The sequence below is a fragment of the Chitinophaga solisilvae genome (genome assembly GCF_009928525.1).
Lineage (GTDB): Bacteria > Bacteroidota > Bacteroidia > Chitinophagales > Chitinophagaceae > Chitinophaga > Chitinophaga solisilvae.
The window spans coordinates 115,343-230,685 of the sequence record NZ_JAABOK010000009.1 but is presented as its reverse complement, the minus strand read 5'-3'; the positions used below and the strand labels follow the sequence as shown (position 1 = coordinate 230,685).

Genomic DNA, 115,343 nt, shown 5'->3' with positions numbered 1-115,343 from the left:
CCGCTGCGGTTGTTTGCGAAAACGCCGGTAACACGGCCTGCCAGGGCGTTGGATAAGTTAGGCGACGGGCTTTGTTTCAGCTCTGTACCTTTTACGGTGCTGACAGCCCCGGTTACATTCACCTGTTTTTTAGTGCCGTAACCGATTACTACCACGTTGTTCAGTGAAGAAACGGAGGGTTGCATCACTATGTTGATAGTGCTGCGACCCTGCACGGCTTCTTCCTGTCTTACATAACCCACAAAAGAAAAGACGAGCACGGCAGCATTGCCGGGAAGTTTAAGTGTATAATGTCCGGCCTCATTGGTTTGTGTGCCAATGGCGCTGTTCTTTATGCCGATGGTTACACCGGCAAGCGTTTTACCTTCCGTATCCCTGACAGTACCGCTGACCGATGCTTCCTGTGCAGGAGCAGCGGTGGGTCTGGCAGGAAAAATTACGACGGTATTACCGTTAATACGGTATCCCATGGTAGTGCCCCTGAATGCTTCCTCCAGAATTTCCGGTACGGTAGCATCTTTCAGGTTCACGGTAATAGAGGGAGCATTGTGTACATCTTCATCATTGTACAGAAACTGGTAATGGCTTTTCTGCTGAATGATGCGGAACAGACTGGCAATTTTGGCATCTTTCAGTGAAACAGTTAATTTGATTTCATTCACAGCAGTGGCATACGCGTGGAGAGTGCCTGTCAGCAGCAACAGCAGCAGCAGTTGCGCGGCACGTGGAATCAGGGCCAGCAGGGGTCTGTCTCCCGGCTGGCAGCCGGAGCTTACATTTTTTTTCATACTTTTGATTAGCATTGATGTGAGACGATACCTGCCTGTGTACTGGTCACCAAAAACAGTCAGGTTGTTTTGCATTAATACAGGGAATGTTTGCGCATTCCCTGTTTTCTTTGGTTGATCTTACATGGAATTTTAGCTGAAAATTTTTAATAGTTGGCTGTTAATCTCTGTGGGCCGGTAATACCTCCAATTGCTGACCGGTCAGGGAGAAGCGTACCTTGCCGGTAGTTTCCAGAAAGTTCAGCACTGCCGAGATCTGCGTGCTTCTTGCCATCCTGCCGGTGAAATGCATGTTTGTATTAACACGGCTGTCATAAGCTATATTTACATTATACCATCTTGATAATTGCTGTAGTATTTCTTCCAGCGAAGCGTGCTGAAAGATGAACACGCCGTTTTTCCAGGCGAGGGCTTCCTCCATATCGGCGGTCTGCAGCTGTATGCCTGCGTCTGCGGCAACAAGTGCCTGCTGGCCCGGGCGCAGCAGCTGCGGACGCCCGCCGTTGCTTACTTTCACAGCACCGTCTGCCAGCGTAGTGATTTCATAACGCTCACCGTTATACGATTTTATATTAAAAGATGTGCCCAGTACGGTGGTAACGCTCCTGGCAGTGGTCACTACAAAAGGATGTTGTGCATCCGGTTTAATATCAAAAAATGCTTCTCCGCTGAGGGTCACCTGTCTTTCCGCGGTGGTAAAAGCCATCGGGAAGCTGAGCCTGGAATCTGCGCCCATCCATACTTTAGAGCCATCGGGCAATACTACTTTATAGTCCATCCCTTTGGGCGTAATGAGTTGCTGCATCGGCGCAGGGCTGCCGCTCCCGCCCGTCACGGGGTACAGCAATGTACCGTGATGGTTTCCTGCACGCGTATCTTTATCCAGGCTGATTTCCTGGTTGCCTGTTTTGCTGAGGGCTACCGGTTCATTGTCACCGTTGATTAACCTGACAGTGTTGGCCATCGGCAGGGGCGTTCCGTAGGAGCGTACCATCGGTGCGGGAGAAGGCACGGTTTTACCACGCCGGGCGAGCATCCAGGAGGCTACCGCTATCAGTGAAATGACTACGGCGGCATAACTGAGCCAGCGCCACGGATAACGTACGGCAGGCCGGTATTCCGGCTCCCGGCGTATACGCGCCATTACCTGCTGCAACGCTTCCTCCCTGGTACCGCATTCCAGGTCCTGCAGCCTGCTCTCCAGGTAATGCAGCCCCAGCAGCTGCTGGTACAGCTTTTCATTGTCCGGACCTGCACTGCGCCAGTCCTGTAGCTTCCACATTTCTACCGGTGTAATTTCTCCGGTCAGCTGCCTGACTATCAGCCCGGCAATATCCAGATGATCCCTGATGACTTTCTCCATAAACGTATGCTATATAAACAACGTGATGAGAAAGAAGGGTGAAAGAGAGAGAAAAAAAATTATCAGAAAATTTTTCCGAAGAGGAACAGCATGTGCAGCGGCTGCTTTTTAAGCATGTCACGCATCAGGCGGAGTGCCCGTGCTTTTTGGGTTTTCACGGTATTGACAGATACATTGAGGTGAGCGGCAATTTCATGATTGCGCAGTCCTTCGTAATAGCCGAGGCTGATCACATCGCGGCAGCCTTTGGGCAGGCGGGCAATGGCACGGCGTATTTCGCCCAGCACCTCTGCCTCAATCAGTTTTATCATCACCGGTTTCTCATCATAGAGAGGTATGGAGAGATGATGATAACGGCGCCTGACTTCTTCATGTTTAAATACATTGAGACATTTGTTTTTTACGGTGAGATAGAGGAAGACTTTTACCGCAGCGGTATCGCTGAAGTTGTCCATCCGCTGCCAGAGCGCCACAAAGGCGTCCTGTACAATATCTGCCGCCTCTTCCTTTGTATCCAGCATACCTTGTGCAAACAGTAATAACCTGTCGTGGAACAGGTCAAATATAGCAGCAAATGATTGCTCTTTATTCTTTAATTCAACATGTACTTTCTGAAACATGCGGCAAGAGAGTTCGTGCCATGAAAGTAAAATTCCATACGGTAAAAATCGTGTAAATATTATCCGGTTATAAACGGATTTTAGCCAATAAAAAACCGGGCCGCCCAGAAGGGCCGGCCCGGTGATGTGTATCATCCATCAACAATTACTTGATTACCTTAACGGCTACACGTTTTCCTCCGCTGGTGATTTCCACGATATACATGCCTGCCGGCAGTGCGCCCAGCTCAGCAATACGGAAGGTGTTCTGACCTTCGCGCGCATGCTGCAGCTGCTGCGTGTGCAGGTGTCCGCGCATATCATACAGCCTGATAACAGCATTACCCTGTTGTCTGGCAGTATACCAGATATGCAGCTGATCGGTAAACGGACTCGTTACTTTAACGCTTTCCGTTCCGTGCATGAATGGAGTTTCATCTACCGGTGCACCGATACGGGCGGTTAACGCGCCGGTAGAATCGGTGGTGATCGTTACGGTGTAGTCTTCTACTTCTCCCTGATAGGAATCTGTTCCGCAGCTGATGAGATTATTGCCGTAACCCAGGCGTACGCGCATCATGGTATTACCGGTAACCGCGTTTGCTGGTACGGCGATGGTGGGCTTATACGGCCCTGCTCCTCTCCTGTTATATACTTTCTCTGTTGCTTCATTGAATACCTTGTCGTTGTTCCAGTCTATCCAGGCAGCTACGGAAATATCCGGCCAGTAGTCAATATTCGGGATGATCTCCAATGTATAGGACTTACCGGGGTTCACGGTAGCCTTGTCAGTGGTGAAGTTGCTGTATCCGTTCCAGGCGGATGTACGGTTAATACCTGCAAACTTCACTGTTTTGATATAATTGTAATCCAGTACGGTATTGGCGGCGCAATAGTTACCCGGTACCGATGTTGTGTCATTGGTAACAGTGATATAGCCTGCTCTCTGCAGCGTATCGCTGGTAGTAGTGTTATATACTATTAACGTTACCGCATATACGCCAACGGTATTATAGGTAACAAGCGGATTGCGGGCGGTATCAGTAGCAGGCGAGCCTCCGGCAAAGGTCCAGCGGCGGCTGGTGATGGTACCGGTGCTCTGGTCAGTGAACTGTACGGACTGTCCTTTTTTAACATTCACCTTGTTGGCGGTGAAGGCTGCATCCGGCGGGGTGTTGGTGTTGTCGCTCACCTGTTGCCCGGTACGGATAGACTCACCTGGTTTGGTGTTATAGGCGTAGTCGAGCAGTGTATAGGAGCGGCCGTCGGCAGCTACGCGGAAGCGGAACCAGCAGTAGTTGGTTTCTCCGTCAACGGTAAACCTGAATCCTGCATAGCCGGTTTGTCCGTTCCAGGAAGTGTAGCTGGCAGAACTGAGGTTATGCTCATCAGGATAATCACCGCCGGCCACAAAGTTGGAGCTGCTGCCTACCACAGTATTTACGGGCAGCAGGGCAATATTCCTGGTTGTACCCTGGCATACCATCTCACGCTTGTAGGTTTCAAAACGTGCGAAACCGTTTTCAATCCATATGCCCAATTCTACGGCCGGTGCATCTTCCAGCGTGAAGTAGGTCCACGGGTTGGCAGTGTTTACGGTCATATCCGGCACATCCACATACTTAATCTGGTAAGGATTGCGGAAAGTGATATTCAGTTTGCGGGAGGCACTGGGGAAAGTGGCAGACAGTCCTTCGAACGCTGCCGGCAGCAGTGCGAGCTGTACGTTGGCAGGCGTGTTGGCGGCTGCGTGGTTAAATGCCTTTCCGGTCAGATATACTTTCGCAGTACGGCGGTCTGCCGCTACCACGATCTGTATATCCAGACCTGCAGGCAGATTGGCGATGGTGAAGTGCGTGTTTTTGGTCATGGTACCTGCAGCAGCGAAACGGGTGCTGTACATGTACAGGGTGGTGGTATCCTTAAAGCTGCCATCGTTCACGAAGGCTTCTTTGAAGTTACCGTCGGACCAGGATAATTCAGCTGAGGAGACTTCACCAGCGCGGATGTCTGTATCCGGTTTTTCATTATATGCGTAGTCGTGGATGATGTAGCGTTTACCGCCAGGGAGTACTGTTGCCCGCATCCAGCCGTAGCGCATCTTTCCGTTGATTGTGAAGCGTATACCGATAAATGCTGTTTTGCCATCCCAGTTCTTATAGGTAGGCGAATACAGGAAGTGTTCATTCGGGAAGGCGCCGCCATTCACGAAGCTGGAGGCAGCACCGATGGTAGTGTTATAATCCAGCGGGGTGATGTTCAGGGAAGTTCCCTGGCATACCACGCCTTTCTGATATGTTTCGAAACGCAGGTTACCTTCATGAAACCAGGCGCCATAGGTGGCATCGCCGGCATTCAGTGAGAACCAGGTGAAGTTCGCCAGGGAGTCGGTCACCACATCAGTCATATCATTATATACAATTTTGTACGGATTAATGAAGTGGATGCCCAGCCTGGTTACAGTGCTGTACAGCGTTCCTGCGCCCCCTGCCACAGCGGGGTTCAGGAAAGTAATTTTCACGCTGTCGTTGTTATTGGCGACTGCATGTTGCGTGGCCGTGCCGGTGAAGGAGAAGGTCGCGGTACTGTCTGACTGCAGCTCAATTTTTACGGAGAGTCCGGCAGGCAGGTTTTGCACGGAGAAGTCGGTACCGGCTACCAACTGGCCGCTGCTGCGGGAGAAGCGGGCGCCGTCCAGTCCGCGGATGGTAGCGTTACCATAAGTTCCGTTACCCATATCCGTTGCCACCACGCCGGTGTTGGCATCTGTTTCGGTGAAATTTACGGTAGAGAACAGGAATCGTTTAGCCGGCGACGTGAGTAAGGTTGCGGCCAGGTTGGCGGCGGACCACAGGTTGTTACGACGGGCAACAACGCTGTTGAGTGCTGCGTTCATACGCTGGCTCTGACCGATGGTGAACATTTTGGTGCAGGATGCGTAATCCATATAGTTCTCCACGTTGGCTACCGAGCCACAGGAGTTGGCGTTAAGATTACAGCCCGTATTTACGGTAGTAGGCGGCGTGTCATCCACATAATCGCCAGGTGATGCGCAGCCGCCTTCGAAGGTGTGCTGCAGGTTGAGGAAGTGTCCTACCTCATGGGTGAGTACACGTTTCATACCGGGCTGGCCATTTTCGGAAACGCCCACACCGGGCGCGCCGAGGTAGCGCCAGTTGTATACGATACCATCCAGTTTGTTGTTGAATACCCAGTCGTCAGGCAGGAAGGACCAGCCGGAGTTGTTGAATACTCCTTTCTGTTCCACCTCGCTGACGATCCATATGTTGAGGTATTTTTCTCCGGGCCAGTAGGATACGCTCTTTACAGCAGTACCGTATCCGTCCGGAGAGCGGCCGTCTAAATCATTGTAATGATAGGTAACGCCGGTGGTAGGGTTACCATCCGGATCAATATCGGCGAGTCTGAAAGTGATGTGCAGATTAGCTGCCAGCGATTTAAAACGCGGATCAATATTGGCAAAGTCCGCATTCAGCGCATTATAGTCCTGGTTCAGTATATCCATGGCAGAACGGATCTGTTCCATGGTCACCTTGTAAGGATTAGACGGGTCGTTGACATGGAATACCACCGGAATGGTGTAGGAGGCCGGGGCTACGGCAGCGGCTACACGTTGTTGCTGCTTGTCAGCGATAAATTTCCTGGTAACGGCTTCCTGCCTGATGGCCCTTTCCCGGGCAGCAGGCATCTGGCGGTAAAGGGTTTCCATCACTCTCGATGAAGCGCAGTGGTCAGGCTGCGGGGCAGGCTTCACCTGGGCGTTTACGGTAAGGGCACAGGTAATCCCTGACAGGAATAGCAATAGCTTCCTGCTTAATTGTAGACAGGTGTACATTTGTGACAAATTATCGTGTGATCAATTCATAGCTATAGCCGGTCTTCGGGTCAAAGGTTATTCATACGTGAAAATGCTCCCGGAAAGAAATGATTTTGGTTTGCCTGCAGGTAAAATTTTCTTTTCCTGAGTACATAAACAACTGAGTGCAAAAAACGGGTGACTGAAAAAAAATAATTTTTCTGATCCGGAAGATGACTTGCAGATAATCAACCGGTTAAATTTATCGGGTACAAACTAAAAATCGTATATCCATTGCCGTATTACCGCAGTGGGGCTTCATCTCCCGTATATCCCTGTGCCGCCACTTCTTCGGAGGTAAGCCCGAAAATGGGCGGTGTCTTGATTTCCAGCATGGCCAGGTACATATATAGCTGCGCCCGGTGATGAATTTCGTGCTCTGTCAGGGAACGCATCCATTTCCAGGTAGTGATGGCCGCATTACCGGGCGTAATACTTTTGCGCTGCAAATCCCCGCTGGTCAGGCTGCCTATAATAGCTACCGTTTCTGCATGCATCCGGCGGAAGTAATCCATTACTGCATCGCGGCCATCAGCCAGCTCCTTACCGCAACCTGTGTAGCGGCTCGGTCTTCCGGCAAATGTTTCTGCGAACATGTTTCTTTCGATAGCGGCAATATGCCGTATCTGGTCGGCCACAGTAAATTTTCCGGGCGCGAAGGTCCAGTCCATTACATCCGGGGGAATTACCGCCAGCAAGCGTTCTGTACGTTGTCTTACTTTATGGTAATAATCGAGAAAAGAAGTTGTAGTAGGTATTTCCATGTTATTTTTTGTTGATGCGCATCATGGTTACAAGGGCTATCGCCGCATGGGTTTCCTGGCCGCCGGCAGTAGTGTAAACATCTACCTGTACAATGGTGAGCGACATACCGTGTTTAATAACGTTTCCCCTGACGATGAGCAGTTCTCCCTGCGCAGGATTCAGAAAATTGATTTTAAACTCCACTGTAACAAAATAGGGATCTTCCAAAGGCACCGTTGCGGCAGTATATCCGGCCACCGCATCTGCCACCCCGGCAATCACACCGCCAACAAAGAAGCCTGCAGGACGCAATACCAGCTCCGATGGCGGCAGGCTCACTTCAAAATATCCCTTACCTATCCCGGTGATGCCTGCACCGTATAATGCCAGTAACTTCTGGCGGCCAAAACTGGCTCTGACACGTTGTTCTATATCCGGTCTCAGCGGTACTATTTCCATGTTGACATAAATTTAATTAACGGTCATTGAACAGACCGGTTACAATTTAACGAATTCATGGAATATGCTGCCATTGGCATAGTCCGCTGCCGCCATATGCCGGGGCACGATTTTTTCTGCGCTGCCTGACAGACCAAATGTGTACATATGTTTACAACCATTTATGAACGTGCGGCGCACTGGGTGAACGTTTACGGGCTGCGCCTGCTGGTGGCGCTGCTGGTACTGATTACAGGCGAATTAATTATCTATGTAATACGGTGGTGGCTGCACAGGAGATTACAACGCCATACAGACAGCACACTGCGTCCCTTCCTCTCAGGGCTCGGTGCAGTTATCCTGCAGGTATGCCTGTTCCTGATAGTGATACAGCTGCTGGGCATACGCATGACCATCTTTGCGGCCGTTATAGGCGCCTTTGGCGTAGCGGCAGGACTGGCCCTATCCGGTACGCTGCAGAACTTCACCAGCGGTATACTGATACTGCTCCTCAAACCCTATACGGCCGGTGACTTCATCATGGCGCAGGGACAAAGTGGTACGGTTCAGTCGGTGCAGTTATTCTACACCATCGTCAACACACCGGATAACCGCTCCGTCATCATCCCCAATTCCAAATTATCCAATGAAGTCATCATCAACAATAACCGGCAGCTGAAACGCCGCATAGACCTGGAACTGAAGCTCAGCTACCAGTACAGTTTAACATCACTGAAAAATATGATACTGCCCGCAGTAAACAGTATGCATAACACGCTGGAGGACCCTGCGCCGGAAATATACACTTCCACGCTGGAGCCCGATGGCTGGAAATTATTGTTATCCGTATGGGTAGATGATGAAGATTATCTGCAGATGAAATATCTGCTGAATGAGAAAATACTGGAATCGCTCAAAAGCAATGGTGTTAAGTTACCGGGGATGTAAAGCTGCATAAACAAAAAGCCGCCCCGGTACAAGGGACGGCTTCTTGTTTATACACTTACCGGTTACTCAAGAGAAAGCCGGTGGCAGTTCCTCATAGTAATTCTTCACATACTTATCTGCTTCTATGCTGGTGTAGCCAACAGTATAATCAAACAGATCAAAATCGAAGGTGAAGGGAATCTGATCCTCCAGGAACGCCTGATGTTTTGTATAGAGTTCTTTATCGATCACATAACTCATGGCATCATCAAAGAGGAAGCGTTCATGCTGCACCTGTTCTCTGAAAAGCTCTTCCAGTTTGGCGTAAGGAATATGTGAGATATTGATATATCCGAAAATAAAGTCTTTGCCTTTTAAAACAACTTCCAGGTCGGCCTGGTAATAATACTTTTTCTGTTCTCTCATTGCTAAACTATTTTAACATAACGATATTCAAAATTACAATTTCTCATTATGGAATCGGTACTAAATTCCTTGGCGGGAATACCCTTGATCCTTCTGAGATGATAATATAAAGAATCAGTGCGCCGCCACTGAGGCCGGTAATCGTTGACATTTTTTGCATGAACGCATTGCTGTATGCCGGCGGTGGTGTGGCAGGTATTGCGGAAGGTGTAGGCGGAGGCGGTGCAGGAGATGCCTTGTAGGAAGGCTTCCTGTCGTTGCGCTTTTTCCCCGGAAACTCCTGTCCCGTTTCCGGATCATAGGCGCCCTGGTGATTGCCCTGTTTATCATATACCTCAATTTCTCCGTGCTGGGAATCCCATTCTCCCCACCATCCTTTAGGGATGGGCTGCGCATCAGGATCACCACCGGGCTTCGTTTTACTTAAATCCCAGGAAACCCTTCCACCGCCTTTACCCGGCAATACCTTAGATCCTGGAAATCCAGGAAGTCCCTTATGTTTGTAATCTTTTGGTACCGGTATATAATTCCCTTCGGGCTTCTTATTCTCATCCTTCTTTTTGCCGTTCTGGTCCTGATCATTATTGTCTCCCATATCCGGCATATCAGGCGTTCTGCTATCACTCCCCCCGCTTAATTCCTGCAGTATATTCTTGATTTCGCTGAAGTCGGTGGTGGTGAATCCTCCGTTAGCATCCATGGACCACATTCCATCGGGGTCAATCATTCTGACAGGATTATTAAATGCGTAGGTATATGGGCTCCAGCGGCGGCCTTTCTCACTCATCGGATCAATGGTGCCCCAGCGGCCTGTCTGTGGGTCCTGCATCCTGGCGCCATAGTCATACAGGTCTAACCCGGAGCCGTCGTCGAATTCCTTCCGCTGCAATTCTTTTCCGTTATAAAGCATTTTATTCTCCGGATATTTTGAACCTTTCAGTGCATTGGAACTAAGGCCTGCCATGGTCAGGCCAAACGGATAATAATGCGTTTCTTCAATAACGGGGCCGCTGGTCTGCGCCACGGCCAGGTTATCAAAATAAACATCCTGTGCATTTTCGTTGCTGGTATACACATAAAGGAATCCTGTTTTTGTCACCGGCATTTTTTCTTTAGCCAGCGTCTGCAGCTCGTCGGGAGTTGCATTCACCTGCTTCACACCGCTGTTGGCATCTACCAGTTTAAACTGCTCGTCAAACAGCAGGTAGTTAAGATATGCTTTAGGTTTATCTGCACGGTTTTCTGAAGGATCTTTTTCTTTCAGCTGCTGGTAATGTGCGCTGTTAAATGCCTGGCCGAAAGGAGAAGATGGCTGGTTATTACCACCGTGTGTAAAGGTGGCAGCAGCGCCGCCAAATGTATTTACCAGATCTGTGAGCATTGCCTGTGGAGTAGCGTCAGTACCCTTTTGCTGCCCTGCTGCAGATTTATAGAACGCGTTCACGCCGATTTGTATCGAATCACCGGCTATCACCCGTAAAACAATAGAGGGGCCTATTTTCTTATTGCCATCTCTGGCGCTTAACCGGGCTACAGATTTATTTTCACCGGAAGCAGCAGTGGTAGATTCAGCAGGATACCCGGCTGGTTTTGCAGACCTGGTATTGTCTATATTACTGAATAAGGCATTTTCCACGGCACTCTTGCCGGTTTCCATTGTAGCCGTATAAAGCGAGATGTCGCTCTTATCGGTAAGGATCATCCTGGTATTGCCCAGGTGGTCCTTTACAAAATAATCATAGGCATATTCAATGGGTTTGCCTGTCTGATAAACAGGGCGGATACGACCTTCCTCATGTGCGATATACCGGAGGCTGTCCCGTTCATACACATAACTGCCTATGTAATCTGTTGTAGTAGTACGGGCAGGAGTCATTGTATTATCTGTAACAATTTTACGCAGCTTATTACCGCCGGCATCGTATATATAGCGGATGCTTCCCTTTCCGGCAACCGTCAGCAGTTCCGGGAGGTTAAGGTGATTGTAGGTAATGGCGGTGATGTTCTTATTAAGGTCTGCAGTCATGTTACCATTGCCATCATAGCTATAATCGTTGCCGGTGTTGACACCATTCTTGAAATCGCCCAATATGGTTTTAAGGGTACTGGTATCGGATACGGCCATCAATTTATTGCTGTTGGCGCCGTAGGTATACTGCAGCCGGTCCATATCAGCAATGGTGGTTCCATCCATTCCCCGCTGCGCCATTTTGGTAATATTTCCGTTAGCATCGTAGTTAACCCAGCGGGTGCTGTAATCAGCTTTGTCGCTGGTCCAGCTGGTGCTGCCGGTATTCTGCTGGGAGAAGTTAGCGTTGGTCAGGCGGGAGCTGTTATCGTAGGAATAGCCGTAAGCCTTTGCCTGCTTATCGTTCCAGCCTTTCCACTGTACGCCGGAAATATTGCCGTTGAAGGCGGGGTCCTTAAACCCTCTGTCGAAACTGATAATCTCGGCAAAATGTCCAGTATTGCTGCGTTCTTCAAAATATTCCCGGTTGATGCTGGTCAGCCATCCGCGGGCATTGTAACGGTACGTGAGTTCTTCCAGCTGGCTACTTCCGGTAACGCCTAAACGTTTACTTTTCATCATCCCCAGAGGAAGGTATGTAAAAGCAGCAATGATTTTTTCATTGGCTGCATCATTGTTCAGCTGCTTTTTAATGGCCGATAACCGCTGCTCTTCATCAAAAGAGAACATAGTGAGCAGGGTGGTCTGAGGATTTGTACTGCTGCGGATATTGGTATGCCGGGAATAGGTACTGAGTACTTTTCCGCTGAAATCGTACATGCTGGTTACTGCATCTGTTCCTCCGCTGATATTTTCATTGATGACCTGAATAACATTTCCATTTTCATCGTAATACCGGGTGGATGTAAGCCACTGATCCGTGCCCAGCACTCTCACTTTTTGTCCGGTAACATAACCACGGGTCATATTGGTAGCTGCTACCTGAACCGGATTGGGATTGGATCCTGGTTTGGGTTTATCAAAATCTGTTGTTACCGCCGGTTTTGCGCCGGTAAACGTATAATTATCATAAAAGTTGAACAACAGCGGAGTCAGGTCAGCAGGCTTTATATCCGGTAATGGATTAGACACGGCCATACTCAGGCCTCCGTTGTTGATTCCTTCTTTTATTTCCAGCGCTACTGTTTCATTATTCCCCGTTTCAAATCCTTGCAGGACTGTAATACTATTAGTGGCTTCATATACCGGCCGGTCGTGCACGGCTGTCACCAGATCAGCTGTTCCGGGAAATGTATAGTCAAGCTGCTTTTGCGCACCTGTTACCAGGCTCATCTGGCCTTGTAACTGGTCGCGGGTGGCAGTGGAATTATAGAGTGCAATTTCAATGGGGCGGTTCAGGTTATCGTAAAAGTTCACTACCCACTGCTGTTGTTTTTTGAGAATAGCATCTCTGGTAAATACCAGTCTGTCTCTCACATCATACACCATTTCGACGGAATCAGCTCCGGGGATTTTCCGGATTACCATTCTGTCTCTGCCATCATAGCGGTAAGCATAACATAATTCTTCAGATACCGCATCAAGATTCCATTTTCCTACAATGACAGCTACTGCCAGCGGAGGGATGACATATCGCATTTTTCCTGACCGGTCGTATACGTAATAGGTAGACAGCCAGCCCATGTGCGCTGTTCCCGGCGAGCTTTCCAGCTGTATTCTCTTCAGCACGATGTGGTTGTCCTTGTCCCTGTATTCTACCATGCGGAGGCCCTCTTCATTCACCGTTACATCCTTATACAGATCTCCTTCCGGAAAATAACCTGCATATGCCGGCAAAGTGGCGGTGGGAGACATATTCCAGATAACGACGGAATCATTCACTTTATTTACCAGGTATTCTTTTCCGGTGGGATGACCGGCGCCTGATTTAGACCAGCTGTTGCCCGGGGCGTATTGTTTGTTAATCCTGTTCAGGTGCGACATCTCATAATCGGTCTGGCTGTAGTATACTTTTTCTTCTGCCATACCGGGGTTGAATACGGTGTCTTTGTAAAATGCCTGCTGACCTGTAAACGGATCTGGCTTAAACTTTCCGTCGCTGGTATTGGCGGTCTGCGATACATAAGGCAGATACTGGAATTCTTCATCTCCCAGCGGATTATAAGTGTATGGCAGCACGAGATCTTTCCCGTTTAATCCGCCGCCTTTAGTTACTGTTTGTAGCATGCGTCCCAGTCCGTCTACATAGGTGGTAGTTTGTTTTACTTCCTTCAGGCTTCTTGCAGGCGCAGCTATGTATGCGGAGTCTCCGGAAGGCACTGCGGGCATCCACTTACGGATAAAGGAAACCACGGAGCTGGGATACGGTCCTGCCGGCGCTACCGGAGAGGCCGTGGTGGTGGTGGCTTTAGGAATATTCTGTGCTGCCAGTGCAACTGGTAACAGCGTCAGACTGATGGATATAATAAATTGTCTCAGTGAGAACATACATTCATGATTTAGGTATACAATAGGAACAGGCTTAATCTATCTTCATCATTTCCACTACGCAGGGGGAACCGGAAATATTAAAGTCCGCGCCGCCGTTAATGGTCTGTTGCTGTCCGTTAATAGCCACAATCATACTACCGCTGCAGGTAACCCTGAAGTACAGATTTTCTCCTGCTGGCAGCATGGTGGCATAGGCCGGCCTTCCTGGTTCGTCACCCTGGAAGTCTTTGCGGTCAACGATATCATTGTTGCTTACTTTCATGATGCGTACTTCAAAAGGAGGTACTGGTCCTCTTCGTACGGTGACATAAAAATTCGGGGTTCCGCATACGCCGTTTTCATTGGCAAATGCCTGTCCTTTGCTATCTATTTCCGCCTGGGCCATCGCATTGGCGTCAGCCTGGGAAACACGGGACTTATATTTCCCGGCAGGAACGCTGTAGGAAACATTGGAGCCGGTTTGTCCGGCCGGACAGGCTTTAGTAAACACCTGTCCCATCGGGTAGTTAGTATAAAAACAGGCGCCGGCTTCGTTGGCGCGTATGGGTCCTTTGGTGTCTGCTTCCTGTTTTGCTTTCGCATCTGCATCCGCCTGGCTGATAAATGACTGGTATTTACCAGCGGATACGCTGTAGATAATTATTTCCGGCTCTGCGCCTGCAGGGCAGGTCGTTTTCTTATACGGAAGACTTAATGTAGCATTCCAGTAACCGGCAGGGCATGTTCCGTTTTCATTGGCATAAGTTTGTGTATTGGCATCTACGTCTGCCTGTGCTTTGGCGTCGGCATCTGCCTGACTGAGCATGGAACCATATTTTCCGGCGGGCACCACATACGTTACCTGCGATCCGGTTGTTCCGGTGGCACAGTTGTTACGGTTAACTGTTTTTTGTTTCAGGACATTCTTATACGGCGTGCTCAGCTCATTCTGCTGGTATACATAACTCATCTGCTGACGGATATTTCTGCGGGCATCGCGAACGGCCACCAGTCTGCCAAAGGCATCATAGCTATAGTAAGTAATCTTGTTATTCTCATTGGTATGGCTGGTAGCGCCCACCAGCGGCTGATGCGTATAGGTATTTACCTGGGCATCCGCAGGATATAGCCTCAGTTCATCGATATTGCCGGTACCGCTGACCTGTATGACAGACACACCGGTTACTTCATGTTCCTTATAGGTCCATCCGTTTTCCGTGGCGCCGGACATGCTTTTTGTTGTACCGCTAACAGTAACAGCGGCGCCTGTTTTAGCCCAGTAGGAAACGATATACTGCTGTGTGGCGGTAAGTCCGGACGCTGTAACAGCGCCGTTCTGCAGTGCATAGCTCTTACTGCCGGTAACGGCGTCGTTGGTAATGCGCTGCGTAGCGGCCAGCTGCCAGTTTCCTTTTCCATCGGCTTCAAAACTGGTATAGGCAATATCCTTTCTTTCTGCATTCTTTACTTCTGCAACCGGTAAACTGTTGCTGTAATCCCATATATAACTTACAGGCGTATTGTTTTGCATCCGCTGCTGCAGGAGATTCCCCTTTGCATCATAGCTGTCGAACAATACAGCAGGCTGATAGCGGCTGTCGGCAGTTAATACACCCGCATTCATAGTCACTCTTTTAAAATCCGTAGGCAGTACCGATGCTTCTATCTGGGAAGCCTTTGCCGTTAAAGGTTTATCAGCCATATAGTAAGTCAACAGGGAAGAAGCCAGCTCCCGGTTTGTACCCTGCAACCGGTAAACGCTTTTTTCTACCGGGGCAGACAGTATGTTCATGGCTGCCATTTTCTTAACACCTGCAGATAACGGATCGGATCCTGTTGCCAGGCGGTAATCATATATATAGGAATTCACCGTTTCCGTTAACTCTCCTTTACTGGTATAATATTTCTCCCAGGCATTTAATCCCAGGTCGTTGTACCCTGTTTCTCTCGTGGTCGTCAGGGAAGTACCGTCAGGCGCATAGGTGGTTTCCGTCTGCTTGCTTATCTGTTTATAACCGGCATAAATATAATAGTAGTGATAATTAAATACGGATTCTATATTGGTACCGTTATAATAGTCATATATCAGCGGAGAAAATACTTGCCCCCTGGCTCTTTTAACAAACGGCACTACTTTCAATCCTGTATACATATCTTTCGGAAGTGTATAGGCATATTCATAATGCTCTTTTCTGACTATTCTCTCCGGCTGGTTATAGGGCATATCATAATAGATCTTGTCTGTCAGCAGGGTGGCATTGGCATAGTCATAAGTCCGCAGCAAGGGAGAGCGATATTGCACGCTGCCATTGGTCGGGAAGGAACTCAGGTCGAGATAATCCTTTGTATACTTAGAGACCGTTTTTCTTTTGACAATTCCACCGCTCAGATCAGTTTCCGCTACTTCATCATACCATCCCCAGTTACCGGCAGTATAGCTGTCGCTTACTTCCGGGTTAGGAAGTGATGAATACAATACTTTTCTGGCGGCAATTAATTTGGTGGATTGAGGTGGCTCCCATAATTCTATCCTGTCCAGAATATCATTACCCCAGTCGGGCATGCAGCCTCTTATCCCAAATCCCAACCCTCCTTTACCATATTCGTACTTCTTCTGCAGTTCAAGTCCGCCCCAGTTGTTATAGGACGAAATTACCTTTACTCTCAACCCAGGCCCATGTTCAGCTGACCATTCCGGTTTACAGTTATACCGGTTATTTTCATACATATAAGTGGTATACCCTCCGGTCGGATAGGTAATTTTACTTAGTGTAAAAATATCCGGCGTTGCATATTCCTTATGAACGCCATACTCCAGATTGGTAAATCTGGAAGGAAGCGAACTGGAAAAATTGTCGGTATTACCAACGTTACCTGACCACACCAGTTTCAGGAATTGCAGTGTATTTTGTCCTTCGGTATTGATACAATATCCCCAGGGGTCATAATTTGTACAGGCCGTGTTCTTGTCCTTATAGTCAAATCTGTACAGCTGATAGTTAACATCATTCCTGTCGTAAATCCTGATGGAGTCCAGGAAGGTAAATGGCTGGTTATTACTGTAGGTATTATAGTAAAATTTCACCCGCCTGACAATATTATTATCCAGGTCACGTACCGTCAGCATTTTAATTACCCCTGTATACTGCTCCCTGTCAAATACAATCTTTTCTTTGGGTGTAACTATTTCACTGGAATAATACACTTCATAATAACTCTGGATGGATGTGCCGTACCCTTCGGAGAGTATATCGGCCAGGTAGGTTTGCCCTTCAAGATGACCTCCGTAATAATCTCCGCCATAGCGGGCTTCCAGCGAATGCGCCGGAATACTGTTTTTGTTAAGCTCGTATTTGTTGTAGCGGAACAGTAATTCCTGGTTCAGGGGGGTGATTATTTTACTAACCGGCCAGGCGGTGGTATTCTTTTCCCTGTTGCCGTTCGTCAGTTCACAGATGGTATCATTATTCAGCTCGTCCCGGCCAAAAATATACCTGACGCCACGCAGGTCCGTCAGGTCAAAAGTATTAATACCTAAGCGGCTGTGCGTCGTATAGGCGATCTTCTTTTTATTGCTGGTCGTAAGAAAAGATACCTGCTTCTGATCTCTGTCTGTAATCAGGAAATTACCATTTTCATTATCCAGGTTATAACTGAATATATCATATTGCCCGTCATTGAAATCGTGCGGCCCATCCAGAAAACGTTCTCCCTGGGTCGACACGCAGAAGTTAGACAGATAGCGGTCCCTTTCCAGTTTGGTTTTAATACCGAATGCATTCGTATTGATCTCATTCATGGACGGCATCCGGTATCTTTCATCCGGAAGCCCGTAGATAGTACGTGAAATGCGGTAACCCGGATTTAATACCCAGCCCACACCTACTTCCCCCGAATGCTGAAAATATTTAATCCCCGACGGATGATAGGAAAGCCGGATGGGTATTGTTACACCTTCCACTTCTATTTTATAGAGATCAATATTGATTTCCGGAAGCCCGTTAGCCAGGGAAACTTTCTGCGAGATATACTTTTCAAACTCGGAGGAAACCGGCGCCGGCGGAATTACGCTTCTCATTTCCTGCGCCTTCAACGGGTGTTCACTGACAAATAAAAACAGGGACCACAAAAACAGCAACGCCACCTTTCTCCGAAAGGCCGCGGACAGAATTACTTTCTTAAGATACATTACTGATAGGTATAGACTACATTAATTGAGAAAAACGGGTTTGTTCACTGCAAACAATAATAGGAAATATACCTTACCTCCAATTTTAAATTATTCTTATATCTGTGAAATCCTTTTACTGTATTCCATTCCGCCGGATCTAATGCTTCTGGAATCGTTATGCTATTCTCATCAAGCTCTTTTCCGGATCATCAGGTTTTCTTTTTAATTCACTATTTCATAACAAAATCATCATCTGCTGTCTTCATCCATGCTATTTTACATCCTGCTGATGCATGAAAAACACCATGATTGCTGAAGGGCTTCTATGCTGCCATCTGCACAGCACCGTTATAAGCGAAACATCAGTTCTCTCCGGTATACCTGCCTGTATCCAGGCACTGCCAGCAATAATTACCCAACACCATTTTCCGGATGCCGTACATATACTTCCTGACGGCTTCATTCCGGCGGAATTCAGCATTCACGGCTATCTGCAGCAGGTTCTCGAATCTGCTGAGCAGCGCATTGCGCAGTTCAATCACATCCTGAACGGCCTGTTCCTCGCTGGTGGCATTGGTATGTTTCATAATGATGATAGCGTTCAGTACATCTCCGGTTTCCTTCTCCATAGAAATAAGGTCATTGTCCAGGAAGATAATGCTGGTAGCCAGTTGCTTAAACTCCTGAACGGTAGGGTGCTGCAGCTGTTCCGGCGTCATTTCGATATTCTCTACAAACTCTATTAGGTCATAGCATACATCCGTACCAATAGAGCGGCCCCGGATTTCAAAATAGGCCCCCAGTGCCGGCACTCTGGTAGCCAGGCGGAAAGGCGCCTCCATCCGTACGCCTTCCAGGTACAGATCCATACTGGCTACAAATCTTTTCAGCCACGTATCTGACCGGTTAAATATTTCCAGTTCCATGCGGATGTCCTGCAACATGACACATAGTTCATCCTGCTCTTCCTCTGTGATTTCTTCTCCGCTCAGTACCGTGATAAACCTTTGATGTACTGCTCTCAGTTCTTCTTCTTCATACAGATGATAGTTGTCATCATTGATAAAAAAGAAGAGCATTACCCGGCAGGCAGTGATGAGATGCGGATAGCTGGCAGACGGGTAGAAACGCGCTATCAGGGAGCCAAAGCAGCCTTTGCATAGCTTTTTGCGGTGTTCTGCCGTGAGCCTGGGATTGGCATTGATCCAGTTGATAATGGTTTCGTCCAGGTTTTTCCAGTGCGGACTTATCAGGTCTGAGAAATGATTGAATAGTTTGGGATCGAGGATAGTAACGGGAAGCATTGTTGATATTTTATTCCTAAAATACACCACCCGCCTGTATTCATACAGCGGGGAGCAAAATCACCGGATACACCCCGCCCGCCCATAAACTAGTCAGGACTACTTACTTTTATGCCGTATCACAAGTATACAATTTTAGATTTTGAGATTTTGAGATTTTGAGATTTCAAATGCAGCGGATAATTACGCGAAGATCTTTGCTGCATTTAAAATCTCAAAATTCCAAAATCGTAAATCCGAAAATATCATAGTTATATTAACTTGCGGGAGTAACAACTGCTAGTTATGCTTACCAGCAAAGGATTAACAGAGATGATATTTAACCGGGAGAAGATTACTTCTCCCGGAGAATACCCGTTCAATATTCCTGCCTTGCGCCGGCTGTCTTCCCTGAAGTTTCATCCGAAGGTTACCTACCTGTCCGGAGAAAACGGTATGGGAAAATCCACACTGATAGAAGCGCTGGCAGTGGCCTGCGGATTCAATCCCGAAGGCGGATCCATACATTTCAACTTCAGCACGCATCCGTCCCATTCTGTATTACATCAGTATATCCGGCTCGTCAGGGGAGCCAGCCGACCCAAAAACGGTTACTTCCTGAGAAGTGAAAGTTTCTTTAACGTAGCTACCAATATAGACCAGATGGAAGATCCGCTACTGCTGAACAGTTACGGCGGGAAGTCCTTGCACGAACAATCACACAGAGAGGCTTTCTGGGCCCTGTTCATGAACCGGTTCTCCGGCAACGGCCTCTACATACTGGACGAACCGGAAGCAGCGCTCTCCCCTACCCGCCAGATGGCGATGCTCACCCGCATGCACGAGCTGGTGCAACAGCAATCCCAGTTCATTATCGCTACCCATTCTCCTATTATCATGGCGTATCCGGATGCGCTTATCTACGAACTAACGGAGACAGGCATACGTAAAACCAGCTACACTGAAACAGAGAACTACCGGGTATCCCATCAGTTTATCAATAATTATGAACAGATGCTGAAAATACTGCTGGAGTAATATTACGCCCGTTTTCCGTTCATCCAGGCGTACAGCGACATGGCGTGGCCATGCCCCAGCCCGAAGTCTTCCTTCAGCCAGGCTACAATCTGCCCTGCCTTTATGCCCGGCGCTATTTTGCCTTTCTGTATAAAACCTTTCTTTTCTGCCAGCTGCTGAAAATCTGCCGGTGACTTTCCTGTTTTCTGCTGAATATTATCTAAATAAGCCTGAAATGACATCGTTAGTTGTTTATTGCGTGATGGTAATTAATCATCCATTTAATGCCGAATTTATCCTGGCACATACCGAAGTAAGCTCCCCAGAATGTGCGGTTGACGGGCATCTCCACAGTTCCGCCGGCAGACAGGGCCTGGAACAGGCTGTCTACTTCTTCTTCTGAATCCGTATTAACGACCAGGCTGACGTTATTGCCCGTATGTAACTGCTGTTCCATGGAGTCCAGGAAATCAGTAGCCATCAGCACAGCGCCGCTCCTGGTGGTGAGTGCCAGGTGCATTATCCTGTTCCGTTCATGCGGCTCCATATTTTCTCCTCCCGGCGTATCCCCGAACCTGGTGAAAGCGGTAAACTCCCCGCCGAATATGCTTTTATAGAAATTCATGGCCTGTTCAGTGTTACCCATGAAATGGAAATAGGTGGTAATCGACTGCATTATTACTGCTTTTAAACAAAGGTAATGACAGAAAGCAATGCTATGGAATGGTAAATACGGCAACCTGTAGCAGGTGTTTGCGTCACGGCTTTAGTATATATTTGCCGGCCATGATCAACATATATATCCTTACCGTCAGAAATGCCCTGGTAGCCTCTATTGCAGATTGTCAGCATATCTTCAGCATGGTCAACACTTTCCTGAAGGAGCAGGGCAAAGCGCCGCTGTTTAATATTCAGCTGGCGGGCGCTGCGGCGGAAGTCAGTTATAACGGGAACCAGTTCTGTATTCGTCCTGACCTGCAACTGGATGATGTAAAAAATGCGGACCTTATTATTATCCCCGCTCTCACCGGCGATATGCATGGTTCGGTAATGCTGAACAAGGCCTATTCCCTGTGGGTGGCAACGCAATACAAGGAAGGTGTGGAAATTGCCTGTCTCAGCTCCGGTATCTTTCTGCTGGCCTTCTCCGGCGTACTGAAAGGCAGGCAATGCACTACCCACTGGAGTTATGCCAACGAACTGAAATATTTCTATCCGGCAATAGAAGTGGTAGATGAGCGGATGATCACCGATCAGCATGGCATTTATTCCAGCGGCGGCGGCAACGCCTACTGGAACCTGCTGCTCCACCTGGTAGAGAAATATGCCGGCAGGGAAATGGCTATCTATACTGCCAAATATTTTGTGATAGATACCGATAAAAATATGCAGTCGCCCTTCATTGTATTCCATGGCCTGAAAGACCATACAGACGATGATATCAAAACCGTGCAGCTGTATATCGAAAACAATTACAAAAAGAAACTTACCGTAGACGAGCTGGCGGTGCAGTTCAACATGAGCCGGAGAACCTTTGAGCGGCGCTTTAAAAAGGCAACCAGAAGCACCGTAGCAGAATATATCCAGCGCGTGAAAATTGAAGGGGCTAAAAAGCAGCTGGAGATCGGCAGAAAATCCATTCACGAAGTGATGGGTAATATCGGCTATACCGATACACAGACGTTCCGTAACATCTTCCGGCGCATTACCGGCATGACGCCGGTGGAATATAAAAACAAATACGCCAGGAAGCTGTCCGGCTGATTAAAACAGCGACATCTGCTCCTCCCGCGCTGCGGGCGTGAGTCCGAATACCGACTGTACCTCCCGGTAAAAATCTGCTTCATGCTTTCCGTCATGCACGTGCAGGAAGAAATATATTTTCTGCAGGCCGCGGGCCTTCCAGCTGTCGATGCGCGCCTTCCAGGCATGCAGCCGCACGCTGTCCAGCGGATGTCCGCCACAGGTAACAAACCGCAGGAACAATACCGGCATGGTAAGTCCCATATGACAGCAGTCGTGCCGCCCTGGCGTATCCGTCAGCACCAGTCCTTTCTTCAGCCGGTGCAGGGTGGTAAATAGTTCTCTCCGTTCATTCCCATCAGCAAACCAGTCAGGATGGCGTACTTCTACAAAAAAATCTATATCCTCCGGTAATGTTTCCAGGTATCTGTACAGGTTTTGTTTACGTACCGGGGAGAAATGTTCGCTGAGCTGCAGAAACACCGGGCCGAGGTGAGTACCGAATGCGCGTATTCCCTCAATAAAGGCGGCTGTTTCCACGGCTGCATTCAGCAGGGTGCTATGATGGCTGATAGATTGCGGTACTTTGGGACAGCAGATAAAATCGCGTCCTTTAATTTTTTCCACCCACTTGCTGATCGCATCAGGGCTGTATATTTTATAATGCGTGGCATTCAGTTCCACACAGTTGAACAGGCGGCTGTAAGTGGCGAGCATGGCTGTATCCCGGATAGTTGCCGGATACAGCGTGCCAGGATATTCTTTCCTGCTCCACCCGGAAGTACCGATTCTTAATACGCCTGCCACAGGCCCGCCGGATAATACTTCTCCGGTAATCCATTCATCTGCGGGGAGGGAAATATCCAGTTGTTCATATTGCTGCCAGTTTGCGCCGAAATCCATATAGTGTTATTTGAGAGATCAGGATGTATCCTGCGAAAATAAAACATTTCAGGCGGATGATACACACGCTGGGCCTGCAAGTGGCTGCAGAGCAGCGCGGGGCTTCAACCGCAGCCTGTTTTCACCACAAATTTTATATATTTATCACTGATGAGTAATAACCTGTAGCCCTGTTTGCAACCCGACAGCAGCGGTATTAAGACGATGCCGGCACTTAATACCATGAGAACCCGACAGATAACCCGATTAGCAACCCGATTTCTAAAACCAAAACAAATCAAGACCTGCGTTCACGAACGCGCCCCTGAATTTTTCAACCAAATCTGAATCATCATGAAAAAGACATTATGTGTTCTTGCCATTATCATGGCAATAGCAAACCTGTTGTCTGCCCAGCAGCGGCAGATAACAGGAAAGGTGGCAGGCAGCAATAACGCGCCTGTGCCTTATGCCAGCGTACAGCTGAAAGGCGGTACTGCCGGTGTCATTACAGACCAGCACGGGAATTTCAAGCTGAACATCAGCGGCAACGATGCGGTGCTGGTAGTCCGAAGTATAGGGTTTGTCACAAAGGAAGTGCCCGTTGGCGGCGCCGCTTCCATCAACATCGAGCTTATCACAGATGACCAGACCATGCAGGAAGTAGTAGTTACCGCACTCAATGTGAAACGAGAGAAAAAGTCACTCGGATATTCCGTTCAGGAAGTAAAGGGAGCCGACATCAATCAGTCCAAAGACGCCAACTTCATCAACACGCTCAGCGGAAAAGTAGCCGGTATACAGGTTACAGGCTCCTCCGGCAACCTGGGCGGCTCTGCCAGAATCACCATCCGCGGCGTCAACTCCATCTTTGGTAACAACAACCCTCTCTTTGTGGTAGACGGCGTACCGATGGATAACAGCAATTTCACCGGTAATAATACTACCCAGTCCATTGACCAGGAGCGCGGCCGCGGTGGTTACGACTACGGCAACTCCATCCAGGACATCAACCCGAATGATATTGAATCCATCTCTGTGCTGAAAGGCGCTGCCGCTTCCGCCCTCTATGGTACCCGTGGCTCCAATGGTGTAATCGTTATCACTACCAAAAAATCCAAATCAGGTACCGGCCGCGGTATCGGCGTCACCTATAACCTCGGCGCACAGGCAGAAAAAGTATACATCATGCCGGAATATCAGAATGATTACGGCGGCGGATACAAATTTGACAAGCTCTATCTCAACGAACACCCGGAAGCCTTCAAAGACGGCAAAGCCACCTATAATGACAACGACGGCAAAGGGCCTTACGACCTGGTGCCGCAATATGAGCCGGACGTTTCCTGGGGCCCTAAGCTGGATGGTAAACTGGTGCGCCACTGGTGGTCATGGGATAAAGACAAACAGAATCCAGACTTCGGTATATCAGCACCCTGGGAACCACATCCCAACAATAACCGCAGCTTCTTTGAAACAGGGCTGACCCTTACCAACAGTGTAGCCGTTACCGGTAGTAATGAAAAAGGCGGATTCAGATTGTCATATACCAACCTCGATCAGAAATTTGTTCTCCCCAACTCCAAACTGAAACGTAACTCCCTCAGCTTTAACGGCAATTATTTTATCTCTGACAGACTCGAAGCCTTTGTTGGCGTGAACTATGCCAGCACCAACGTGTTAGGCAGGCCCGGCACCGGCTATCACGGCAGGAATGTAATGCAGGGCTTCACAGAGTTCGGCCACCGCGACTGGGACATGAATAAACTGAAGGATTATGCATATGCCTTCGACGGGTCCCAGCGTTCCTGGAACCGCGGCGCCTGGGACGACCAGCCGCCACGCTATACAGACAACCCCTACTGGATCAGGTATAAAAACTATGAAACCGACCGCAGAGACAGAATTTATGGCAATGCGGGTTTCAATTTCAAACTGACCGACTACCTCTCTTTAACCGGTAAATTTATGACCGACTTTTATACCGACAGCCGGCAGGAAAGAGTAGCCATCGGCTCCCAGGGCATCCCGTCCTACCAGGAAGCCACCCGTTTTGTAAAAGAGAACAACTACGAAGGGCGCATCAATTTCAATAAAAGTTTCGGGAAAGATTTCTCCCTCACAGCTTTTGCCGGTATCAACAGAAGAGAGAACTACCTGAAATTCACCGGAGGAGAAAGTAAAGACGGATTAAACATAGACGGATGGTATAACCTCGCCAACTCCAGGCAACCTGCCCGCAGCTATGACCGGGTAGAACGCCTGAGAGAAAATGGCATCTTCGGCAGCGCCTCCCTCGGATTCCGCGGTATGCTTTACCTCGATGCCACCGGCAGAAATGAGTGGTCCAGCACCCTGCCCGCCGCTAACAACTCCTACTTCTTCCCTTCCGTGTCCGGTTCCTTCATCTTCTCAGAACTGGCCCCCCTGAAACACAACGGCTGGTTGTCTTTCGGTAAGGTCAGACTCGGATGGGCACAGGTAGGTAAAGGTACCATCCCCTACAGCACCGCGCTGGCATATCTCGCAGAAGAAAATTTTGGTTCCACCGCCAACATCACTATTCCCGATCAGCTGAACAATGCACACATACGCCCGGAAATTACTACCGAAGTAGAAGCCGGTCTGGAAGCCCGCTTCTTCGATAACAGGCTGGGTATCGATTTCAGCGTGTATGACAAAAAATCCCGCGACCAGATCATTCCGCTGACCATCTCCGCCTCCTCCGGTTATACCACTGCCATCATCAACGCCGGGCTGATCAGAAACAAGGGGTTTGAGCTGGCACTCACAGGAACGCCTCTACGTACTAAAAGTGGTTTCACCTGGGACCTGGGCTTTAACCTCGCGCGTAACAGGAATAAAATTGAGAAGCTGTATGAAGACGCCTCCAAAGGCATACGGGTAACCAACCTGCTGCTGGCCAACGCAGCCTTCTCCGTTACCGTCAATGCCCGCGAAGGTGAAACCTACGGCTCCATTGTAGGCTACGCCATCAAACGCGATGCAGAAGGACGGAAACTGGTAGATGCCAACGGCTTCTACATCCGGGCAGACCAGCAGACCGTGCTGGGCAACGCCTTACCGGATTACACCGGCGGCTTCTTCTCATCCTTCGCCTGGAAAGGCATTTCCCTCGGCGTTAATTTCGACTTCCAGGTAGGCGGTAAATACTTCTCCACCACCACCATGTTCGGACGGCAGTCGGGCATCCTGAAAGAAACAGCGCTGAACGGCATCAGGGAAAACGGCATCATCGCCGACGGCTTCACGGAAGACGGCAAAGCCAACGAGAAAGTCATCACCGCCTACGATCATTTCAATAACAACAACGGCTTTGTAGTACAGGAACTGGATATGTGGGATGCAGGTTATCTCTATCTGAAAGAAATCAACCTCGGATACACATTTGAAAAATCCTTCGTGTCCCGGCTGAGCCTCCAAAACCTGCGGCTCTCCTTCTCTGCCAGGAATGTATGGCTTATTCATTCCGACAACCCGCACCTGGACCCTACCAACCTGGCTATATCTGCCGGTAACGTGCAGGGCATAGAGGCTGCCGCACTGCCATCAGTACGGTCTTTCGGTGTTAACCTTTCCGTTTCCTTCTAAAACTGCTGCCATGAAAAAAGTAACATATCAATACTGCTATCTCTCCATCCTCGCTATACTCCTGATAACGGGATGTACCAGGAAATTTGATGAAATCAACCAGGACCCCAACACGCCGAAATCCAGCGATCCCGGCTACCTGCTGATATCCGCACAGAAGAAGGCGCTGGACAACATCTGGAATGAATGGAACAACGGACGCACCGGTATGCACTACGCCCAGTACTGGTCTGCCACCACCTACTCCAACGAAAGCCGCTACCAGATACGCGAAAACCAGAACAATACCTTCTGGAATATACTATATGCCGGTACATTGAAAGATCTTAATGAAATCATTAAAATCAACGGGGAAAAAGTATTCGATCATTCTTCCAACCAGATAGCCATCGCGCAGATACTGAAAGTATGGGCTTTTCATATGCTGACAGACGTATATGAAGACATTCCCTATAAATCAGCGCTGAACGGTCTTGACAAACCCAACAGCGAATACGATAAAGCCAGTACCATCTATCCCGATCTGCTCAAAGTGCTGGCAGAACAGGTAGCCAGACTGGATCTCAGCAAGGCTTCCTTCCCCGCCAAAACAGATATTATTTATGGCGGCGATGTACAGAAATGGAAACGCTTCGCCAACTCTCTCCGGCTGCGGATAGCCATCCGCGTCAGCGATGTACCCGCCATGCAGGCGCTTGTCAGCCAGACCATCAAAGACGCCGTGGCCTCCGGAGTATTCACGTCCAATGATGACAATGCCCATTTCAAATACGTAGATGCACCACCAAACAACAATCCGCTGAACGAATCGTATAAGTCGCGCACCGACTTCTGTATGTGTAAAACACTGGTCGACTACATGGCGTCTGTCAAAGATCCGCGCCTGCCCATATATGCAGCCCCTTCCAAAGACAGCGGTAAATTTGCAGGAAAGCCATACGGATTAAATCAGCAGAACGGAGAAACCATTCCCAACAGCAGCATCTCGATGCCTGGCAGCAAAGTGCTGGACGCCAAAGCTCCCGGTGTATATATGGATTATGCAGAAGTAGAATTCATCCTCGCTGAAGCTGTAGCCAGAGGTATCCTCAGCGGCTCCGCAGAAGAACACTACAAAAAAGGTGTCACCGCCTCCCTCGAAGACCGTGGCGTGGCGCCGGCAGACATCCCGCTATACATTGCCAGGGTGCCCTACAGCGGCGGCAGCTGGAAAAATGTTATCGGTACCCAGAAATGGATCGCCCTCTACATGCAGGGACTGGAAGGCTGGTTTGAAAGAATCCGGCTGGACTTCAAAAAGCCCAGCGGCGAAGCCCTTTTCGTAGCCCCCGTTGACGGCTCCCTCGACAGAGACGTAACCGTAGTTCCCACCCGCATGACCTATCCCGTAGATGAACAACAGCTGAACAAAAGCAACTACGACAAAGCCGTACAATCTATTGGCGGTAAGGACTCCAAGGCGGCGAAGCACTTCTGGGACCTCTATTGATTTGTTTATTTTTTTATTTAATTATTTGAGATTTAAAATGCAGCGGAGAACATAGCGTAAATATCCGCCAATGTTCTCCGCTGCATTTTAAATCTCAAATAATTAAATAAAAAAATAAACAAATTTTACGTAGATTATGGTATACCAAAATCTGCCAAACAATGCCGAAACCCGTTTACTCCTTATTATTATGGGCATGTATTTTATGTTTTGTTCTCCCGGCACGCGCACAGAATGCTACTGTACAGGGCAAGGTCTCCGATAGCAGGGGGCCATTGCAGGGTGTGACCATACATGTTGAAAAAACCAGTAAGGGCGCTTATACGAATGCTGAAGGAAGATACAGCATCAGTCTGTCGCCGGGCGCGTATACTGTCAGCGCCAGCCATATCGGATTAGCCACGCTCCGCAGGGATATTGTGTTATCTCCGGGGCAGGTGCTGCAGCTGGATTTTACGCTTGCAGAAGGCGCCAACATCAGTGAGCTGGTGGTACTCGGCTCCCGTAACCTGCCGCGCACGCAGACAGAAACACCTGTGCCGGTAGATGTGATCGATGTAAAACGTATTGTTTCAGATGCACCGCAGGTATCTATCAACCAGATACTGAATTATGTGGCGCCGTCTTTCAGTTCGGGTACGCAGACCGTAGCCGATGGTACGGATCATATTGACCCCGCCTCGCTGCGTGGCCTCGGTCCCGATCAGGTGCTGGTGCTGGTGAATGGCAAAAGACGGCACAATACCGCGCTTGTCAATGTAAACGGTACCTTCGGCCGTGGCGCCGTAGGCACAGATATGAATGCCATCCCCACCGCCGCCATTGACAGGATAGAAATCCTGCGCGACGGAGCCGCCGCGCAATACGGCTCAGACGCTATCGCCGGAGTGATCAACATCATCCTGAAAAGTACCGTCAACCGTTTATCCGTTAACGTTACCACCGGCGCCAATGTTACGCCGAAAGCGGATAAGGGCATAGACGGGCAAACGCTGCAGACGGCCGTCAACTATGGCATACCGCTGGGCAGCAAAGGAGGATTCGTCAATATAGGCGGCTCATTCGACTTCCGGAATTATACCAACCGATCAGGTCCCTGGGTAGGTCCGGTTTACCGTACCTATCCCGGCGGGGCCGATAAATCAGATTCCTTCCTGGTAGCCAACAAGATCACCCGCAACGATATACGTATGCGGGCAGGGCAATCCAGACTGCGCAGCAGCCAGGTATTTATGAATGCCAGCCTGCCGCTGGAAAACGAAGCAGAGATCTACGCGTTCGGCGGATTCGGCTACCGCAACGGCCAGGCCGCAGGCGTGTATCGCCTGCCGCACGACAGCCGGAATATCATCGATATTTACCCGCTGGGCTTTCTGCCTGAAATTCATTCCGACATTTACGACCGGTCCCTCGCCCTGGGAATACGCGGAAAACTCGGCGAATGGAAGGTAGATCTCAGCAATGCCTACGGCCAGAATGAATTTAACTTCAGCGTAGAAAACTCGCTGAACGCCTCCATGGAGAAAGCCTCTCCGACCCGCTTCAAGGCTGGCGGACCGGTATTCACCCAGAATACTACCAACCTTGACTTCTCCCGCAGAGTGGATGTACTAAGCGGCCTGGATATCAGCTTCGGCGCAGAACACCGCTTTGAACGCTACAAGCTGATCGCCGGCGCAGAAAACTCGTATACCGACTACGGCCGGGCTACTAAAATAGGTACCGACGGCGGCGGAAACCCCATACTGGTACCCGATCCGCAGGGATCTATCAACACCCGGTTCAGCCCTGACGGTACTGCAAGACCCGGCGGCGCACAGGTATTCCCCGGCTTCCGCCCGGAAAATGCCGTAGACGCCACCCGCAGCGCCATCGCCGGATATGCCGATGCAGAGCTGAACTTCAGCAGTAAGTTCCTGCTGGGCGCCGCCGCCAGATTCGAAAACTATAACGACTTCGGCTCTACGTTCAACGGTAAACTAACGGCCAGGTATAAACTGAGCGAACAAACCGCCCTGCGCGCCTCCGGCAGCACCGGCTTCCGCGCCCCCTCCCTGCATCAGCGCTTCTTTTCCAATACCGCCACCCTGTTCGTAGACGGCCTTCCGTATGAAGTAGGAACCTTTACCAACGACAGCCGCCCCGCACAGCTGCTCGGCATCCCGCAACTGAAACCGGAGAAATCCAAGAGCTTCAGCGCCGGCATCACCAGCCGCTTTGGGAAATTCAACCTCACCATAGACGGCTACTTCACACACATCGATGACCGCATCGTATATACCGATCAGTTCTCCGGCAGCAATGCCCCGAACGCATCAGAAACCGATAAGGAAATCTATAAGCTGCTGCAGCAGGCCAATGCCAACAAAGCCGCATTCTTCGCCAATGCCATCAACTCAGAAACAAAAGGGATAGACCTGGTACTCACTTACGGTACGCGTATGGGTAAGGGTAACTTCCGCGCCGACCTCGCCGCTACCGTATCTTCCACACAGCAGGTAGGCGCAATCAAAGCATCCGAGAAACTGGCCGGCAAAGAAAATATCTACTTCAGCCGCACCAGCCGCATCTACCTGGAAAGAAGCGTGCCCAGAGAAAAAATCAATCTTACCCTCTCCTACAACATCCGTAAATTCAATGCCTTCGTTCGCAATGTATATTTCGGCAGCGTGGAAGAAGCCACCAACGAACCCGCCTTCTTCCAGACCTTCCAGCCTAAAGTAGTAACCGATGTGGCAATAGGATATAAACTGCTGAAGGAACTGAAACTGAGTATCGGAGCCAACAACATCCTGGATATTTACCCTGACCTGGTAGAAAATCCAAATAACACCACCAACAACCAGTTCCTGTACAGCCGCCGTGCTACACAGTTCGGCTATAACGGCAGGTTCCTGTTTGCCAGACTGGAACTGAACCTCTAAAAATATTTTTTTATTTTTTTATTTAGTTATTTGAGATTTATATAAAAGCGAAGACCTGTTTATTTTATTATTTAGTTATTTGAGATTTATATAAAAGCGAAGACCTGAGCGGAATAATATACGCTCAGGTCTTCGCTTTTATATAAATCTCAAATAACTAAATAATAAAATAAAAAAATGATCCGTGTTATTTTGTTATATACGATGCGAATGCATTGAAGTCAGCGAAGTACGCAATATTACGTACAATAACGCCTGTTACAGGATCTATTACATCAGGGGGGAACCACTCTGAGGTGCTTTTATCTTCGGGGAAGTAAGGAGCATAAAAATTGCGGTCAGCACTTCTCTTGGCGAAGACGTGTTTTATTGTTACAGAGCTGGGTGGTGGATTAGGGCCTTCTCTTCTGATACGGGAAGAATAGGCATAAAATGCAACACCGGTTTTTGTCCAGATGGTTTCATCCTGCGGATGAATCGAGAAGAGTGTTACCAGGTTATTTTCTTTTTTAATGTAGCGGTATACGGGCACGGTGTTGGTTTCCTGCTGGCTGTAGGCAAAGAATGCATGCAGGAGAACGTAGTTGCCGTCCGGTAATAATTTATCGTGCAGGTCCCATCCTGGCGTGTTGGCCGGATCTGCATACAGGTCAAACGTTTTGCCGTTAGGCGCCACGGTGATGTATACAGCTACCATTGAAGGCTTTTTAAATTCTTCCGGAGGCGGATTGAAATACAGCTGGCCGGCGGGAAATATACTTTCCCTCCATGTGCGCAGCAGGCCGGTCATGGGATTAGTGGGTATGGCCGGTCCTATTTCAATACCGTAGCTGTTGGTGCTGTAGGTCACCATTGTCTGCGGATTGAGCGCTGTCATCCGCAGCATGATTCTTCCGGCTGTTTTATTGGCCGGCAGGGTCAGGTCTATCGAACCGGAATAAGGAGGCTGGGTGGCGGAGACCTGTTTGGAAGCACCCAGTACCAGGGTTTCACTCTGATCGTTGGCAATATATACCACATCTACCGTGATAAAGTTGAATTGTCCGTCAGCAAGATACCCCAGGCTGTAGGAAGCAGAAAACTTAGTAGGTTTTGTGGCATCAGGTACCACCAGTTTATTATTCTGATTGGCGCCTGTAATGGTAAAAGCCTGTACAAAGAAGCTGGCTTGTGCGGGTAATGCCATGCCCAGTACTGCCAGGCAGGCTAAAGCTATATTGGTTAATCTTCTCATGATCCTACTTTTTAATGGCCCGGTATTCAATAAGGGCATCTTCATAACTGAGAACATTAATCTGATGCATGGAGAAATATTTGTTCTTCTGATCAAAGCCTACGTCCTCATTTTTCATCTGGTATTTTTTTACCAGAAAAGTGCGGACAGACTCGATTTCAGCCTGACGTTGATCTTCCGCAGTGGGTGGCGGTACAATGTCATCCGCTGATTTTTTACAGCCAGCTGCTGCAGCCAGTATAAGCATACCGGCAACTCCCGTACGGAGCCATGTTGTCGTTTTCATATGGTTTGTGTTTGGTTTTCATAGTTAAGGTGAAAAAGGCGGGAATACAGCGCGCTGGTTCACTACAGCATATCATTTACGGGCATTACCATTACCTTTATCTGACTAATAAAAACCAGAATACATGCCCGTCTTCCGGGTAGATGATGCGCATGTATTTCCTGGTGATAATTGTGATGATAGAATGGGCGGAAGAAGAGGCTGCCGACCCGGCAGCAGTGGTCTCTCTTATGGTGTAAAAATAGCGCGTGGTTTCTGTCCGGGGAAGTAGTATTTAACAACTGCAGCCTCCCGTCAATAACTGCAGCTTGTTAAGTTTATTTTGACTTATTCTATATTATTTCTACTTTTATCACCAACAGAACTGAAATAAATTGTGGATGAACTCATTACTATTGTAACTACTTGTGCCTATAACCAGAACAAATCTTTTATTACTTGTTACCCTTAAGAAACCGGCTTAATGCACAGGATTGTACTTATACTTCTGCTGCTGCTCGGCCAACGCAGCTTTTCGCAGAATCCGGCATTCACCCGCTATACCGTTAGAGATGGACTGGCCGGCAGTGCTGTTTATGATGCCCTGCAGGACAAAAATGGCTATATCTGGTTTGCCACCAGCCAGGGCGTGAGCCGCTTTGATGGTAAAACCTTCAGGAATTTTTCCCGGGAAGACGGCCTGCCGGATAATGAAATACTCAAGCTATACCTTGACAGACATAACAACATCTGGTTTATATCCCTGTCAGGCCTCGTGTCCGTGTTCTATAACGGCGCCATCAGACAGATGAATGATTTTAAGGGCGTGATTTCTATTACTGAAGATCCGATCACCAATTCCATACAGCTGCTGTCAGGTTTTACCGAAGGACTTACTGAAAAATACGGCTATTATCAGTCGCCCAATATATCCGGACAATGGCAGTTTAAGCGGACCATCATCACCGTCAGGCATATTTCCTCCCCGCTGCCCTTTCTGAAAGGTGTTTCTGCTAAAACAGGATACTACTTTTCTGTCAGAGATGCCAGTAATTACGGCTTATCCGTCAAAAATTACAACAGCGGAAAAACTGTCTCCTATTCATTTCCCAGCAGTAACCACGGCGGGTTTCTTCCGCTGATGCTGAAATCCCTGATTGCCGTAGACCGCCAGCGCAACGACATTGTTTTCTGTACAGATTCCGTTTTTGAAGCCGATGGCAACCATATGAAATTGCTGTTTTCCCTCAGACCGCTGGGGCTGCAATATGTAGATGTAAACGCTATCTACCTGGAAAACAGCAACACGCTGTGGCTCTGTACCAGGAACAAAGGCCTGCTGCAGGTGCAGCACTTCAGGTCCCCGGCCAGAACCGTACGCAGCTTTTTCCCGAAAGTATACTGTACCGGCCTTATTAAAGACAGGGAAAACGGCTACTGGATAACTACACATGCAGAAGGCGTATATTATCTGCCTGACCTGGAGGCGCATTACAACACCGGCACCAGCGACCCTATCCAGAAAGAAGTAAAATGCCTCACCGCCACCCCGTTCCGCCCGCTGATAGCAGGATTCGGAAACGGAGAGCTGCTGTCGTTTGAAAAAGATAACCGTCAGTATAAACCCGTTAATATACAGCCGCACGAAAACCGCAACAACCGTATCCTGGATATACGGCCATACAAACAGCGGCAGCTGCTCGTAGCCAGCGATTACGGCCTGCACCTGGTGATGCCCGATAATAAAAGCCGTACCCTCGTTTCCTGGATGGGGGTAAAAGCTACCTATATTGCTTCGGATACACTCGTATACCTGGCGACCGGCTTCGGCGCCTTCACCTTTACACCACAGAGCGGGGAGCACAAAAAGTTTTTTGCGCAAAGAACCACCTGTATCAACGGTATCGGTCCGCAGGTATACTGGGGCACCCTCAACGGCCTGTATACCCTGGTGAATGATTCCATTATCAGCCTGAAAGATACCTATCCCGGACTCGGCGAAAGCATCAAGCACATTGCCATCGCCCCGGATTCTGCCATCTGGCTGGCCACCCAGCAGGGCGTGGTCATACTGAAAGACGGAAAGCTGACTACTATCCGTAGAAAAGACGGGCTGGCCAGCAACCTGTGCAAACATATTCTGACCGAAGGCGATACGGCCTGGGTTTCCACTGACAAGGGCGTTTCCCGCCTCATCTACAAATGGCAATCCGGCGCACTCTCCTACACCCTCTATAATATTGATGAAAACGACGGACTTATTTCCCCGGATGCCAACCAGACCGCCCTCAGCGGGAAATACCTGGCCATCGCTACCAGTGAGGGCCTCTGCTTTATTCCCCGGAATAATAACCGGCAGGCTATCCCTCACCCGTTAATCAATATCAGCAGCATCATCAACGGAGATGCCGAAATGCCCTACCAGGACACCGTCAGGATTGACTACCGCAAAAATCTGCTGCGTATACACCTGTCCGGTATCTCCTTCCGTAGCGGTAAGCAGCTCAGCTACCAATACCGCTTCCGCAACCTGGACACCGGCTGGATCAACTCCGCCAACAACCTGCTGGAGTTCTCCCAGCTGCCCTTTGGCATACATACCTTCGAAGTAAGGACCATCGACCGCTGGGGTAACAAAAGCAATCAGGTCAGGAATATGACCGTGGTGGTGGCGCCGCCGTTCTGGAAAACCCAGTGGTTCATGGCTGCGGCTTTTATACTGGCCATCCTGCTCACCGGCGGTATCATCTACAGCTATTTTATCTTCCGCCAGCGGCAGACCAACAAAACCTATCAGCTGCGGAAAAGAATGGCTGACATGGAACTGATGGGCCTGAAAGCGCAGATCAACCCACATTTTATCTTCAACTGCCTCAGCTCTATTCAGCATTATATTCTTCAGGCAAATATTACCAATGCCAATTTATATCTTCATAAATTTGCCACGCTGATGCGGGAAATACTCCACCTCAGCACTACTGCAGATCTGACGCTGGAAGAAGAGCTGAAGATCCTGCAGCTGTATCTGGATCTTGAAAAGTTAAGACTGGGAGAACGGATGCAATTCCGGATCAGCGTGACAGATGGCATTGTGCCTGCAGACCTGTACCTGCCGCCTATGATTATCCAGCCCTACCTGGAGAATGCGGTAAAACACGGTACGCCGGCAAGCGCAACAGAACCCTTACGTATAAACGTTCATTTCAGCCTGTCAGATAATTACCTGCTGTGCACCATTGAAGATAATGGCATCGGCATCGCTGCCGGAAAGGAAAGGAAATATGCCTCGCCGGACTACCGGCCTTCAGGCAATCATATTACCGCCAGCAGGATCAATATTATTAATACCTTTCAGGATGATAAAATACAACTCGAAATAACAGACAAGAAAGAAAAAGGGCTGCCGGAAACAGGAACTATTATCCGGCTGTTCTTTCCGCTCTCAAATGAATAACTATGGCTTTGCGAACGATTATTATTGAGGATGAAGAAAACAGTTTACAGGTCATATGCAGCCTGCTGGCGGAGTTTGCGCCGGACTTTGAACTGTGCGGCACGGCAGACAGCGTCGATAAAAGCGTGCAGCTGATAGAAACCATTCAGCCGCAGGTAGTATTCACCGATGTTCAGATCGCCGACGGCACCGGGTTTGACGTACTCAGAAAATTATCTTCCCGGAACTTTGAACTGGTCTGCCTCACTGCGCATAACAGCTACGCCGTGGAAGCCGTCCGGTTTTCTGCCATAGACTACCTGCTCAAACCTATCGGCATCCCTGAATTTGAAGCCGCTGTTACCCATATCAGGGAAAGAATAAACGCGAAAAGAAAACACGAACATATAGACCTCCTGCTGCACAACCTGGCCCAGTTTAATACACAGGATAAAAAAATCAGCATCGCCACCGTCAACGGATACGAGTTCGTTGACATCAAAGATATTATCTGGTGCGGCGCTGAAAGCAGCTACACCATCTTTCACCTGGCCAACAACACACAGATTATCTCTTCCCGCAACCTCGGCTATTATGAGAGCCTGCTCTGCTCCAATAACTTCTGCCGTATCCATCACACCTCCATCATCAATATGCGCTTTATAAAAAGCTATATAAAGGGAAAAAGCGGATACGTGGTGATGAGCAACGGCAGCCGGCTGGAAGTTTCCCAGCGGCGGAAAAATGATTTCCTCAACATGATATGATTGAAATAATTACGAATTACGAATTGCGAATTACGAATGTAGACGCGAAGATTAAAACGAAGATGAAAGGAGTACTTAATATCTATCTCCTTTCATCTTCGTTTTAATCTTCGCGTCTACATTCGTAATTCGCAATTCGTAATTCGTAATTAATTATCATTTAATCCTCGGAAACCCTCCATCCACATACATCTCCGTGCCATGCATAAATGACGCGTTATCTGATGCCAGGAATGTTACGGCTTTCGCTACTTCTGCGGGCTGGCCGAAACGGGCCAGTGATACCTGGGGAAGTACCCAGTCTGTCATGCCCTGAACCTGTTCGGCGGTCAGGTTTGAGCGGTCGAAGTAGTTGGTGGAGATAGGTCCGGGGCTGACGGCATTCACGCGGATATTCCGTGGGCCCAGTTCAGCGGCAAAGCTTTTCACAAAAGACTGTACGGCCGCTTTGGCAGCGGAATATACAGCTGAGTTTTGCAATCCTACTTCCGTTACGATGGAGGTATTGAGGATGATGGAGCTGCCGGCCTTCATCAGTGGCAGCAGCTGTTGTACGGTGAACAGCGTGCCTTTTACGAGGACGTTGAATTGTTCATCGAAATGTGTTTCATCGATAGATTCAATGGGGGCATATTTTCCGAAGCCGGCATTGACGAAAAGCACATCAATATGTGGAGTGATCCCGTTTACTTTTTTCCCCAGCAGGAGAAGGTCCTGCATGTTACCGGCATCTGAAACAATGCCATGCGCTTTCTCTCCCAGCTCCTGAACGGTTGCTGCTACTTTATCGGCGTAGCGGCCGGTGATGATAACGGTAGCGCCGTTTGCAATTAAATCTCTGGCTGCAGCCTTTCCTATTCCGCTTGTACCGCCGGTAACAAGGGCAGTTTTGTTGGTTAATCCTGACATATGCAAATCATTTTGAAGTGCAAAGTTGCGGCAGGTGGCAGGAGTATTCAACCCGATTCTTGCGGAAAAGGGAGAAATGCGGGATATAAGAAAGTAGCCCGGGAATAACCCCGGGCTACTGCTATATCACGACTAAGGCAAGCGTGTGATTAGTACAGCGTGAATTCTACACGTCTGTTCTGCTGGCGGCCTGCAGCTGTTTTGTTAGATGCAATCGGCTGCGTAGATCCGTAACCGGTAGCCTCAATTCTGGACGCATTGGCGCCTTTGGAAACGAGGTAGGAACGGATAGCTTCAGCGCGCTCTTTTGACAGGCGCATGTTAGTGGCGGCAGAACCGGTGTTATCGGTATGACCGGCCAGTTTCAGGCTGAAGTTTTTCTCTACCAGCAGCGAAGCTACTTTGTCCAGGCTGGCGTAGGAAGTAGGTCTGATGGTAGCTTTACCCAGGTCAAACTCCAGGTTGTCGATCGCATCTTTCACTACTTTCTTATCAGCTTCTGTTACGATGATTTTTTCTTTCACAATCTGCGGAACAGGCAGCGGGCAACCAGCGCCATCTACTTTTGTACCGGCAGGTGTGTTAGGGCATTTATCCAGGTAGTCCGGAACGCCGTCACCATCAGTATCCTGCTTCATATCAGTAATTTCCTGTTTCAGTGCATTGATAGCAGACTGGTTACGGGAATCACTTTCTGCGATGGTGTTGTTCAGCGCAGCATTTTTATCCCATAAATCCATTGCCAGCTGAGCAGCAGGATTTACTACCGCCAGTTGCGGTTTCTTTTTATTGCCGATGGCAAATTCAACGCCGAGGCGGGCAGTAGAGAATTTATCCTTGTTACCGCCGCTTACGCCGTCAAATACCTGGCTGTTCACGAAGTTAACGTTGTAGGCCAGATCAATGTTTACGCCACGCGCTACATTGAATTTAGCACCTACGCCAACCGGAATGTACATGGCTCTGTGTGTATGACTTCCATCGGAATTCAAAACTTTGGTTTCTGTACCATCTGCTGCAGTTACCGTAGGTTTGAAGCCCATGGCACCCGCACCGGCAGATACATAAGGAATAATGTAGCTCTGCTTGTTCAGCCAGTTGATGCTACCCAGGCTGAATACACCGCTTACGGATGCAGCCCAGTCAATATCAGTGCTGAAAGAGTTGATACCGCCGGTAGTTACCGCGTTACCACGTATATCTGTCAAAGCCTGAGATGCTTTGGTAGCGCCTTTTACCTGACCTCTCATGAAGTCAGCCTGCAGACCGAAGTTATGCAGTATCTGCTTCTTGATGTAACCACCATATACAAAACCGACATTCTTAAAATCAAAATTATTGAAATAGTAAGGACCTCCGAACGGACCAAAAGCAGCAGAACCACCGCCCCACGCTCCTACTGACCATGTACGGTAATCTTTCACACCATGAAAAGGGGTAACACGGTCAACTTTGTGTGTGCTATCCTGTGCGAATGCTGTTCCGGTTAATGCCAGGGCAGATGAAGCCAGTATGAGAGACTTCCCAAATTTCGTAAACGTACTCATAAAAAAAATGAATCGGGTTAAATAATAATCAATTTTACACTATACAATCAATAGTTGTTGAACATAACAATCGGTACCTTAGTTAGAACATGGGGCACTTTGCAAAGGTTGTGCCAACATAGGCCAAACGGACATTAGAATACAATTAAAACCCAACCATTAAACATTCGGAATCCTTACTGACAAAGGAAAAGAAGAATTTAAAATTATCCCCTCCAAATATGTTGATATGTGGTTATTTTTTTATTTGAGATTTGCTTTTATGCATAGTTTTCCCTTGATTTTCCCCGCAGGCACCAGGCAGAGATACAAATCTCAAATAATCAAATAACCAAATCTCAAATATTTTCTTTAGACTGCCACCATACTACGGCTGCTGCACCGAGCAACAGTACACTCCCCCATACTACATGGTGTTCGCCGGCATGCAGGATTACAAAGCCGCCGATGGTAGAACCTATGGTGACCGCTAGGTTGCCGCAGGAGGTGAATATACTGTTTACAAATTCCATCGACTCGGGTGCGGCAGCAGTAACATTCACATTACTGATGAGAAAGCCGCCGGTATGAATAAACCCCCATATCATTACCATCACGACCATTGGCAGGAAAGAATACCCTGCCGCATATACGAATATATGTGCAACGGCCAGCAGGATGATAAAGCCGATGGTGGTTGTACGGATATTGCGGCTGAGCATCTTTCCTGCCAGCCAGTTGCCGCCTACACCGGCCAGACCGAACAACATCAGCATTAAGCTGACCTGTGCGCCGTTCATTCCCGTTACTTTGCCCAGATAGGCAGCCAGGTAACCATAGGAGGCATACATCGCGGAGATCATCAGGCAGGCCAACGCCAGCTGCTGCCACAGGCGGGGATTCCGGAGTATACGCAATTCCTGCCTGCCGGAGGGCCTTGCAGCCGCCGGCATAGCTGGCAGCCAGCATAACAACGCTATACAGGCAACGGTATTAAAGATGGCGCATAAGACAAAAGATGCCTGCCAGTTGAATATATCCGCCATCCAGGTGGCTAAGGGCACTCCCAGCACACTGGCAATGGTAAACCCGCCGAATACCAGCCCCGCCGCCGCGGGCGACTCTTCCGGCGGTACTGCCGCTGCTGCCGTTGCCAGGGCTACAGACCAGTACACCGGATGCATAAATGCGGGTAAGATCCGCGCCAGCAGCAATAACGGGAAACTGTCCGCTATCACAGAAAGCACATTTGATACGGCAAACACCGCCAATACCAGCACCATCGCCCATTTGCGGTTCATTCGTGAAAACAGCAGTGACATAAAAGGCGCAAACAATGCAATAATCAATGCAAATGAACTCAATAACCATCCGGCTCTATCAATCGTAATGTTAAACGCCGCCGCAATCTGCGGTAAAATACCAATCACCCCAAACTCAGTAGTAGCAAGGCCAAATATCCCGAATGCCAGCACATAAAGGACTCTTTTCATGTTTGTCTTTTTTTGCGCAAATTTGTGGGCTGATCCGTACAGAAAGAATATATACACTTTTATGTGTGATACTTCCCTTTAGGTGAGTATCGCCACCAGTAAACACTTGAGACATGCCCGAATTTTTCTTTGACCACAAATTGTACTACACACCCATTGAATTTGCCCTGGAGCATATAGGCGGCACCTGGAAAATGCCTATCCTCTGGCGTTTACAACAAAAAACACTGAGATACGGGGAACTGAAGAAAGATATACCACACATTACCCATAAAATGCTGGCCTCGCAGCTGCGGGAACTGGAAGAGAAAGGAATGATTACCAGGGAAGCCTTTGCTGTAGTACCCCCAAGAGTAGAATACACCATTACCGACAAAGGCAGAAAAGCCATTCCGGTAATCGAAACAATTATGAAATACGGATATGAGATGATGAAGGAAGCGGGGATTGAATACCCCAAGAGATAATTGCGAATTACGAATTGCGAATTACGAATGAGGAGCGAAGATATAAGCGGATACTAAAGTGTTGTTCGCTTATATCTTCGCTCCTCATTCGTAATTCGCAATTCGTAATTCGTAATTATTACCCTCTACAGCTTCACCCAAACAATATACGCCCTCTTCTCCCTTCCTTTGCGTTCAATCATCATAGTGGCAAAAGAGCGGCCATCGTCCTGTCTGGAGATCATTTCCATCTGGCTGAAACGGGATTCGTTACCCTGGGGTTCTCCGTACAGATAGGTTTTGGAGATGTCTTTCCCATCGTATATGGCACAGATAGTATTTGTTTTACCGGCAAAGTTGACTTTCTTTTTGGAACGGTAATTTTCGTTATCATTTTCTTTGTTGATGGCGTAATCATTATAGATGATATAATCTTTCTGGTTGGCCCGGAAGAAGTCATAGGAGTAGAAACCGGAGAGGTTATTACCGGTGATACCTTTTCCGCGGAAGTTCCAGTTGGATTGATTACGCTTGTTCAGATCGAAAATGTCCAGTGCTACACGGGCTTCCTGTGCCTTGGCGATAGCGTAGCCGCCGGTTTCTTTACCTGCGGGCGAAAGCTGTGAGATGCCGATTTCACCCAGGCGGGTAGTTACCGTAGTGCTGGTGCTGCTGGCGCCGCTGCCGCTGGTGGAGGTATAGGTATGTACAATCACATCCATCTCTTCCATCAGCAATTGCACGGAGCCGTCGGCATTCAGGTTGAAATCCTGAATAACGCCCTGGTATTTTTTCTTGTATTTCAGATGCTCCTGTGCGTATTTATCGAGCATAGGATGCTTTACAAAATAATGGCGCTTTAATGCCAGTGTCTGCGGATTCACTACGTTCATCATCAGTGCCAGTTTGATGGAATTATCCCTGCTCATGATGGCTTCTGCGCCGGGTGATTTGGGATAAACGGTCGTCAGCAGGTAGATGTTGCTGTCTGCCGGATTGAACTTCAGGGCAGCATTTCTCAGCTTCAGGTCATCTGTATGATCCAGCAGGGCACTTTTAAAGGTATTGCTGCCGGCTGGCAGAATACCAATGGCAAACCGGGAATCTTTTCCGCCGGAAGCGCGGGTATTATAGGCGAAAGCAGCCAGGAATACAGATTTGCTTCCATTCACATGCATATCGGCCAGGTTGATGTATTTATAGTTCCCTGCAGGCGTATCAAAATAACCGTCGTTGATGATTTTATGATCAGGGCCGAAATGTATTACCCGGAGGCGTTCACCGGTTTCATGGGCGCGGCTGTTCAGCATGGTCACTGCATAGTAATCGGACAGGGGATCTTTCTTCACGGAGAAGTCAGGCATCTTCATCCCACCAAATGCAATAGCATAGCCCTGACCAAAACTGATACGCGGCAAATCGCCTATCAGCTTTTCCTCCACCAGCTTACCGGTTTTGCCGTCAAACAAAAAGCGGTACAGGCAAGGCTTGCGGTGTACATATTGCTGCAGGAAAACCACCGCCTGGCCATTCATTTCGAAGAAACCTTCCAGCTTTGCGGCTCCCATTTTCTTGTTCTTCCAGGAAGACACACGGGAGTTAATCAGCGGAAGCGCCTGGTGGGCAGGCGTATACACGGTGACATTAATACCTTTTTTCCTGGTAAAAGTGAAAAACAATGTATTCCCGTTTTTCATCAGCAACAGGCGGCTGGCGCCGTTTTCCGGCTCATCGAACGGTGTACTCCGTTCTACGGCTGGCTTTTCATTGGCAGGAGATTGCGCTGCAGCGCTCATTATCGTCAGCGCACTCAGACAGGCTAACAGTAATTTCTTTGGCATAGGTATAAACAGTTATAATCTAAAGGCCGCGAAAATAGCGCATTTTAGGACGCATGGTATGCGGAAAAGAAGAATATAACAATATGAACATCGTAACAAGACAAGATGGTTGATTAAAAACTAAAACAGCCACGGAGCATTAAGCTGCCCTCCCTCCCCAACCGTTAATTACTGTCAAATAGTGTTAAATAGTTTTAACCATCTTTCCGCAACAGGCTTTTAACATTTTCCCTGAACGCAATACCGGTGGATATTTCAAACCGGCAGTCCGCATTATTATGCCGTTGCCCCCTCTCCTGCCGGCTGCCGGCACATTAAACTCTTTCTGCCGGTCGCTATCCAATGTTCAAACGTAATATGCTGACGGCAACTGCCGGCACATACGATGCGAACTGAATTATTATTAAACTTCAAAAAAATGACGACGATGAAACATTTTCTTGTAGCAGGCATGCTCGCAGCAGCACTTATTTCCGTAAAAACCTATGCACAGGAACAGCCGCAACAGCAGCGTCCTAAACACGACCGTGAAGGATTCTTCAAAAAAATTGATACTGACGGCGACGGAAAACTCAGCAAGGCAGAGGTAGATACCGCCGCAGATAAGGATGGCAAAGGATTTACCAGGTTAAAGGAGAAGTTCGGTGCGATTGACAGCAACAAAGACGGCTTTATTGATAAAGAAGAACTGAAAGCATTCAGAAAGAGCCAGGGCCCTCGTTCCAAAGAGGGTAGCAGCAAATAATTTATGAAGAGTGCCCGGAACAGGACAGCCGGCCAGCAATGGCGGCTGTCCTGTTTTATTTTATGCCTGTCCCCTTTTCTGCCACATGATCGTCATTGTATAAAACGATCATGCAAAAAGACAAAATCATTTACTGGATAGCTACGCTGGCTATTGCAGCTATTTCTGCCGGCGGCGGCCTCGGACTGATCACCTCTCCCTTTATGATCAGTACCCTGGACCAGATGGGCTATCCGGCATATTTCAGAATAGAGCTGGCCATCTGCAAGATCATCGGGGGGATAGTGCTGCTCGTGCCCGTAGCTGTTACCATCAAGGAATGGGCGTATGCCGGACTGGCCATCAATATTATCTCTGCCATTATTGCCTTTGCCGCCATCGGAGCCGGAGCGTCCTCCTATGGCTGGCCGGTGGTAGCGCTGGGGTTACTGGGCGTTTCCTATGTTTATCTGCACAGATGGAAGCCCGGAAATGCCAGGTAGTCAAAAAAAGAAGGGAGCTGTCAGGCTCCCTTCCTAAAACAAAACAACTATGACTGTTCTCCGCTGCTACTTGCTGAATTTTTTCTCAAAGTCTGCAGCTGCTTTATTGATTTTCCCGCCGGTAGTTTCCAGGGAATGGTTAATCTTCTCCAGGGTTGCCAGGATACCTGCCTGCACCGTACTATCTCCCTCTTTCTCTTTGGCACGCAGCCCTATCAGTGATTTATAATCTTCTTCCACTACTTTTTTATAATCTTTCAATCCATCTGCCACAGAGGATTTCAGCCCTTCGTCATCTTTTATGGCTTCCATTTTATCTACTTCGCTGATAGATTTCCCCAGCTGTTCACTCCAGGTTTTACGCACGGTTTCCGCTTTGGTAAAATCCTGTGCAGACATGGCGGTGTTCATCGCATTCATATTCTTCTCATTCTCGTTGATGATGGTCATCAGCTTATTGTTATACTCCACAGGGCTGGGTGCTGATCCACAGCTGGCAAAAAACAGTGCGGCTCCCAATAATGCGAAAACGGGTTTTACTTTTTTCATTTTTTCAGGTTTTTATGATTGACAGCACAAAAGTAGCAGCAGATGTACCTGTACGATATCCCTGAAATCAGCCATTTTTAATCCCGCTACTGTAGTAAATTTGCAGCTGATTCAAAAAACATGCGCCTGTTCTATCGTATCATATGCACCTTACTATTGCTGTCTGCTGCCACCGGCAGCCAGGCACAGTGGCTGGCCGACTCGCTGCGGAACATCATTTCACAGCAGCAGCTTTCGCTGGAAAAACGTATTGACGCCACAGACAGGCTGGGTCAGGTGGTATTTTTCAATAAAGGCTGGAAAGAAGGCCTGCAGATACTCCGTAGCTCCCTGGCCATGGCCGCGCCGATGAAAGACGGGCAATACCGCGCGCATACCTATGGCATGATGGCAGCCTCCTACTATATCACCGGCGATACAGAAGCAGCCTCCCGCTGCCTGGACAGCGCCCGTTATTATATCCGCCGCTCCCGCAGCGGTCTGATGAAAGGCTATGTACTGTACATGCAGGGCTGGCTGGAAAGCCGCGGGCATAAGGAAACAGAAGCTATTCATACCCTGCAGCAGGCATTGGATATACTGGAAAAAGAACCGGACGGACTGAAATATATGCAATCCGTTTATTCAGAACTGGCAGGCGTTTATTTCAGGTGGTACGACCTGGTCAATGTAGAAAAATACACCCGCCTCTCCCTGGATGCTGCCAATAAAATCAGAACGCTGGATAAACTGATCAGCGCCAACCAGGAACGCGGCTCGTATTTCGTGAACGTATACCGCCATGATACCACCCGTAAAGCAGCGCTGGACTCAGGGCTGGCCTATATGCGCTACTCTCTTCACATTGCCCGCAGCAACCGGCAGCGGCTCATTACTCCCAGCGATATTCCTTTCTCGGCCATCGGCATCGCCTCTGTTTTTGCGGAGAACCTGCCTGCAACAGCCGCCAGCAAAGACAGTATCGATTATTACAATCATATTGCACTGGAAGAAGGCAGGCAAACCAGGCAGTACGTCGTAGAAGCAGGCGTATACAACTCCCTGGCCAGTACAGCCTTTAACCGCGGAGATTATGATGAGGCCATCGCCTACCTGCACAACGCCATCACCACCAGTCTGCAGGATCCGCTGTACGATAAATTCAATCTTTCCCAATCCTACCTGGGGCTGGCCGAGGCTTATGAAAACAAGCGGGACACCGCCATGGCGCTGTTTAACTACAAACAGTACATGGATACCTACCGGGAGCTGTTCGATGTGGAGAAAATGAATAAGGCCAAAGACCTGGAAGCCCGGTACGAAATGGCCCGCAAGGAAAAAGCATTACTCGAAGTAAGGTTACTGGCCACACAACGTAACCGCGAACTGATACAGGCCAGATACCTTTCCGGGCAGAAAGACAAAGCCCTGCTGGAAGCCCGCTATGCCGCCATCGTCAAGGACAACGCGCTGCTCGACGCTAAATATGCCGCCGAGTTGCAACAGAAGGCCCTTACCAGCGCCAACTTCAGGACAACACAGCGGGAGCAGGAATTAAAAGCTATGGGAGAAAGATTTTCCTACAACAGGAAACTGAATAAGATTTATTCCGCACTCACCATTGCCTTGTTTCTTGCAGCCGCCTTTTTATACTACGCCTTCCAGCAACGCTCCAGAGCACTGCGGCAGAAGCAGCAGCTGCATGAACTGGAGCTGGACAAAATCAACCAGGCCCACCGCATGACGGTATTATCCGCCATGCTGGAAGGTCAGGAGCAGGAACGCACACGGCTGGCGCGGGACCTGCACGACGGGCTGGGCGGCCTGCTCTCCGGCGTGAAAATAGAATTATCTGCCATCCATACGCCGGAAACAACAACGCCCCAACAAGCAGTTGTCAGCAAAACATTGCATCACCTGGACAGCGCCGTGGACGAACTGCGCAGGATAGCCCGGAGCATGATGCCGGAGGTATTGCTGACCTATGGCCTCGGTGAGGCTACAAAAGAATATTGCAGCGGCCTGAGAAAATCGGGTATCCCCGTGTCCTGCCAGGTGTACCACTACCGCAATGATATGAGTCATACCCGCCAGGTGACCCTGTACCGCATTATGCAGGAGCTGCTGAACAATGCCGTGAAACATGCCGCCGCCACACAGATACTGGTGCAGCTGCAGCAGCGGGACGACCGTATCTTCCTCGTAGTGGAAGATGATGGCAGGGGATTTGACACAGCGCAGCTGCAGGCGCTGAAAGGCGCAGGACTGGCCAATATACAGTCCCGCGTAGATATGCTGCAGGGAACACTGGAAGTGGAATCCGCCGCCGGCACCGGCTCCACCTTTACTATTGAATGTGCTGTAAACTGATGAGATATGATAAAAGTATTACTGATAGATGATCATCCGATTGTGATGGAAGGATTGAAAAACCTGCTTTCCCGTCAGGAAGATTTTTCCGTGGCCGGCTGCTGCGCCACCGGTGCGGAAGGGCTGAAAGCCATTACCACTCTGAATCCGGACGTAGTATTGCTGGACATCAACCTGCCCGACATTAAAGGAATAGATATCTGCCGCCAGGTGCGCAAGCACAATACGGATGTATGCATCATTGCGCTGAGCGTACACAACGAACGGCCTGTGATAAAAAATGTACTCAGCAGCGGCGCCAACGGATATGTGCTGAAGAACTCCGTGGGCGAGGAAATTATTACCGCCATCAATGCCGCACTGAAAGGAAATACTTACCTGTGCCGTGCAGCACGCGACATCATGAGCCAGATACAGGAAGGAGAACTAACGGAAATGCCGAGGATCACCCGCAGGGAGAAAGAGATCATGGCCCTCATCAGTAAAGGGCTTACTACCGCGCAGGTAGCAGAACAACTCTTTATCAGCCCGCATACGGTAGAAAGTCACCGCAAAAACCTGATCGAAAAATTTGATGTAAGTACGATGACCGCTGTCATTAAACTGGCCACACAATACGGACTGATATAGACTTCCGGTAAAATTAGCTGTTTTCAGGGATAACGCTGCCCCCCTTCCGGTCGTAGCTTTGTGAAACAAATTTTAACAATCTAAACGAAAACAGCATGGACAAAAAAACACTGGCTATCGTCTCCTACATCACCATCATCGGATGGCTCATCGCCTATTTTCAGTATAAGGACAAAGAGCGTGATCCCTTTGTAATCTATCACCTGAAACAGTCGCTGGGCATAGCTATCATAAGCATCATCCTGGGTGTTGCCATCAACCTGGTAGTGAGCATGGTACCTGCGCTGTCGGTGGTAGTATATGCCAACATCGCTATTCTCGTGTTGTGGGTACTGGGTATCCTGAATGCCCTGAACGGCCTGAAAAAACCTGTACCGGTAGTAGGTCCCCTGTTCGAAAACAAGTTTGCATTCCTGAATGTAAATGCTTAATCCCCGTTATTATTCTTTAAACACTATTATATGCAGAAGTTAGGTTCATTCCTGGTAATTATTGGCCTTTTATCCATTGTTGCCGGTTTCTTCAACTATGTTCCCAAAATACTGATATGGATTTACAAGTGGGGCGACGGTGCTGCCTGGGGCATAAAAATCGGGTTGATAGTTGTGGGAGCGCTATGCTATATGCTCAGCGCCAAAACAGAGAAAAACTAAGCTACAGGTACATTTACAGCAATATACCCTGATTATAAATATCCCTTTATCTGACCCCGGATATATAGCGGCTGTCTCCTGCGGGGCAGCCGCTTTCATTATTGTAACAACGGCGTAGCAGCAACAGGTTCCTTTTCTTCTATAAAACGTGCGCCCCACGCTTCCATTGTTGCAATAACAGGTAACAGTGAATGCCCTTTTTCTGTCAGATAATATTCTACCCGCGGCGGCATTTCTGCATAGATCACCTTCCGTACAATCCCGCTCTGTTCCAGCTCGTTGAGCTGCTGATTCAGCACGCGCCTCGATGCTCCGGGGCTGCACCGCTGCAGTTCTCCCGGCCGCCGGATACCTTTGGAAATATTGTATATCAGGCAAGGCTTCCACTTACCGCCAATGGTTTCCATAATCACCACCATGCCACAACTCATTTCGAGGGGAATTTTTCTTTCATACATCTTCCTCATCATTTGCAGCAAAATTACAACAATGTTACCTGTAAGTACCTATGGGGGGAAATTATCGCATAGGGATAAAGTGGTACGTACTTGTTAAATATCCCTGTTCCCTTCAACTTTGCAGCAGCAAAACAACATCCTGTCGCTGCCGGCAACTACAGACAGACCAACACCTATAAAAATTACAAATATGAAGAAGCTGACATCATTCCTGTACGCAGGTATTGTGACTATATCAACATTTTTACACGCCGGAGCACAGGATAAAATGCCCCGTCCGCTGCCACAACCGGGATATTACCGCATGACGCTGGGCGATTTCGAAATCACCGCCCTTTCCGACGGCACCATCCCCCTGCAGGTAGATAAGCTGCTGCTCAACACACATCCGGGACAGATAGACGCTGCCCTATCCAGTTATTTCCAGACGCAGCCGGTAGAAACTTCTGTCAACGCCTACCTGATCAGAACCGGTAATCACCTCTATATGGTGGATGCCGGTACCGCAGAACTGCTCGGCCCTACGCTGGGACATCTGTCTGCCAGCATCAGAGCTGCCGGCTACACGCCGGAACAGGTTGAAGCCATCCTGATTACGCATATCCACACCGATCATACCGGCGGCCTGATGGAAGGCGACCGTATGGTATTTCCGAACGCCACCCTGTACATCAGCCGTAAAGAAGCCGGTTTCTGGCTGAGCAAAGAGGCCATGGAACAGGCGCCCGCCAGCCGGAAAAAATATTTTACAGAGGCCCTCACCAAAGTGGGGCCTTATGTAAAAGCCGGTAAAGTAAAACTCTTCGATTACAACGGAGAGCTGTTTCCCGGTATAACGCCGGTACCTACGCCCGGACATACACCAGGACATACCTTCTATGCCATCGCTAGTAAAGGACAGAAAATAATGTTCTGGGGAGATATTATCCATGTAGGACCCGTTCAGTTTGCAGATCCTGGCGTCACCATTGAATTTGATATAGATCCCAAAGCTGCCGCAGCAGCACGGATAAAGGCATTCCGGGAAGCCGTACGCGACGGTTACTGGATCGCCGCAGACCACCTCTCCTTCCCTGGCATAGGCCACCTCCGCGAAGAAAACGGAAAATTCCGGTGGATACCAATCAACTATAGTAACTCCGGCAACGGACAGTAAATTTTATTATTTTATTATTTGATTATTTGAGATTTGATGGGGATTTATAGATTTTGTAATGCTTGATTTAGCAATTACAAAATCTATAAATCCCCATCAAATCTCAAATAATCAAATAACCAAATAATAAAATTTATTTAACTTAACATACTATTGAACCTGTCAGAACGACCCTTTTACCTCAGGAGTATCGCTTAAAACAGAAATTAACCCATGATGCGTAATTCCAGTAACCACCTCAGTATCCTCATTGTAGATGATGAAACAGAAGCCTGCCGCAACCTTAAAAACCTACTGCTCACCTTCGTGGATCCTTGTCTGCATATCGATATGGCTCATAACACACAGGAAGCCGGCCAGCTGATAGACAGCCTGCGGCCTGACGCCGTTTTCCTAGATATAGACATGCCGGGGGAGAATGCCTTTTCATTCCTGGAGCGTATACCCATCCCCGATTTTGAAATCGTTTTTGTGACTGCCTACGACGAGTATGCTATCAGGGCCTTCCGGCTGAACGCAATTGATTATCTGCTTAAACCTGTCAACATACAGGAGCTGACGGATGCCGTCAAAAAGCTGCGTGAACGCGTATCCTATAAACAACTGCCTGATAAAAACCGCCAGCAGTACAGCGAACTGGCGAAGCAGGCCACACCCGGCGCACGGCAGCACCAGATCATCCTGAAAGATAAGAACCGCTGGGAAGTGGTTGATTTCAGAGATATCCTGTATGTGGAAGCGCAGACCAGCTACTCCAGAATTTATTTCCTGAAACGCGGTGCAGCAGAACACATCATGATGAGTCATTCTATCGCCACCTATGAAGAACTGCTGCCGGCCGCATTATTCTACCGCATTCATAAATCTTACCTGGTCAACTGCCTGCACCTGAAACAGATCGAAATTGCAGACGCCCCCATGGTGGTCATACATGAATCGTTCCGGCTTCCCATTGGTCGCAGAAGATATACCGGTTTCAGATCTTTTCTGCAGATGAACTCATTTGCTGATGAATAAATATCTGTACATGATCCCGGCCATATGTTGCCTGGCTTTCCTGCCCGCTACCACAGCGGCCAGGGAGCTGCCTTTCCTGCACTATACCCGCGACAACGGACTGCCCGGCAATATTGTATACAGCATTTACCGGGATCATAAGGGACTGCTGTGGTTTGCCACCGACAGAGGAGTAACCCGCTACAATGGCATTCACTTTGAAACGTTCACCACACATGATGGCCTGCCGGATAACGAGATATTTATCATTCGCGAAGATGCCGACAACCGGTGCTGGTTCATGTCTTTTACCGGTGCATTATCCTATTACCGGGATGGTGTTTTTTACAATACCGGCAATTCTCCTTTCCTTCGCCGGCTATCGCGCAGCTATATCAACGGAGCTATGCAGCTGGAACAGGACAGCAGCTTTTCTATCTACCCGTATGATAACAATTACCTGTTAAACATCCGGGGAGAGCACTACCTGAAAGTTCCACTGCAGCAGATCAATGCGCGGATGCACGTGCGCAAACGCATTGTTGCCAGCCGTAAATTATCCGCCATCGTTTTTGAAATCATCTGCGACCGGCAACGTTTTCGTATAGACGTTAACGGGAATATTCTGTCGGAAGAACCCCTGCCATTTTCCGGCCACTACAACCCGATCATGTGCGGGCAGGAAAATCATTACCTCACTGCCGACGCCATCTACAATACTACAGGCCAGGTTACACAACGCTTCCCGAAAGGAACTTATCCGCTGCAGAGCGCCAGGTGTTACCTGTCTGACGGAAAGAACCTGCTTGTCGGCACCGAAGACGGCCTGGTGATTAATCACACCAGACGCCTGCTCACCGGGAAAAAGATCACCGCTATTACAACAGACGCTGCCGGCAATTACTGGATAAGTACATTACTGAACGGCGTGTATTGCCTCAACCAGGACCTGCAATACACGCAAGTGGACAGGAACTGTTTCAGCGGCGTAGCCAGGTTTGCATTTACAGACAAAGGAGTCTTGTTTTTTGTAACAGACAACAACAACTTCTATCGCAGCAGCAAGGGGCGTACGGCGCTGCTCCTGGACTACCGCGCCCTCCGCGGGCACTCAGCCAGGTACCGGTCCGAACCCGGCTTCTTCCTGGATGATTCGCTGGTATTTAACAGCCTGTATGGCCATGACCATCTGCTTATCAGCCGGCTGCATACATCCGTGCCCGTTATACAGCAACGTTACATTCCCACCGAGAAAACGGCGAAGCCCCATGCCAGCCCTATGTTGTCTGCCGATGGGATTAAATTCATTAGCGCCACACCCGGCTGGATTTATTTCGTATATACCGGTTCCAGAATATTCCGGATAGACCGCGCACACTCTGCGCGTACGGGCGTTTCCGAGTTAACATCTCTGCCGCTGAATCCCTCCGGGAAACGTATCTACGCTATGGCAAAAGATGCCGCGCAGCAACTGTGGTATACTACCATAGACAGCATGTTTAAAATTACCGGCGCCAGCGCCGTAAACCTGCCACAGTTCAATAATATGGCGTTCAAGCGGTTTTATATTTATGATTCCTGCCTGATCGGCTGGACGCATCAGAATAAGCTGCTCATCTGCCATGACATCTACGGAAAAGTAAAAACCGATAGTGTTACCGGACATAATACCATCTGGAACCGGGCTTACAGACTGAATCGCAGCCGGGTGCTGTTAAAGACCAGCAATCAGTACCGCATGATAACGTTGCTTCCATCCGGCTACCGGATACATACAGTGGAGCATCCTTTTATACCGGAGGAAGCGGATTATGTGAGTGCAGACAGCAGCACCTGTTACTTTCTCCGTAACGGCCATATCACCAGTATCCCCCTGCAGCAATTGCTGATCCATACTGTACCTCCCGTGCCTGTTTTCATGCAGGTAAAAGTGCAGGACAGCGTATACGCCATGCATTCGGGGCATATACATATTCCTTACCATGCGCGCAGGAATATAACAGTATCGTTTACCGCTCCCGGCTTCGGACATAAGCAGCTGGCCTATGAATACAGCGTATCCGGACAGCACAACGACAACTGGCAGGAGCTGAACGAAGAAAAGATCAACCTGCTGGCGCCGGCTTACGGCGTCTATACGATAAAAGTGAGAAGCAAGAGTTTGTCCGGCGAGAGAAGCGCTCCTGCCATGCTGCAGTTCACGATCACGCCACCCTTCTGGGCCAGCTGGTGGTTTATGCTGGCCGCCGTACTCAGCGCCCTGCTGTTGCTGTATCTGTCTGTCCGCTATCTTATAAAATATTTTCTGCGCAAGCGGGAGCAGGTGCATATTACAGAAATGAAATTTCTGCAATCCGAGTTTAAAGTGCTGAATGCGCTGATGAATCCGCATTTTATTTTTAACAGCCTGAATAATATACAGGGGCTGATTAACGATGACAACAAGCGGACCGCCAATGAATACCTGCGTATCTTCGCCGATCTGGTGCGGCAGAATATGCTGAATATCTCTCAGGAGCGCATCACGTTACAGAAAGAAATGGATCTGGTGACCAATTACCTGCGGCTGGAAAAGCTGCGGTTTAAAGACAGCTTCAATTATAGTATTGAGATGGATGAAAATGTAGATCCTGATTTTATACGCATCCCTCCCCTGCTGATTCAGCCACTCGTAGAAAACAGTATCCGTCATGGTCTGCTGCCACGGCCACACCCGGATAACCTGGTGCATATCCGGATATATGAAGAAGATGATCTGCTACTGATAGAAGTCAGGGATAATGGTATCGGCATTGGCAAATCCCTTGAACAGCGGCCTGCAGCTGCAACCTCCTTTGCCCTGGGCAATATGGAAAAGCGGCTGGCGAAATTAAAAACATTACATCAGCAACATATTACCTTTCATATCCGGGAATTACCTGAACAAGCCGGCACGATAGCAGTCATCCGCATTTACCTCGATCCGCCGGAAGCTGGCAGCTGATGCCATTGCTGAAGGAAAGACTACCGTTGCTGAATTTTTTTTGATAACCGGCATCGATTCAGGTAGGTTCATCCTAAAATTCTCTCTGTGGAATTTGTCTTTTTACAAAAATTTCCTCCCACATGAAAATGAAAATGTTACACCTGAAAAGATTCCCTGTTGCCCTGCTGCTGGCAGCAGCAGCCATGCTGAGTATTCACGGCGTTGCCGGCAACGGCGGCCACCGTCATGCCACCAAAACCGTGCAACCTCCCCTGGAGACCTACTACCTGCTTAAATGGAGACCGCTGCCACCGATGATAGACCTTACCTTCGCCGAAAGCAGCTGGCTGGCCAATGAGATACCTGTAGCCTATGCCAATCCCGGCTTAACAGCCCTGACATCGCCGGCCACCTACAGAGGATGGCTCGCCTTTCCTTCCGCCGCCTGCAGAACTGAATTCCTGAACAAAAGAGTACATCCTACCGGCACCGCAACGTATACCTACAGCAGGTATTATGAGTTAGACGGAGCTTATAACTCTACTACGACCAGCGGGAATATATTGGTGATTGCGTGCAACATACTGGAATAGATAATTGCGAATTACGAATTGCGAATTACGAATGAGGAGCGAAGATCTGAGCGGATAATGAACTTCTTCGCTTATATCTTCGCTTTTCATTCGTAATTCGTAATTCGTAATTCGCAATTATTTATATCTGCTCCAGCCATCGCGCAATAATCTACTGATTCCAGCAATACAGCGGGAAAGATCTCCTTTTCAAACAGGTAGGCATATCGCAGCCGGCCCCATACCGGAGATATGATCTCCTCTTTTCGCCTTGGCTGTCTGAAGACGATGAATTTCAATGAACCATAGTCCGCGGGAGGAATATAGCTGATCATTCTTTCTACATCATTTACAGTACAGGCATGGCTTAACGGCAAACGTGCTTCTTCAGTTATGAAAGTGAAAGTGTGTCCATTGATTACCTTATCGGTCTTTTCATAGCTGCCCAGCCGCTCACAAAAACTCCTTTCATCCGCAAGAAGGCTGGGAATAGTGAGTTTATTATTTCTGCCATACCCTTGCTGCGGGGTTCCTATATTTCGATTACGTCTGACGGGATTTCGCATACTTATTCAGATCATTAAAAATACAGAACTTTCGCTCATCGTCATTTCCCCAAATCTATATCCATCTGCTATTCTCTTCCTTTTTCCCGATCACATAAATATTTTTCCCGATCAGAGAACCATATTCACCTGATACTTTCCAACTTGCGCGTCATATCTGAATAAATCAAACTTATCATGGTACGGATAATGATGCAACTGGTAACCCTGCTGATGCTGCTGGTTACTACCGCTACTGCCCAGCAGGCTGCCACCGGGGCAATTAAAGGAACTATTACCACCAGCGATGGAGAGCCGGGTGCGTTCGTCAGCATACAGATAAAAGAAACCAACCGTGGAACAGTGGCCAATGAGAAGGGAGAATATGTTTTCCGTAAAGTAGCTCCCGGCAGCTATACCTTACAGATGTCGCTGATGGGGCATGAGGCCGTAGAACAACAGGTGACCGTAACAGCAGGCAGCACGGCAGTGGTGAATATCAGGTTGCAGTTGTCCAACACCCAGCTGAGCGAGGTGAAGGTGCAGGGAGTACAGAACCGTATGAAGAAGGAAAGCGATTACGTAGCCCGCCTGCCCATCAAAAACCTGGAGAATCCGCAGGTATATAATGTGGTGAGCAAAGAGCTGATGAAAGAGCAGGTGATTACCACCGTAGATGATGCCCTGAAAAATGCACCTGGTGTAAACAGGCTCTGGTCGTCTACCGGCAGGCCGGGAGACGGGGCCGGCTATTTCTCCATGCGTGGCTTCAGTATACAGCCATCTATGGTCAATGGTATTGCAGGTATCTCCAACGGTAATATGGACCCTGCCAATATTGAGCGGATTGAAACCATTAAAGGGCCTTCCGGCACCTTGTTTGGCAGCAGCCTGATCTCTTTCGGCGGCCTGATTAATATCGTCACCAAAAGGCCCTACGACGTTTTTGGCGGAGAGCTCTCTTACACCGGTGGTACCTTCGGACTGAATCGTCTTACCGCGGATATTAACACCCCGCTTACAAAAGACAAGTCTGTATTACTGCGCACCAACGCTGCCTATCACTATGAAGGCAGCTTCCAGGATGCCGGTTTCAAAAGATCCTTCTTTGTAGCGCCCAGTCTTTCCTACAAAGTGAACGACCGGTTGTCTTTCCTCGTGAATACAGAAATCTATAACGGAGAAAGCACCAACACCCTAATGGTATTCCTGAACCGGGCACGCCCGCTGATCGCGAAAACGCCGGCAGAACTGGGCATAGACTTCAACCGCTCCTTTACCAGTAATGACCTCACCTATAAAACACCTACTGTAAATGTGATGGGACAGGCCAACTACAAGCTCTCTGACAAATGGACCTCACAGACGACAGTATCCCGCAGCAACCGCAGCAGCCGCGGATATTACTCCTATGTGATGTTCCTGGATGCAGGCAGTACACCTTACCTGGCACCGAACGATTCCATCCTGAGCCGCTTTGCCTATCACCAGCAATCTACCAGCATTACCACAGATGTACAGCAGAATTTCACCGGCGATTTTAAGATCGGCTCCCTGCGCAACAGAGTGGTTGCCGGTATCGACTTCCTGAGCATCAAAACGGATAACAACAATTCACCTTATCTGCTGTTCGACTCCCTCAGCGCGGTCAACACCAGGGATCCCCGCTACATACAACTGAACAGGCAATCTGTAGATGCAAAACTGGCTGCATCAAAAGGCGCTCCCATCTGGAATACCAATACCAGCTATACCTACAGCGCCTACGTATCCGATGTGCTGAATGTAACTGACTGGCTGATAGCCATGGCCAGCATCCGGGTAGATCATTTTGATACCAAAGGCACGCAGGATTTTGTGAAAGGGACCACCACCGGTACTTACAGTCAGACATCGGTATCTCCCAAGTTCGGCCTGATCTTCCAGCCACTGAAAGACAGATTGAGCCTGTTTGCCAATTATATGAACGGATTCCGGAACCTGCCGCCGGCAGCACCTACTGCTCCGGAGCTGACCATCACCATCAAACCGCAGCAGGCCAACCAGATAGAAGGTGGTGTGAAATATGAGTCTGCCAACCGCAAACTGAACCTGACGGCCAGCTATTACAATATCCTGGTAACAAACATGGTACGTACAGCTTCCGCTACCATCAACGGCACCCCATACAACTACAGCATCCAGGATGGCTCCCAGCGCAGTAAGGGCGTAGAAGTAGACCTGAGCGCCAACCCGCTGCCCGGCCTGAATATTATCGCCGGCTATGGTTACAATGACAGCAAAATGGAGCAGTCTGATAAATTTGTGCTGGGAAGAAGACCCACCACCGCAGGACCGGCCCACCTGGCCAACGCCTGGATCAGCTATACTATACCCAGCGGCCCTGCCAACGGACTCGGCGCAGGTTTAGGCGGTAACTATGCCAGCGAAAACATCATCACCAACGATCTCAGAACAGGTCAGTTCATACTGCCTGCCTACACTATACTCAATGCCAGCATTTTCTATAATGCCAAAGCCTACCGCCTGGCCTTAAAACTGGACAACCTCACGAATAAAGAATACTTCGGCGGATGGACTACTGTGGAAAAACAAATGCCAAGACGGTTGTCTGCCAATGTAAGTTTTAGGTTTTAATTACGAATTACGAATTGCGAATTACGAATGTAGAAGCGAAGATTAAACCGAAGATGAAAAGAGATATGTAATAGTTATCTCCTTAAATCTTCGGTTTAATCTTCGCTTCTACATTCGTAATTCGCAATTCGTAATTCGTAATTTCCTTAACACGCCCTGCAACTCAGCACCACACAATACGTTACACATAGTGTTCTGACAGAGGGACAAATAGAAGAGATACAAATTACTACTGCGCTGGGACAGGCGCCCTCTGTTAACGCGCCTCCCTGGAGGGCCATTTGCTGGGATGGTGATAAGGCGGATACCTTAATTTTTTTCAGGGACAGTTTTTTGACAGGTTGCTTTTTCATAACGCTGTAATTTATGGTGAAGGTAGGATAAGCTGCTGTAAGGCCGTAGCAGGAAAGCAGCGCCTGATCAGTACCTGCGGGCAGATTCAGCTGATGCTGCAAAGCAAGACAGGGACGTTGCCGGGGGCGGATTTTTAACGCAGGTGTAATATAACAAAAGTATGCCGCCGCAAAATGTAAAAGGGTGTCTCAGTAATCTGAGACACCCTTTTACATTTTGCGGCTGATGGCCTATTTATTTATAAGCCGGATTCTGTTCCAGGCGGCTGATATCAATTTCACGCTGCGGGATAGGTAATATATTACGGCCGTTACCGGAAGCCATGTTTATTGGTTTCCAATGTTCGGCGGCAGTTCTTACCAGTGTTTTCTTACGTCTGATGATATCGAAGAAACGGAAGCCTTCGCCATACAGCTCTTTTCTGCGTTCGTTTTCGATTTCTGTTTTCAGCGCGTCTCCGGTGTTGGTAGATTTTACCGCATCGGAGATAGCTCTTTTCTGCACTTCGAACAGGGCAGTCTGTGCCGCATCAGCGTTATTCAGTTCTGATTCCGCTTCCGCTTCGATCAGGTACATTTCAGCAGAGCGGATCAGCGGCATATCCAGATCGAGGGTGCTTCTGTAGTAGAATTTGTTCATCAGGTAACCATCTCCGGTGAGCACTACATCATCACGTTGCAATGCATCGCCATCGCCGGTATTCACCTTATCCAGGTTCACATAGAACTGTTTTTTGCGGATATCACTATCACTGAAAAGTGCGAAGAGTGATTTGGAGGCACGGAAAGTACTGTAACCAATATCATAAGGTTCCTGGAAGGAGGCCAGCATCAGGAAGGAGGTATTATCATCAGTACGGTAGTCCAGGCCCCATATCCATTCCGGTGTTTTATCCACAAAGCCTTTCAGCAGGGTAGCGCCCGCATCCAGCGGAAAGCCTGTACGTGCTTTTTTGGCGTAGCTGCTGGCTTCTGTCCAGTTTCCCATATCCAGGTACAGACGCGCCTGCAGCGCGTATACCGCGTTGATGGTAATACGGAAGGAGTTGCTGCGCTTTTTGGACAGGTTCTGTTCTGCAAATTTCAGGTCTTCGAGCATGAAAGCGTAGATATCTTTCACAGAAGAGCGCTGTGGCGTAGGATCTTCTGCCTTCAGCGGTTTGTCTACCTTAGGAATGCCCAGATCATTAGGATTTACGGCATACGGCTGTGCATACAGGCGTATCAGCTGGTGATTGGCCCATGCCCTTAATACCCTGGCTTCAGCGAGATAGTCGGCCTTCACATCTTCTGCAATCGGTGATTTAGGCAGGTTGTTAATGGCCTGGTTACAGCTGGAGATCATCTCAAATGCTCTCTTCCAGAAAACAAAGGAGAGCGCACCGGTTCCGCCATTGGCTACTTCTGTAAACTGGTATTCAGTAACAAAACGGTTATAGTTACCAGAGCTTTTTATCAGCTGGTCGCCTCCTTTCACATCAGTTACCAGGAAGATGTGGTTGGTAAACTGGCTGGGCTGCATCAGGTCATACAAGCCGATCATAGCGGCATTTACGCGTGATGGCGAAGTGAAAGCGTCACCGGACTCAATCGACGTTGCAGGTAAAGTGTCGAGATAAGATTTCTTACAGCCGGAGATCGCGAGCCCCGCAGCCAGTATATATGTGATATATAAGTTCTTCTTCATTATTTGACTTTTTTACGTGGTTTATAATCCAATGTTAATACCTACTGTAAATGTTTTTACGTTAGGGATATCATTGCCATAGAAACCGTCTATCTCAATTTCAGGGTCCATGCCTTTATGTTTAGCCCATGTGAACAGGTTCTCAGCAGCTACGTAAATTCTGGCGCGCTGGATGTGCGCTTTGTTCAGCAGCGTTTTAGGCAGGCTGTAACCCAGGTTCACCGTTTTCAGACGCATATAGGAACCATCAAACAGGAAGCGGGAAGAAGTACTGGAACCCAGGTCCCCGTTGTTTTCTACAAAGCGTGGTACATCGGTGATGTCTCCTGGTTTCTTCCATGCGCCGGCTGCTACATCACTCGCGATATTGGTGCCTTTGTTGGCGCCATCGTTGGAGATCGCCTGCAGATAGGAATCATATACCTTGTTGCCGTAGTTGAAGAACAGCATCGCACTCAGGTCAAATCCCTTGTAAGTAGCTCTCAGGTTGAAACCACCATAGAATTTAGGCAGGGAGCTGCCCATTTTGTAGCGGCTTGCCTGTGTATATTGCTTGGTGGTGATACGTTTGCCGGTGAGGTTACCGTTGGCATCCGTTTCATTCCTGTACCACTGTGGTTTACCATCCTGCGGATCCACACCGGCGTATTCCGGAATGAAGAACTCATAACGGTTACCACCTACCTGCCAGAGTTTACTGCCGGTTGGTGCGATGATGGAATCAGCGCCGCTCAGATAGATGATTTTGTTTCTGTTGGTAGTAATGTTAGCGCCCAGGTCGAGGGTGAAATCATTATTACGCACCACGTTCGCATCCACTGCTACCTCAAAGCCGGTGTTGTTCAGCTTGGCGAGGTTGGTTTTTACAGATTCAAAACCTGTTGTCATGGAAAGCGGCTTGTCAAACAGTAATCCTTCAGAACCACGGCGGTAGTAGCCTGCTTCCACACGGATTCTGTCGATGAAATAAGCCTCAATACCCACATCTGTAGTGATGGCGCGCTCCCAGCGGAGAGCGGGGTTACCCAGCTGTGTATATTTCGTACCTGCCTGACCGTTATAGTTGGCGCCTGCATCATACAGGTCCAGACGATCGTAACGGCCAATATTATCACTACCACTCAGACCATGGCTGCCTTTGATTTTCAGCTCTTTCAGCCAGCCGGCGGTACTGCTCATGAAGTTCTCACGGGAGATCAGCCAGGCGCCGCCTACGGACCAGAAAGTACCATATCTGTTCTGGTCGCCGAAGATGGAAGATCCGTCTGTACGGAGACTTGCAGATAAAATATATTTGCTGTCAAAGTCGTAGTTAACACGGGAGAAGTAAGAATTGAATTTCTTCTCGGTACGGTCTGATGAAGGGTTGGTGGCAGTAGAACCTGCGCCCAGTTCAGTGATACCTTCAAACGGGAAACCGGTAGAACCTGCAGTCAGGTTAGTATAAACATATTTATACGCTTCCTGGCCTAACAGCACGTTTACATGGTGCCTGTCGTAACGGTTGTCGAATGACAAGGTATTAACAATGGTAGTTCTGGTATCTCTCGGTGCATATTTATTGCTGCGGCCACTTACTGCTTTACCATCGCCGTTCAGCGGGTTGTAGTAGCGGCTTTCGCGCAGGTCCACTACATCAGCGCCTACCTGTGATTTAAAGGTGAAATATTTCAGGAAATACACTTCGCCGTAAGCAGAGAGGATTGCTCTCAGCGTTTTAACGTTGTGGATATTCAATTTGCTCAAACCTACGGGGTTATAATCTTTCATAACCGGGTTGATATAGTTGTAGGCCAGCCCTTTTCCTGATGGGTCCGGAACCGGATTACCATTAGCATCGCGCTGGTACAGGGAATACACCGGAGCGATCCTGTCAGCAAAGAAGATAGGGTTAGCAGAACCTGTAGAACCCGGAGGGGTATTCTGATCTGTAGAAGAGAAAGTGGAGAATACGCCAAACTTCAGGTAGTCTGTCACTTTCGTTTCCAGATTCAGTTTAGTATTATAACGTTTGAAGTCAGATGCCAGCGTCACACCTTTCTGATCAAAATAACCGGCAGAGAAATAATAGGTGGTTTTATCCGTACCGCCGGAAACACTGATACCATAATCCTGGGTAACACCGGTGCGGGTTACGGCGTTTCTCCAGTCGGTATCATAGTATTGAACTGTTCCGGCATTCAGCCTGCCATCAGCGCCATAAGGATTGGCGTTGTTGAACGGATTGGCCTGCAGCGCACCGATAGTGAGTGTGTTGGCCTGTGTAGCCGCATCAGCCGGTGAAGCTCCGCCAGCTATTTTCTGGTTATAGTAGGAATCCCACCAGTATTTGAAATAGTCCTGTGCATTGAGGAAGTCGTGTCTCTTTACCGCGATATCGGACCAACCGCCGCTACCGGTTACATTCACACTCATTCTGCCGATTTTACCTTTTTTAGTAGTAATGAGGACTACGCCATTGGCAGCACGGGAGCCGTACAATGCAGCAGCAGAAGCATCTTTCAGCACGGTGATGGTTTCTATATCTTTAGGATCAAGGGTAGCCAGTACATCAGCTGTAGTAGTTGCCTGTGTAAAATCGCCGGTAGCTACGGCAATACCATCTACCACATACAGCGGTGCGCTGTTGGCATTAGCGTTACTGCTGGTACCAAAGCCGCCTACACCGCGGATGCGGATGGTGGTGGCGCCACCGGGCTGGCCGGACACGCTTTGTACGGTTACACCGGGTACATTACCCTGTAAGGCTTTTTCGAATGAGGTAACTGGTCTTTCTGCCAGCACTTCTGCTTTTACGACAGAAGCAGATCCGGTAAACGTTGCTCTTTTCTGCGTACCGTAGGCAACTACCAGTACTTCATCCAGTACCTTGTCATTGGGTTTCAGCGCAATCCGGAGGTCAGAACCTGCGCCCAGTGTTACTTCCTGGTCTTCGTAACCTACAAATGAAAAACGGAGTACATTATTTTGTCCCTTCACGAGCAAGGTGAATGCACCTGAGACATTGGTAACGGTTCCGGTTTTCTCGCCTTTAACCTGTATTGTTACACCAGGCAGAGGATTACCAAATTTTGCGTCTGTTACCGAACCGGTAATAGTTCTGTTTTGAGCCTGCAATCCGGTTATTACCGAACACACCAGCATCAATAGAAGTAGAACTCTCTTCATTGTTATGGATTTTGGTTTAGATAAATGATCTCCTGTCTCATCCGGGGAGATGAGTCACGGTATTTGCTCTGAGCTGTACTTAGATTTAGATTACGATACTATTGTTCTCTTTAAGCAATTAAATCTGGTTTCTTTAGTGATTCGAATTGTTCGCTTTAAGTGATTTGAATTCTGGCTTCTCTGTGTGATTTGAATCTGGCAAGGATAAAAAATACTTCTCCGCTGTTCTTATTCTGAACAGTAAGCAAAAACCAGTTACAGTACTTTTAAATTCCAGCCGTTGGAATACTTTTAAATAATGTTGATGAAAATAAAATTGTACGAGGTCACCGGATTAAGAAAATTAGTCCAGCAGGGGCCAGGGATAAAATATACTCTTAATTGGCCATACTGTGCGACTATTCAGTACATAAGCAATATCAACTTAATTCTGATTGTTTCAGTAAACAACTTTTCAAAATGGATCTACATACAGCATTCAACTTTCCACTTGCAAGATAATTTAACAAAATTATCTTGCAAAATTTTTTTCCTGACAACAAAAAAAATGTAAGGGAGCCAGTTGAAAGGATTCCGGTGTATGAGTTCTGTGTATGTGCGCCTGTAACCACTGCCGGCGCCCGCACTCCACTTCTCCGGCAGTTGTACCCATCCTGAAAAATCTGCCTGCATCCATTACCCTCACCCATCCATATAAAATCGCTTACCTTTGCGCCTTCCCCCTCTCCGGGGGGCTGACAATATGCCCGCAAGCATGTATAAGACAGATGTAAAAGAGGATTTATCCATAACAGAACAGGATGCCGGCACGGCCTTCTGCCGCTTTACCGACCAGGACAATGCCAGGTCGGTAGCGGAATCGCTTACGTTTAACCTGGAAGACAATATTCATCCGCTGTGTGAAACGGCTATAGCCGAACTACAGCAATACCTGGCCGTTCAGAATGAATGGAAACACAATTTTGGCCTCGGCAGCCATGGTAACGGCGCCGTTATTGGCAAGATGTTCGGCGTACTGGTGGTTAGAACCCGCTGCGGCGTACTGGGTTACCTGTCTGCCTTTTCCGGCAAGCTGGCAAATGGCAATCACCATAACAGATTTGTGGAGCCGGTATTCGACGGACTTAAAACAGGCGGCTTTCTGAATGCCGGTATGATCCGGTTATCAGCCATCAACAATGAAATTGCCGTACTGTCCGGGGAAGATGCCATCCTCCACGAGGCGGCCATCACCAAGCTGAAGGAATTACGCAAAGCTCATTCCAACAGGTTACAACGGCAACTCCACGAACAATATAATTTCAGTAACAGGGCCGGGCAGTTCAGGAATCTGGTAGATATTTTTACTGACCACGGCTATAAACAGCCACCGGCGGGTGCCGGAGAATGTGCAGGTCCGAAATTACTGCAATATGCCTTTCGGCATCAGCTGGAGCCTCTGGCGCTGGCTGAATTCTGGTGGGGCTTATCACCCAAATCAGCCACCTGGAAACATGGCGCCTATTACAAGCCCTGTAAAGAGAAATGCGCACCCATCCTGAGTTATATGCTAAGCTGATTTCATGGTTACATATGCAGTGGCAGGAATATCCTGCCACTGCTCATTTCTACACATGCTTCATCAGCAGGTCAGCCACTGCTCCCAACAGCACTGCTGATAATATAAAGGAAAACATACCTAACAGATAAGCCATTAATGCGAGTAAGTAATTTTTGAATTTCCGCGGATCAAAAAACTGCGCAATAGCCCATGCACAGTAAAGAATAGCTGCAATGCTGGCCGGCGATGCCAGGCTGACTTTCAACAGCCCTTCTCCCAGCTCAAAAACTGCAAGTATCAACATGCCCATCCCCATTACAAAACATAACAGAATCAGCATCTCATAAAAATTATAGCCATATCTGCCAAACATCAGTTTCAGCCACCCTCCTATAAATACTCCCATAATGATGTTGGCATAACCATAATGACTTTCCACCCAGGCAAAAACGGCGGCTATCCCCGATGACTGCGGAATACCCCGCGCAGCATGGGTTTCACTGGTATGAAAAAAGTGAATGATGACCGTATAAATCAGGGAAGTGATGAGAAGGAAGATAACAGGCTTTACCAGTCGGTTACGGTTGCAGGTGATAAACTCCCGTATACTTTTCCCCGGACTTACCAGCAGCGCCTTAAAAGTATAGAGGATACCCTTTTCGAAATGCAGGATATGCTGTATTTCGTGAAGAATATAATGACCATCGACCCGTTTTAAAACAGCAGGCTGCCCGCAGTTGCCACAAAATTTTTCACTGACAGGCTGATTACAGTTATAGCAGCTCATAAACATCCGCAATTTAAAGCGTTAATGGAACGGGACTTTAGTTCCGCTCTTATCCGTTTTAAAGCGGTCTTCAACGCCGGAAAAGTAACCGGCAGGGCCATCAACGGAACAAAAACCATACACCTGGCATGAAAGCAGCAAAGTAGTATTCCCATTCCCGGCGCCAGTACGGCAAACACCAGTAATACGCATCTCAGGGCAGGTTGTGTGACAGTAAATTCCTCTCGATTCATGGTTGACAGCTGCTTCATATAACCAGGTATTTACATCAAAAGTCAACACAAAAAGATTTTGAAAGCCTACACTTTAGTGTAAATTTACCCGCATTACACACACCGATGAAAAACGACCGTTATTCCAGCCTGTTAACGAAGAATCACCTGGGTAAGCAACCGGAGCAGCAACAGGATTACCTCGAAGCCGTAAAGGCCATTGCCCGGCTTACGTATGAAAGTCTGTACATCATTGATTATGCAGATATGTCTTTTGAATATGTTTCGGACAATCCCCTGTTTCTCTGCGGATACACGGCTGCTGAAGTACTGCAATCCGGCTATGATTTTTACTTCCGGCATGTACCGGAGCCGGACCTGGAACTGCTCAACATTATCAATGAAACCGGGTTCAACTTCTTCAAAACATTACCTGTAGCAGAGAGAAAAGAGTTAAGTATCACCTACGATTTTCACCTGATCAGCAAAGATGGCAAACCGGTGCTGATTAATCATAAGCTGACGCCCTTGCTGATGACTCCCGATGGCAACATGTGGAAGGCCCTTTGCATCGTTTCCATATCGCATCATCAGACAGCAGGGCATGCCCGGATTTACCGGCAACATTCAGCAGATGTGTGGAAACTGGATGTTAAGCAACGCCGCTGGCGCAAATCAAGGAAGCCGGCGCTGACAGAACGGGAAACAGCTGTATTGCGGCTGCATGCCCAGGGGCTGACCATCAGTCAGATTGCAGAAAAACTTTTCGTATCCCCGGATACCGTTAAATACTACCGCCGGCGCATATTTGAGCGGCTGGAAGTAAATAGTATCGTAGAGGCGTTGTCGTATGCCATCAACAGCCGGATTATCTGACCTTTGCCATCAGACAAATATCATTTATGGAAGAAAGAATCGTCCACAAACAATTACTGAAACAATACTGCGAACAAATCTTCCTGCAACGTATTGCCACCACACAGCAGGCGATGGATGATGCGCAGGCGGCGGCAAACAACGAAAGCAAAAGTTCCGTCGGCGATAAGTATGAGACAGGCAGAGCGATGAGCCATATGGAAAAAGATATGCATGCCAGGCAGCTGCTGGCTCACCGGCAGGACCTTCTTGCGCTGCAGGCTGTTAATGTACAGGTCATTTATCATGTACCTGTTGCGGGCGCATTTGTACGGACTGCCACCACCGGTTTTTTTATAGGCACAGGTCTTGGTAAACAGGTTATCAACGGAGAAACTATTTTCTTTCTTTCCCCGGCATCTCCGCTCGCACAGCAACTGATGCAGAAAAAAGCAGGAGATGAATTTGAATTCAAAGGGAAAAACAGGATAACGGAGATCTATTGATGATCTGCTCCTCCCTGCCGGCCGTTGCTGCAGGCAATACCACTTCCATCATCTGTCTTCATCTGCCAAAAAAGATAAGGGTTGCCGGAAAAGTGATTTGTGCCTTACCTTTGCGACGGTATAAACAAAAAACATGAGTCAATTTTTACATATAAACCTGCCGTTAAAGCACAGGCTGACATTTACCGCCAACCCGGTAAACGTAGTACCATTGCCGGATGGAGAGATACTGATGAACTTTGCCAGTCAGCCGCTGATTACAAAACTCAATGCCAACCTGGAGATTGTCTGGGAGAAAATCATGCAGGGACAAAATGCGAACTATGTCAGCAGTAAGCTGTCTGCCTCTTCCGACGGCCGCCTGATTGCCATTGCGGGCATGACTGACATGCGTATTCTCGATGCGGAAGGAACCACCGTTTTACATACTGTAGCGCACCGCTCCTGGGGCTGGTTCCTGGGTGCAGCGTGTTATTTCAGCAAGGATAATAAAACCATCTGGTATATATTACCGGGAGATGACGATGAAACCGACGAGCTGCAGGTAATGGATGCCGGCACTTTTGAGGTGATAGCCTCGTATCCGCTGCAGGAGAGCCAGCAATACGCCTATACATTTCATGCTACGCCGGACAATAACACCATCCTGCTGGAAGCCGCTGCCGGTCAGGATGACTGCATCCACATGCAACTCCGGCTGAATGATGGTATCATCTCCCTGACAGAACTCACCCAATGCGATGACGTAATCATGGGTAACTTTGCCCCCTCCGGAAAAGAGTTTGTGATGGCCCCTCATTATGATGGCCCGCTGGTGGTCTATTCCTTTCCGGAAATTGCCCTGGTAGCAGATCAGGAGCAATCTGCCATTTTCGATGGCAGTAAAGATTTCCCCTCCTCTGAACCAGATAATATCAACTACAGTGTATTTTTTGTAGATGATAATAATATCCTCATCGTCTCTCAGTTCGGAAGATTATTACTGCTGGACCGAAAAGATTTACGCTGTAAGGCAGAAGTAATGCCAGAGGGTATTGAGTTTACCGCCTACGACCTGGATGGTAATCCTACTACCAATCCGGACTATATCTATGATTACAGCAGTAATATTATCAATGTGATGATTGTGCATGACAAGCTGCTGCTGACCACGAGTGACGGACAGCTGCGCGGATACGGGCTGCCGGTGTGATGAATTTTTCTGAAGGGGTTTCCAGATTTAAGAAGCGCGTTCAATACATACATCATGATGTTCATTCTCCGTTGACTGAAACAGGAGGATGAATACAGACATAAAAAACGGAGTGGCTGTTACCGGCCACTCCGTTTTTTATATATTATATAAGATCAATACTATACTTCTACAGCCTTGCTTACCTTACGATACACAAACTCGTGGTAGATATGCCTGCGGCAGAATCTGCCCGGCGTATCGGAGTTAACCAGCTTCACGTATAATGCTTTAGGCACATCCAGGTACTCATAGCTGCTGCCATCCTGAAACTGGATCTGCAACGTTGTTTTGCTATAACTGAAATCATGAATCATGCTGGCAGAGATGGTAGCAGTATAAGCAGGCAGTGCAGCTTCAATCGTTTCCGGTGCAATACTTACCAGAAAATGATATGCCTCTATCAATGCTTTACTTTTTGCTTCTGCGGCTGATTTTTTTTCCTCATCCAGTCCCTCGAATTTATCCGGATGCCATTCCTTCATCAAATTTCTGTAGGAGGTTTTTAATTCTTTAAGATCTGCAGTTTTGGTAACACCCAGCAGTTTTCTGTAGTCAATTATTTTACTCATTATGTATTGTGTTCAAAAATTAAACAGGCTGATCATTATGAGCAGACTACCATTTAATATAAATAGCGCGCAAAATTACGACAAATTAATGTAATGGCATTGTCAGATCTGTTCCTGTGTACAGAAAAGCCAAACCCCGTCTGAGATCAGACGGGGCTTTACCTTTAATCGAATGTATTATGCTATAACCATCTCCTATCTCAGGAATAATTTCCGCACAGCACTATTATTAGCATCAATCACATAAATACTTCCATCTTTACCTATTGCCATTCCTGTAACAATGGGAGAGAATTTTGCCTGATCAAAGGCGCCATCCCCATAACCGGAAGCAGCCTTCATCATGGTGGTTACCTCTCCGCTCACCACATTGTATTTACGGACACTATAATTCCATTTGTCCCAGATCAGCAGGTTGCCTTCCCCATCAAGCACTAAACCGGATGGTGCTGCCCCCAGTAAGGCGGATGAACGCGGACCATCCTGGTAACCACCTTCAGACTGACCGATATACTCAATGATAGCAGCTCCCCTGGCAGGAAGGAATGATATATAGGTGTTATAGTCATCGTTCAGGAAGTAGATATTACCTGCCAGATCAAAAGCAGGGCTGCAGGCATCGGAGGCTGTAGCGCCAAATACCTTTTCTGTAGCACCATTTGCGTGTACTTTCAGAATACCCTGATACATCTGCGTAATGTACAGCTCGCCGGCTTTGTTCAGGAATACCCTCCCAGCGTAAGGCAAGCCTGTTTTCAGGGTAGTCACCATGCCATTAGGTGTAATCTTCCGGATGTTATTGGCGTAATTGCTCTCTGCCACATACATATTATCGCTGGCATCTATTACGATACCGTTGATGCTACCGAAGGTGGCTGCAGACAGCGGGCCATCCTCGCTGCCGAATTCGTTGAGTTTACCTGCCCAGATAACCGCCTGGCCATCAGGCGTAATTTTACGGATCGTTCTGTCAGAGCGGCTGGATACATATACGTTTCCTTTGGAATCTATGGCAATACCGGAGGAGCTGCCGCCAATAAAGCTTCCTGTGCCGGGGCCTCCATACAGTGTTTGCACGCCTGCACGGAAAAATTCATTCGGCGCCTTTGCTTCCAGTGCTGCACGTTTTACCACCAGCTGACCGCTAGTAAGATTAGCAGGTGTTGTTACCACCAGAGACGTTTCTGTGGCGCTTTCCACTATGGCAGCAACACCGTTGAAGGTGACAATATTCTCTGCGGCTACGGCGCTGAAGCCGGCGCCGGTAATCGTTACTTTCGTACCTGCCAGACCGGTAGCCGGGTTCACCTGCGTAATACCCAGGTTCTGGTCTTTAAACTGCGGGCCTTCCACTTTCTGGTCGTTCACGGATACCATCACTTTACCATCACCTGTTCCGCCGGGAAGTATCAACGTAAGTCTGGTGGCAGTCGCTGTTTTCACCGGAACGGCCGTACCGTTGATCGTTACTACGTTTTCTTCAGGGAGTGTACTGAAGTTAATTCCGTTGATCGTCATATCAAGTCCTTTAGGACCACTCAACGGCGTCACGGATACAATAGTGGGTGGCGGTACTGTGGTAAACGCAGGACCGGTTGTTTTCTGTCCGTTAATAGTTACTGCTACGGGTCCGGTTGCTACGCCTTCAGGAGCTTCCACCACCAGATTAGTAGCAGATACTTCCAGTACTTTCGCCGCTTTACCGTTGAAATCAACGATATTACCGGCTGCTGTACCTTCAAAGCCTTCTCCGGATATGGTCACTTTAGTACCGGCTCCACCTGTGCGGGGCTTGATTCCGGTAACCGACTGAAAGCGGAAGTTGGCGCCGGAAGAGGTCTTTCCATCCACCGCTACCATTACAGGGCCACTACCTGCCTTCTCCGGCACTTCTGCCACAATCAGGGTATCGCTCACACTCACCACACTGGCGCTGACACCGTTGATGGTAACAACAGCCGGTGAATGGGTATTGCCAAAGCCTTCTCCGCTGATTCTTATCTGCATACCGGCAGCACCGTTCATGGGAGAAAAACCATGGACACTCAGCTGCTGGTAAGTATAGTTGCCTATGTTAATGGTCTTATCAGTGGTAACAAGTGTTAACCTAACGGTTGCCTCATTTTCAGGTGCACGTACCACCATGGAAGTGTCGTTAAAGTTCAGTACTTCGGCGGCCTTATCACCAAACATAACCGTCCCTTTTGCCAGCAGCCCCGTGCCCTGAATGGTGATCAGCGTACCTGCATTCCCGCTGTTCGGATAATAACTGCGGACCGCAAGGGAGGCTGCTATTGGCGGATCGTTCTTCTTACAGGCTTCTGTCAAACCAATAAATACTATCAGCACAAGACTGATTAAATAGGTGATGATCTTTTTCATCTGTCAGGATGTTATAGATATTTTGTTAAAAAGTATAGCGCACACCCAGCTGCATCTGGTAACGTGAACCGAAGTAATCGATCGAATAAGGCTTACCCGGGTCCGCAAAATTGTAAACAGGGTAGCCTTCTTTACCCTGCGCCGGTGGATATAAGGTAGGTGTCAATCCTACAGAAGCCGTGCTGTTGAAAGTATTGGGAGAGAAGTACTGACGGCCCCAGTTGCCATTCAGCATATTGGTAAAGTTGATGATATCTGCCGTGATGGTGATGTAATGCGTTTTCAGGGCAGGAAGATGGAATTCCTGCGCCAGATGCAGATCGCCCTGGATATTCCATGGCGTACGGCCCATATTCCTTTCTGTAAACAACCCTCTCCTGCTGCGCAGGTAAGCATTACCGTCTACATAAGCATTGAATGCAGCCGCCTGTTGCTCGGCGGTATGTTCTGCTCCATCCCGGAAGAATCTGACTGCTTCGTCTGCAGCAGGAATGTAAGCCAGGCTCACCTGCTGTGGCAGCCCCTGCACGCTGTTATTCACAATACCATAGGTAAACGGACTGCCTGACTGCGCGGTACCGAATAGCCCTACGCTGGTCACCAACACCTTATTCCATTGTTTCCTGTAGTTAACGTTCAGGACTATACGATGTCTGATATCAAAGTTGGAATAGGCCAGCCCGGCATTATTGGGACTCAATGCCTGGTTCAGCTGCCAGTTGGACTCCATAGAGTTACGGATACCATTGAACTGGTCTTTACTTTTTCCGAAAGTATAGCTACCGGTTACATACAGTCCGGACTGGAATGTTTTGGTAATGGTACCGGTTACATTGTAACGGAAACCGCTGGTAGTATTACTCAGCAGGTAAGCATTCGAAAAGGCCGGGTTAATAGTTCCGGAATACACCGGCTGCTCCCGGTTTTTATCGTATCCGTAATATTTTGGATTATCGGAGATATTTACCTGCTGGAAGAAGACATCCTTCAGCACCTTTGTTACAATACCTTCAACGGAAAATTTCCATTGATTGACAGTCGTATAATCCACCGCCAGGCTGGCACGCAGCACCTGCGGCATGGAGAAATCATTATCTACCAGGTCCACCTGCGTTTTGCCTGCATTAGGATGATTGATGATGGTACCATTATCTCTGATGAAACCGGCGATACCGTCAGGCCCTGGTCTGATGGCATCTGAACCGGGAGCGAAAGGTTTCTGGTCTGCCCGCTGATCAAAAGAACCATATCCGAGACCATTGTTGTAATAGGCATAGGCCAGCCATGCAAAAGGTATACGGCCGGTGAACAGGCCGGCGCCACCGCGCAGGATCAGGCTTTGATTGCCCAGCCAATCGTAGCGGAAGCCCAGTCGTGGCGAAATCTTCACTTTATTAAAGAACCGGTTACTGATACGGTTCAGGGGAGTATAGGCATAAGTAGTTCCAAAGTAGGGATCTGCCGGTGAATCAGTTACTTTCTCACTTAATGCAGGCTTATCCGGCAGCCAGGTATAATCTGCACGTAAACCGGGCATCAGTTTCAGTTTATCATTTACCTGGATTTCATCCTGCACATATATGCTATGCAGACTGATGTTAAACCTGGCGCCCGGATGGTCACGGATGTAGTCGCGGTTATTGTTCACGTAGTTGTAGCTGCCACGCACCCGGTAAGGATTATTACGGAGATAATCTTCGATGCTCAGGTAGTCTACACGGCCGTTCCAGCTATTCACGAAACCATAGTCGATATGATAAAGTTCATTATGCGTACCAAACAGAAAGGTGTGTTTACCTTTTGTAAGTGTTACGTTATCGCTGATTTCCACGGTACGTTGTTTCATATTAAAGATCGACGCTTCACGGTCTGTACCGAGATAGATGGTTGTACCCGGTGTACGGCCCATAATCTGCACCTGTGGCAGCGAAGGATCACTGAGTGGATCGCGGTAGTCGCGCACCACGCTGTAACCTGCCACAAAGCTGTTGCTCAGCGTATTATTGAAACGGCTTTTCAGCTCCAATACCGTGCTGCTTTGATTATTGGTTTGTCTGTATGCCATGCTGCTGAAACGGAAATCCTGCTGGTCACGGTCCATACTCACCGCACTGGAAGTGATGGTATTGTTACGTACCGATAACTGGTGGCGGTCGTTGATGTTCCAGTCCAGGCGGTTAAAGAATTTGGTTGACCTGGAGCTGGTGTTGTAAGTACCTGCCGTTCCCGGATCGAAGATGTTGCCATAGCGGCTGATCGTTTCGTTACGGATAGCGTCTGCATCTGCGGCGCTCAGAATGTGCCAGGTCTCATCTTTACCTGCCACCAGTTGTGTTGGTTCGGTACGGCGTGTAATTTCTTCGTTGGTAAAGAAAAACAGTTTGTTTTTGATAATAGGGAAACCGAGGCGTACACCTGCCTGGTAGTCTTCAAAAGCGCTGTTCATCTTACCCAGGGTACCTGCTTTATCCTTCCCGGTGATGGCGGCGTTGCGCCCATAGGCGTATACGGACCCCGTGAAGGTGTTGGTACCACTGCGGGTAACGGCGTTAACGCTACCGCCGGTGAAGTTCCCGATCTTCACGTCGTAAGGCGCCAGATATACCTGCATATCTTCAATTGCATCCAGGGAAACGGGGTTGGTACGGGTGCTGCTACCTGGCTGACCGCTGGTACCACTCTGTCCGCCGTTAGAAGGACTGAAGCCAATTGCATCATTGTTGATGGCGCCATCGATGGTGACGTTGTTGTAACGGAAGTTGGTACCTCCGAAGCTGTTATCTTTTGAACCCTGTGGCACCATACGGGTAATATCCTGTAAGCTGCGGTTCACGGTGGGCATGTTGCTCAGCTGTTGTTTGCTGATATTCTGTCCTGCACCAAAGTTGTTGGCGCGTGGCGCTGCCCTGGTTCCTTTCACCACTACCTCGCCCAGTCTGGTGCTTTGATCGGAAAGCGTGATGTTCAGTAATTGCGGTTCTCCCAGCTTTACCATAATATTTTCAATGGCCTGCGGTTCCATCCCCATCATGGTGGCCGTTACCTTATACGGACCGCCAATACGCATGCCGTTGATGCGGTAGCGCCCACCATTGTCAGTGATGATGGGATACTTTGTTCCGGACGGGCCATGGATGGCAATAATTGTGACACCGGGCAAGGCCTCTCCTTTTGCGCTTTGCACCTTACCGGTAAGGCCACCACCTGTTTCCTGTGCCGGTACTGCGAAAGGCAGCATCAGCAGCAGTAAAAGGAAGTGTATATGTTTCAATGTAAAAACTTGCATGTCTGAGATATTAAATATCAATGATGATTATTGCGTGATGCGTAAGGTGTTGTCCACGATATGCAACACGCCGTTACCTGCAATCACATCCTGTTTGAACAGATTTACATCTGCCGTATTACCGGTCCCTTTCAGTCGGATACCCGTAAAGGCGCCTGGCTGTTGCGGATTCGGAATGAGGTTTACGGTAACGGAGTTGTTATCCAGCATCCGCTGTGTAGTAGTAGTTTTACCGGTAGCTGTTGTCAGGATGTAATCATTTACAAAGCGGCGGTCTGTTACCATGTGATATTTTACGAATACCGCAATTTCGGCCACCGGTGCGGCATTGATGGCTTCTACGGTAGCATATCCCTTGCTGACCATAGCGGTATTAGACGGGGCGTACACTGTAAGAGGTGATTTACCCTGCAGCAGCTCCACCAGGCCGGCACGCTGTATCGCTTGCCAGAACAGCGTTAAAGAGGATTCCGCGGCAATCGCATCTCCTATTGTCTCATACAGGTAAGGCTGCAACATACGGTCAATTACCTGTACCTGTCCGTTGGAAGCCTTGATGGAAGAGGCCAGCAGCCGGCTGCCATTGATGGTCAGCACGGTATCCTTATCTTTAACCCACCGGGTTACAAAGAGCTTTCCTCCGCGGGAAGTGATTTCCTGGTTAAACAGGAAAGGCATTTTACTCAGGTCGTAATTTCCTTCCATGGTATGATAGGCGCCGATAGCACCTATCAATGCTGCCGGTGCGCTCAGCACAGATAGCTGGTTGGTATATCCCGCTTTTGCAAATGCGTCATCGGATGGTGCAAATACGGTGAACGGGCCTGGCGTATTGAGGTCATTACGCAGGTAGGTACGACTCACCACGGTATTCATGACAGAGAGGTTGAAGTTGTCTGCCAATACCTGTGCTATCCGGTTGTTATCTTTACCCGGTTGTACATCTTTATCTCTGGAACAACCGGCAGCCGTCAGCAGCAGTATACCACAAGCTGCCAGGGCTTTTAAATGGATATTAAACTTTCTCATCAGAACTCAACTTTATCGCCAAGAATCAGGTTATCTACTGCATGAAGCGGCCCTTGCAGCGTTGGGATGTCAGCTTCCACTATATTGGCTGCAGGATGACTGCTACCTTTTACCTTCAGCGTAATCTGGGTACCATTCATACCAAAACCAAATGGCATCAGGTAGACAGGCACGGAGTTATCGCCGCTGGTCACCAATGCAAAAGTGCTGAGCATTGCGTCATTGAGGTCGTTGGACCAGAACATGGCGGGTACGCCCGAACCTGCTCCGATGGAGGTCCTGGGCGCGTACATCCGGCCCCATGAGGAATATGCCAGCAGTGAATCGGTCACAAACAGTCCGTTACGCATTTCTCCCCACTCCTCATCCAGGTAAGGCATTGATCGTGCGTTTAATGTCATCAGATCTTCCACGGAATTAAAACCGGCTTTTTTAAATGCTTCATTGGTAGGTGCAAAGAAGGCATTGCCTGCGACAATATTTCCGGGATACATCCGTAAAGCCTGGTGCTGCTGCCGTTCAAACCAGCCATAGCTGACTGCTTCCCAGGTACTATCCATGGCCTTGAGGAGGCCGGACAATATGGTAAAGCGCGGATCAGTATCAATGATATCGATCATTAATTTACCCGGACGCACCAGCGGCTGACTGATCGGATAGATGATGCCATTCCTGGCATATATTGGTGTTATCCTGCCGCTCTTTTTACCATTGATGAGCAATGATCTGTCTGGCGCCACGCCGAGATACAATTTATAGGTATATGCTTCCGGGAAAGACACCGCTGAACCCGGGCGCGTGACCATTTCTTTTATAGTTCTGTCTCTCAGCAAAGATTTGTGCCGCACGTTACCCTGTTGTCCCAATAAGATAGCCGAATCAATATATACAGGTATTACATGAAACAACATCAGGGAATCCAGGTCGGTTACTTTTGCAGTGGCAATTTTGTCTGCCGTAAAACCTGCAGCTGTCATGGCAGCATCATCCGGCGCCAGCACAGTAAACCTGATACCGTTGCCCTCTGTTTTCAGGAGAGAATCGATATGGCTTTTCTGCCAGGCAGCATAGAATAATTTTTGCGTTGATTGCGCTAACAGGGTATTGAAATCGCTGGTAGCAGTATCTGTGTATGGTACGGGTACTCCCACCGGCGGCCGTTGAAATTCCGTTTTCCTGCAGGCTGTGAGCACTCCCGCCAAAGCGAGTGTATAAAATATGATACGTCTCATATCAAGAACTTTTTGAAATGATTATTTCTTTAATGCCGCCTTCGGCTTGATCACCAGGTCGGGCAAATAATGAACAATACCGTTGTCGGTGAGATTGTCATTTTTACGGGAGGTGTTACCATAGACAGTTCCCTGGTTCCCTAATGCCGGATTTTCAGGATCGCTGTAGGACAGCCAATATTCTGTGGGGCTCACCTGGTATGTATTCTTGATAGCCTTTAACAGATATCTGAAGTTGTCATTGGCAATTGTTGCGTTCAATGACGGAGTACCGTAAATAACAGACAATGCCTGGAAATCTGTCAGGAACAGGTTTTTTCCAGAAAGTATATACATCCCGAACAGTCTTGCTGTTATATATTTATCCGGATTATAGGCAGTCAGATTTTCCATGGTAATGCCCTGCCTTTCCAACGCCGCATTGTCTGGCGCAAAAACCGTGAACGGACCTGCACCTGACAACTGTTCCCATAATCTGCTTTGCTTCAGCGCAGCAACATATACGCTGTATTCCGGCTGCGCTGCCAGAAACTGCTGTACCGTACCAGGCGTATACTTCATCACCTTATCCATCACGTACAGGATGCCGTTTGCCAGCACCACATTTTTCTTGACGGCAAAAGAACCGTTTACAAACAGGTTGTTTACCTGAGAACCGGGTACTTTAGGATCAAAAGATGCAAAGGTCAGATACACTTCCTTCCCCGCCAGGTTAAGATATCTTACATCCACACCATTGGAAGGGATCTCGTTTACAGGCAGTCTGCGATTGAGAATATGATATTGCATGGCCTGTTTCAGGCTATCCTTATTGAGGCGTTGAAAATCCGACACACGGGTAATACCCAGCTCATTGAACGCACTATTGTTGGGCACCAGCAATGTGAAAGGCCCTTCTCCGTTCAATCCCGCAGCTAACCCCGTATATTCCAGTGCGGCATTAAACAGTTGCAGGTCGTAATTATTTTTAACAAAATCTCCCGCATGCCGGTATGATTCCCTGGTATCGGGCACCGTCAGTTCATCATGCTTACAGCCGGTAAACATTACTGGCAGTAAAGCGATCCACATGCAGGCTCTGATATATTTAAGCATTGTGCTACTTTTTATGTTGAAAAGAATCGCGATGATTAATAAACCGGTTTGGGATATCTCCGCTGAATCGTTGTCAGGTAGGCAGTTCCGTTCACCACTTCCAGCGTATTCACCGTAGCGAATGAACGCGGATTATAAGTACCGGAGTGGATGTTAATAATCATACTGGGCAGAAACAGGCCACCTCGTTCAAAAGTTTGCCTGGCGCCATTTCCGTACAGGGCCAGCAAACCATATTGTCCATCCACGTACGAATCCCTGTCGCCGTAAGGAATCCGTTCCGGATCGAGGCCGGGTACCAGCAATGTAAACCGTTGCCATATATCTGTTGTGATGCGGTTAGAAGCGGCATCTGCAAACAACGGAAAACTGTAATAAGGGGCCGTGCCGTTACCGATGCTTCTTTTCATCTGCCCCAGGTAAGCGTACTTGTAACCGGTAATAGTATTCCAGCCGCCAGGCTTGCAAAGCGACATCCAGATATTCACATCGTCCCGGATACCGAAGCGCATGACACCATCTTCGTAATTATCAATTTTTTTACTTTTATCAGCACTCCAGAAACCGGCTGCACTGTAGTTATAAAAATTCACATACACCATGGAATCAGAAAGCGGAAGGAGATGAAAATTTTCTTTACGGACAATGATGCCCCTGGATTTTGTTGTGAAATCCGTTTGCAATACATGCATGGTATAAACCTCTTCCACACCCAGTTCCAGGGTAGTATCCACTACTACGTTTTTCCGGACAGCAGGTTCCAGGTCAAAGAAGGGGATCTCATTCATAGGCCGGTAATAAAATATGATACGGTGTTTACCGGATGGAATCTGCGCCCAGCTGGATAAATCGAAGCCATTCAACACGGGGCCGGCAGGCACACTCTCCTTACCCGGATACTCCGGATTCCTTTTACTGGTACTACTGCCGATATGTGAAGGATATGGTGGCGCATAAGGATCGCGCTTATCCAGAAAGTCGCCTTTAATGGCAGCTCCCACAGGGACGCCGTCCTTATCAAATTCCGGATCGATCAGCATACACATAAAAGGCTTCTGCTCATCCTTGTTTTCGACCCCGATTCTTGTATTAAAATCATTGAATACACGCAGATAGGCAGGCTTATCGACCTTCGTATATTCTACCTTGCTGCAGGAGCTGAAACTCCATAGCAGCACAGCTGCGGCCAGGAAGTGTTTTATCTTCGTCATAACAATTACTTCGTGTGTTTAATAATGATCATTCTGGCGCCTTTCCCTTCCGGCTGACTACCATTGAGCCGGCCGGCCAATGCTACGGTGTATACGCCGGGTTCATGCACCGGCTTCACACGGGTATACCTGTCAGGACGGGCAATAAATGCAGTACTCTTCAACACAGGAATCGATGAAATCCAGCTGCCGGGATATATTGCCGGAGAAGATTTATACACCATAAACCGGTAATCCTCTGCATCCTGTAATACACGGGCGTAAGGCTGATTGGTAACAGGTATCCCTGGCTGCAGATTGCGTGAAGTGGCTGCAGCTCCTGCCGGCTGGCCATTTCCATAGGTAAAGCTGGCATATGGCAGGTCAGGGCACAGATTGAGAAAGCGATAGTTAAACGGATAGGCATGTGTCATCCGGTTGAGAGAACCATCCTGCCCTGTATTATCAGTTCCCGGCAACGGTTCATACCAGCTACCGGTAAGATTGTTAGCCACCATGCTGATCGCATTCTTTCCTTCCGGTGTTTTATACAACCAGGCAGTATAATTCTGTCCGGCAGTGAAGCGCTGTGTGGCTGTTGCCAATACCGCACCGGCAGCATTTATGGCTTCTACAGTGGCCGCACCCGCTACCAATATGCTATAGTCTGTAGCAGTGGCATAACCGGCGTCGCCCAGCCTGGCGCCATTTACGCGGAAACTCACGGGGCCTTCTTCAGCATTTGCCTGTACCGCCTGCAGGCGATAGTAATCCGTATTCAACGGCTCACTAACGTCGGCGAGCACACGAAAAATATTCTGAAAGTAAATGGCGGTTTCTCCCGGAATACCGTACAGGTTCAGCATCGTCAACACATTCAGGCCCACTACAATCGTGTAAACGCCGCCCGGCTGGTATGTTTTCAGCGGAGAGAAGGTAAGGCCGGTACTCACCGCATTGGGAATCGCATTCACCACCCTCATCAGATTAGAGCTTGAAGGCTCCGACATATACGTATTCTCCAGGGCAGTACCTCCCTCTGCCCTTACCTCTACTCCTTCAGGAGTAAGTACTTTAAACTGGTAGGTACCATAGGGCAACTCTATATATGACGACCAGGTTTGTGGATGAACATTACTGGTGGCAGCGCTTACCGGTGAACCATCTGCATAGGCCAATGTAAGCGGTTTCGTTACATTCTCCGCATTCCAGGAAGCGTTGGGCAGATCCGCCAGGTTGACAATACGGATTTTAAAATAGCCGGCTTTCGCAGGCGCAGTGATCTCACGCGGCACCTCCCGCACTCTTGATACTTTTTCTGCTGAGAAAGGAAAACCTCTCATCAGAACATAGTCCTTAGGCTTGTTATAGTCTTCTGTCACCTTAAATCCCAAAGGATTACTGTTGATAGAATATGCCAGGTAATCTGTAGAGATATCCGCACTTCCATTGGTAAGAAACTGGCGGGGAATGGTAAACATGGATCCCATTTTTCCGTTTGCAGGAAACCAGTAAGTACCCGGATACAATGTTTCCTGACCGGGTACAGGCTTAATAATCAGGTAGCTGGTCAGGCTATCGCCATTGACCGATAACTGGTTATTATCTGTAAAGTTGACGAGGCGGACAGTTGAGTTACCACCTACTGTTTTATCAGGGCGGTTATCGTAGGAATAATCTACCTTCTCTTTTTTGCACGACAGCATCCCGATGCTTAACAACAGCAGACCGGCGGCAAAACGTTTATAATACATATCTTCCTTTTTAATGAGTTTTTAGAACAACTTGTAAGTGAATCCCATCATGATTTCAGCACCACGTTTGTAGCTGCGGTTGATATAGCGTTCCCCGTACCAGAATCCTCCTGTACCTGGATTGGCATACACGGTTTGAATGGCAGGGTTCAGGATGTTCTTAGCATAACCTTTGAACAGTAAGCGCTTACCCAGCTGTTGTGAGAAAATGAGGTCGAGCACCGGTGCAGGACGGGTATACAAATCAGGTTCTCCCGTAAGGTTGATTTGCACCAGACGCTCTCCTACCATATTAAAGGTGGCAGTCAGGTCTGTGCCCCACTTCGTATTCCTGTAGTTCAGCCAGCCGTTGATGGAATAAGGCGCCTGTTCGAACAGCGGGCTGTTCTCCGGTGTATTTCTGTCCAGCGATTTACTGGCCTGGTACCTTGCTGTTGTTTTCTTAATGCTGCTTTGCGCAAGCAGCAGGTTAGCACCTATGAAGAAGTTTTTAAACACAGGTGTTAATCTTCCTAAATCCTTTACGAGTTCCAATTCAAGCCCCCACACCATACCTGTGTTAGGATCATTCTGGAACTGAATAGTGGGATACTCCGGATATTTAGCCGCTAATCCATCCGTTTTCAGGCTGAATACTTTCACCAGCTGGTTGTTAATACGTTTGCCAAAAGCGGAGACAGAAATTACTTCTCCCGGATGAGGGAACCATTCCCAGCGAAAGTCCAGGTTTTCCGTATGCTGGTTGATCAGGTGCGGATTACCTACCACCAGGCCCATCTGGAAGGCATCGAATTCAAACACATTGGTTAACTCTCTCAGCTCCGGTCTTGCCAGTGTGGTATTGTAAGCCAGACGGAAGTTCATATCCTCCCGGTAGGTGTAAGTCATATTCACTGCGTAATAGGGCTTGTACACCGTTTTGTATACCGTATTCGGATTAATCAGCGCTAACGGTACGCTATTCCCCTTATCATCCTTGGCGGTCAGTGACGGATCCAGGAATACATTGGAGGTATCTACAGCAGATTGAATATTGGTTTTCTCGAAACGTACGCCGCCGGCTATACGCAGTTGCTTCAGCACATGCAGGTCCAGCATACCGTAGTAGGCATTGGTTTCGAAGAAGCCGTTGTAGTTGTTGGGAGACTTCTGGGTGTTGTACAGGAAGCCGCCGATAGCATCAGCACCTTCGCCGGTACCACCCACAGGTTGCAGGATACCGATTACCTTAGGTCCTACCAGTGCATCCAGGTTACCATTTACATCATACAATGCCTTGTAACGGTTCTGTACGAAGTTGGAGCCCGGCAGGAACATCATATTCTCCCGGAACTTACGGTCGCGGTTCAGGTAGTTGAAACCGGTTTTAAATTCCTGTTTCTGTCCGAACAGCGGGAAGGGAAATACCAGGTCAGCTTTATAGTTCCAGTTGGTTTCGTTCAGCTGACGCCAGCGACGGCCGTTGGGTTCTGCCTGGATGATGCCATACGTACCATAACCATTCACATAACCTGAGTTCAACGCATACAGATGTTCCGAATATACCTTCACTCCGTTGCTGGGAAGGGTATAGAAACCGCCGCCACGGGGCTTGTAATCTGTCAGCGTAACAAAACGGAAGTCCGGATCGTTTTGTGCCGATGTAGAAGAAGCCAGATTATAGCTCAGCCTTGGCGCATATTGTCCTTCCAGGAACTTATGTTCACCCTGCAGGTTGAAAGTATTCAGGTAACGACGGGTTTGCTTGAGTGAGTAAATAGTGCTGTTCACCTCGCCCGGTAAGCCGGAATACTCGTACTTTCCGTGCATATTGACAGCCTGTGCTTCACTGCCCCAGCTGCCCATATATTGCATACTGATTTCATTTCGCTTGTCGAAGCGGAAAGTCAAACCTGTGAGTATGCCATAGTTCAATGTTTCTGTGCCTGTATTTTCTTTATAGGTTTGATATTTACCCATATACAGGTTATTGGGGGTGATATAGTTGGGGATATTCCGCGGGCTGTACAGGTCCGGATTGCCTGTGGTTACACCCTGGTAAATACTGTATTGTGTCAGGTCTCCGCCATATACGTCGGTAGTGCGGCGATAGTAGTTAGCGCCGGCAACGAGTCCCAGTGTTTTATTGCCGAATACCTTAAAGCTGTTACCATAGGTAACAGAATACAGCTGGTTAAGCGGCGCTGTTTTGTAACGTGTAGTCAGCACCGGATCAAAGGCATGCATAATTTTATTGATCCGGGCGGCTTCCCGTTGCATAGCAGGGCTGCCATTGCTTTCGGAGATCAGTTGCTGAATCTGGTTCAGGCTGCCGGGATACTGTTTAGACAGGTCCAGGAAATCGCTGCTCAGATTTTTCTTGTTTACCTTATTTCCCAGGAAACCGAGATCACTGTTATAGAAGCTGTTCATGCGGCCACCGGGGCCGATGTTGGAGTTAAAACCCGTTTGTGCAATAACTTCCAGCGTTCTTTTATCCGGTACTGATTTCGTTTTCAATTCCACGATACCCGCAGCAGCATCTGCAGGCTTGTCCGGCGTAACCGTTTTATAGATAGTGATGTTATCGAGGAGAGATGCCGGTACGAGATCCAGCGGAATGGAGGACCTGTCGGGATCAGAAGAAGCCAGGCGTACTCCGTTCAGCTGACCGATCACACTTCTGTCTCCCAGACCACGGATAGCCACATATTTATCATCCGTGACAGTAACCCCGCTTACCCGCTGTAGTGCCTGCGTAGTGGTGATAGAAGCCGTTCTTTCTATTTGTTGTGCAGAGATGGCATCCTGTACAATGGCAGCGTTTCTTCTTTCCTGGAGCACTGTAATCTCTGTATTGGTTTTACGACGTGCCTGTACCTGCACTTCACCCAGGGTGCGTGTGCTCACCTCCAGCAATATGATGACAGGTGCTGTATTACCCATTACCTTCACTTCTCTGGATTCATATCCCATCAGTGAAAATACCAGGACAGCTCCTTCAGAGGGAATTTCCACGGTAAAGTTACCATGGAGATCAGAGGCGGCGCCGCCGGCACTATTTTTTACGCGGACAGATACACCCGGCAGCGGTTCTTTGGTTTTGCTCTCGAGGATACGGCCGGATATTTTCACCGGAATTTTTTTTCTGGCAACTACTACATAACCATTCAGCAGATGATATTCGAGCGAAGTACCACTCAGCACCCCAGCAATGGCATCTTTCACGGTAATATCTTCCTTACGGAGATTAACTTTTTTGTTCACCGTAGCCAGCAGTGCTTCCGGCAGCAGGAAGTTCACACCGGTTTCGCGCTCTATCTTCAGCAAACTTGCTCTGACATCTGCATCTTTCAGATCAAGATTCAGGCGGCGGGAAAGATCCTGGCTCCTGAGGTTGTCAGCAAACAACAGGCTTACGAAGGTAAGCTGTGCTGCCAAAACAATAAATGAGCATTTCATCAGGAAGTAAATTTTGTGTCTGAGCTTACAGGAGGCAGGAGGAGAACCTGCACCACTGGGCTTTAACACAAATTCAAAGCTTTCGGGCACTGGTTCCACGAAAAATCCTAAAGGATCTTTTTTTAATCCTTTTTCCATACTTTTGAATATTGATAGTTAAGCCCGGTTTTATACCGGGAAATCTGTTAATAATTCGGCTGCTGCTGGTCCTGAGAAAACTTTTGGCAGACCGTTCAACTTTTAAGCGTTCCTGTTGCGGTCCAACGCAGGCAGGGACGTTTTTTATTTTTAATGTATACTTTTAATGCATATTGTTTTATTATAGCGTTAGTGAATATATATTTCACGGCCTTTCGCTGACCAGGTAAAATTATTTCCCGCTGCCAGTGTCTGCAGAGTTGCTTTAAGCGCAGCACCGGCGAACAAAGTGACTGTTACTTTTTCCTTTGACTTTTTCGGACGACTGAAGTGAATCTTCACATCATACCATCTTTCCAGGGTAGCAGCCACCTCCAGTAATGACTGGTTATTAAATACCAGGCGGCCGTTTTGCCATCCTGCCAGGTCTTCTGCACGGATATCTTCCAGTAAGGCCTGTTCATTGTTCCAGCTTACCTGTTTACCGGCGGTGAGGACCGCCAACTGGCCCCGGTTGCGGTCCTCCACACGTACCTTTCCGGTTGCCACGGATACTATCAGCGGCTGCCCTTCAAATGCAGCGATTTTAAAAGAGGTACCTAATACGGTGGTAGCAATAGTACCGGTATGTATAATGAAAGGATGCGCCGGGTCTGCAGCGATATCAAAAAACGCCTCCCCTGACAGCGTAATCTCCCGCGTAGCCCCGGTAAATTGTTCGGGGTATTGTAACTGACTGGCTGCTCCCAGGTGAATGGCAGAACCATCACTCAGGTGAATAATCTTCCGTTCTCCTGCTTTATTCTGTTGCAGAGCCAATAACGGCACTGTTCTTTCAGAGCGGCCGTTATTAAAGAAGGTAAATACGCCTGCCAGCAGCAGTATGGATGCGGCAACAGCGGCTGCTATATAATAACGTTTTTTCAGCGGCTTTACCGCCTCTCCTCTCCTTATGCGGGTATGCATATTCGCTGCCCATTGCTGCTGCCTGGCTATATCTACCGGAGCATCCATGCTGTCTTCCATATCCTGCTGCATACGCTCTTCCAGCAGCAGATCCAGCATAGCCTTACCTTCCGGCTGTTGCAGGCATGCTTCCACGATATTTTTTTCTGCATCACTGCAGTTGTTATCGAGATATTTTAATAAAAGTGCTCTTGTGATATTTGCCATGTTATACAGGTGAAAAACCGATCACCTACTATATAAAGGCCAAAAAAAATGCGTGGGGGCTAATGGCAGGAAAAATATTTTTTCAGAGAAAAAATGCTAAGATCACCACTCCTGAAATATCTATGTAGTCCTTCAGTTCAGCGCGGAAATAAGTGAGGGATGCCTTGATATGATTTTTCACCGTGAACAGGGAGAGATTCATTTCCTTTGCGATTTCCGCATGACTCATATTATCATGCCTGCTCAGGCGGAATACCTTTTGCCGCTGCTGGCTGAGAGCATTCAGCTTTTCCTGATACAGGGTGGTGAGTTCTGTTTCGCGCAGGCGGTTGCCAGCGTCTTCAATGGCGGTATTGTCTGCGAAATCGAGGGGTACAGTCTGAGCCGGATGACGGGTTAACACTTTAATTACCGCATGCTTCATGGCTCTGAACAGATAGGGCGCCAGTTGTACATCTGATGCCAGCTGATGACGTTTATCCCACAGCCAGAACATCAGGTCCATCATGGCTTCTTCGGCCCTGGCTTCGTCGCGGATGTATTTCAGGGCATAGTGATATAGCTTCCCCGAATATCGGTTGAACAGTATATCGTAAGCCCTGGTATTGTCTTTTCTGCATTCATCCAGCAATATTACATCCGATTGTTCAGCTAAGGGTAATCGCATAGTTTGCCACTATTTTCACAACCGCAAACATAAGCGCAAATTTTTAGTGTGTGTATTAAGGGATTATTAACATTTTGCAGAATGAATGGAGCAGTCACTCCTTAACCTTCCGTTCTCCGAGATATTGCTGAAATCGCAATAGATATCCGTCAGGGTCTTGAATCAGGAGTTCCTTAACGCCCTCTTCGATAGCATTAATCCTGTACCATTGTTCAGCTGGTTTTTCAAAATAGGATAATTGACTGACCTCAATTTTATCAATAATTGTATCTAAACAGCTTACTTCAATCTGAAAATTAATACCCCGGCCTCTGGGAAAATCAAGCGGAGCAGTAGTCCAGGCGGTTGAAGAATCCTGTTCAAGCATCAATTGAGCACCTTCATAGGAAATTAATGCAAAACAGTCCTCTTCTCTTTCGTATTCTAATGTAAACCCCAACTGTTCTATATAAAATAGTTTAGAATCAGCAATATCATTTACCTGCAATTCAGGAATCAACCTGTTAAATTTTATAATATTATCAGCGTCCAAAATAAAACTATTGTTTGCGTTGGATGAATATTTTTATCGTATATAATTTCAAATATACTAATTCAACTACAGTAATTAAGGTGTATTGGGAAATGTAGTGAGCTCATTGCCCATATTGCATCCGTTATAGCTTTAAACCTTTCTTTTCTCCTTTTCCTTCATTTTTAATAGAAACCTGGTTTATCTCCGTAAACACCGGGCTTATTAATACCTACACTCGCTTTTACATCTTTTCCGGGATGTTCTATAATATTTACGATGTAGGCTGCAACAGCTTTTCTTGCCACTTCGGTTCCTACGAATGGTTCTCCTTTCTGTGTGGTTTCGTAAGCTGTTTCATTTTTGTCAGTCAACCAGGATGGGCGGATAATGGTATAGTCCAATGAAGAAGCCTCGATAATATCGGCTGCGTGACGATAGCGAATCAAGTCGGAGCCGATCATCCGTTCATTCCATTGTCCGAATTTGCCCGGTATCTCATTATAGATTCCCAAAGAGGTAATGAATATTAAACGTTTTACTCCAGCGGTTTCCATTGATTTAACGATTTCTCCTGCCATTTTATCAATCTGACCGGCAAGATTTGCATATACAATCTCCTGTCCTTTGACAGCGTTGTCCAGATCGGACTTGTGCAGTACATCGCCTTTGATGATGCTGGCATTGGGAGCTTGTTCTGCCAGACCTCCTGTATTCCTTGCAAACAAGGTTAGTTTAACATTCTTTTCGTCTTTAAGATAGTCAATTACATGCCGGGCAATTGCTCCTCCAGCACCTAACATTAAAATTTTTGTTGCCATCTTATTTTTTATTTATGCTGTAATAGTATATATATGCTAATAAACTATGAAAACAACGAAATAATGCAAGCCTGCGTTATTTCGTTACATGAAATTACCCTTTATAAATTTTCTTTGAAAAAGGGAATTAATTTGTTCAATGCTGCATTTACTGGTTCCGGTTTATCATACAAATCGTAATGAGAATAACCTTCCAGAACCAGTATTTCTTTTTTCACAGAAGCTGCACGACCATAAATCTCCAGCCCATCGCGATAAGCGCCAAAACCGCCAGGTTTATCTCCAATTACAACCAGTAAAGGTTGAGTAAGCAGCGTTTCTGCATTGATAAACGCATCCCAGTCTACAGCTGTTGCACGGTGCGAAAACAGGGCGCTGGTAGCACCATGCGGCTGTGCGCCACGAGAGGTTTTATAGTAATCTGTAGCTTCTAATACATCAATATCAGTAATCCCTAGATTCCTGCCTTCTTCTACCGAGGGTGGCAGCAGTCCGTCCACACGCAATTGGGCGCCACGCGCTTCGGCAGTGCGTTGCAACGCAATTGCCTCAAGGGTACCAATCGGATCGTAGCCTGCAAAGCCCTCACGACAAAGGCGGCCAAAATTTACGCCGGTGATGCTCACCACCGCCTTGATGCGGCGTTCTGACCTGGCAGCGCTGATGGAATAACCACCTCCTCCGCAAATACCTAACACACCAATACGGTTTTCATCTACAAACGGAAGCGTAACCAGGTAATCGCAAACACAGCGAAAATCTTCTACCCGAATAGTAGGGTCTTCAATAAACCGTGGTTCACCACCGCTTGCCCCCTGAAAAGATGCGTCAAATGCCAATACGACAAAGCCTGCTTCTGCCAATGCTTTTCCATAAATATTGCCAGAGGTTTGCTCCTTACAACTGCCAATAGGGTGCGCGCTGATAATGGTCGGATATATTTTATTTTCGTCAAAATCAGGTGGGAAAAGTAAATCTGCTGCTATATCCCAATAAAGGGCTTTAAACTTCACTGATTTTTGCATTCTATGAAATTTACTATTGAATTACAATTTTTCGGAGAAGAAAGGATCCAATTGGGATACAGCTTCGTTCACATAATTTTCCCTGTCGTAAAGGGACATATGGTTTGCACCCTCTATGATATATTTTTTCTTATCAGTACTGGCAGCGATTTTTAGCAGGTCATCGCTCATCCATGCACTTCCGGCAACACTTCCTACGATGGCCAGTAAAGGCTGCGTGAAAAATGCATCGGCTTTGTTATAGGCATCATAGGTAATAATCTGTGTCAGGCTTCTTAATGTTGCCCATCCCGGTGCGGTAGGATATTGGCAACGGCTGGTATGATAGTATTCCCACGCTTCTCTTAATTCCTCATTGGGCGCATCTTCTTCCTTCATCGGAGCCAAAGGCATGGTCTGCAACCCTTCTTTTGCATCATTGGTTCTGGCCGTTGCGCCAGCTATCAGGTATGGCATTGCATCCGCATCCTTTACATTGTTATTCCATCCATTACGGAACATGGAACCGATGTTTACAGCGCTTACCATTCCGACTGCTTTTATACGATGGTCATTGATGGCTGCATTTGCGGTATAGCCTGCACCAGCACAGATGCCCATTGCACCTATTTTTTCAGCATCCACATATGGAAGTGTGGTCAGGTAATCTATTACTGCACTTACATCCTCTGTTCTGATATAAGGATTCTCCAATTGACGAGGCTCACCGGTACTTTCACCCTGGTAGGAAGCATCGTAAGCAATAGTAAGCAAACCGTTTTCCGATAATTTTTTCGCGTACAATCCGGCCGCTTGTTCCTTTACACCACCACCGGGATGAGAAACAACTACAACTGCGTATTTTTTGCTTTTATCAAACCCTTCCGGGAAATTGATAATGGCTGATAAGGTAATACCTTGTCCATTTCCGTTTTTGATACTTATTTTTTCTTGTGACATGACATTCTGTTTTTAAAGTTATACTTCTTGTTTTTTTGATAAAACAAAATTAGATACAGTCACGTTCCTGAAACGTAGACAGATTACTCAAAAAAGGAGACTTTTTACTGATTTGTAATTTCCTTAAAACAGAAAAGCAACTGTTTAGGTTGCAGTGTACTTAAGTTAGCCGGTTGCTTTAGATTACATTACCCTGAACACCTTGGGTGACATGCCTGTTTTCTTGCGGAAGAACTTTGCAAAATAATTGGGATAATCAAAACCCAGACTGTAAGAGATTTCGCTGATAGAAAGTGACGTATTCCTGAGCTTGTCTTTTGCTTGATTTAAAACAAAATTATGGATATGCTCAATGGGCGATTCGCCGGTAAAATGCTTAATCAGATCTCCGAAATAATTAGGCGACAGGTTGGTTTTCTGTGCAAAATAGGCTACCGAAGGTAGACTCTGCTATTCCCCACAAAGATTGTTCTGGCAAGACTTTCCAGCCCTCAGCTATATTGGGTATTAAGTGGAAATGATTTTTCCTTTGCCATTAACGATCCAGAGGTCCCTAAAATTTCATGTGCCGGAAATTACCCACAAAAGATCCAGACATATGGTGCAATCCTATCCTTGTATGTGAATCGTCTCATCAAATTGGTAAACCCAAAGGGGGAATCCCCCCTCAAGTCAATTTTTGATGAATTCCCGACCATTTATATAAGAGGAAGTACTGGTATCAACATATTACTGGCAACTGTCAGAAGTAATTTGGTAGCAACTACCTTAGCACTGCAGAATACAGAGCAATTAAGGAAGGATTATGGAAAAGAGCAAGCAGATGTTATCATTAATATTGTTGGTAACATAATTTTCAGGCCAAGTACCTAGAAATAGCACTAAACAGCTTTCATATCGATTTGTAAAGACATTTCAGGAGAAAGAAAGCTTATCTATAAATAGCAATGATATGAGCATCAACAAAAGCACTCAACTTGACTATGCCATTCCTGCATCTAAGATTGCGACCTTGAGTTTCGGTGTATTCGTTGGCATGGTTGCAGATAATCTGGAGCAGAAAATTGAGCTCAAGACGTTTCACGGAGAAATAATAAATGATCATGCGGCATTAAAGGCGGAGGAAGAGAGCTATACCAATTTTTCAGGAAGTGACTACAGAAATGATCACGGCAAACGACAAGGATATAAAGAACAATGTTCAGGAAACTATTGGAGGTCTCCTGGGAAAGATTAGAAACTCCCCTGATCTTGCCCACCTATTAATATCTACAGCAGATTGAGCTTAATATATTTTGTCTACTATATATTAGCTTAAATTATGTTATTTTCTTTCAAATGATCAATTAGGCCAGTAAGGTTCCTTTGCAAAAATTAGTATATACTCGCTTATAGGATGAAGTGGAAGATATACTTTTTATAATGAATGTGATTTTTTGCGTTAACGTTTAGTACTTAATTCATTTATGGACGTTAATATATGCGTACATCTAGTAAGAATATTGACGAGTAGTGGTGAAAAATTGTAAGAACTTGTTAATATGAGCGTGTGGATTTATTGTATAAAGCACGAATAAATTATTTTATTATATATGGAAAGGGAAATTTATCAATGTAAAATTAGGTTTATATGCTGCTCTAGATTGAGTGATTTATTGGTTGAGAGAGGAACTGGGTATTCATACCCGGTTTTAATAATTAATTGTTAACTCATATGTAGTAAAATGATAGGTTTTTATGGAAAATTTATAGGGTTCCGTGAAAGACTGGACCTAATGAGGTAAAGCTTCTTAAAGATTTGGAAGACGGAAAATTTAGATATAAAAGCCATCGTAGGGAAGCGGCTTTGAAATGTTTTGATGTTATATGAGGCATGGGTTTACTTAGATCACAAGCAGTGTTTTTGGGAAAATGAATAGAAGTAGGCAAAATAAGACAATCGAATATAACTGATGTTTTTTATTGCTATTCTCTATCTCATAATCCAGGTTGTCGGATAGTAAAACCCAATTAGTAAAACAATACACCAAATAATACAATATGGTACTCTTATAAGCTTAAATAATTTTATCTAACCATATGGAATGTCCAGCAGTAGACTTTTGGGCCTAATCCCAATATAAATATATTAATGTACCGATACCATTATTCCTTGGACTTTTTACAAGGGATATATTGATATGCCTAGAGGAAATCAAGTATATTAAATAAAGAAAGTGTTTGCAGCGTATGTGATTTGTGCTATTATCGCCAACTATATGTCTTTGCCAACTTTCAACAGTTATTATTACTCTCCAACCAGTAAACTTATGAGCAATGGCAGATACAGAAAAAATTGTCATTAGTTACAACCAGATAGATGATGCTTTTATAAAGGAGCGTGATTTTCACATCGTCGTAGGGGATATGATAAGGATCATCAATGCTTCTGGCACAAAAAAATATACGGAACAGCAAGCTAATGCTAAAAACTTCGCTCCTTATCATATCCTGACTTATTATGCAGATCCCCCCTTGAGAGATCCCAAATGGAAAGATTTTATCGGTGAATTCGTGGATGCTACTGCACCCATAGCCATGTGTAAGATTATAGCACCGTCATTTATACTTTTTGTAGGGTACAAGAAAAGAATGTTCGCCATTACAGGAGGAGCAGGTTCTTTTGCTATACAGGGATTTGTTTCGCAGAGTTTTGGAATGGATATATTAACGAGACTAATTAACGAAACCACCCCTGCCATCAAGTTGATCCAGAATAGAGGAGTTATTGGGACAGTATTGGCACAGGTCAAACAATTTCGTAAAGACCGTCGGCTGATGGATGAGAACGAATTTGGTAAGATTTACAAAGAGGTAAAAGCGGATTTGGATAAAGTAATATTGACCAAAGTTTTTGGGTTTAAAGACATCGATCTAAGGCGAAATGTATCTGGATGCCTAGCCAAATCATCGTTTAAACTCAATATACGGGTGGACCCCAAAGGTTTTTTGGCAGTAATCAGACGTTTGAATGCTTTACTGAATAAACCGCCTAACTTCATCATTAATAACGTAGAACTAATCTCCAAGAAAAAATCCAGCTCAATTAAGAAGCTACAGGATGCGTTAATCGGTACTGTGTATAATAATTTTTGTAATGGAGAAGAGTTGGATTTTGATTTCTGTCATCCGGAAATTGAGAAATATTTCAATGCAACTTACTATGAATTGCCGCAAACAGCATTGAGCGACTTAACGGTTCCGCCGATACTTCAGATACTATTAGTAGATCTCCAAAAGGATGGCATTTTAAAGGTTGGAAATATAGAAGAGTTTAAAAAATCGGTGATGAGAATTAATATGAACAGTTATGATGAAGAGGGACATTTATTAACAAGTGGTTCCTTATGGGAACATTTACATGGTGAAATTTCCCTCGATGGTCAGATATATTTCTATATTGATGGAGATTGGTACCGCATCAAACCTAACTTCATTAAGCAATTAAATAGGGAGTTAAAGCAATTTTTAGATGAGCATTGGGATGATAAGCTGCTTACAACCCCTTTTGATCTAAGTAAAGATGAGGGGAAGTTTAATGCAGGATTTATAGGAACTCCTGGTATGCTAGTATTTGATAAGATCATACCGGACAATATTGAGCCATGTGACTTATTAAAATATCGTCCTGGAGTTATCAATTTGATACATGTCAAAAAAGGTTTCAACAACATGATCCGGGATTTGGCGGCACAAGTTTCTATCGCAGCTAGTCGGATTGAGCATGACAAAAATGCCGGCTATAAATATATTAATCAAATAGAGAGTATAATTAAGGCATCAGTTACAAGTGACAGCAGAGAACGGCAAAAACTCGGTGGACAGGAATTTCCTCCTGGTGGTCTCGAAAAATTGTTCAGAGACACACGCACTAATAATACCTGCTTTTGTCTGGCGTTTGTTGATACTGCAAAATCAGAAAGGAGTTTGAGAGATAATTTAAATGCATTTGATTCTAATATAGCGAAATATTCCCTTTTGACTTTGATAAAAGAAATTGTTGGGATGGGTTTTGATTTTAAGGTTATTCAGTTAAATAGAGTAAAGAAAAAAAGTAGATAGCCTATTTTTAATGTAAACAGCTTACACATACATACATACATACATACATACATACATACATACACGTATATATATACGTGTATGTATGTATTAAATAATAAATTTATAATTATATAAACGGCTATAAAAAAAACAAATATTTGATATCTCAAAAATTACCCAATTCTTATTAAAGACCGACCCAATTAGCTACGTTGATTGATTGCTAATATTTATACCCTGTATTTTAGCTTACTAAAACGCTATCAACAATGCTGTTTAACGTTTATTTAAATGAATAATTTATATAGATTGATATGCTTACTATCATTCTGTCATAATGTTCTGATCAAATTTAACACGTATGGAAAATTCAACTGCTCAAAATTGCCTAAAATGCAACAATACATTACCTTCTAGAGGATATTTTTGTGGAATTTGTCTATCACAATTTAAATGCAAATCCTGTGACAGCTTTTTAGAAAAAGATAGTTCAGGATGCATCGAATGCGGAACACCTAAAATAGCTCAGAACACATCATCCACACAAAGCAATACTTTTAAGGTTCATGAAACCTTAACTGAAAGAATAATTGAAGCTACGTTTAGCGATGCAGTTGGTAAAGATCTTGCCGCTGTAATAAGAGATGCTTATGGCAAGAAAATGGGCCTTCCCAATAAACAATTAAATGAATTACCGTCAGAAGAGATAAGGACAGATGAGATGGCCGAGAATGCATATGAAATAATATCAGAAGAAAAGAGATCTGGCGATGAGTCAAAAAGTAGCAACCAGGATAGCAAATTAAGTACGTCAAGTCAAGACTTTCCCACATTGAAAGCGGTTACCTATAAAAATCTTCCAAGTTCAGAAACCGAGTGGATAGTTGTATACTCCTTTTATGCTTCCAAATATGGTGAAGAAGAATTCACGCGAGCACAAATCACAGAAAAGTATCAAGAATCAAACAGAAAAACTAAAGAAAGGCTTCGCGATATGGGAGTATATCTTAAATTGGCTGTTAAGGGAGGATATATAAATCCACTGGCCGGTACGAGTTACTCTTTACTGGAAAAAGGATTAAAAAAAGCAATGGAAATTTTTTCTCGCACAAGTAGCAGTGCGCCTAAAGTTAAGAAAAATAGTAGTAAATCTCAGGAAGGAGATAATTCTGCAAAGGCAGACGGAAGAAAAAAAACGTCTACCGGTGGCCAACCTAAACGACTCCCAACCTTGGATCTAGAGCCTTCTGGCAAAGAATCATTAAAAACCTTTTCAAATAAGTTTGCCCACAAGAGTTTTAACGATAAAAATTTAATATTTGTTTTTTACTTAAGCGAAGTATTAGGAATCCAGAATGTGACTATTGATCATATTTATACCTGTTACGAATTTCTTGATTTGTCTGCACCTGAACAATTTGCCGCATCACTAAGAAATACTAGTTCAGTGACTGGTCACATAGTTACATCAGACAAGAATAATATAACAGTGAGCATGAAGGGAAAAAATAAAATAAGGAACTGGAACCAAAATGCTAAACAATGACATTACAAGATTTTATTTCAAAATTAAAGGATTTTGATAACCTATTCGCAAGCAATAAAATAGACTATTTTGTATATTTTCTTACAATAGTTCAAGGAATAGACGGCATATCTAGTAAAGATATTAACAACTGTTATGATGAAATTAAAAGTGTGAAATATTCTAATATACCAGCTTACCTTAACAATAACAGTAAAAAAGTTAAAAATAAAAGACAAAAATTTATTCTCAAAAAAGGTTTATTTCATTTAGAAAGGTCCCGGCAGATAGAAATAGAAGAAGAATTAGGCACACCCAAGCTGATTCCTCCAAGTAATAATTATTTTCCGCTAGATATTCTTAATCATACAAGAAGTTATCTTCAGTGGGTCGCAAATCAAGCCGCTGGGTGCTACGACAATGGTTTTTATGATGCCTGTTATGTTATGACAAGAAAGTTACTTGAAATATTAATCATCGAAACTTTTGAAAGACACTCGCTCGCTGATAAAATAAAAAATACTGAAGGAAACTTCTTTTATCTGAGTGATTTGATTGATAAGCTTAATGCAGAAAGGTCATGGAATATTGGCCGAAATGCAAAACAAGGGCTTACTAAAATAAAGAAAAAGGGGGATCTAAGTGCGCATAACAGAAGATATATTGCCCGTCAAATTGAGGTAGACGAAATGAAAGAAGATCTAAGGATTGTGTTAGAAGAACTAGTTCATTTAATAGATTATCCAAACTGGCATAAATAACTAACTACTCAATAATCGAACACCAATAAAGCATTTTAATCAAACTGAAACCTCTAACATGGCAAAGAACCAGTGGCTATCAACCTTAGCGTTTAGAAACTTTCGCGATAAGACTTCTGACCTATCTGATATATATTGGACACAACAATTAGGTGCGGATTGTTTGGCAGAAGTATTGGGAACAAAAGATCCAGATCATTTTTCCGTAAATGTAATTAACAGCTCTTTTAAGCACACAATGCATCCGCAAAAAGTTAGCGAAACTCAGACCTGGCTACCTACCTTTATGGAGAGAAACAGGCTACATATATTAGTTATTTATACTGCTTTTCTAGAAACGTATTTAAAAGAAATCACCTTCTATCATATAGCATCACTTGGTCACATTACTAACAATTCGGAAACGGAGGCACCATTAAAACTAAAACCTGTTGGAGAAGCCATTGCGACACCAATTTTAAAGAGCTCTACCGTTCCTGATATGATAAAATATGCGAGTGAGCTTTATGAAATAGACTTTGGAGTAAATGCAACAGAATGGATAAAATTGTATAAGATAAGATGTGCAGCGGCCCATAACGGAGGTATTGCAACGCCTAAGTTTCTTAAAGCAATAAGCGGTCAGCCCCTTTCATTACGCCCAACTGAATATGAGAACATAGGCTTAACTTGGGACGAACTACGAACTGCAATGAAATATGGTGATAAGATTGCATCCTTGATTGATTCCAAGGTATCAAATAATGATGTTCGCTATTTAGAAACAGAGCAAATCTTAAGAGAATTAGCATCTTCAAAAAAACTTCCAGATAATAAAATCATTTGGCAGTACTTCCATGAGAAATATGCTATTATGTTGAACAAATCAGAAAAGCGAAAAGTTCTTAGGAAGTTTTATGGCATTATATGACAACAGCGCCATTGAACTCATAAAATTATTTCTCTCTACGAACAGTTAATTTAATGGAGTGAATATTGTGAATACCTACTGAATCGAAACCTTAATATGACAGTAATGTTGTAAATTTTATTGCGACAAGCCAACCTGAATAAAACTAAGTAACCACGAATCGCGATTTCGCACTTTGATAGACTAACAAATAGACCAAAACAACAAAGCCCGCAACTAGCGCAGGCTTTGTTAATCTCCAGTGATCCCCTTGGGATTCTTGTATCGAATTTTTTACCATTACTTTACATGATGGACTAAAGATGGTGGAGGATGTAAATCTCAATACGTTTATAGCGTATCTTAGTAAAAGCTCGTTAACCTGTATAAAGTACGGGAAGAAATTGAAGTTATACAATCGGAACTCGACTAAACTCTCGACTAAAAAACAAAACCCCGCGCCATGCGCGAGGTTTCTAAATTTCCAGTGATCCTTATGGTACAAAACTCGAACCTTTTCTATACTGATCTCCGGAAGTTATCCGAATTATAGTCGCATAGCTAAAATTCTATATTTCAGCTTTAATACAAATATCACCTAGATTATTACTGTTTATTATTTTACCTGTCACACATTGAGTGAGTCACTATTATTCCAATATGGCATCCATACTTGTTAAATAACATCTATTTGATATTTTATTGTTATTATGCGTAAAAATACGCAAGTTTAGGCTCCTGCATCTGAGTATTATTATAAGCACATCCGGAATAGCCTGCGTATGAAGACGTCTTCTTCTGTTAAAGTATCTCAGAATTTGTTGTCCTAATTTTTATCATCTGGTATGCCTGATTAGCGAGCCAATTCGTTACTACTTTCTGAAAAGAAAGATCGTTCATAAAGCGAGCAAAAATATCTTCGTTCTGGTCAATACGCTCTATAAAAAGATTTTGTAAAAGATTTTTAAATACAAGCTCAAACTTATCTTCAGGATTTACTTCAGCTGCTTTTATAATGGCTTCGTCTAATATTGCAGTTTCCACCAACTGATCAAAAAAGTATTGATCCGCCTGGTTAAAATCTGTTCCAAATCTTTCATTAATAATATCTATTAATCTTGAAAATGGAACTTCGGGTTCTCTAACAATTCCTGTTCCCACTTCTGTGGGACCGTCCAATACATATCTGTTATGCTCGTTCAAACTGATAGAGCCCTCGCTTATTTTCTGTAAACGGTAATACTCCAAACGAACTACATCGTCAAAATTGTAATCAATCCCAGCATTTCTTTTAGGTAACTTAGGGGAAAGATAACGCAGGAATATAAACAACTTCTCTAAATCAGAATCCTGATATGGGATTACCTGGCTCAAGAAAGCATAGAGATTTCGGAATGAGTTAACTTTACCTCTCCATAGCTCGGCTTCTTCCTCATTGTCCTGCAAAAGAATTTTAAAACGGGATACTGCCGGGTCCAATGCAGCGTTCATGCCTTCATGATCTGCCACACTTTGTTTTTCTTTGGGTTTAAAATACATCAAACAAAAACGCTCAACATCTTCCTTCATATAAATATCGGAAGTATCCAATTGATGTTGCAAGCGGTACATACTCGCCGGGTCTGCTTCTTCTCCAATTACAGCCCCTTCATAGTATATTTTAAAAGCTGCTTTTATTTCTTCTCTGTCATTGATAAAATCTAGTACAAACGTATCTTCTTTTAAAGGGTGGGTACGATTCAGTCGGGAAAGTGTTTGTACCGCCTGTATACCTGCCAGACGTTTATCTACATACATGGTATGTAATAGCGGTTGGTCAAAACCTGTCTGGTATTTTTCTGCTACCAATAATACATGATATTCTGGAGTTGCAAACTTGTCAGGCAATTCCTTTTCCTTTACCCCATTGTTCATTCCTTCTTCAGTGTAGATAACTTCTTGTACCTTGTCATCCGTCACCACTCCTGAAAAAGCTACCAACGATTTGATGTCATATCCCTTGCTTTTGATATACTGATCAAAGCTTTGTTTGTAACGTACTGCTTCCAGCCTGGAGCCAGTAACGACCATTGCTTTTGCATGTCCACCGATTTTGTGCCGTGTAGCCAGCTGGAAATGTTCAATCATGATTTCTGTTTTCTGGGCTATATTATGTGGATGCAGCCGAAGAAAACGTGCCAATGATTTTACTGCTTTTTTACGCTCTACCTGCGGATCTTCTTCACTCGCTTTTACTAATTTATAGTACGTCGCATACGTGGTATAGTTCTTTAGAACATCCAAGGTAAAACCTTCCTCAATGGCTTGGCGCATGGTGTAACGGTGAAAAGGTTCATTGTTTGTACCGAATATTTTTAAAGTTTTATGCTTCGGTGTAGCGGTAAAAGCAAAGAAGCTAATGTTAGTTTGCTTTCCTCTTTTAGCCATACTTCGATAAAGCCGCTCCATAGTATCTGCCCCTTCTTCGGTTGCCTTTTTTCTGGCTTCTTCCGCAAGCTGATTACCGCCTAAAACTTCTTTGAGATCAGTTGCCGTTTCGCCGCTTTGGGAGCTATGTGCTTCATCAATAATTACAGCAAATTTTTTGGTAGTTAATACCCCTGAACTTTGCTCACCTCTTTCTTGTGCCAGCTTTACCAATTGCTGCGAAACAAAAGGGAATTTCTGAAGTGTGGTAATAATGATAGGTACTCCGTTTTCTAATGCTTTTGCCAGTTGTCGTGAGCTTTCCTCAATTTTTTCTACTACGCCACGTTTATGCTCAAACTGGTAAATAGTATCCTGTAATTGTTTGTCTAAAACAACGCGGTCTGTAATCACTACTACAGAATTAAAAACTTTAGTATTATCTGTATGATGTAATGACGCTAACCGATGCGATAGCCAGGCAATTGTATTGCTTTTACCACTTCCTGCAGAGTGTTCCACCAAGTAATTATTCCCAACACCATTGTTCAGAGCATCCGCAGTTAATTTTCGTACCGCTTGCAACTGATGATAGCGAGGGAAAACCAGGATCTCTTTTTTTATCTTCCGGCCTTCATCTGTCAGTTTTTCTTCTACCTGGAGATGTATAAAACGAGCCAACAAGTCTAAAAAACTGTTTCGTTCCAATATTTCTTCCCATAAATAGGAAGTGCGATATGTTCTGCCTACCGAATCTGCTGGATTACCTGCACCTCCGTTATCCCCTTTGTTGAAAGGTAGAAAATAGGTAGCGTTCCCGGCAAGGCGTGTAGTCATATATACCTGTTCAGTATCTACTGCAAAATGAACCAGCGTCCTCTTTTTGAATTCAAAAAACAATTCCCGTGGATCACGATCCTGCTGGTATTGTTTTTTGGCGTGTTCTACTGTTTGCGAGGTCATGGGGTTTTTAAGCTCCACAGTAGCAATTGGAACACCATTTAAGCTTAAAACAGTATCCAATGAGTTGGTATTATGAGTGGAGTACTGCAACTGACGGGTGATTCCTAAGATATTATCGGCATACTGCTGCTCTAATTCCGGATTCATCGTATGAGCCGCTTTGAAGAACGCCACATGCAAAAGCCGCCCATAACACTTAAAGCCATGCCTCAAAGTAGCTAAAGACCCATATAGATCCATCCATTTACATAAATCCTGTATTACCTGGTTTTCGATATTATCACCGAGCAGCGATTCTAGCTTAGTCCATTCTTTCAGTTGCGTGGTTTTAATAAATTCCAAAACCACTTTCGGGAATAGGGCCATTTCCTTATCGAAGCCTTTACGATCAACGGCTTGATAGCCATTATTCAATAGAGAAGATTCAATAACGGTTTCGAAAGCTGATTCTTTGGTATATAACTGACTCATGAGCAAATCAATTTAATCTTTTTCTTATCCAATAGGCAACTACCATACAGTATGGCTTTAAATTACCTTGATGAGAGGTGCCTTCCCAATCAGCTAACCATCTTACGAGCGTGGCTTTATGCAATGCACCTCTTTTTAGTAAAGTCTCTTTGAAGCCATCCAAGACACCTTTTCTGGCTGCTTTTAGTTTGGACACATTTAAATTTAGTACGCTTTCCAGTTCTGAATTTAATGTTTCGTTTTTCGAGCTTATACTTCCATCATTATTATATTCAAGCATATCCCCTATATTTCTCTTGGTATCGCATGGATAGAATGTCAAGACTTTCTTTCCCTTAAAAGTATCACAATGCTGTTCTTTTTCAGGTCGACCTTCGTTACCCTTACATGCACCTAATAAATTGTAGTACTTCAACTGTTCTTTTGGAAAGTTTTCCTGACATTTAAAATGCTCAATTTTCATATGATTGAAATCTGGACTTATGCTTCCCATACAATAGCAGCAAATGCCTCGCTGCTCGGTACAAGTACTATTTCTTACTTCGTCCTTTTCTGCATAATTATCGTAATCAGCATGTACTTGTTGCCGATGCTTCGTAAGACTATTGGGTTCTTTAATCTTTGTTATCTGTCTCATCGGCTAATTCATCTTCTAAAAAACTGATCATTGTAGAGGAACGCGTAACTTCCGGATCATCTGGCCCCAAAATCAATATCAGTTTGCCTATCTGTTCTTTGGCATCATGGAGTTTCTCGTCATCAATGAATTTGTATAATGAATTTAATAGCTCATTCACTTTTTCATTTCTGGGAGGAGCATCAAGTATTTCCTCCAAAACCCTGTTGGAATCCATCCCAAAAGAACTTGCTGGTTTATTTGTCCCGTTGTCAATTATAGTAATGGAATTTGGTTTGACCTCTCCGATAATTTGAGGAGAGTGTGTTGATACAATAAACTGACAATTAGGAAAAATCCTGGTAAGATTTTCAACTATAGAGCGCTGCCATTTAGGATGTAAATGCAAATCCAACTCATCAATTAATATTATTGCTTTACCTTCTTTTAAAGGATCTTTCAAGCCAGGGTTCGCTTGATATAATCGACGGGAAATATCCATCACCAAAGAGAGCACACCTCGTTCCCCATCAGATAATTGATCAATATTTAGTGTCGTTTTTCCTTTGTCAATTGTGAGTGTGTATTTATCATCTTCGTTTTTTAATTGCAGGTTGGAGAAACCCGGCAGAAAACGGTAAATAGCTTCACTTAAAACTTCTACACTTTTTAGAGTGTCCGGATTTTCCTTCCCAAGTACCATCTGGGTTCTGATCCAATCGGTGAATATTCTAAGATTAAATTCGCGATTACCTGATAGTGCATCTGCAAAGGCTGCAGCTTGTCCACCTGCGCTCATAGCTTTTGTTGGTTCCCGATCAACCATCAAAGAACGACGGGTTGAAAAGAAAATACCAATGGGTTGAATTTCCTCCAAACTTAAAAGAGGAGATAATTTTTCAAGTTCGGGTAAGAAAGTGATTTTGGGCTTACTGGTAGTAGTCTCATATTTGAAATCAATCTCTAATTTGACAGGTTGATTTGAAAGTTCAAAATCACAAATAACCTTAAGACTTTCATTTCCTATTTTTATTTCATTTGCCGAAAAATTCTCTTTTTTATTTGTGGAAGCAGTTATTTCAGGCTGAATCTGTGACAGACAAATCCGTAATGCTTCTAATGCTGTAGTTTTACCCACACCATTAATACCAACCAATAAGTTCATACCTGGTTGAAATTCAAACTCGGCTTCTGAATAAGCTCTGAGATTGGTGATGTGAATTTTTTTTAAAATCATTTTTGGTTATTTAATATTTTCCATAATTATGGAAACACGCTTTTCATTTAATAGAACTAATTGTTGCTCCTTTAGAGAAAGTAACTTGTCAATTTTACCTATTTCACTTTGAATATTTAAAACCGTTTCACGCTGAATCTCTATCGGCACTTTTGGCACATGTAAAGATTTTAAATCATCTAAACTTAATTCCATGAAAGTTGATCCTCTACCTAAAGATTGTAGTAATGGAACATTTAGTAACAAATAGAAATAATAGTACTCGGGTATTAACTCTTTTTGTGGAACTAATAACAAACAGCCTTGATTACAACAAGCATCAATTCCAAGAATAGCTAGATTTCCAATAGGGGCTCGTTTCGTAATAACTATTGAATCTTTGGGGGCTAATTTGACACCAGAGCTTTCATAGCCTTCATCAGTAATTTTTCTTTTCGTGTCAAAAATTTTATATCCATTAATATTACTAATGTCTTCTGGTGTTATCCACGGAATATCGCCATCCCAATAATACCCTTTCCCCGTTTCAGGAGTAGAACCCGCGTAAATATCAAATAAAAACCTAAGCTGAATCTTTTGACTTCCCATTTATTGCAGCTATTTAATTAGTAATAGTATTTCTTTTTCTATTTTATTCAATTCTTGGTTGATACTATTGAGCCTTCTGATATTCTGCCCCTGATAGAACAACCTATTGAAATTGATTTCATAGCCAACTTTGTCTTTAGATCGATCCATCCAAGCATCAGATACGTTTGGTAATATTTCTGAGTGGAAATATTTGTCAATATCTTGATCTAGATGAATATTTATAAAGTCTCGTAAATCCGCATCCGGCTCGTATTCATTTTTGCTTTTTAACACCTTGGCTGCTTTCGGATCTTTTTTGGTAAATACATCCCGAAAAAATTTGAATTCCGTGGCTTTCCATCCGGAACCGATTTTCTTCAGGATATTGCGTATTTTTTTATCGGCAGCATTCCAATCCAATAATTGTTCTCTTCCTATTTCCTTGTCAATAGTTTCGATATCGTCCAACAAATGAGGTAACCCATCCAAGAAGCGGGCTTTATCTTCAAAAGTCATTTGATAGCGTAAGCGCAAAGGACGTTCCACCGTAACACGCGTGTAACCAAACTGTTCATTGCGGAAAATCTTAGAGTCACCGCTTTCTCCAAACCTTCCATATAGCTGAACCAATTTTTCGATATGATCCGGTTCGCTTTCTTCTACTTCACCCAGCTTGCGTCTTTTGCTGCCCATACTCTTACGCATTGGCACATAATATTCTCGGGCATTCACGAGTTGTATTGTTCCTTTACGTTCTTTTGACTTTCTATTCGTCAACACCCAGATGTAAGTACCAATACCAGTATTATAGTACATCTGTTCCGGTAAGGCTACAATAGCTTCAAGCCAGTCGTTTTCAATTATCCAGCGACGGATATTACTTTCTCCTGATCCAGCTCCTCCCGAAAACATAGGGGAACCGCTAAAAACTACTGCCAGGCGAGAACCATATTTCTGTTTCTTTTCATCAACCTTTTCAAACTTGCTGATCATGTGCTGCAGGAATAACAAGGCACCGTCATTCACCCGAGGAAGTCCCGCTCCAAAACGACCACTAAATCCCTGTTTCTCATGTTCCCTTACTATTTCTTTTTGTTGCTTCTTCCAATCAACGCCAAAAGGGGGATTGGCAATGAGATAATCAAACGTTTTACCTTCAAACTGGTCATCGATTAAGCTGTCTCCATACTTAATATTCTCACCCATCCCATTATGAGCTACTTCCTTAATCAGCATGTCGGAAGCTGCCGTAGCGAATGCCCTCTTGTTGTAATCTTGCCCGTAAGTATAAAGCATTGCCTCAGCGTGATGATCTTTAATATACTTTTGGGCTTCAGCAAGCATACCACCCGTCCCACAGGTAGGATCCAGCATTTTCCGAACAGTTCCGGGAGTGGAAAGCAAAGCGTCATCATTCATGAATAAGAGGTTTACCATTAGTTTGATAACCTCTCGGGGAGTAAAGTGATCCCCGGCTGTTTCGTTAGCCAATTCATTAAATCTGCGGATAAGGTTTTCAAAAATAAGGCCCATCTCAATATTCGATACCTGACTAGGATGCAAATCAACCTTGCTAAATTGGGAAACAACGAGATATAAAATATTAGCCTCGTTCATTTTTTCAATTTCCTTTTCAAATTCAAAGTATTCAAAAATACGGCGCACATTGGCCGAGAAGCCCTGAATATAACTCACCAAATCTTTAGCAATGGAATCCGGTGCCCCCTTTAATTTTTCAAAAGTAAAGGGAGAATGATTATGGAACTTTTGTCCAGATACTTTATTAAGCTTGGCATCCAAAGCCTCGCCATCCAACCTACTTTTAAGCTTATCGTAATTGCTGACTACCTCATCTTTAGTTTGATATAATACACAATCAAAACGTCGGAGTACGGTCATTGGGAGCATTACACGTTCATACTGTGGTGGGCGATATGGTCCACGAAGTAAATCGGCAATCTGCCAGATGAAATTGATATGATTATTATGGTTTGACATGAATAATTGTAGTGTATTTCTATTTTAATCAATTTTATTCTTCAATTCATTTTGATGAATACAGATATTTTTCATCAAATCTTTCCTTTTAGTTTTTTCGACACCGTTTTCAGCGCATCCCCAGCCTGCAGCTCATCTTTTACTACATCGTATACCTGATCAGCTAGCCAAAGTGTCAATAACTGCTTTTCGTCAGCCATTAGGATGGAAGCAAGACGACCAGCTACTTCCTTTTTGGCAATTCGTTCACCTCTTTCAATTTTACTATATAACGGAGTGTCGATCTCAAGTAGCGCAGCCACCTGACGTTGCAGTAACCCTTGCCTTTCACGAAGTTCTTTAATCCGCAAACCAAATTGAGTGCCCATTATCCTTATTTTGACTTGTCAAAAGTCGGTAAATTTAATAATTAATATAGACAAAAAGGCCTTTCTACCAAGAAGTTAATACTCTTTTTTTATTAATCTTAACTGACATCATATTCAAAACTGAAGACTACAACATGAACCAAAATATTTAAAAAGGAATTTAAATTTATGAATGAGAAGAAACTTACACCAGCGCAAGCAGTATCCATACTAGCAAATGGAGGAATAACTGTATCAGAGAAAGAGGCAGAAAAAATTCTTGAGTTAGTTTATTACCTGGCCGAAATGTCCATAAAACAAATTCTGAATTCTGATGAGTCGGAGCAAGCAAGAGATAGCGGCCAGAGTTCAAAGTATCATTAATTGCCCTTATGGTACTCGAACCGAATACCTAATATAAATCAATAAGTTGAGATTATCGCAAGTTCGTTGATCACATATCGAACCAAAAAAGGCTTCAAAACTAATAAGTTCTGAAGCCTTTTAAATCTCCGTGATCCCGCTGGGACTCGAACCCAGGACCCATACATTAAAAGTGTATTGCTCTACCAACTGAGCTACGGAATCATTCCGTTTTTGTTTAACGGAGTGCAAAGATAGGAATTATTCAATTCCAACCAAATATTAATGAAAATTTTTTCTCTATTTGCCTGCAAACTCAATCTTGTAGCGGATTAGCGGGTCATCTTTTTCTTTTTCATCAAAGATGTGCAGCAGGTAATACTTGCCCGCTACCCAGTCATTCACCGCATTATCATAGTACGGACTTCCCGGATTACCACTCTGTCCGCCGGGATAGATACCATAGGCTTCAGTTTTGTCGCTGAGCTGTACTACCATACGCCAGGAAGGACCGTGGTTTTTCTTCGTCGCATTCACGATATGCCGGCCCCCGCCGGTATTCAGGTTCATGGCGCTGAATGCGGGAATAGCGCGGGTAAGATGACGTATGTCCGTACCGCGGGCTTTACCCAGCTCCAGTCTGCCGGCCTTGTTGAATCTGGTAACATCCTGCAGCGCACGGATGAAAGCGCCCTGCACCAGCTCTGACAACGTTTCCTTCTGTGGGGTATTGATGTTATCAATAAAGCGGAAGGCAGTATCATGCTGCAGCAGGTTCAGCGTGGTGACAGGATGCGGATTGGAGATGATGGTGCTGTCTTTCGGATGTACTTCATCATTCCAGATGGTGTCTGACAAAGCCTCCCAGAAACAGTTGAAGATTACTGCGGCCTTGCTGTCCGGCGAGCTGACATAATCCCAGCGGGAAAGCTGCTCCCAGAAAGGCTTCTGCTCCGGCGTAAGGGCTGCCGTATCCAGGTGCCTGGCGAGGACAGGCATCGCCGCTGCTGCAAAAAGATTCTTGTAGTCATTCTGCAACGTCATCATATCCTGCGGGGTGATGCTGCTCATCTGCGTCAGCTGCTGATTAATGCGGATACCGCGGTACACATCGAACTCACCGTATAATGCATATGGATAGGTATTATCCGTCGGACGCTGGTTGGCGGAGCTGACAAACCCGCGCACCGGATTTTTGATATGCGGCAGCTCGTCATGCGGAATATATCCCTGCCACGCGTAGGTGCTATCATCGCCGGGCATCACCCATTTACCCTGATCCTTCCAGCGTACCGGGAACTGCCCGTTATGCCAGATGGCAATATCGCCGTCTTTTGCGGCAAATACGAAGTTTTGTGCCGGACAGGTGAAGTGTGTGATGGCAGCGAGGTAATCATCGTAATTACGCGCCTTATTCAGCTGTATAAATGTCTTCAGTTCATTGGACGGGTCCAGGGCTTTCCAGTGCATCGCCAGGTACGACTGCCTGGACCTGAAGTCCGGGAAGGTATTGTCAAATATTACTGGCCCCCAAACGGTATAGGCCACCGTATCCTGTATGGTGGCGGCGCCTCTCACTTTAATCGTTTCTACACGCAGGGAAGACGGGCGGAAGCTGCCGTTAAACAGGTATTCCTTTTTGCCGTTGCGGAACTGCATCCGGTAGTAGTCTTTTACATCTTCTTCTCCGTTGGTTACGCCCCAGGCGATATGATCGTTGAAGCCAATGATCACGCCGGGCGCGCCGGGAAGAGAAGCGCCGTAAACGTTCATCTCCGGCGTATGTATCTGCACTTCGTACCAGAGGGAAGGCAGGCTGAGTCCCAGGTGAGGATCGCTGCACAGGATAGGCGCGCCGGACCTTGTTTTGCTGCCGGCCACTGCCCAGTTATTACTGCCGTTGTCCGGATCCGGCTTGTCTGCCTTATATTTCATGAAGGCGGCATCCAGCGCCAGCAGGCTGTCCGGCGGCGCGGTGGCTTTCACGGAAGCGGCGGCAAATGCTGTTCCCGGCGGCACAATAGGATCTATGGAATCATGCGTATCCGGATACATGAGATGAAAATCTTCCAGGGAGAAGTTGCGGCGTGCATTCGTAGCTTCCAGGTCGTCTGCAGCACCTGCCAGGTCTGCTGCCATATACTTCAGGAGCAGCGCGGATTTCAGGATATCCCACTTTTCCGGTTTGTAGTCGAGGATTTTATATTCCACCGGTAAGGTCGCCGGCGTCAGGGTGGCAATCCAGGCGTTTACGCCGGCAGCATAGGCTTCCAGTGCCTTCTTCGTCTGAGGATCTTTCTCCATCACTTCAATCGCTTTCTCTGCGCCATATACCATGCCTTCGCGGCGCTTGGTGCGGTCGTAATTGATCAGGCCGGGCCCCAGGATCTCCGAGAGGCGGCCGGCGGCTGCAAAGGTCTGCAGTTCCATCTGCCACAGCCTGTCGCGGGCTGTTACATATCCTTGTACGTAATAGGCGTCCGCATCATTATCAGCGAATATATGCGGTACTACCCGGTCGTCAAACCAGACTTCAGCTTTCCCGCTTAATCCGGGTAAAGTCATTGTTTCGTGGGGGCGCTCTCCGATTGCTTCTGCATTCTGCCAGAAGCCTGTCTGCGGACTTAATAATTTACCCATCGGGGGGATACTCCCGATTTTGGTATTCAACACATAAGTGAGTGATAAGGTAACGGCGGCGGTGATAACAGCTGGGATGATTCTCATAAACAGTAATCGATGTATTTTGTAAAATACATCAATTTTGCATGAAAACCATTAACGCAATAATACTTTTATCAGCTGGTCAATTTCAGCAGCGGTATTAAAGCTGTGTAATACAATGCGCAACCGCTCTTCCCCTTTCGCTACGGTAGGATGCAGTATAGGACGCACATCCAGTCCGGATGATTGCAGCATGGCGGCAATAGTGCGGGTATGCTCATTTCCCCTGGTCATCACCACCTGTATAGGCGTTTCGCTGGCTAATAACGTCAGCGCCTCTACGCCGTTCCGGAATTGCTGTATATGTCCCCGCAAGGCCGTCCGCGCTTCGTCCATATAGGGGAACAGGCTGTAGGCGGCCTGGATAGCCGCTATCGCTGCCGGCGGCAGCGCGGTAGTATAAATAAATGACCGGGAGAAATTGATCAGGTAATCCCGCAGCGTGGCAGATCCCAGTACTACTGCGCCATGACACCCTACTGCCTTGCCGAAGGTTTGCACGCGCGCCAGACACGCATCCTGCAACCCCAGGTGCTGTACCAGCCCCTCTCCCCTGCTGCCCACGACCCCCGTGGCATGAGCTTCATCTACGATCAGGTGCGCGCCATATTCCCTGCAAAGCCCGGCAATGGCGGCCAGCGGGGCCATATCCCCGTCCATGGAGTACACTGATTCTACGGCCACAAAACAATTGCCGGCAGCCCTGGTGATCTTCTTACGCAGGTCCTCCGGGTCATTATGCTGAAAGGAGTAAGCCTGCGCATGCGATAAACGTATCCCATCCCTGATAGAGGCATGTATCAGCTGATCGTAAATGACGGTATCTCCTTTCTGCGGCACGCTGGAAAATAAGCCTACGTTGGCGTCATATCCGGAATTATATATCAGCCCGGCATCTGCCTCATGAAACAACGCCAGGTCTGCCTCTACATCATTAATCCAGGAATAATTGCCCGCCAGCAGCCTCGATCCGGTACTTCCGTGCGCGGCATACCGCGCCTGTACCAGCGCATGCACGGCCTCCTGCATCGCGCTGCTGCGCGCCAGCCCCAGGTAATCATTGGAACAAAAATCCACCTGCTCCCCCGGCAGCCGCAGCTCCCGGAAAGAATGCTGCTCATGGCGCTGCACCAACGGCTGCAGCAAAAATGGTTCTGGACTTCTTCGCATAAGGTTTTCAGCTTTTATGGATTCAATCTTATCTTCGCAAAAATAATACAATACGCAACAGCAAATATGAGCAAAGTATCCATACTCGGTTTAAAATTACCCACAGATCCGCGCTGGGTCAACCTCGCAGCCATCTCTCTGCAGGATATACTCACAGACCATGCCTACTGTGAACAGAAAGCCGCTTCGTCCGCCATCTCCCTCATACAACGTAACCCGCACCGGGAAAGACTTGTACAGGAACTGGCGCCTATCGTGACGGAAGAATGGGGACATTTCCGCCAGGTACTTGCTGAACTCAAAAAAAGAGGACTCTCCCTCGGCAAACAACGAAAAGACGACTACGTCAACGCACTCATGGACAACCGCGTCAAAGGCGGCTCCGCTGATGACGCCTTCCTCGACGCACTCCTCATATTCGCGCTCATCGAAGCCCGCAGCTGCGAACGCTTCCGCCTCCTCAGCGAAGGCCTCGATGATGAATACCTCCGCGAATTCTACCGCCGCTTCATGGTCTCTGAAGCAGGCCACTACCGCCTCTTCATCGACCTCGCCAACGAATACTTCCCCGAAGAAAAAGTCCGCCTCCGCTGGCAGGAATGGTTGAAACTGGAAGCTGAAATACTGGAGAATATTGAGGTGAGAGGAGATAGAATGCATTAAATTAATTGCGAATTACGAATTGCGAATTACGAATGCAGCCAGGAAGAACTAATCGAAGATGAAAGGTGATACTTAATACTTATCTCCTTTCATCTTCGATTAGTTCTTCCTGGCTGCATTCGTAATTCGCAATTCGTAATTCGTAATTCTAAAAGTTAAACCCCATATTCACGTAAAACTTCAACTTCCCCGTTTGCTCGCTATACATCATCGTTGCTTCTACGGGGCCTAAGCGGCTGTTGTAGCCGGCTCCCAGCCCATAGCCGCTGATGTACTGGTAGGTGTTGGCGCCGGTGAGCGCGTCAGTACCGTAGATGGAGGCCCCTGCGCGCGGGATGGCGTACAGGTTGCGCAGGAATTCATATTGCCAGGCCATCTGTACCATGGCGATCTTGGAAGACATCACCTCTCCTTCAAAAATGCCGATAAACGGCAGCTGGTTGCGGGAAACATTGTTCATACCGCCTAATATGAAACCATTCACCCTGGACTGACGATAATTAAAGTTCCAGCCCACATTGCCGTTAAACTCCAGGGCCGACTTTTTCCCCAGCGGCACGAAATATTTCGAGGTAAACATCAGCCGCTGATAGTTGTTGAAGCGGATACCGAGGCTATCGAGATTGTAAGCCTCACCGTTGGTACTCACGCTGATACCAGGATGCTGATTGTAGATATAGCCGCCTTCTACCCGTAGCTCCAGGCCACTGGTAGGATATATTTTATGATTCAGGGAGTTGATACCCCAGAAAGCATAGGTGTTCAGCTGATTGGTGCTGCCCCGCACCTCCGTGAAGGCGGAGTACTGCGGCTTGTATTTGATGTATTCCCAGCGGGTGCCCGCACCGGCAGCCATATTACCGCCAAAGGAATACTGCAGGTTCATGTCCACGCTCGCATATTTGTTCCGGTAACTCTGCATCTTCCCGAATTCTTCATCATAGGAAATCAACCCGTTATTTTCATAGTAGGCGCCCACTCCGAAGCCAAAGCTGCGGCTGCGTCCCAGGTACTTGAAATACTGTGCATTCAGCCGTGGATTCTCACTGATGGCAGCCGTGACGAAAGAACGTGAATTGGGTACGATGAAGTTGCGCTGTGTAAGGTTAATAATGGCGCTCGCGCCGGTGAACGTATTATAGTTCAGGGCAAACTTCACATAGGTGAGCGGGTTCTCTTCTGCCGTAATATCCATCCTGCTTCTGCCATAACCTTCCGGAATCAGGTTGTAGGTAATCAGCTTATAGAAGCGGGTACCATATACGCGGCGGATAGCCTTCTGCAGCTGCATCGGGCTGTAACAACCGCCTGGCTTCAGATGCAGCCTTTGCAGGAAAAATTTCTCGTCAGAGTGTATCAGCCCGGAAACATGAATACTGCTGATGTCTACATCGGCGGTGAAAGGCATGCGGTTCGCCACGAAGCTGTCGCGCGGCACAATGGCATGCAGGGAATCTGCCAGGCGTTTGAATACCGGGTACATCTCCCGGCCTTTACGCTTGCCTGCTTCTATGATGGAGTCCACGCTGTTGAAAGAGGCGGCGGAATAATCTTCCAGCTCCTTAATGATAGGAATGTATATATCGCACGCTTTGCGCGCCTTTTCAAAGTCGGCCGCATCTTTGTAAAAGCCCAGCTGGTAAAGTATATCAAAAGGCGTCACCAGCTGGTCCGCTTTACGCAGGCCGCCGCTTACATTGGAGCCGATGACGATATCTGCACCCATCTCTTTGGCGGTGATGACGGGGAAGTTACGTACCACGCCGCCGTCTACCAGCTTGCGGTTACCTATTTTCACCGCGGTGAAGATGGAAGGGATGGCCATACTGGCACGCATACACGTAACAATCTCTCCGCTGTCCAGGGTAACAATTTCCCCGGTAGCTACATCGGTGGCAATACATTTAAAGGGGATATTAAACTGGGAGAAATCCTTTTTATCTTTCACCGGCCATCCGAGGCGGGCCAGCTCCAGCCATAAGGCTTCGCCGGAAATCACGCCGGAAGCCAGTTTCGGCTTGCCGTATTCAAAAGGTATTTCAATGATGTATTTGTTGTATTCGGCCTTTTCTTCGTAAGATACATCTGTCAGGACCGGCTGATTGGAGAAAAGACTGGGCCAGTCGAGCCTGCGGGCGATGGCTTCAATGGAATCGCCGGGGTAACCGATGGCATACAATGCCCCTACGATGCTGCCCATGCTGGTACCGGTTACATAATCCACCTTCAGCCCGGCGCTGTCCAGCGCTTCCAGTATCCCGATATGCGCCAGCCCGCGCGCGCCGCCACCACTCAGCGTCAGCCCTATCTTCGGGCGATGGCCCTGCTGCTGGGCGCTGGCTCCGGCAAACAGGAGGATCTGGCTGAATATGATAATGCCTATCAATCTGCTGATGTGTAGTAACTGTCCCTGATTCATTGTATTAAATTGCGGCTCTATTAAAGATAAGTCTTTATTCATTTCAAGATTATCCGTACAGACATTTGCACCCATAATATTTATTCCTTATCTTTTTCGGATCAAGCATACAACCAAAACACGGCTCTATAAAACATCCTGACATGCAACAACCCGGTACGGCAAAAAATATCTGGCAGGTGATCCTCGCCTCGTCGGCAGGTACACTGATAGAATGGTACGACTTCTATATCTTCGGCAGCCTGTCCGCCATTATCTCTGAAAAATTCTTTCCACCCAGTAACCCGGAGCTGGCGTATATCGCTACGCTGGCTACTTTCGCAGTGGGATTCATTGTACGTCCTTTCGGGGCTATCGTTTTCGGACGGCTCGGCGATCTGGTAGGGCGTAAATACACCTTCCTGCTGACATTGCTCATTATGGGCGGCTCTACTTTCGCTATAGGCCTTATTCCCAGCTACCATACCATTGGTGTGCTGGCGCCCATGCTGGTACTGATTCTCCGCCTGCTGCAGGGCCTTGCGCTGGGAGGCGAGTACGGCGGCGCCGCTACCTATGTGGCGGAACACTCTCCGGACCACCGCCGCGGATATTTTACCAGCTTTATTCAGACTACCGCTACCCTGGGCCTCTTCGTTTCGCTGGCCGTTATCCTGATCACCCGTTCCGTGATGACGCCAGAGAACTTCAACAGCTACGGCTGGCGCATCCCGTTCCTGCTGTCGGTGGTGCTGGTACTGATGTCCTACTACATCAGAATACGTCTGCAGGAATCCCCGCTGTTCATCCAGATGAAACAGGAAGGAAAAACTTCCGCCAACCCCATAAAGGAAAGTTTCGGCAACCGGGAGAATCTGAAACTGGTGCTGATAGCCCTCTTCGGCGCAGCGATGGGCCAGGGCGTTGTCTGGTATACCGGGCAGTTTTATGCGCTCTCCTTCCTGCAGAAAACAATGAACATTGAATTTGTACAGTCCAATATCATCATCGCGGTAGCGCTGCTGCTGGGCACTCCGCTGTTCATCTATTTCGGCTCCCTGTCTGACCGCATCGGACGCAAAAAAATCATGATGGCGGGCATGCTGATCGCCGCACTGGCGTACTATCCCATCTATAAAACGATGGATACGATCGGGGATGTGAAACAGAAAACGGAACAGACAACCCTGTACCGGATTGAAAGTTCCCAGGCCCAAAATGAGTCAGGGCAGTTTGTTCAGCATACCACCCGTATACACAGCTATACAGATGGCAGCATCCTGAAGGAATCGGATACTAAAAAGGAACTGACGGTGGATAATACGCACATGGCCATCCTGATACTGCTGATATTTATACAGGTAGTGTTTGTAACAATGGTATATGCGCCCATAGCGGCTTTCCTGGTGGAACTGTTCCCTACCCGCATCCGTTATACGTCCATGTCGCTGCCGTATCATATAGGCAACGGCGTATTCGGCGGACTTCTCCCCACGATTTCTACCATCCTGGTAACCAAAACCGGGAATCACCTGGCAGGGCTGATATATCCTATAGCCGTTGCCGTTATATGCTTTATCATTGGTATGATTGCTATCAGAGAGAAAAGCGGGAAACTGAGCGTTTAGGCAGAAAAATACTGCTCCAGGTCGTCCAGGGGCAACGCGGGATGTGCCAGCTTCAGCTGTTTCACTTTATCTGCATAGGTACGGAGAAACTGCCGGTGCTGGCTGCCCTGCGGGTTGAACGGACGGTGCTGCGCGGCCCTGCTGATATCTGCAATGGTATGCAGCAACTGCTGCCCTTCCGGCGCCACACAGGCTTTCACCACATGTTCCCATACATAGTTCACCGCCGTTTCATTGGGGTGTACCATATCTTCCTTATAAAATCTGTAATCGCGCAGGTCATCTATCACCAGCTCATAAGCAGGAAAATAATACAGACGGGCGAATTTATTTACCAGATGATGAACTGCCTGCAGCAGGATAGCTTTGCTGAGATTGTTTTCCACCACGCCGTCGCGGACATACCGCACGGGGCTGACGGTGAAGAGTATGTTCACTTTGGAGTTACGGAAAAACAGGCGATGCATCATATTATCCAATGACGTCACTATTTCTTCTACCGTAAGCATCCGCTTATAAAACGAAGCTGCCGGCACCTTATGGCAGTTGCCCACCAGCCTGCTGGTTTCTTTCAGCGCATAGGCGTGCGCAGAGCCGAAGGTCAGTATCAGCCAGTCGGCCTGCTCAATAGTATGAATGGCTGTCTCCTGCGCTTTATTAATCAGGGCCAGCGCGGCTTCCGGCGTATTGGCAGAAAAACGGCTGTGATGATCCCAGCTGTGCCAGGTATCATTATGCTGAAACAGGTCTGCTGCAGTATATATTTTCCCGTCGAGGTAAGTATTGATGGCACTGGTGATGCTGACGGGGTTGAACAGGATGCCATGCGGGTTGATGAGGGTATCAAACCGGTGCTCCTGCAGCCTGGCGCCGATTTCTTCTGCGAAGCAGGAGCCCATCAGCAGCAGCTTATCGCTGTATTGTATACCGGGTTCCAACGGATCTACCGGGAAGCTCAGGTGAAATTGCATGCATTAATTTTTAAAAACGTTGTCTGCCAGCAGCTGCGCAGCCTGCAATGCGGTCATATCCAGCGTTAGCGGCTCCTGGTGCCGCAGGCAGAAATCTATCAGGCTCTCCGTTGCCAGATTGCCCACCAGTTCATCTTTTGCCATCGGGCAACCACCGATTCCCCTGATAGCGCTGTCAAATCGTTTGCAGCCCTGCTGCCAGGCGGCCAGCACCTTTTCTTCCCGGCCTGATGGCGCGGAGTGAAAGTGCGCTCCGATCTCCACACCGGGATAAGCCGGCACCAGCTGCTTAAACAGCGCCGTGATAATTTCCGGATTGGCCACTCCCACAGTATCTGCCAGCGAGATGGTCGTAATCTCCATCTTCACCATTTCATCTACCCATTGCAATACTATCTCCGGGCTGTATGGATCGCCGTAAGGGTTACCGAATCCCATGGAAATATATACCACCAGCTCTTTTCCGCTTTTCAGGCACAGCTCCTGCATGGTCTGCACCTGTTCCAGCGATTCTGCAATCGTCTTATTCGTATTCCTCAGCTGAAAAGTTTCTGAAACGGAAAATGGAAATCCGAGGTAATGGATTTCATCATG

General features: G+C 46.8%; 85 protein-coding genes, 1 tRNA gene and 1 pseudogene (2 of these 87 running past the window's edge). 33 read left to right on the top strand and 54 right to left on the bottom strand.

Features of this window, described 5'->3' with window-relative positions:
• The 6 genes from GWG06_RS19980 to GWG06_RS19955 all read right to left on the bottom strand — a co-directional run.
• On the bottom strand, positions 1–788 hold the beginning of the coding sequence (locus tag GWG06_RS19980; protein ID WP_160715447.1) for a TonB-dependent receptor. The gene continues 2,572 nt to the left of window position 1, outside the view; the window shows 788 of its 3,360 coding nt (coding positions 1–788); its start codon is at positions 786–788; its stop codon lies beyond the left edge, outside the window.
• A gap of 160 nt (positions 789–948) precedes the next feature.
• Positions 949–2,151, bottom strand: a complete 1,203-nt coding sequence (locus GWG06_RS19975; RefSeq protein ID WP_160715445.1) for a FecR family protein — start codon at positions 2,149–2,151, stop codon at positions 949–951.
• Positions 2,152–2,213: 62 nt separating this feature from the next.
• Positions 2,214–2,771, bottom strand: a complete 558-nt coding sequence (locus tag GWG06_RS19970) for an RNA polymerase sigma-70 factor (RefSeq protein ID WP_158631433.1) — start codon at positions 2,769–2,771, stop codon at positions 2,214–2,216.
• A 145-nt stretch (positions 2,772–2,916) separates the two neighbouring features.
• Positions 2,917–6,606 (bottom strand): M43 family zinc metalloprotease, encoded by a 3,690-nt coding sequence (locus GWG06_RS19965; RefSeq protein WP_160715443.1) that lies wholly within the window; start codon positions 6,604–6,606, stop codon positions 2,917–2,919.
• 263 nt (positions 6,607–6,869) lie between these two features.
• Positions 6,870–7,391 (bottom strand): DinB family protein, encoded by a 522-nt coding sequence (locus GWG06_RS19960; RefSeq protein WP_160715441.1) that lies wholly within the window; start codon positions 7,389–7,391, stop codon positions 6,870–6,872.
• Position 7,392: 1 nt separating this feature from the next.
• On the bottom strand, positions 7,393–7,830 hold the full coding sequence (locus GWG06_RS19955) for a PaaI family thioesterase (RefSeq protein WP_160715439.1): 438 nt from the start codon (positions 7,828–7,830) through the stop codon (positions 7,393–7,395).
• Positions 7,831–7,977: 147 nt separating this feature from the next.
• Here GWG06_RS19955 and GWG06_RS19950 point away from each other — a divergent pair, with 147 nt between their 5' ends.
• A complete protein-coding gene (locus GWG06_RS19950) occupies positions 7,978–8,757 on the top strand; it encodes a mechanosensitive ion channel family protein (protein ID WP_160715437.1) in 780 nt (259 codons plus the stop codon).
• A 66-nt stretch (positions 8,758–8,823) separates the two neighbouring features.
• Here the strand turns inward: GWG06_RS19950 and GWG06_RS19945 are convergent, their stop codons facing one another.
• The 4 genes from GWG06_RS19945 to GWG06_RS19930 form a co-directional block, all read right to left on the bottom strand.
• Entirely contained in the window at positions 8,824–9,162 is a 339-nt protein-coding gene (locus tag GWG06_RS19945; RefSeq protein ID WP_127037634.1) for a hypothetical protein, read from the bottom strand.
• Positions 9,163–9,208: 46 nt separating this feature from the next.
• Positions 9,209–13,618, bottom strand: coding sequence for a DUF6443 domain-containing protein (locus GWG06_RS19940; RefSeq protein ID WP_160715435.1), 4,410 nt, complete (start codon positions 13,616–13,618; stop codon positions 9,209–9,211).
• 34 nt (positions 13,619–13,652) lie between these two features.
• Positions 13,653–17,789 (bottom strand): DUF5977 domain-containing protein, encoded by a 4,137-nt coding sequence (locus tag GWG06_RS19935; protein ID WP_160715433.1) that lies wholly within the window; start codon positions 17,787–17,789, stop codon positions 13,653–13,655.
• 344 nt (positions 17,790–18,133) lie between these two features.
• Positions 18,134–19,075: a terpene synthase family protein gene (locus GWG06_RS19930; RefSeq protein WP_160715431.1), complete on the bottom strand. Its 942-nt coding sequence runs from the start codon at positions 19,073–19,075 to the stop codon at positions 18,134–18,136.
• A gap of 285 nt (positions 19,076–19,360) precedes the next feature.
• Between GWG06_RS19930 and GWG06_RS19925 the strand changes: the two genes are divergently transcribed.
• Positions 19,361–20,092 carry an AAA family ATPase gene (locus GWG06_RS19925; protein ID WP_160715429.1) on the top strand — a complete coding sequence of 244 codons (732 nt, stop codon included), beginning with the start codon at positions 19,361–19,363 and terminating at the stop codon, positions 20,090–20,092.
• A 2-nt stretch (positions 20,093–20,094) separates the two neighbouring features.
• Here GWG06_RS19925 and GWG06_RS19920 read toward each other — a convergent pair whose 3' ends face one another.
• Together GWG06_RS19920 and GWG06_RS19915 are read right to left on the bottom strand one after the other, a co-directional pair.
• Entirely contained in the window at positions 20,095–20,313 is a 219-nt protein-coding gene (locus tag GWG06_RS19920) for a DUF4287 domain-containing protein (protein ID WP_127037626.1), read from the bottom strand.
• Positions 20,314–20,315: 2 nt separating this feature from the next.
• Positions 20,316–20,747, bottom strand: coding sequence for a VOC family protein (locus tag GWG06_RS19915; RefSeq protein WP_160715427.1), 432 nt, complete (start codon positions 20,745–20,747; stop codon positions 20,316–20,318).
• A gap of 110 nt (positions 20,748–20,857) precedes the next feature.
• On the opposite strand from GWG06_RS19915, the gene GWG06_RS19910 reads away from it, so the two are divergent.
• Positions 20,858–21,835 (top strand): GlxA family transcriptional regulator, encoded by a 978-nt coding sequence (locus GWG06_RS19910; RefSeq protein ID WP_127037622.1) that lies wholly within the window; start codon positions 20,858–20,860, stop codon positions 21,833–21,835.
• On the opposite strand, the gene GWG06_RS19905 is transcribed toward GWG06_RS19910, so the two are convergent.
• Entirely contained in the window at positions 21,836–22,717 is an 882-nt protein-coding gene (locus GWG06_RS19905) for a DUF72 domain-containing protein (protein ID WP_160715425.1), read from the bottom strand.
• Positions 22,718–23,050: 333 nt separating this feature from the next.
• Between GWG06_RS19905 and GWG06_RS19900 the strand changes: the two genes are divergently transcribed.
• From GWG06_RS19900 to GWG06_RS19890, 3 genes are all read left to right on the top strand, one after another.
• The gene (locus GWG06_RS19900) at positions 23,051–26,308 is read left to right on the top strand and encodes a SusC/RagA family TonB-linked outer membrane protein (RefSeq protein WP_160715423.1); all 3,258 of its coding nucleotides are present in this window, start codon (positions 23,051–23,053) and stop codon (positions 26,306–26,308) included.
• A gap of 10 nt (positions 26,309–26,318) precedes the next feature.
• On the top strand, positions 26,319–27,797 hold the full coding sequence (locus tag GWG06_RS19895; RefSeq protein ID WP_160715421.1) for a SusD/RagB family nutrient-binding outer membrane lipoprotein: 1,479 nt from the start codon (positions 26,319–26,321) through the stop codon (positions 27,795–27,797).
• A 161-nt stretch (positions 27,798–27,958) separates the two neighbouring features.
• Positions 27,959–30,721, top strand: a complete 2,763-nt coding sequence (locus GWG06_RS19890) for a TonB-dependent receptor (protein ID WP_160715419.1) — start codon at positions 27,959–27,961, stop codon at positions 30,719–30,721.
• Positions 30,722–30,908: 187 nt separating this feature from the next.
• Here GWG06_RS19890 and GWG06_RS19885 read toward each other — a convergent pair whose 3' ends face one another.
• Positions 30,909–31,955: a hypothetical protein gene (locus tag GWG06_RS19885; RefSeq protein WP_127044350.1), complete on the bottom strand. Its 1,047-nt coding sequence runs from the start codon at positions 31,953–31,955 to the stop codon at positions 30,909–30,911.
• Positions 31,956–31,959: 4 nt separating this feature from the next.
• Positions 31,960–32,241: a hypothetical protein gene (locus GWG06_RS19880; protein WP_160715417.1), complete on the bottom strand. Its 282-nt coding sequence runs from the start codon at positions 32,239–32,241 to the stop codon at positions 31,960–31,962.
• Between the two features lie 463 nt (positions 32,242–32,704).
• Between GWG06_RS19880 and GWG06_RS19875 the strand changes: the two genes are divergently transcribed.
• Positions 32,705–35,674, top strand: a complete 2,970-nt coding sequence (locus GWG06_RS19875; protein WP_160715415.1) for a sensor histidine kinase — start codon at positions 32,705–32,707, stop codon at positions 35,672–35,674.
• Positions 35,675–35,676: 2 nt separating this feature from the next.
• Entirely contained in the window at positions 35,677–36,420 is a 744-nt protein-coding gene (locus tag GWG06_RS19870; protein WP_127044353.1) for a LytR/AlgR family response regulator transcription factor, read from the top strand.
• 156 nt (positions 36,421–36,576) lie between these two features.
• On the opposite strand, the gene GWG06_RS19865 is transcribed toward GWG06_RS19870, so the two are convergent.
• From GWG06_RS19865 to GWG06_RS19855, 3 genes are all read right to left on the bottom strand, one after another.
• On the bottom strand, positions 36,577–37,329 hold the full coding sequence (locus tag GWG06_RS19865; protein WP_127043573.1) for an SDR family oxidoreductase: 753 nt from the start codon (positions 37,327–37,329) through the stop codon (positions 36,577–36,579).
• Between the two features lie 149 nt (positions 37,330–37,478).
• Positions 37,479–38,876 carry an OmpA family protein gene (locus tag GWG06_RS19860; RefSeq protein ID WP_127043574.1) on the bottom strand — a complete coding sequence of 466 codons (1,398 nt, stop codon included), beginning with the start codon at positions 38,874–38,876 and terminating at the stop codon, positions 37,479–37,481.
• Positions 38,877–39,214: 338 nt separating this feature from the next.
• Positions 39,215–40,348, bottom strand: a complete 1,134-nt coding sequence (locus GWG06_RS19855; RefSeq protein WP_160715413.1) for an MFS transporter — start codon at positions 40,346–40,348, stop codon at positions 39,215–39,217.
• A gap of 113 nt (positions 40,349–40,461) precedes the next feature.
• Here GWG06_RS19855 and GWG06_RS19850 point away from each other — a divergent pair, with 113 nt between their 5' ends.
• Positions 40,462–40,815 (top strand): winged helix-turn-helix transcriptional regulator, encoded by a 354-nt coding sequence (locus GWG06_RS19850; RefSeq protein WP_127043576.1) that lies wholly within the window; start codon positions 40,462–40,464, stop codon positions 40,813–40,815.
• A gap of 125 nt (positions 40,816–40,940) precedes the next feature.
• Here the strand turns inward: GWG06_RS19850 and GWG06_RS19845 are convergent, their stop codons facing one another.
• The gene (locus tag GWG06_RS19845) at positions 40,941–42,635 is read right to left on the bottom strand and encodes a hypothetical protein (RefSeq protein ID WP_160715411.1); all 1,695 of its coding nucleotides are present in this window, start codon (positions 42,633–42,635) and stop codon (positions 40,941–40,943) included.
• Positions 42,636–43,062: 427 nt separating this feature from the next.
• On the opposite strand from GWG06_RS19845, the gene GWG06_RS19840 reads away from it, so the two are divergent.
• Positions 43,063–43,380, top strand: a complete 318-nt coding sequence (locus GWG06_RS19840) for an EF-hand domain-containing protein (protein WP_158631631.1) — start codon at positions 43,063–43,065, stop codon at positions 43,378–43,380.
• A gap of 110 nt (positions 43,381–43,490) precedes the next feature.
• Positions 43,491–43,862, top strand: a complete 372-nt coding sequence (locus GWG06_RS19835; RefSeq protein WP_160715409.1) for a DoxX family protein — start codon at positions 43,491–43,493, stop codon at positions 43,860–43,862.
• A 66-nt stretch (positions 43,863–43,928) separates the two neighbouring features.
• Here the strand turns inward: GWG06_RS19835 and GWG06_RS19830 are convergent, their stop codons facing one another.
• Positions 43,929–44,411, bottom strand: a complete 483-nt coding sequence (locus GWG06_RS19830; protein WP_160715407.1) for an LIC11966 family surface protein — start codon at positions 44,409–44,411, stop codon at positions 43,929–43,931.
• A gap of 120 nt (positions 44,412–44,531) precedes the next feature.
• On the opposite strand from GWG06_RS19830, the gene GWG06_RS19825 reads away from it, so the two are divergent.
• From GWG06_RS19825 to GWG06_RS19810, 4 genes are all read left to right on the top strand, one after another.
• Positions 44,532–46,760: an ATP-binding protein gene (locus GWG06_RS19825; protein WP_160715405.1), complete on the top strand. Its 2,229-nt coding sequence runs from the start codon at positions 44,532–44,534 to the stop codon at positions 46,758–46,760.
• Positions 46,761–46,766: 6 nt separating this feature from the next.
• Positions 46,767–47,390 (top strand): response regulator, encoded by a 624-nt coding sequence (locus tag GWG06_RS19820; RefSeq protein WP_127043582.1) that lies wholly within the window; start codon positions 46,767–46,769, stop codon positions 47,388–47,390.
• 95 nt (positions 47,391–47,485) lie between these two features.
• Positions 47,486–47,821: a DUF4870 domain-containing protein gene (locus tag GWG06_RS19815; RefSeq protein ID WP_127043583.1), complete on the top strand. Its 336-nt coding sequence runs from the start codon at positions 47,486–47,488 to the stop codon at positions 47,819–47,821.
• 30 nt (positions 47,822–47,851) lie between these two features.
• Positions 47,852–48,043 carry a hypothetical protein gene (locus GWG06_RS19810; RefSeq protein ID WP_127043584.1) on the top strand — a complete coding sequence of 64 codons (192 nt, stop codon included), beginning with the start codon at positions 47,852–47,854 and terminating at the stop codon, positions 48,041–48,043.
• Positions 48,044–48,141: 98 nt separating this feature from the next.
• Here GWG06_RS19810 and GWG06_RS19805 read toward each other — a convergent pair whose 3' ends face one another.
• Positions 48,142–48,513, bottom strand: a complete 372-nt coding sequence (locus GWG06_RS19805) for a winged helix-turn-helix transcriptional regulator (protein WP_235938434.1) — start codon at positions 48,511–48,513, stop codon at positions 48,142–48,144.
• A 178-nt stretch (positions 48,514–48,691) separates the two neighbouring features.
• Between GWG06_RS19805 and GWG06_RS19800 the strand changes: the two genes are divergently transcribed.
• The 4 genes from GWG06_RS19800 (at position 48,692) to GWG06_RS19785 (ending at position 54,211) form a co-directional block, all read left to right on the top strand.
• Positions 48,692–49,657, top strand: coding sequence for an MBL fold metallo-hydrolase (locus GWG06_RS19800; RefSeq protein ID WP_160715403.1), 966 nt, complete (start codon positions 48,692–48,694; stop codon positions 49,655–49,657).
• A gap of 213 nt (positions 49,658–49,870) precedes the next feature.
• A complete protein-coding gene (locus tag GWG06_RS19795; protein WP_160715401.1) occupies positions 49,871–50,674 on the top strand; it encodes a LytR/AlgR family response regulator transcription factor in 804 nt (267 codons plus the stop codon).
• The gene (locus GWG06_RS19790) at positions 50,667–53,636 is read left to right on the top strand and encodes a sensor histidine kinase (protein ID WP_160715399.1); all 2,970 of its coding nucleotides are present in this window, start codon (positions 50,667–50,669) and stop codon (positions 53,634–53,636) included. Before GWG06_RS19795 ends, GWG06_RS19790 begins: the two co-directional genes overlap by 8 nt.
• 122 nt (positions 53,637–53,758) lie before the next feature.
• Positions 53,759–54,211 (top strand): hypothetical protein, encoded by a 453-nt coding sequence (locus GWG06_RS19785; protein ID WP_160715397.1) that lies wholly within the window; start codon positions 53,759–53,761, stop codon positions 54,209–54,211.
• Positions 54,212–54,297: 86 nt separating this feature from the next.
• On the opposite strand, the gene GWG06_RS19780 is transcribed toward GWG06_RS19785, so the two are convergent.
• On the bottom strand, positions 54,298–54,756 hold the full coding sequence (locus GWG06_RS19780; RefSeq protein ID WP_160715395.1) for a hypothetical protein: 459 nt from the start codon (positions 54,754–54,756) through the stop codon (positions 54,298–54,300).
• A gap of 177 nt (positions 54,757–54,933) precedes the next feature.
• Here GWG06_RS19780 and GWG06_RS19775 point away from each other — a divergent pair, with 177 nt between their 5' ends.
• Complete coding sequence (locus GWG06_RS19775; RefSeq protein ID WP_235938432.1) at positions 54,934–57,372, top strand: TonB-dependent receptor; 2,439 nt, start codon at positions 54,934–54,936, stop codon at positions 57,370–57,372.
• A 146-nt stretch (positions 57,373–57,518) separates the two neighbouring features.
• On the opposite strand, the gene GWG06_RS19770 is transcribed toward GWG06_RS19775, so the two are convergent.
• From GWG06_RS19770 to GWG06_RS19760, 3 genes are all read right to left on the bottom strand, one after another.
• Entirely contained in the window at positions 57,519–57,725 is a 207-nt protein-coding gene (locus GWG06_RS19770; RefSeq protein WP_127038200.1) for a class I lanthipeptide, read from the bottom strand.
• Between the two features lie 235 nt (positions 57,726–57,960).
• Positions 57,961–59,412, bottom strand: a complete 1,452-nt coding sequence (locus GWG06_RS19765) for a RagB/SusD family nutrient uptake outer membrane protein (RefSeq protein WP_160715393.1) — start codon at positions 59,410–59,412, stop codon at positions 57,961–57,963.
• 21 nt (positions 59,413–59,433) lie between these two features.
• On the bottom strand, positions 59,434–62,580 hold the full coding sequence (locus GWG06_RS19760; protein ID WP_160715391.1) for a SusC/RagA family TonB-linked outer membrane protein: 3,147 nt from the start codon (positions 62,578–62,580) through the stop codon (positions 59,434–59,436).
• A gap of 754 nt (positions 62,581–63,334) precedes the next feature.
• Here GWG06_RS19760 and GWG06_RS19755 point away from each other — a divergent pair.
• The gene (locus tag GWG06_RS19755) at positions 63,335–64,138 is read left to right on the top strand and encodes a pseudouridylate synthase (RefSeq protein WP_202183069.1); all 804 of its coding nucleotides are present in this window, start codon (positions 63,335–63,337) and stop codon (positions 64,136–64,138) included.
• A gap of 49 nt (positions 64,139–64,187) precedes the next feature.
• Here GWG06_RS19755 and GWG06_RS19750 read toward each other — a convergent pair whose 3' ends face one another.
• Positions 64,188–64,907, bottom strand: coding sequence for a DUF3667 domain-containing protein (locus GWG06_RS19750; RefSeq protein ID WP_160715389.1), 720 nt, complete (start codon positions 64,905–64,907; stop codon positions 64,188–64,190).
• A 338-nt stretch (positions 64,908–65,245) separates the two neighbouring features.
• Between GWG06_RS19750 and GWG06_RS19745 the strand changes: the two genes are divergently transcribed.
• The 3 genes from GWG06_RS19745 (at position 65,246) to GWG06_RS19735 (ending at position 67,672) form a co-directional block, all read left to right on the top strand.
• The gene (locus GWG06_RS19745) at positions 65,246–65,995 is read left to right on the top strand and encodes a response regulator transcription factor (protein WP_127038208.1); all 750 of its coding nucleotides are present in this window, start codon (positions 65,246–65,248) and stop codon (positions 65,993–65,995) included.
• A 26-nt stretch (positions 65,996–66,021) separates the two neighbouring features.
• Entirely contained in the window at positions 66,022–66,480 is a 459-nt protein-coding gene (locus GWG06_RS19740) for a GreA/GreB family elongation factor (protein WP_160715387.1), read from the top strand.
• A 133-nt stretch (positions 66,481–66,613) separates the two neighbouring features.
• Complete coding sequence (locus GWG06_RS19735; RefSeq protein WP_160715385.1) at positions 66,614–67,672, top strand: WD40 repeat domain-containing protein; 1,059 nt, start codon at positions 66,614–66,616, stop codon at positions 67,670–67,672.
• A gap of 161 nt (positions 67,673–67,833) precedes the next feature.
• Here the strand turns inward: GWG06_RS19735 and GWG06_RS19730 are convergent, their stop codons facing one another.
• The 16 genes and pseudogenes from GWG06_RS19730 to GWG06_RS30860 all read right to left on the bottom strand — a co-directional run.
• On the bottom strand, positions 67,834–68,283 hold the full coding sequence (locus GWG06_RS19730) for a KTSC domain-containing protein (protein ID WP_127038213.1): 450 nt from the start codon (positions 68,281–68,283) through the stop codon (positions 67,834–67,836).
• A gap of 195 nt (positions 68,284–68,478) precedes the next feature.
• Entirely contained in the window at positions 68,479–70,665 is a 2,187-nt protein-coding gene (locus tag GWG06_RS19725; RefSeq protein WP_160715383.1) for an IPT/TIG domain-containing protein, read from the bottom strand.
• A gap of 25 nt (positions 70,666–70,690) precedes the next feature.
• The gene (locus tag GWG06_RS19720; protein ID WP_160715381.1) at positions 70,691–73,951 is read right to left on the bottom strand and encodes a TonB-dependent receptor; all 3,261 of its coding nucleotides are present in this window, start codon (positions 73,949–73,951) and stop codon (positions 70,691–70,693) included.
• Positions 73,952–73,978: 27 nt separating this feature from the next.
• On the bottom strand, positions 73,979–74,980 hold the full coding sequence (locus GWG06_RS19715; RefSeq protein ID WP_160715379.1) for a fasciclin domain-containing protein: 1,002 nt from the start codon (positions 74,978–74,980) through the stop codon (positions 73,979–73,981).
• Positions 74,980–76,212, bottom strand: coding sequence for a fasciclin domain-containing protein (locus GWG06_RS19710; protein ID WP_160715377.1), 1,233 nt, complete (start codon positions 76,210–76,212; stop codon positions 74,980–74,982). The genes GWG06_RS19715 and GWG06_RS19710 overlap by 1 nt, the downstream gene beginning before the upstream one ends.
• Before the next feature lie 21 nt (positions 76,213–76,233).
• Positions 76,234–77,307 carry a fasciclin domain-containing protein gene (locus GWG06_RS19705; protein WP_160715375.1) on the bottom strand — a complete coding sequence of 358 codons (1,074 nt, stop codon included), beginning with the start codon at positions 77,305–77,307 and terminating at the stop codon, positions 76,234–76,236.
• A gap of 35 nt (positions 77,308–77,342) precedes the next feature.
• Positions 77,343–78,518: a hypothetical protein gene (locus tag GWG06_RS19700; protein ID WP_202183067.1), complete on the bottom strand. Its 1,176-nt coding sequence runs from the start codon at positions 78,516–78,518 to the stop codon at positions 77,343–77,345.
• 5 nt (positions 78,519–78,523) lie between these two features.
• Complete coding sequence (locus GWG06_RS19695; protein ID WP_160715373.1) at positions 78,524–80,251, bottom strand: DUF4397 domain-containing protein; 1,728 nt, start codon at positions 80,249–80,251, stop codon at positions 78,524–78,526.
• Between the two features lie 21 nt (positions 80,252–80,272).
• Positions 80,273–83,830 (bottom strand): TonB-dependent receptor, encoded by a 3,558-nt coding sequence (locus GWG06_RS19690; RefSeq protein WP_202183066.1) that lies wholly within the window; start codon positions 83,828–83,830, stop codon positions 80,273–80,275.
• A 189-nt stretch (positions 83,831–84,019) separates the two neighbouring features.
• Positions 84,020–85,003, bottom strand: coding sequence for a FecR family protein (locus GWG06_RS19685; protein ID WP_160715371.1), 984 nt, complete (start codon positions 85,001–85,003; stop codon positions 84,020–84,022).
• 82 nt (positions 85,004–85,085) lie between these two features.
• The gene (locus GWG06_RS19680; protein ID WP_127038231.1) at positions 85,086–85,670 is read right to left on the bottom strand and encodes a sigma-70 family RNA polymerase sigma factor; all 585 of its coding nucleotides are present in this window, start codon (positions 85,668–85,670) and stop codon (positions 85,086–85,088) included.
• A 94-nt stretch (positions 85,671–85,764) separates the two neighbouring features.
• Complete coding sequence (locus GWG06_RS19675) at positions 85,765–86,202, bottom strand: bleomycin resistance protein (RefSeq protein WP_202183065.1); 438 nt, start codon at positions 86,200–86,202, stop codon at positions 85,765–85,767.
• 164 nt (positions 86,203–86,366) lie between these two features.
• Positions 86,367–87,002, bottom strand: a complete 636-nt coding sequence (locus GWG06_RS19670) for an NAD(P)H-binding protein (protein WP_160715369.1) — start codon at positions 87,000–87,002, stop codon at positions 86,367–86,369.
• Positions 87,003–87,103: 101 nt separating this feature from the next.
• Positions 87,104–88,027: an alpha/beta hydrolase gene (locus GWG06_RS19665; protein ID WP_160715367.1), complete on the bottom strand. Its 924-nt coding sequence runs from the start codon at positions 88,025–88,027 to the stop codon at positions 87,104–87,106.
• A gap of 21 nt (positions 88,028–88,048) precedes the next feature.
• Positions 88,049–88,966, bottom strand: coding sequence for an alpha/beta hydrolase (locus tag GWG06_RS19660; protein WP_160715365.1), 918 nt, complete (start codon positions 88,964–88,966; stop codon positions 88,049–88,051).
• A gap of 183 nt (positions 88,967–89,149) precedes the next feature.
• Positions 89,150–89,377, bottom strand: a pseudogene (locus GWG06_RS30860) (helix-turn-helix domain-containing protein); the annotation flags it as partial.
• A gap of 204 nt (positions 89,378–89,581) precedes the next feature.
• Here GWG06_RS30860 and GWG06_RS30460 point away from each other — a divergent pair.
• The 6 genes from GWG06_RS30460 to GWG06_RS19630 all read left to right on the top strand — a co-directional run bounded on the left by GWG06_RS30460 (position 89,582) and on the right by GWG06_RS19630 (position 96,245).
• Entirely contained in the window at positions 89,582–89,839 is a 258-nt protein-coding gene (locus GWG06_RS30460) for a TraM recognition domain-containing protein (protein WP_420826309.1), read from the top strand.
• 79 nt (positions 89,840–89,918) lie between these two features.
• The gene (locus tag GWG06_RS30455; protein WP_202183063.1) at positions 89,919–90,203 is read left to right on the top strand and encodes a hypothetical protein; all 285 of its coding nucleotides are present in this window, start codon (positions 89,919–89,921) and stop codon (positions 90,201–90,203) included.
• A 1,079-nt stretch (positions 90,204–91,282) separates the two neighbouring features.
• Entirely contained in the window at positions 91,283–93,067 is a 1,785-nt protein-coding gene (locus GWG06_RS19645; protein ID WP_160715362.1) for a DUF6119 family protein, read from the top strand.
• 343 nt (positions 93,068–93,410) lie between these two features.
• Complete coding sequence (locus tag GWG06_RS19640; protein ID WP_160715360.1) at positions 93,411–94,595, top strand: hypothetical protein; 1,185 nt, start codon at positions 93,411–93,413, stop codon at positions 94,593–94,595.
• Positions 94,592–95,335: a DUF4145 domain-containing protein gene (locus GWG06_RS19635; RefSeq protein ID WP_160715358.1), complete on the top strand. Its 744-nt coding sequence runs from the start codon at positions 94,592–94,594 to the stop codon at positions 95,333–95,335. Before GWG06_RS19640 ends, GWG06_RS19635 begins: the two co-directional genes overlap by 4 nt.
• Positions 95,336–95,393: 58 nt before the next feature.
• Positions 95,394–96,245 carry a hypothetical protein gene (locus tag GWG06_RS19630; protein ID WP_160715356.1) on the top strand — a complete coding sequence of 284 codons (852 nt, stop codon included), beginning with the start codon at positions 95,394–95,396 and terminating at the stop codon, positions 96,243–96,245.
• A gap of 780 nt (positions 96,246–97,025) precedes the next feature.
• On the opposite strand, the gene GWG06_RS19625 is transcribed toward GWG06_RS19630, so the two are convergent.
• The 6 genes from GWG06_RS19625 to GWG06_RS19600 form a co-directional block, all read right to left on the bottom strand.
• Complete coding sequence (locus tag GWG06_RS19625; protein WP_160715354.1) at positions 97,026–100,064, bottom strand: type I restriction endonuclease subunit R; 3,039 nt, start codon at positions 100,062–100,064, stop codon at positions 97,026–97,028.
• A gap of 7 nt (positions 100,065–100,071) precedes the next feature.
• Positions 100,072–100,701, bottom strand: coding sequence for an HNH endonuclease family protein (locus GWG06_RS19620; RefSeq protein WP_160715352.1), 630 nt, complete (start codon positions 100,699–100,701; stop codon positions 100,072–100,074).
• Positions 100,679–101,917, bottom strand: coding sequence for an AAA family ATPase (locus GWG06_RS19615; protein ID WP_160715350.1), 1,239 nt, complete (start codon positions 101,915–101,917; stop codon positions 100,679–100,681). The genes GWG06_RS19620 and GWG06_RS19615 overlap by 23 nt, the downstream gene beginning before the upstream one ends.
• Before the next feature lie 6 nt (positions 101,918–101,923).
• Positions 101,924–102,505: a restriction endonuclease subunit S gene (locus GWG06_RS19610; protein WP_160715348.1), complete on the bottom strand. Its 582-nt coding sequence runs from the start codon at positions 102,503–102,505 to the stop codon at positions 101,924–101,926.
• A 9-nt stretch (positions 102,506–102,514) separates the two neighbouring features.
• On the bottom strand, positions 102,515–104,485 hold the full coding sequence (locus tag GWG06_RS19605; RefSeq protein WP_160715346.1) for a type I restriction-modification system subunit M: 1,971 nt from the start codon (positions 104,483–104,485) through the stop codon (positions 102,515–102,517).
• Between the two features lie 74 nt (positions 104,486–104,559).
• Entirely contained in the window at positions 104,560–104,853 is a 294-nt protein-coding gene (locus GWG06_RS19600) for a helix-turn-helix domain-containing protein (protein ID WP_160715344.1), read from the bottom strand.
• A gap of 168 nt (positions 104,854–105,021) precedes the next feature.
• On the opposite strand from GWG06_RS19600, the gene GWG06_RS19595 reads away from it, so the two are divergent.
• On the top strand, positions 105,022–105,216 hold the full coding sequence (locus tag GWG06_RS19595; RefSeq protein ID WP_160715342.1) for a hypothetical protein: 195 nt from the start codon (positions 105,022–105,024) through the stop codon (positions 105,214–105,216).
• A 131-nt stretch (positions 105,217–105,347) separates the two neighbouring features.
• Here the strand turns inward: GWG06_RS19595 and GWG06_RS19590 are convergent.
• The 3 genes from GWG06_RS19590 to GWG06_RS19580 form a co-directional block, all read right to left on the bottom strand.
• Positions 105,348–105,420 (bottom strand) — tRNA-Lys (locus GWG06_RS19590).
• Between the two features lie 75 nt (positions 105,421–105,495).
• On the bottom strand, positions 105,496–107,922 hold the full coding sequence (locus GWG06_RS19585) for a penicillin acylase family protein (protein ID WP_160715340.1): 2,427 nt from the start codon (positions 107,920–107,922) through the stop codon (positions 105,496–105,498).
• Positions 107,923–107,973: 51 nt separating this feature from the next.
• The gene (locus GWG06_RS19580; protein WP_160715338.1) at positions 107,974–109,089 is read right to left on the bottom strand and encodes an aminotransferase class I/II-fold pyridoxal phosphate-dependent enzyme; all 1,116 of its coding nucleotides are present in this window, start codon (positions 109,087–109,089) and stop codon (positions 107,974–107,976) included.
• A 66-nt stretch (positions 109,090–109,155) separates the two neighbouring features.
• On the opposite strand from GWG06_RS19580, the gene GWG06_RS19575 reads away from it, so the two are divergent.
• Positions 109,156–109,752: a MiaE family protein gene (locus tag GWG06_RS19575; protein ID WP_127036600.1), complete on the top strand. Its 597-nt coding sequence runs from the start codon at positions 109,156–109,158 to the stop codon at positions 109,750–109,752.
• 148 nt (positions 109,753–109,900) lie between these two features.
• Here the strand turns inward: GWG06_RS19575 and GWG06_RS19570 are convergent, their stop codons facing one another.
• Complete coding sequence (locus tag GWG06_RS19570) at positions 109,901–112,171, bottom strand: patatin-like phospholipase family protein (RefSeq protein WP_160715336.1); 2,271 nt, start codon at positions 112,169–112,171, stop codon at positions 109,901–109,903.
• A 143-nt stretch (positions 112,172–112,314) separates the two neighbouring features.
• Here GWG06_RS19570 and GWG06_RS19565 point away from each other — a divergent pair, with 143 nt between their 5' ends.
• Positions 112,315–113,778: an MFS transporter gene (locus tag GWG06_RS19565; protein WP_160715334.1), complete on the top strand. Its 1,464-nt coding sequence runs from the start codon at positions 112,315–112,317 to the stop codon at positions 113,776–113,778.
• Here GWG06_RS19565 and GWG06_RS19560 read toward each other — a convergent pair.
• Both GWG06_RS19560 and GWG06_RS19555 read right to left on the bottom strand, forming a co-directional pair.
• Positions 113,775–114,749, bottom strand: a complete 975-nt coding sequence (locus tag GWG06_RS19560; protein ID WP_127036594.1) for a GSCFA domain-containing protein — start codon at positions 114,747–114,749, stop codon at positions 113,775–113,777. The two genes, GWG06_RS19565 and GWG06_RS19560, sit on opposite strands and share 4 nt — an antisense overlap.
• Before the next feature lie 3 nt (positions 114,750–114,752).
• A protein-coding gene (locus GWG06_RS19555) for a hydroxymethylglutaryl-CoA lyase (RefSeq protein WP_235938430.1) crosses the window boundary here: on the bottom strand, positions 114,753–115,343 show its 3' portion. The gene runs 261 nt beyond the window's last position; 591 of the gene's 852 nt are visible here — the last part of the coding sequence; its start codon lies beyond the right edge, outside the window — the gene reads right to left on this strand; the stop codon is at positions 114,753–114,755.

Coding starts and splice junctions, on each gene's coding strand:
- GWG06_RS19890 (WP_160715419.1), top strand. CDS start 27,959: ATGCCGAAACCCGTTTACTCCTTATTATTATGGGCATGTATTTTATGT.
- GWG06_RS19695 (WP_160715373.1), bottom strand. CDS start 80,251: ATGTATTATAAACGTTTTGCCGCCGGTCTGCTGTTGTTAAGCATCGGG.
- GWG06_RS19690 (WP_202183066.1), bottom strand. CDS start 83,830: ATGGAAAAAGGATTAAAAAAAGATCCTTTAGGATTTTTCGTGGAACCA.
- GWG06_RS19685 (WP_160715371.1), bottom strand. CDS start 85,003: ATGGCAAATATCACAAGAGCACTTTTATTAAAATATCTCGATAACAAC.
- GWG06_RS19905 (WP_160715425.1), bottom strand. CDS start 22,717: ATGGATTTCGGCGCAAACTGGCAGCAATATGAACAACTGGATATTTCC.
- GWG06_RS19780 (WP_160715395.1), bottom strand. CDS start 54,756: ATGCGAAATCCCGTCAGACGTAATCGAAATATAGGAACCCCGCAGCAA.
- GWG06_RS19720 (WP_160715381.1), bottom strand. CDS start 73,951: ATGCAAGTTTTTACATTGAAACATATACACTTCCTTTTACTGCTGCTG.
- GWG06_RS19825 (WP_160715405.1), top strand. CDS start 44,532: ATGCGCCTGTTCTATCGTATCATATGCACCTTACTATTGCTGTCTGCT.
- GWG06_RS19600 (WP_160715344.1), bottom strand. CDS start 104,853: ATGGGCACTCAATTTGGTTTGCGGATTAAAGAACTTCGTGAAAGGCAA.
- GWG06_RS19620 (WP_160715352.1), bottom strand. CDS start 100,701: ATGAGACAGATAACAAAGATTAAAGAACCCAATAGTCTTACGAAGCAT.
- GWG06_RS19630 (WP_160715356.1), top strand. CDS start 95,394: ATGGCAAAGAACCAGTGGCTATCAACCTTAGCGTTTAGAAACTTTCGC.
- GWG06_RS19610 (WP_160715348.1), bottom strand. CDS start 102,505: ATGGGAAGTCAAAAGATTCAGCTTAGGTTTTTATTTGATATTTACGCG.
- GWG06_RS19615 (WP_160715350.1), bottom strand. CDS start 101,917: ATGATTTTAAAAAAAATTCACATCACCAATCTCAGAGCTTATTCAGAA.
- GWG06_RS19860 (WP_127043574.1), bottom strand. CDS start 38,876: ATGAGTACGTTTACGAAATTTGGGAAGTCTCTCATACTGGCTTCATCT.
- GWG06_RS19725 (WP_160715383.1), bottom strand. CDS start 70,665: ATGAAAAAGATCATCACCTATTTAATCAGTCTTGTGCTGATAGTATTT.
- GWG06_RS19785 (WP_160715397.1), top strand. CDS start 53,759: ATGAAAATGAAAATGTTACACCTGAAAAGATTCCCTGTTGCCCTGCTG.
- GWG06_RS19740 (WP_160715387.1), top strand. CDS start 66,022: ATGGAAGAAAGAATCGTCCACAAACAATTACTGAAACAATACTGCGAA.
- GWG06_RS19835 (WP_160715409.1), top strand. CDS start 43,491: ATGCAAAAAGACAAAATCATTTACTGGATAGCTACGCTGGCTATTGCA.
- GWG06_RS19925 (WP_160715429.1), top strand. CDS start 19,361: ATGCTTACCAGCAAAGGATTAACAGAGATGATATTTAACCGGGAGAAG.
- GWG06_RS19645 (WP_160715362.1), top strand. CDS start 91,283: ATGGCAGATACAGAAAAAATTGTCATTAGTTACAACCAGATAGATGAT.
- GWG06_RS19865 (WP_127043573.1), bottom strand. CDS start 37,329: ATGTCAGGATTAACCAACAAAACTGCCCTTGTTACCGGCGGTACAAGC.
- GWG06_RS19805 (WP_235938434.1), bottom strand. CDS start 48,513: ATGATGAGGAAGATGTATGAAAGAAAAATTCCCCTCGAAATGAGTTGT.
- GWG06_RS19770 (WP_127038200.1), bottom strand. CDS start 57,725: ATGAAAAAGCAACCTGTCAAAAAACTGTCCCTGAAAAAAATTAAGGTA.
- GWG06_RS19870 (WP_127044353.1), top strand. CDS start 35,677: ATGGCTTTGCGAACGATTATTATTGAGGATGAAGAAAACAGTTTACAG.
- GWG06_RS19580 (WP_160715338.1), bottom strand. CDS start 109,089: ATGCGAAGAAGTCCAGAACCATTTTTGCTGCAGCCGTTGGTGCAGCGC.
- GWG06_RS19965 (WP_160715443.1), bottom strand. CDS start 6,606: ATGTACACCTGTCTACAATTAAGCAGGAAGCTATTGCTATTCCTGTCA.
- GWG06_RS19710 (WP_160715377.1), bottom strand. CDS start 76,212: ATGAGACGTATCATATTTTATACACTCGCTTTGGCGGGAGTGCTCACA.
- GWG06_RS19700 (WP_202183067.1), bottom strand. CDS start 78,518: ATGACGAAGATAAAACACTTCCTGGCCGCAGCTGTGCTGCTATGGAGT.
- GWG06_RS19705 (WP_160715375.1), bottom strand. CDS start 77,307: ATGCTTAAATATATCAGAGCCTGCATGTGGATCGCTTTACTGCCAGTA.
- GWG06_RS19760 (WP_160715391.1), bottom strand. CDS start 62,580: ATGAAGAGAGTTCTACTTCTATTGATGCTGGTGTGTTCGGTAATAACC.
- GWG06_RS19885 (WP_127044350.1), bottom strand. CDS start 31,955: ATGAGAAGATTAACCAATATAGCTTTAGCCTGCCTGGCAGTACTGGGC.
- GWG06_RS19570 (WP_160715336.1), bottom strand. CDS start 112,171: ATGAATCAGGGACAGTTACTACACATCAGCAGATTGATAGGCATTATC.
- GWG06_RS19775 (WP_235938432.1), top strand. CDS start 54,934: ATGGTACGGATAATGATGCAACTGGTAACCCTGCTGATGCTGCTGGTT.
- GWG06_RS19850 (WP_127043576.1), top strand. CDS start 40,462: ATGCCCGAATTTTTCTTTGACCACAAATTGTACTACACACCCATTGAA.
- GWG06_RS19830 (WP_160715407.1), bottom strand. CDS start 44,411: ATGAAAAAAGTAAAACCCGTTTTCGCATTATTGGGAGCCGCACTGTTT.
- GWG06_RS19800 (WP_160715403.1), top strand. CDS start 48,692: ATGAAGAAGCTGACATCATTCCTGTACGCAGGTATTGTGACTATATCA.
- GWG06_RS19595 (WP_160715342.1), top strand. CDS start 105,022: ATGAATGAGAAGAAACTTACACCAGCGCAAGCAGTATCCATACTAGCA.
- GWG06_RS19960 (WP_160715441.1), bottom strand. CDS start 7,391: ATGGAAATACCTACTACAACTTCTTTTCTCGATTATTACCATAAAGTA.
- GWG06_RS19880 (WP_160715417.1), bottom strand. CDS start 32,241: ATGAAAACGACAACATGGCTCCGTACGGGAGTTGCCGGTATGCTTATA.
- GWG06_RS19900 (WP_160715423.1), top strand. CDS start 23,051: ATGAAAAAGACATTATGTGTTCTTGCCATTATCATGGCAATAGCAAAC.
- GWG06_RS19765 (WP_160715393.1), bottom strand. CDS start 59,412: ATGAAGAAGAACTTATATATCACATATATACTGGCTGCGGGGCTCGCG.
- GWG06_RS19745 (WP_127038208.1), top strand. CDS start 65,246: ATGAAAAACGACCGTTATTCCAGCCTGTTAACGAAGAATCACCTGGGT.
- GWG06_RS19855 (WP_160715413.1), bottom strand. CDS start 40,348: ATGAAAAGAGTCCTTTATGTGCTGGCATTCGGGATATTTGGCCTTGCT.
- GWG06_RS19625 (WP_160715354.1), bottom strand. CDS start 100,064: ATGAGTCAGTTATATACCAAAGAATCAGCTTTCGAAACCGTTATTGAA.
- GWG06_RS19585 (WP_160715340.1), bottom strand. CDS start 107,922: ATGAGAATCATCCCAGCTGTTATCACCGCCGCCGTTACCTTATCACTC.
- GWG06_RS19930 (WP_160715431.1), bottom strand. CDS start 19,075: ATGCTTCCCGTTACTATCCTCGATCCCAAACTATTCAATCATTTCTCA.
- GWG06_RS19660 (WP_160715365.1), bottom strand. CDS start 88,966: ATGTCACAAGAAAAAATAAGTATCAAAAACGGAAATGGACAAGGTATT.
- GWG06_RS19565 (WP_160715334.1), top strand. CDS start 112,315: ATGCAACAACCCGGTACGGCAAAAAATATCTGGCAGGTGATCCTCGCC.
- GWG06_RS19940 (WP_160715435.1), bottom strand. CDS start 13,618: ATGTTCTCACTGAGACAATTTATTATATCCATCAGTCTGACGCTGTTA.
- GWG06_RS19970 (WP_158631433.1), bottom strand. CDS start 2,771: ATGTTTCAGAAAGTACATGTTGAATTAAAGAATAAAGAGCAATCATTT.
- GWG06_RS19920 (WP_127037626.1), bottom strand. CDS start 20,313: ATGTCATTTCAGGCTTATTTAGATAATATTCAGCAGAAAACAGGAAAG.
- GWG06_RS19635 (WP_160715358.1), top strand. CDS start 94,592: ATGACATTACAAGATTTTATTTCAAAATTAAAGGATTTTGATAACCTA.
- GWG06_RS19680 (WP_127038231.1), bottom strand. CDS start 85,670: ATGCGATTACCCTTAGCTGAACAATCGGATGTAATATTGCTGGATGAA.
- GWG06_RS19665 (WP_160715367.1), bottom strand. CDS start 88,027: ATGCAAAAATCAGTGAAGTTTAAAGCCCTTTATTGGGATATAGCAGCA.
- GWG06_RS19975 (WP_160715445.1), bottom strand. CDS start 2,151: ATGGAGAAAGTCATCAGGGATCATCTGGATATTGCCGGGCTGATAGTC.
- GWG06_RS19915 (WP_160715427.1), bottom strand. CDS start 20,747: ATGCAGTCGATTACCACCTATTTCCATTTCATGGGTAACACTGAACAG.
- GWG06_RS19910 (WP_127037622.1), top strand. CDS start 20,858: ATGATCAACATATATATCCTTACCGTCAGAAATGCCCTGGTAGCCTCT.
- GWG06_RS19670 (WP_160715369.1), bottom strand. CDS start 87,002: ATGGCAACAAAAATTTTAATGTTAGGTGCTGGAGGAGCAATTGCCCGG.
- GWG06_RS19735 (WP_160715385.1), top strand. CDS start 66,614: ATGAGTCAATTTTTACATATAAACCTGCCGTTAAAGCACAGGCTGACA.
- GWG06_RS19875 (WP_160715415.1), top strand. CDS start 32,705: ATGCACAGGATTGTACTTATACTTCTGCTGCTGCTCGGCCAACGCAGC.
- GWG06_RS19750 (WP_160715389.1), bottom strand. CDS start 64,907: ATGAGCTGCTATAACTGTAATCAGCCTGTCAGTGAAAAATTTTGTGGC.
- GWG06_RS19815 (WP_127043583.1), top strand. CDS start 47,486: ATGGACAAAAAAACACTGGCTATCGTCTCCTACATCACCATCATCGGA.
- GWG06_RS19560 (WP_127036594.1), bottom strand. CDS start 114,749: ATGCAATTTCACCTGAGCTTCCCGGTAGATCCGTTGGAACCCGGTATA.
- GWG06_RS19840 (WP_158631631.1), top strand. CDS start 43,063: ATGAAACATTTTCTTGTAGCAGGCATGCTCGCAGCAGCACTTATTTCC.
- GWG06_RS19730 (WP_127038213.1), bottom strand. CDS start 68,283: ATGAGTAAAATAATTGACTACAGAAAACTGCTGGGTGTTACCAAAACT.
- GWG06_RS19820 (WP_127043582.1), top strand. CDS start 46,767: ATGATAAAAGTATTACTGATAGATGATCATCCGATTGTGATGGAAGGA.
- GWG06_RS19955 (WP_160715439.1), bottom strand. CDS start 7,830: ATGGAAATAGTACCGCTGAGACCGGATATAGAACAACGTGTCAGAGCC.
- GWG06_RS19640 (WP_160715360.1), top strand. CDS start 93,411: ATGGAAAATTCAACTGCTCAAAATTGCCTAAAATGCAACAATACATTA.
- GWG06_RS19950 (WP_160715437.1), top strand. CDS start 7,978: ATGTTTACAACCATTTATGAACGTGCGGCGCACTGGGTGAACGTTTAC.
- GWG06_RS19790 (WP_160715399.1), top strand. CDS start 50,667: ATGAATAAATATCTGTACATGATCCCGGCCATATGTTGCCTGGCTTTC.
- GWG06_RS19945 (WP_127037634.1), bottom strand. CDS start 9,162: ATGAGAGAACAGAAAAAGTATTATTACCAGGCCGACCTGGAAGTTGTT.
- GWG06_RS19845 (WP_160715411.1), bottom strand. CDS start 42,635: ATGCCAAAGAAATTACTGTTAGCCTGTCTGAGTGCGCTGACGATAATG.
- GWG06_RS19605 (WP_160715346.1), bottom strand. CDS start 104,485: ATGTCAAACCATAATAATCATATCAATTTCATCTGGCAGATTGCCGAT.
- GWG06_RS19575 (WP_127036600.1), top strand. CDS start 109,156: ATGAGCAAAGTATCCATACTCGGTTTAAAATTACCCACAGATCCGCGC.
- GWG06_RS30455 (WP_202183063.1), top strand. CDS start 89,919: ATGAGCATCAACAAAAGCACTCAACTTGACTATGCCATTCCTGCATCT.
- GWG06_RS19795 (WP_160715401.1), top strand. CDS start 49,871: ATGATGCGTAATTCCAGTAACCACCTCAGTATCCTCATTGTAGATGAT.
- GWG06_RS19935 (WP_160715433.1), bottom strand. CDS start 17,789: ATGTATCTTAAGAAAGTAATTCTGTCCGCGGCCTTTCGGAGAAAGGTG.
- GWG06_RS19715 (WP_160715379.1), bottom strand. CDS start 74,980: ATGAGAAAGTTTAATATCCATTTAAAAGCCCTGGCAGCTTGTGGTATA.
- GWG06_RS19755 (WP_202183069.1), top strand. CDS start 63,335: ATGTATAAGACAGATGTAAAAGAGGATTTATCCATAACAGAACAGGAT.
- GWG06_RS19895 (WP_160715421.1), top strand. CDS start 26,319: ATGAAAAAAGTAACATATCAATACTGCTATCTCTCCATCCTCGCTATA.
- GWG06_RS19810 (WP_127043584.1), top strand. CDS start 47,852: ATGCAGAAGTTAGGTTCATTCCTGGTAATTATTGGCCTTTTATCCATT.